The organism is Alcanivorax sp. NBRC 102024 (genome assembly GCF_001602235.1).
GTDB lineage: Bacteria > Pseudomonadota > Gammaproteobacteria > Pseudomonadales > Alcanivoracaceae > Alcanivorax.
Map to the genome: position 1 here is coordinate 230,687 of NZ_BDAS01000004.1, position 95,251 is coordinate 325,937.

Genomic DNA, 95,251 nt, shown 5'->3' on the forward strand with positions numbered 1-95,251 from the left:
GGCGGTGGTGTTTGGCGAAGCCTGGCTGGGGGCGGCCTCTGCGGTGATGACACTGGCGATTCTGGTGTTGTCTGAAATTATCCCCAAGACCATTGGTGCCAAGTACTGGCGCGCCCTGGCGCCCATTCTCCCGCCCATTCTGCAATTCATTATTATCGCCCTGATGCCGTTTGTGTGGTTGTCGAAACTGATCACCAGCCGCATTGGTGGCGGCGAGCATGACGTGGAAGTGCGGGCGGAAATTCGCGCCCTGGCCGATATGGGCAAGGACCAGGATGCGCTTGATGACAACGAATTTCAGGTGATCCAGAACATCCTGCGCCTGCATGACATCAAGGTCGGCACCATCATGACGCCGCGCACCGTATGCCGCACGGTGACCCCGGAAATGACCGTGGCCGACTTTCTGGAAAAGGAGAAGGACCAGCCGTTTTCCCGTTTTCCGGTGATGACGGAGCAGGGCGAGGGCAAGGGCTATATTCACAAATCCGACTTGCTGGGCTGCAACCCGGACCAGACCATGAGCGCGCTGGCTCACGAGGTCCCTCTGGTCCACACCAGTATGGGCATCGACAAGCTGTTCCATGCCATGCTGGCCCAACGTCAGCACATGGCGGTGGTCTATGATGAGCACGGCACCTGGGTGGGACTGATTACCCTGGAGGATATTCTGGAAAGTATTCTCGGCCGTGAGATCATGGACGAAACCGATCACGTGGCGGATTTGCGACTTTACGCCCGTCAGCGCTGGAGCCGACGGTTGAAAAAGCAGGAAAAGCCGCAATAGGAATCAACGAGAGATTCAGGAGAGGCAACCATGACCGAGATCTACAAGGACAACAGCGAAACCATTGGCAAAACACCGCTGGTGCGCATCAACCGCATCAGCCATGGCAAGATTCTCGCCAAGCTGGAATCACGCAATCCGGCGGGCAGTGTAAAGTGCCGTATCGGTTCCTCCATGATCTGGGACGCGGAAAAAAGTGGCCAACTGAAACCCGGCATGACCCTGGTGGAACCCACCAGCGGCAACACCGGCATCGCCCTGGCCTATGTGGCGGCGGCGCGGGGCTATGACCTGACCCTGACCATGCCGGATACCATGAGCCTGGAGCGTCGCAAGATCCTCAAGGCGCTGGGTGCCAAGCTGGTGCTGACTCCCGGTGCCAAAGGCATGCCCGGGGCCATCGCCAAGGCGGAAGAACTGGTCAGCGAAAACCCGGAAAAATTCCTGATGCTGCAGCAGTTCAACAACCCGGCCAATCCGGCAATTCACGAAAAAACCACCGGCCCGGAAATCTGGGAGGCCACCGGTGGTGATATCGACGTGCTGGTCAGTGGCGTGGGGACCGGTGGCACCATCACCGGGGTATCCCGCTACATCAAGAACCAGAAAGGCAAGGCCATCACCTCCATCGCCGTGGAGCCGGATTCCTCCACCATGATTACCGCTGCCTTGAAAGGGGAGGAGCCTACCCATGGCCCCCACAAGATTCAGGGGATCGGTGCCGGCTTTGTGCCGAAGAATCTGGACCTGTCGGTGGTGGATCGTTGTGAGCAAGTGAGCAATGACGACGCCATGGCATGGGCCCACAAACTGATGCAGGAAGAGGGTATTCTTGCCGGTATCTCCTGCGGGGCCGCCATGTGCGTGGCGGATCGCATCAGTCAGTTGCCAGAGTTCGAGGGAAAAACCATCGTTGTGGTGTTGCCGGATTCCGGCGAACGCTACCTCAGCTCTCCGCTGTTCGCCGACATGTTCAGTGAGCAGGAACTGAACCAGTAATTTCATACGCCCCGCTCTGCGGGGCTTGTTCCTCCTGGCCGCCGCAAATCACGGCTACCGCTGGACCTTATGCTATCCTTGCCGCCCAATCAGGAGGTGGTATGGCAGCAGTGGCAGAGGTGGATGTCGTGGTGATCGGTGCGGGTGCGGCCGGACTGATGTGTGCCGCCACGGCTGCCTATCAGGGCCATCGGGTCAGGGTGCTTGACCACGCCAACAAGGCGGGCAAGAAAATCCTCATGTCCGGTGGCGGGCGGTGCAATTTCACCAACCTGAATACCACCCCGGATCATTTCGTCTCCGCCAACCCCCATTTCTGTAAATCCGCGCTCAAGCGTTACAGCCCCTGGCACTTCGTCGAGCTGGTTGAGCGCCACGGCATTGAGCATGTGGAAAAGGCGCCGGGGCAGCTGTTCTGTTCAGAATCCTCCAGAGAGATTCTCGATATCCTGCTCACTGAATGTGAATGGGCCGGTGCAGAGATTTGCTTGAAAACCGCCATCAGACGGGTGGAACGGGCAGGGGATGGGTTTGTGCTTTCCACCACGGCTGGGGCCGTAAAGTGCCGCAAACTGGTGGTGGCCTGCGGGGGGCTGTCCATTCCCACCATGGGGGCGACCGGCTTCGGCTATCAGCTTGCCGAGCAATTCGGACTCAGTGTGCTGCCCACCCGTGCCGGACTGGTGCCGTTTACGTTGCAGCCGGATGACAAGGCCTGGCTATCCGCCTTGTCCGGGATCAGCACCGAGGTGGTGGCCGAGGCGGGTGGCGCCCGGTTTGCCGAGCCCATGCTGATTACCCACCGGGGCCTGTCCGGCCCGGCCATGCTGCAGGTTTCCAGTTTCTGGACGCCAGGCCACCCGGTGACTGTGGACTGGCTGCCGGCTGTTGCCGATCCGTTTGCCGATCTGGTCGCCGAGCGCAACCAACATCCCAATCGGGGCATGGAGCGATGGTTGCGCCAATACTTCTCGCAACGGCTGGCCGGGGCACTGGTGGAACGGTTCGGCTGGCAGGGCAACCTGCAGCAGTTCAGTAACGAGCGGTTGGCCGCTGTGGCGGCCACCCTCAAGGGCTGGCAGTTCAAACCCTCCGGCACCGAAGGCTATCGCACCGCGGAAGTGACCCTGGGCGGTGTGGATACCGATGCCATCTCCTCCAAGACGTTTGAGGTCAATACCGTGCCCGGCCTGCACTTCATTGGTGAAGTCCTGGATGTTACCGGCCAGCTCGGGGGCTTCAATTTCCAGTGGGCCTGGGCCAGCGGCTGGTGCACCGGGTTGGCGTTGTAGCATTATTCTGGGATCAGAGGGGCTGGCAGCCGGGGGCTACGCAAACAGGTTTGCCCGTCAGCTGCGGGGCCGGGTCGAATGAATGCCCCCGGTCACCCGGTAGCCCACCCGTCCATTCCCTGACACAATGAGCTCCAACACCTCAGGCAAAACAAGGATGCACGATGAACCTCGAGAAGGTGGTTTTTGGCTTTTTCATTCTGCTTGCGCTGACTCTCAACTTTGGGTTCTTTTACGGCGAGATCGATAACCCGGAACACCACGACGTTTACGAGTTGTTTGCTGCCCTGGTCGTGAGCCTGATCGCCACTGTGCTGAAATTTGGCGAACGCACACAGATTGGCGCCGTGTTACTGGCCTCCAGCCTGGTGGCGGACTTGCAGCTGATTGTCGCGGCGATTGTCTGGGCGGTGGCAGTGCATGTGACGGAAGTGGGACTGACGCCAGCGGTGATGGCGTCCATTGTCTCCCTGTCCGGTGGCGCTCTGCTGGCGAACCTGTTATCCGCCGTGCTTCTGACGGTGGAAACCATCACCCTGCAGCGGTAACTGACATGCCCTCGGTCGTCCCCATGATCCTGCGGCGCATGCGTGTGCCGCTGGTGGTGCTGATAGTCGCCTACAGTATTGCCACGGTAGGCTTCACTTTGATCCCGGGGGTGGATGATCAGGGAAACCCCTGGCGCATGAGCTTTTTTGAAGCTTTCTATGTGGTCAGTTATACCGGCAGCACCATTGGCTTTGGTGAAGTCCCCTACGACTTCTCCGGCGGCCAGCGCATGTGGACTATGGTCAGTATTTATCTGACCGTGTTTTCCTGGCTGTATTCCGTGGGGATTATCATTTCCCTGCTTCAGGACAAGAGTTTCCGTCAGGAGCTTAGCCGGGTGCAGTTGCAGCGGAGCCTGCGCCGGTTTCGAGAACCTTTTTATGTGATTTGCGGTTATGGCGACACAGGCAAACTGCTGACCCGCTCGTTGCTGAGCCGTGGCATGCGGGTGGTCATTGTGGACAAGGATCCGGAAGCCATTGACTCCCTTCGCGTGAAGGATCAGGGGCTGTATGTGCCAGGTTTTACCGTGGATGCGGAAATTCCCGGAAATCTGGTCAAGGCCGGACTCAAGCATCCGCTATGTCGTGGTGTACTGGCGGTGACCGACAACAATCACACCAATCTGAAAATTGCCACCACGGTAAAGTTGTTGAACAAACACAGCCAGGTGTTCTGCCGTGCCGGCAGCGAAGAGAATGCCAATAACATGTTGTCCTTTGGCACCGATCTGGTGGTCAATCCCTATCAGGATTTTGCCCGCCGATTGTTGTTGGGTATTCGCCAGCCGGATACGCATCGGGTTTACGACTGGCTTACCTCTTTGCCCGGTGCCGCCTTGCCGGAGCGCCCCATGCCGCCCCAGGGGCGCTGGATATTGTGTGGCTTCGGTCCTTTCGGGCGTGCCGTCTACGAAGCGCTCAGCAAGGAGGCAGGTATCGAACTGGTGGTGGTTACCCCGCATCCGAAGCAACCGGATGTGCCCGCGGGGAGTGTGGAAGGCAAGGGCACCGAGGCGGTGACCTTGCGTGAAGCCGGTATCGACAAGGCGGTAGCCCTGGTGGTTGCCACGCCGGACGATGCCGACAACCTGTCGGTGATGATGACCGCCCGGGAGCTCAATAGCAGTATCTACATGGTGGCCTTGCAGAATCGGCTGCACAATCGTCTGCTGTTTCAGGCGGTCAACCCGGAATTGCCGGTCCAGACCAGCTTCCTTGTGGCCAGCCGTTTTCTCTCCGTCCTCAATGCGCCGTTGTTGAAAGAATTTCTTCAGGAAGCGGAGAAGCAGGGCAATGCCTGGAATGAGCAACTGCTGGCAAGAATGGCGAGCATCACGTCTACGATTACCCCGGAAAGCTGGCACGTGCAGATAGGCGATGAAGAAACCCCCGCAGTGACCCTGGCTCTGCGTCTGGGGGAGCCGGTGACCCTGGGCAATCTGTGTCGCAGTCCCCGCCATCGGCTAACGTGCCTGGATACGATTCCCCTGATGCTGCGCCGTAATGGCCGCAATACTCTCCTGCCCGATGAAAAGGAAAATCTTGAGCCCGGTGACCGGGTGCTCTTTTGCGGCACGGACAAGGCCAATAACCAGATGCAATGGAGCCTGCGGCATCTGAACGCGTTGCGTTATGTCCAGACCGGACACCAGCGCCCGGACGGACTGGTCTGGCGCTGGCTGGCCAAGCGTCGGGCGGCGCCGGCAGACGTACGGGAATAGCGGCCGGCTGTCACCTGCCTGCTTGCCGTGTTTCCCGGCTCTTCCTATGATTGGCTGTGCTCTCTGTGGACAGGATCGTGTGGAAGACGATAACAATCATGATGCGTTGATCGGCAAGATCTACGAAACCGCACTGTCCCCCGGTGACTGGGTAGAGTTGCTGGATACTATCGCCGGCTGGACGGATAGCCAGCCACAGGCCAACGGCACAGATTCCTCCCTGGCTCCCCGGCAAAGCGCCCGGGAAGTGGACCGGCTGATTGATCACCTGGAACGGGCGGTACGCAGCAGTGCGTACATGCATGCCCTGGAAGACCGCACCCAGGTGCTCAATGCCATGTACAACCAGATGCCCTGGCCCATGCTGATGCTGGACGACAGCATGCAGGTGCTGGAATGCAATCCGGTGGCCAGACAGGTGCTGGCGGACGGCCCGGTGCAGCTGCGCGAGGATGGCAGCCTGCTTTTTGCCGACCGGGCCTTGAAACTGGCGCTGGATCGCATCAATCGTCTGGCTGAAGGCCGGGAACCCCGGTTGATCAGTTCTCCCGGTGACGGGGTGTCCCTGCTATGTCTGCCGGTACAGAAGTCGGATGCACCCGGCACTCTTTCCCAGCTTCGCACCATCGTCTGGGTACTGGCGGGCCACAGTGTGGTGACGCCTTCTCCGGAAATGCTGCGTTCCCTGTTCAATATCACCCAGGCTGAATCGCGCCTGCTGCATCTGCTATGCAAAATCGGCAATCTGAATCAGAGTGCCAGGCTGTTGAATGTGAGTGTTCATACTGCGCGCACCCAGCTCAAATCCACCATGGCCAAATTGAAAGCCAACAGTCAGGTACAGCTGGTCAGCCACGCCATGGGCCATGCACTGGTGCAAGCGGCAAAACTTCCGCAACTCCACACGCAACGGGAATACACCCTGAGCCTGCCGGATCGCCGTGTGCTGAGCTGGTATGAGTATGGTGATCCCGATGGTCGCCCGGTATTAACCCTGGATAATCTGGGAGCATCGCTGCCGGATCATAGCTACTTTGAGGAATGGTATCGGGAAAAAGGGCTGCGCATGATCATGATCGTGCGACCCGGCTACGGCATCTCCACCTACAAGTCTGATCTGGAATTCCGTTCTTTTGCGCCGGATATCATGGCGCTGTGCAGGCATCTTGAACTGGATAGGCCGCCAATGGCGGCGTATTGCGGGGGAGGGCCTTATGCATTGTGCGCTGCTGCCCAGTATCCGGACATCTTCGACCGGCTCGGTTTGCTTGCCAGCACCGTTCCCATTGAACACTTTGAACTGGACAAGCTTGATCCACTCCACAATATGTTCCTGCGTTTGTTCCGGCGAGATCCGCGCCTGTTCGTGCTGGTCGGGCGTTTGGGCATTCGTGGAGTACAGAAGGCACCAGAGAAGTTTTTTGCCATGATTGCCAAGGGATTGTGCGATCAGGACAAAGCCGTGCTGGCAAACCCGGACCTGCTACAACGAACCATTACATGTATGCGCCGCAGCCATTTCCAGGGGGCGCGCATCATGATCGACGAGTACCTGCGCATGCAGCACCCCTGGCAGGTGGATTTGAGAAAGATCACCATGCCGGTCATGCAGTGGCACGGTGAGGATGACCGGATTATTTCCATCGGCAGTGCCCGTGGCCTGGCGAATGAGCTTCCCGGAGTACGGTTTCGCAGTTTTCCTGGGCTGGGGCGCTTTATGGTTTACCCGATGTGGAAGGAATTTCTGACCGAGTTGCTGGAGCTGGCTTGAGTCTGGTTGTCGTATAGACCTTTGCAACCGTCGTCGATACTCATTGCAGGTTGGGAAAGCGTTCACGGAATGCAGCAGGCATTGGCATCACCCCGTGCTTCAGGTGATCGAAAAACACAAACCCCTGCTTGGCCAGTACCACCCGTTGCCCGGAGGGCTGTTTGGTCACCCGGAAAATCAGATCGGCCCCGTACTTGTTGAAATCCATCAATCCGACTTCGAATTGCAGATCATCCTGGGCGAAACTCTCTGCCATGTAGGTGGCAACAAGGTCGGTTACGACAATACTTTGTTTGTCGCTATCGAATTGATCAAAACCGATATGGCAGAAAAACCGGTAACGGGCCTCGGAGAGCAGGGAAATCATCTGGTCATTACCCACATGCTTACCGGTATTCAGGTCCGTCATGCGGACGTTGATCGTGTGGGTGTAGAGGAATTGTTCGGGCAGATCCAGTTGAACACGAGCCATACAGCGGTCTCAGAAAATCGCAGAGAAGGCCCGGCAGTGTAGCAACAGGGTGGGACAGATGGGAAACCCGGCTCCTCAGGCGGAAGCCCGTCCCCGTCAGGCATGACAGGACAGCACAAGCCAGGCTGAATGGCCGGGCGAAGGTGCGTTACCGCACGGTTGAATAACAACCTGGAGCGGTATTGGCTACCGCTCCAGGGGCCCGCGTTAGACTGTCAGCGAGGTTTCTACTTGCTGGCAGTTGCGGCGCGCCAGGGCCAGGTTGGATTTGGCTTTGTCCAGCACCAGGTACATGAACAGCCCCTCATTCTTCGCGACCGGACGAATGATGTGATACTGGCTGCCAAGCGTAATGAGGATATCCTCAATCGCGTCGTTAAGACCCAGGGATTTCATGGTCTTCATTTTGGCGCGCACCACTTCGGTATTGCCGGCGGCGGCCAGTTCCAGATCGAGCCCTGTGCCTTCATGGCCCAGCATCATGCCACTGTTGGCGTCCACAATAGCAGCGCACATGGCGCCATCGGCCTGCAGCAGGGTTTTCAAACTTTCGTTAACGTTGCCCATTTCATACTCCTAATTTATATTTTTTCCCTTTTTCCAGGGAGTTAACTCACTTTTTTAACTTTTTTGATAACGCTGCACAGCAGTGTTTGGCGCCCCAGAGCAGTTGCCCCAGTCTGGAGGCATCATTGGCCACAACGGCCAATACCAGAGGAGGAGAGCTGTCCGGCACTGTCATGACAGCCACGACACCTTCCTCGGATTCCACGATAAGACGGCGACATTCGGAGATGCCTGCTTCCTTGGCAATGGCAGAGCTGATCGCTGCCAGAGAGCTGCCCATGGCAGCAAGTCGACTGGCCTTGCCCTTGTCCGTTTCCAGCGAGGTCACTTCAAAGCCATCGCTGCTCAACAACACTGCGGAGGTGATTCCGGTGGTGGTTGCCCGCAACTTCTGCAGTTGTTGTTGCGCTATCTCTGTCGCTGCCTGACCCAGGGGGTTCTTGTTAGTCATACTTCCATTAATTCCATCTCGTGAGCTTCGATCTGGCAGAGAAGGGTCTCCACCAGCAGCAATACGTCTTCTTTTTCCCTGACATCGACGGAAATCACGGGAACGAAGAGGCCCATGTTCGCCAGTTTTTCCGTTACCAGATCAACACAGCTGAAATCGTTGGCCGCCAGCCGGCCAATTCCCACCACCAGTGGTGTTTCACCGTTGTTGGCAAAGGCATCGGCGTAGATGGCCAGGTGTTTCTCAAGATCCGGGTGCTCACCGTTCAGAAGCAGAATCACGCCCGCCGCATTGTTGGCAAGAATGGGCCACATGAAGCGGAAACGATCCTGTCCCGGGGTGCCGTATAGCCGAACCCCGAAACCATCCGCCAGGCTGATATAGCCGTAATCCAGTCCGGCCGTGGTCATTTCCTTGTTGCATTGCTCCAGGTCCGTATTCACCACATCGGTGGATACGCATTCATCGTCGCTTAACTGGGCGATGGCAGTGGTTTTTCCCGCGCCCATTGGACCGGTAAAGAGGATCTTGAATTCGTCATGCGTCATGCTGTCAGCTCAATCCCAGGCGAGTTCTGAGGCCGCGTATCAAGCCTCCAAAACGTTGTGATTCCATCGCAACAGCCGTCGGTTGTGCCGCTGAACGACGGCGCTCACTGACCAGAAGCCCGCTAATTTCACAGGCATTGAGGAAGTGATTGAAGGTGGCTTCATCGCATTTCGACAAAATCTGTAATTGCGCTCGGCCCAACGCGCGTCGGGTCATCAATGCACACAGGGAAAGCAGGGGCCGTGACTTGTTCAGGGCAGCAGCACTGGGCCAGCGGCTTAACTGGAACTGGCTGTCCGGGTCCAGCCAGGGGAGCAAGCCATCGCTGTGTTTGGCGCCCGTCATCCAGGCCAGCTCGAACAGGGGGCGAGCAGCCATCCCTTCGGGAACCGACTCCGAGAACGGTCTCAGTGGTGACAAGGTAACCGTCCCGGCGTTGAGTGCATGGAGAAGGGCGGGGCGGGCATAAAAACGATGGCTTGCGGGTTTTACCAGCAACAGGCCCTCATCGCTGTGACTGCAATATAGCTCGCTGCGTTGTCCGTCTTTGGCGTTGATCACATGATGCAACGACGCGCAGAAGTCCGTTGTTGAATCCGGCGTGGTGGACGTCACGGTTGCGCTGGTGTGGCGCGGGGTTGTGTCCGTGGTCAGGGTCCGTACCACATCGTCAAGCACATCAAGCAGCTGCATGACCCGAAATGGATGGGGCAAGCTAAACGTGGAGGCGGGCCTGTCATAGGTGTTCGGATAAACCACGATGCAGGGTTTGTCAGACAGGTCGGAGCGCCGGGTCTGTTCCTGCTTGTCGCACGCGACCATCAACACATCCGCATCATCGGGGATGCTCTGATCCCAGTGAACCGAGGAGCGCCCGTCGATGATTTTCAGCATCGAAAGGCAGGCACTGACCGTGTCTTCTTCTAATCCGACAAATCCTAGTCGTTGTGTTCGCATTTGTGCCTTCCTGGGTCCGGGGGGGCCGGTCATCGCAGTGGTAACTAAGCCATTGGTGCACTCTCAGTTAGTGAACCATGTCTCACTTATTATTAGTTTCGGCACGGCGGACAGGGCAAAGGGATCGCGACAGGCGGAGAGTTTGAAGGGATGAACAGATTTTGCGATCACGCCGCGTTGACTGTCTTTATGGCCTTAAGATCGAATGACGATTAGCCAGCTTTTATAAAGGTTTGATTATTGGAGATATTATGGCCGTCGGGCAACGCGGGCTCAGTTGCCACGCAGGTCATCCCCTGACGTAAGATTTCTCTTACAGGCAGGGGCTGCTTTGTAGGCAATGGCGTACAACAGCACGGGTAAAGACTTATTTTGCTCAGGCTAGGCTCCGCCCAGTCCGCTATAGCGAACCCCCGCCAGGCTGGCCATGTCCCGATCAAAGGTAGCCAGATCATCCAACCGGAACTGATTCAGATGGTCGTGTCCGCAGGCGCGGGCCATCACTTGCATCAGTTCTGTGGAGGCATGGAAAAAGTTGGCCAGGCGTTGGGCGGCGTGGTCCACGTCCAGTCGTTTTCGCAACGCTTCGTTCTGGGTGGCAATCCCTGCAGGACACTGATTGGTGTTGCACATGCGGGCACCGACACAACCAATGGCCTGCATGGCGCTGTTGGAAAGAGCGATGCCGTCGGCGCCAAGAGCCAGGGCCTTGATAAAATCCATAGGCATGCGCAGGCCGCCGGTGATCAGCAGGGTGACGTTGCCACTGGCGCCTTTGTCATCCAGGAATCGGCGGGCCCGGGCTAGGGCAGGGATAGTGGGCACGCTGATGTGATCACGGAAAATGGTCGGGGCGGCGCCGGTGCCGCCACCCCGGCCATCCAGAATGATGTAGTCGGCGCTGGCATCCAGGGCGAACTGTATGTCCCTTTCGATGTGGTTCGCGCTCAGCTTGAACCCCACCGGAATACCGCCGGATACTTCCCGTACCCGATCCGCAAAACGTTTGAAATCATCGCTGCTGTGCAGCTCCCTGAAGGTGGCAGGGGAAATGGCCGGCTGTCCTTCGGGAATCTGGCGTACCTGGGAAATCTTGCCCACATTCTTGTTGGCGGGCAGATGGCCGCCGGTACCGGTCTTGGCACCCTGGCCTCCCTTGAAGTGGAACGCCTGCACCTTCTTAAGATGGTCTTCGCTATAGCCAAACATGGCGCTGGCCAATTCATAAAAGTAACGAGGGTTGGCGGCCTGCTCTTCGGGCAGCATGCCCCCCTCTCCGGAGCAGATGCCGGTGCCGGCCAGCTCTGCGCCACGGGCCAGCGACACCTTGGCTTCTTCAGAGAGGGCACCGAAGCTCATGTCCGAGACCATCAGGGGAATATCCAGGGTTAACGGTTTGTCTGCCCGGGGGCCGATAACCAGCTCGGTACCCACCGGTTGATCGTCCAGCAATGGTTGTGTGGCCATCTGTGCCACCATGATCTGAATATCATCCCACTTGGGCAGGCAGTCCCGGGGCACCCCCATGGCACTCATGGGACCATGATGGCCCATTTTGGCCAGGCCGTTTTCCGCCAGCGCATGGATCAACTCCACATTCGGTTCTTCTGCGGTGGCTTTGGGGCTGGGCATGCCGTCCCGGGAGATGGCATCCGGCCCGGGTCCTTCCTTGCCGACCTGATCCTTGTCAAAGCGCGCGTGGGTTCCATCGCAATACGGGAAAGAGGCGCTGTGCTTGCACATGCACAGGTAGCCTTCGTCCTTGTCCGCTTCAAAGCCGAGAGGGGTGATATCCGTGCCCGCATGGGAGCCATCACAGAAAGGTTGGTTGGCAGAACGGCCGCAGCGGCAGAAGTAGTAGGTTTCCCCCGGCTTGAGTTCGGTTTTATGCGGTTTGATATCGGCAATCACGGGTTTGGACATGGTGACTCCTGGCTGGCACTGCGGGCTGGGATAGGTTGATCATGCCAGTGGTGGTGGGGGAGTCAACGCTTGAAAAGTCAGGGCAGGGGTAGCGCCCGGCCCGCGACACTTCCTGCCGTATAGGAAGTGGCAGGAAATGCCGCGAGGTGGTCTTGCTAGCGATTCGATTCGATATCGCGCACCAGGCGGTGAATTTTATCGCTTCGCGCCAGTAGCGCATCGCTGAGGGGGCTCATCACCCCGCGCAACATGGACAAGGGTTTCCAGCGGGCCGGGGCAATGATAGCGGCGGAACGGGTTGCCAGGCCGGCAACCAGGGCAGTGGCAATTTCCTCGGGTTGCACCTGCTTTCTCAGTACGGCAGGAAAGGCGCTTTCAATCAACTCGGAGGCGGTGGCATGACCCCCGAAGGCGAGATCGGTGATCGGTGTTGCGGTCCAACCCGGATAGAGCACGCTGGCGCTGGCGCCGGTACCCGCCAGCTCAGCCCGCAAGGCCCTGCCGAGCATTTCCACAGCGGCCTTGGAGGCGGCGTAGGGGGCATTGACCATGCCGTTGACGAACGAATAGATGGAGGAGGTAATGACAATCTGGCCATGATTCCGCTGCACTTCCGGCAGGGCTGCACGCAGGGTGCGCCAAACGCCGAACAGATCCACGTCGATAATTTTCTCGAACTCGTCCTCATCGCAGCTGGCGATGGTTGCGGGATTGTTCCGCCAGGCAATGCCGGCGTTGGCAAAGGCGATATCGAGACGGCCAAAGTGCGCGACGGCTTGCTGAACGACAGCTTTTGAGGCGGCAGCATCAGTGACGTCGAGGGGCACGGCGAGTACCCGGGGGGCATCAAATTCTGCGGCGAGCAAATCCAGGGACTGCTGGGATAAATCCGTCAGCACCAGATTCGCGCCTTTTGAATAAAGCGCTCGCGCGCTGGCAGCACCAATGCCGCCGGTTGCGCCGGTGATGAGAACCACCTTGCCATTCAGGTCATACTTCTTGCCCACGTGTTGATCTCCCAGTCAATCGTTGTGCCCGGTGATCATCACAGCCATCACCGGTGGGTCAAAACAAGCACAGAACCATACCACTGATGCTCAGTCAGGGTCTTGTGGATTCACCAGTTGCCGATCTCAGGCTTTCCCTTTGGTGTCACACGATTGGCCCAGCAGGAAGGGGTGGCGATAGCCGCTGCCGTGCACAATCATTTTCATCACAACGACAGGAGAGGTTCTCGTATGGGCAAATCCAGCTGGCGGCCGGAGATGATTCCAGATCTTTCCGGCAAGACGATTCTGGTCACTGGCGCCAACAGCGGTATCGGCCTGGAAGCGGTGAAGTTGTTCGCCGGCCGGGGCGCGGAAGTGATCATGGCCTGTCGAAACGCGGACAAGGCCAACGCGGCGGCACAGGCGGTGAAAGCGGTAGCCCCCGGGGCCCGACTGTCAATCATGGCGCTGGATCTGGCGGATCTGGCCTCGGTGAAGGCCTTTGCCGAGGCGGTAAAGCAGCGCTTTGCCACCCTGGATGTGTTGCTCAACAACGCGGGTTTGATGGCGCCGCCGTTGCAGCGAACCCGGGATGGTTTCGAAATGCAGTTTGGCACCAACCACCTGGGGCATTTTGCGTTGACCGGTCAGTTAATTGAGCGTCTGGAATCCGCCGATGATCCGCGAATTGTGCAGATATCCAGCCTGGCCCATCGGGGCGGGAAATTGATGTGGGGGAATCTCAATGCGGAGAAACGTTATTCCCGCTGGCCCTTCTATTGTCAGAGCAAGCTGGCCAACCTGATTTTCGCCAAGGACCTGCAGCGTCGCTTGCAGGCATCCGGCTCGCGCATCCGGGTCATGGCCGCCCATCCCGGCTATTCCGCAACCCACCTTCAGGATACGGTGCCCGGCGGGGGGCTGTTCAACAAGATCATGGCGCAGTCTGCACAGATGGGGTGTCTGCCCGGTGTCATGGCTGCCACCAGCGATGCGGTAGAGGCGGGTGGCTATTACGGTCCGGATGGCAAGCTGATGGAGTTACGCGGCTATCCCGCCCCGGCCTTTGCCCGCAAGATCACTGACAACCAGGCCGTTGCACAGCGGTTGTGGGAGGAATCGGAGCGGTTGACCGGGGTGCACTATCTGAATGATTAGCTGTCAGGGGGCATGGCGAGGAGAGGATGCGTCGGCCGTAGGTAATTTCCGGGTTTTCCCCTAGAATCTGCGGCTGACTATCACTCTCGGAGCAAGTATCCCATGGGCCGCGCCTACCAGAACCGAAAAGAATCCATGGCGAAAACCTCGGACATGAAAGCCAAGGTTTATAGCCGCTATGGTCGTGAAATCTATGTCTGTGCCAAGGCAGGTGGCCTGGACCCATCCGCCAATCTGGCCCTGCGTAGTTTGATCGACCGGGCCAAGAAGGATCAGGTGCCGGGCCATGTGATCGAGAAAGCCATCGACAAGGCCAAAGGGGGTGGCGGCGAAGATTTTGCGCCGGCCCGTTACGAGGGCTATGGCCCCGGCGGTTGCATGGCGATCATCGAATGCCTGACGGACAACCCCAACCGCACCTTCGGGGATGTACGGGTGGCGTTTACCAAGACCAAATGCAAGATCGGCACCCAGGGCACCGTGGCCCACATGTTCGATCACGCGGCCATTTTCGTGTTCCGCCACGATGATGAAGAGGCGGTGCTGGAAGCGCTGATGGAAGCGGATGTGGATGTCACCGATCTGGAAAACGAAGACGGAATGCTGACCGTGTTCACCCCGAACACCGAATATGCCAAGGCCCGCCAGGCGTTAACCGCGGCTTTCGAAGGGATCGATTTCGAGGTGGACGAGATCCAGTTTATCCCGCAGAGCTATACCACGGTGAGTGGTGATGATCGGGAGTTGTTCGATAAATTCCTGGCCATGCTCAACGATCTGGACGATGTGCAGAACGTCTATCACAACGTGGATCTGGCTGAATAAAACGGCCCGTGCAGGTGCCGTCAGCAAAGATGGCACCTGCAGCAAGGCTGTTAATGACCCAGGTCAGCCAGTAGCGCGGCCAGAAAACGGGCTGCCTGGCCGCCGTTCAGAGCACGATGGTCAAAGGTGAGACTGACCGGCAGTTGCCAATCCTCGAACCACTCCCCGTTGCGAATACCCGGCTGAGCAAAACGTTTACCGGCACCCACAATGGCCACCTGGGGAGGCACTACAACCGGGGTGGCATAACGACCGGCCAAGGTACCGAAGTTGCTCAGGGTCAGGGTGGCGCCTTGCAGTTCCCTGGCGGGAATTTTTCGCTGCTCCACATCCCGGCGCAGGCGATTGAGGCCTTGCCGAAGGTCAGAGGGTTCCCGGTTGGCCACGTCCCGCAATACCGGTACAAAAAGACCGTCCGGGGTATCCACGGCAATCCCCAGGTCCACTTTCTCCACCAATCGCATGCTGAGCTGCTCTCCGTCGAACCAGGCGTTCACCGCTGGCTCCGCCTGGCAGCCGGCGACGATGGCACGGATCAGGCGCAGGGTAATATCAGTGTCCTGCGGCCAGTGGCTGACGCTGACTTGATCGAACAGACTCACCGGCACCACCTGTTGCCCGGCGCGGGTCATGGTCTTTGCCATGGTGCGGGCCACGCCCTTGAGTGGGGTGCTGTCGCCGTGGCTGTGTTTCAGGTTGGCGTGCTGCTGCACATCCTCCAGGGTAATGCTGCCCGCCGGGCCGCTGCCCTTGATCTGGTCCAGATTGACGCCCAGGTGACGGGACAGGGCGCGAATGGCGGGGGTGGTGCTGTTGAGAGCGCCTCCTGATGGGCGGGTGTCCGGTACAGCACCGACCACGAAACTGTCCGGGTTGTCCGCATCTTCCTGGCTCTGCAGGTTGCCTACCACTGTCTGGCTGCCGCTGCCCTCGTCGCCAGCATAAGCCAGCAGCGGTTCGCCGGTATGCACCAGATCGCCGTTGGCCACGAACAAGGTGGCGATGATGCCGTCCCGGGGAGCGGGGATATCGACAATGGCCTTGGCGGTTTCCACGCTGAGCAGCAGGTCATCCACCTTCACGGTGTCACCTTCTTTCACGTGCCACTCGACGACTTCCGCTTCCTGCAAACCTTCGCCCAGATCGGGCAGGGTGAAGTAGGGCATTATTCGCTCCTTGGTCACTCGCTGGCATGCAACACGCTTGACGCCGAGACGCCGGAGACGGTGTCTTTCCGTAGGAGCGTCGCTGACGGAGCGATAACCCAACAGGAACGAGTTGCGAGAAGCGAGTTTCGAAAATCAAAACCCTGTATCTGGGAAAGCCAGGTTTTCGCTTCTCGTTCCTCGTATCTCGAGACTGGGTTATCGCGCCGCGAGCGACGCTCCTACGGAGGCTCTGTTCCGTGCCAGCCTTCCCTCAATACTTCAGCGTCTCCTTTGCCGCCGCCACGATACGTTCCACGCTCGGGATGTAATGCTGCTCCATGGCGAAGTAGGGCATGGGGCAGTCGTAGCCGGTGACCCGCTCTATGGGGGCGAGCAGATGCATGAGCGCGTCGCTGGCCAGGGTGGCGGCAATCTCGGCACCGAAGCCACCGTTGAGGGGCGCTTCGTGGACGATAACCACGCGGCCGGTCTTGCTGGCGGTGGCGATCAGGGTGTCCCTGTCCAGCGGGTTGAGGCTGGCCACGTCGATCACTTCCGCCTTGATGCCTTCGGCGGCCAATTGCTCCGCCGCGGCCAGGGTTTCATGAATCATGGCGCCCCAGCTGATCAGGCTCACGTCCTCGCCGGCACGCAAGGTAAAACAGCGATCCAGTGGTAGCGGATCATCATCCAGTTCCACCGGTAGCCGTTGCAGGCGGTAGAGCCGTTTCGGTTCCAGAAACAGCACCGGGTCCGGGCAGGCGATGGCGGCGCGCAGCAGGCCATAGGCCCTTGCCGGCGAAGAAGGAATCACTACCCGCAGGCCCGGGATATGGGCAAACAGGGCCTCGGTGCTTTCGCTGTGGTGTTCCGGGGCATGGATGCCGCCGCCGAAGGGCGCGCGGATCACCAGCGGGCAGCTCAGCCGGCCCCGGGTGCGGTTGCGCAGGCGGGCGGCGTGGCTGATCAGTTGCTCCAGGGCGGCGTAGATAAAGCCCATGAACTGGATCTCGGCCACTGGTTTCAGGCCCTGGCTGGCCATGCCCACCGCCAGCCCCGCGATCAGGTTTTCCGCCAGCGGGGTATCCATGACCCGACGGAAGCCGAATGTCTCTTTCAGCCCTTCGGTGGCACGGAAAACGCCGCCGTTGGTGGCGATGTCCTCGCCCAGTATCACCACGTTTTCATCGGCCTCCATGGCGTGGCGCAGGGCCTGGTTGACCGCTTCCAGCAGATTGAGCGGAACGCTGGTGTCCGGGTGTGGTTGGGCGCTATGCATGGTGGCCTCCCGGTTGTTGTTGCAGCAGACGTTGCCGTTGTGGCTTGAGGGCCTCGGGCAGCACGGCGTAGAGGTAGTCGAGCATGTCGGTGGGGGCCTGTGGTGGTTGGTTCAGGTAAGTCTCCACCGCGGTATCCACCCGTTGCTGACACTCGGCCAGCCACTGCGTTTCCTGCTCCGCATCCCAGTGACCGGCGTCTGCCAGGGCCTGGCGCAGCCGTGCCACCGGTTCCCGTTGCCAGGCGGCATGGAGGTCGCTGGCCTTGCGGTAACGGCCGGCGTCGTCGGCGGTGGTGTGGTCGCTGAGCCGGTAGCTCACCGCTTCAATCAGGGTGGCGCCCTTGCCGTGGCGGGCCTTGTGCAGGGCGTAATCCAGCGCTTCCAGCAGGGCGGGCAGGTCGTTGCCGTCCACCTGGAAGCCTTCGATGCCAGCGGCCACGGCTTTCTGGGCGATGGTGTCGCTGGCGGTCTGCAGGCTGCGTGGCACGGAGATGGCCCATTGGTTGTTGTTGACCATCACCACCAGCGGCAGCTGCCAGACGCCGGCCACATTGAGGGCTTCATGGAAGTCACCCCGGGAGGTGGCACCATCGCCGCAGGTGGCCAGCACGGCGGCTTTTGCGTGGTCCAGTTTGGCCTTGGTGGCGATGCCGGCGGCCTGGGTGAGCTGGCTGGCGATGGGGACGCAGTTGGGCAGGTCGCGGACGGCGGGGGTATCCGCCGGAAAGGCATTGCCGCGCTCGTCGCCGCCCCAGTACTGCAGGATCAGATGCAACGGTACGCCGCGCAGGTATTGGGTGGCGTGGTCCCGGTAGTAGGGCACGAAGACATCATTATCTTGCAGGGCCATGCCGCCGGCGGTGGCGATGGCTTCGGCGCCCAGGCAGGAGGCATAGGTGCCCAGCTTGCCGGTGCGTTGCAGATTCACCGCCTTCTTGTCGAAGGTGCGAATCAGCGTCATATGGCGGTAGCCGTCCACCAGCCGTGGCCAGTCCGTGTTCTCCGGCAGGTCCGGTAGTCGGTGGTGCATGTCGTAGGGCGTAGACGTGAACATGGCATCCTCCTTGGCGGCGTTCAGGCGGCTTCCCAGGCGTGCTTGCCGGTGTCGCCGTGAAGGCGCTGTTCGGCCTGCCGGTCGGCCATCTGTGCCGGACTGAGATGGTGCTGGTCCGCCTGGTCCAGTAGCTGGCTGAGGGTGCGGCCAATGCCGAGCACTTTCTGCCGGATAGTGCTGCGGTCTTCCTGCCGGTGGCCCAACGCCAGCGATATCAGACCGCCAGCGTTATTGAGGTAGTCCGGTGTGTAGAGGATGTCGCGCTGGCGTAGTCGTTGCGCATCGTCGTCGCTGGCCAGCTGGTTATTGGCGGCGCCCACAATCAACCCGGCGTGCAGGCGGGGGATGGTATCGGCGTTCAGCACGCCGCCCAGGGCGCAGGGCATGAAGATATCGCAGGCCACGTCGTAGAGGCTGTCGGCGGGTACCCACCGGGTATTCAGGCGGTCTGCCAGCCGCTGGGCCCGGCGCGGGTCAAGGTCCGCCAGGGTGAGTCTGGCGCCGGCCCGGGCCAGCATCAGAGCGAGCTGGCTGCCCACATGGCCCAGGCCCTGAATGGCGATGTGCAGGCCCTTGGCCCCGTGGCGCTGGAAGCGGTGGCGGATACCCGCATCCAGGGCGGCGAATACACCCAGAGCGGTATAGGGTGACGGGTCCATGCCGTCGCCGGAAAAGCCCCATACATGGCGGGTTCGGGTGGCTACCTGGTCGAGATCGGTGATTTCCGTGCCGGCGTCCATGGCGGTGATATAGCGCCCGCCCAGGCGGTTAACGGCGTCGCCGAAGGCACGGTAAAGGGCAGCCCGGTCGTAGGGTTTGTCTGGTTCCATGATTACCGCCTTGCCGCCGCCCAGTGGCAGGCCTGCCAGGGCGGCCTTGTAGCTCATTCCGCGGGCAAGACGGCAGACGTCATTCAGGGCGGTGTGTTCATCGGGGTAGGGAAGACAGCGACAGCCACCGAGGGCAGGGCCCAATCGGGTGGAGTGCAGGGCGATCAGGGCGCGCAGACCGGTTGCCGGATCCCGGAATTGGTGGAGTTCGGCGGCGTCGGTCTGTTCGAGGGTAACGAACATGGCAACGGCTCCTTTCCCGGTGGGGCGGGTAGGCCCGTACGGGAGCGTATTGTGAGGGCCGGGTAAGGCCCTTGGGTTTACTTTAGCGCGGGAAACGGCGGTGCGCCTGTACGGATCTGTTATTTCTGACAAGCGGTGTTATGGGGTGGGGGAATAAGGTGGCACGGTGCGGGACAGTGGTGAATGGCCACCGTAGGAGCGTCGCTGGCGGCGCGATAGTTCAATCCAGTTGCGAGTGACGAGAGACGAGGAGCGAAGACCGGGCTTTCCCTGCCCCCTGGGTTTTGATTTTCGAAACTCGCTTCTCGCAACTCGTCACTGTTGCGTTATCGCGCCGCCAGCGACGCTCCTACGGCTGGGCCGGGGTTCTAGCGGGTAATTCGCACCAGCATGCCGAACATGGGATGGTCGAAGTAGTAGACTTCGTGGCCGGTGAGGCGGCGGCTTTCATCAATTTTCACATAAAAGCGCTGGCCATGACTCTGGGTATTGAACCAGATGCGGGGCTCCACATGCACGTAGCGGGACTGGTGGAATTGCAGGGTGCCTTCCAGTTCCGGAACCTGGCCGTCATCGGTGCTGAGGCTCTGGCCGCCGCGCAGGTAGACCGGCACCGTCTCGCTCTTGTTGCCGATGGGCTGACGCCAGGCCTTGTGGTAAAGCTGGCGATACTCGCCGGTGCCGGCCATGCGCTCCATCATGTACTGCAATACAGTCTGATCCTCCGGTAAAGGCTGCCAGGCACCCTGGGACAGAGCATCCGGGTCGGCGTACTCACTGACTTGTGGTTCGCCAATGGTGACCGAGTGAGAGGCATAGCGTGGCTGCAGATCCGCGGGCCAGATTTCGTCGCTGCCGCCGTGATCGCGGGCAAACACCAGCACTTCGATGTTGTACCAGCTCTGGGCAATGGCGGCGTTGGCCACGAGGGCCAGCACGACCAGAAAGAATGCGCGAAGCATCGGAAACTCTCCTTTGATGGCCCGTGCGCAGGCCTTATCGTGATGCTGACGTGGGAGCGGGCATTTCCTGTTGCCTGTGGAACCCGGCTTGGCGGCAGAGAGTTCCGGTGCCTTCCTGGTGCTGGTCGCCTCATCCGGATCAAGGCGTTTCCCCTTACGCACCCACATCGTTTGTTATTGCAATGACTATAACCAGTTCACACTTCCGGTTCACGACCAACAGTCTGACCGGTCGGTTTTCACGGGTTAGCTGCCCGTATCCTGTTTGATACTCTGGGCGGACAGGCGCTTGAGCAGGGCGTCGACCACCTGAATGCGTTCCTCGGCATTGTCACTGCCCTCTACAAAACGCAGCGCATTGGCCCCTTCCAGCTTGAAGCGGTTGGGCCCGGACTGGACCAGTTTGACAATGGTCAGCGGGTCCACCGGTGTACGCTCGCCAAACTCCAGCTTGCCGCCGCCGGCGTGAGCATCCAGTCGAGTGATGCCCAGTCGTTCTGCCTGCTGACGCAGCTCGGTCACCGCAAACAGGTTTTTCACCGGTTCCGGCAGCAGGCCGAAGCGGTCGATCATCTCTACCTGCAGCTCTTTCAGGCCATCGCGGGTCTTGCAGCCGGCAATGCGCTTGTAGAGTGTCAATCGGCCGAACACGTCGGGCAGGTAATCCTCGGGAATCAGTGCGGGAATTCGCAGGTTCAGCTCCGGGCCACCACTGAGGGGCTTTTCCACGTCCGGTTGTTCGCCCCGTTTCAGGGCTTCCACCGCCTGTTCCAGCATCTCCATGTAGAGACTGAAGCCGATGGTTTCGATGTTGCCATGCTGCTCTTCGCCCAACAGTTCCCCAGCGCCACGAATTTCCAGATCCTGGCTGGCGAGCATGAAGCCGGCCCCCAGGTCGGTGGCCTGTTCGATGGCCTCCAGTCGTTTGAGGGCGTCCTTGGTCATTGCCTTGGGGCTTGGCGTGATCAGATACGCGTAGGCCTGGTGATGGCTGCGGCCAACCCGGCCACGCAACTGGTGCAGCTGAGCCAGCCCCAGCTTGTCCGCCCGATCAATGATGATGGTATTGGCGCTGGGCACATCGATACCGGTTTCGATGATGGTGGAGCAAACCAGCACATTGAAGCGACGGTGGTAGAAGTCGCTCATCACCGCTTCCAGTTCCCGCTCGCGCATCTGCCCGTGGGCAATCCCTACCCGGGCGTCGGGGACCAGCTTGCGGATGTCCTCGGCGGTCCGCTCCATGGTGTCGATGTCGTTGTGCAGGTAATACACCTGCCCCCCCCGGAGCAGCTCACGGAGCAGGGCCTCCTTGATGGTGGTGTCGTTGTGCTGCTGCACGAAGGTTTTTACGGACAGGCGTTTCTGCGGCGGGGTGGCGATGATGGAGATGTCGCGCATGCCGCTGAAGGCCATGTTCAGGGTGCGGGGGATCGGCGTGGCGGTGAGGGTGAGAATATCGCACTCGGCGCGCATCTGCTTGAGCCGTTCCTTGTGGCGTACCCCGAAACGGTGTTCCTCGTCCACGATGATCAGCCCCAGGTCGCTGAACGACACGGTTTCCTGCAGCAACTGATGGGTGCCCACCAGGATATCCACTTTGCCTTCTTTCAGGCGTTTGAGGACCTGGGTCTTGTCCTTGGCGCTGCGGAACCGTGACAACACTTCGATATTCACCGGCCAGTCGGCAAAGCGGTCGGTGAAGGATTCGTAATGCTGCTGGGCGAGCAGGGTGGTGGGCACCAGCACCGCTACCTGGGTCTGGTTTTCCACCGCCACAAAGGCGGCGCGCATGGCCACTTCGGTCTTGCCGAAGCCCACATCGCCGCACACCAGCCGGTCCATGGGTTGGCTGGATTGCATGTCGGCAATCACCGAGGCAATGGCGGCCTGCTGGTCCGGGGTTTCCTCAAAGGGGAAGCCGGCGCTGAAGCGCTCGTAATCGCTCATGTCCACGTCGAACTGCTTGCCCTGGCGGGCCTCGCGGCGGGCGTAGGTGTTGAGCAGTTCCGCGGCCACATCGTGGATTTTTTCCGCCGCCTTCTGCCGGGCCTTGCTCCACTGCTCGGTGCCCAGCCGGTTGAGCGGGGCAGTATCGCCGCCGCCGTAGCGGCTGATCAGATGCAGAGAAGAGACCGGCACGTAGAGTTTGTCGCCGCCGGCATATTCCAGCAGCAGGAATTCATGTTGCTGGCGGTCCACTTCCATGTGGATCAGGCCCAGATAGCGGCCCACGCCGTGTTCCAGATGCACCACCGGGGAGCCTTCCGTGAGCTCGCCCAGGGAGCGGAAAGCCTGCTCGGCGGCGCCATCGTCGCTGCTGGATTTACGGCGCCGGCGTTGCAGGACGCGCTCCCCGTAAAGGTCGTTTTCGGTGACCACCAAGAGTTCATGTTCGGGGGCGTAAAAGCCCGCATCCAGCTCGCCACGGGTCAGGCTCCAGCGCTCCGGCCGGGCGATAAAGTCCGGCCAGTTGTCTTTCAGCGATGGCTGGATGCCGATTTTCTGCATTAGCTCCAGCAGGGCCTCCCGGCGGCCGGCGGTTTCCGCACAGAGCAGAATGCGGGTGTCCGGATGGGCGTCGGCGAAGGTATGCAACAGGGCCAGCGGATTGCTGGCGCGCACGTCGGCGGTGAGTGCCGGCATGGCTGCCACGTCGAACTGGATGGCATGTTTCCTGTCGGCATCACTGCCGGTCTGCCTTGCCCGGGGATGTTGCTTGAGGGAGGCGCCCAGCTCCTCCGGACGCAGGTACAGTTTCCAGGGTGCCAGAATGGGCCGGTGGATATCGTGGCGGCGGGATTCATAGCGTTGTTCCACGTCCGCCCAGAAATGCTCCACGGCACCTTGGCTGCCGGCCATTTCCACCAGCCGCACATCGTCGGGCAGGTAGTCAAACAGGGTGGCCATGTGCTCGAAGAACAAGGGCAGGTAGTACTCCAGCCCCGGCGCCGACAGGCCATCGGACACATCCTGATAGAGCGGTACGCCGCGGGTGTCCACGTCAAAGGTATCGCGGAAAGCCGTGCGAAAGCGGCTGATGCCGTCAGCGCTGAGCGGGTATTCCGCCGCCGGCAGCAGGGTGATCTCTTCCACCTTGCCGGTGGAGCGCTGGCTTTCCGCGTCGAACAGGCGCAGGGATTCGATCTCGTCGTCGAACAGCTCAATACGGAAGGGTTGATCCGCGCCCATGGGAAAGATATCCATGATGGCGCCGCGTACGGCGAATTCACCATGTTCGTAGACGTTATCCCGCTGTCGATAGCCACAGGCCACCAGCCGTTGGCGGGTCGCTTCCATGTCAAAGGTGTCGCCCACCTTGAGCAGGAAGCTGTTGCCGGTGATGTGCAGTGGTGGTGCCAGCCTCTGCATCAGGGTATTCACGGGGACGACCAGGATGCCCTTGTGGCTGGTGGGCAGTTGGTGAAGCACGCGGATACGGTCGCTGATAATGTCCTGATGGGGGCTGAACAGGTCGTAGGGCAGGGTCTCCCAGTCCGGAAACAGCATCACCGGCGTCTGGCTGCCCGCCAGGTAAAAATCCAGTGAGTCGGCCAGGTGCTGGGCACGGCTGCTGTTGGGGGCCAACACCACAAAAAGATGGTCCTGGCTTCGGGCCAGCTCGGCCAGCACCGCAGCCAGGCTACCGCTGTCCAGCCCGGCCCAGTCTTTGTAGTGCTCGGGGCCGGTGGGGAAAAGAGGGCTGTCAGGGAGTAACTTCATTAAGACCCGTTTCCTGCGTGTTCGGTGGGGTATCAGGCGGCGTATTGTAGCGGTGAGGGGCTTCCCCGGCCATTGCAGCGTCAACCGGGGCTCCTGCAGGGTGGGGGCTGAACATGCGGGCTGACAGCGGTTAAGATGCGGTTTTGTTTTTTGCGCTGAGGATTGGCTATGAATGCATCGGTTCGGGAACTGATGGCGCTGTTTGACCTGGAGCAGCTGGAAAATAATTTGTTCAGGGGGCAAAGCCAGGCCAACGGCCAGCAAAGTGTGTTTGGGGGGCTGGTGGCAGGGCAGGCGTTGCTGGCGGCGTCGAAAACCGTGCCAGCTGATCGTTCCGTGCACTCCTTGCACGCCTATTTCCTGCGGGCCGGAGATTTCACCAAGCCCATTGTCTACGATGTGGACCGCATTCGGGACGGCAGGAGCTTTACTACCCGCCGGGTCAACGCCATCCAGCATGGCCGGCCGATTTTCTCGCTGGCGGCGTCGTACCAGGTCGAAGAGGAGGGCGTTGCCCATCAGGCGCCCATGCCGGAGGTGGCCGGCCCGGAAGGCCTGGAGAATGACGAGGCGGCCCGGCAGAAGCTGGTGGCACGGTTGCCGGAACAGTACCGCGAAGCCTTTCTCCAGGATCGGCCGGTGGAATTCCGCCCGGTCACGCCCCGTGATCCGATTTCTTCCCAGCCGGAACCGCCGCTGCGGGAAGTGTGGTTCAAGGTGGTCGATTCGGTGGAGGCAGACCCCATGACCCAGCGGGCGCTGCTGGCCTACTGCTCGGATTTCGGGCTGATGGGGACCGCCATGCTGCCCCACGGCATGAACTTCTGGCAGCCCCATGTGCAGTGCGCGAGCATCGACCATGCCATGTGGTTCCACGGGGATTTCCGTATTGATGAATGGCTGCTGTATCGCAGCGAGAGCCCCTTTGCCGGAGGCTCCCGGGGGATGAATTTCGGTTCCATCTATCGCCAGGACGGCACCCTGGTGGCCTCGGTGGCGCAGGAAGGGCTGATGCGTCTGCACCGTTCGGACAGCCCGGTGGCATGAGTTCACTGATTCCTTTATTGGAGGAGGTCCGGGCCTGCCGGTTGTGTGAGGCCCATCTGCCTTTGGGGCCGAACCCCGTGGTGCGGGCAGGGCAGAGCGCCCGGTTGCTGATCGTGGGGCAGGCACCGGGCACCCGGGTCCATGAAACCGGCATTCCCTGGAATGATCCATCCGGGGACCGTCTGCGTGACTGGCTGCAGATGGACCGGGAAGCCTTTTATGACGAAAACCAGATCGCCATTATTCCCATGGGGTTCTGTTACCCGGGCCGTGGCAAGGGGGGCGACCTGCCGCCCAGGCCGGAATGTGCTCCCCAGTGGCATGAACGGTTGCTGGCGGAGCTGCCGGATCTGCAGCTGACCCTGCTGGTGGGGCAGTATGCGCAGAAATACTACCTGCCGTCGCCGGGCAAGACCCTGTCGGACAATGTCCGGGATTTCCAGCGGGCCCTGCAGTCTGGCTACTTCCCGCTGCCTCATCCGAGCCCGCGAAACCGGCTATGGCTGCGCCAGCGGCCCTGGTTCGAGGAAGCGGTTTTACCGGTGTTGCGTGAACGTGTGAAAGCATTGTTCGTGAAACCGTAATATCCCCGCCATTTGGGTGGATAAACGTGGCGTTTGGCGATATTATTCGCGCCCCAAACTCCACCGCCGGTGAACGCAGAAACCGGGCATTTCGGTGCCAGCCACGGTTTTCTTCACCCGAACCCAACCTGAGAGGGGCATCTCCGTGAACAAACTGGAAGACCACTTCGGACGCTGGAAGAACCGCGAAGAAATCGCAGAAGCCATGATCCCGATGATTGGCAAGCTGCATCGCGAAAAGAACGTCACCACCACTGTTTACAGCCGTTCCCTGGTCAACAAGTCTGTTATCCAGATCCTGAAAGCCCACCGTTTCGTCAAGCAGGTCGAAGATTCCGAGCTGTCTGTGGTGGATTCCTTCCCGATTCTGCAGGAAGTGAACAAGCTGGACCTGGGCCCCTGCCGCATTGATATCGGCAAACTGGCGGTAGAGTACAAGAAAGACAACCGCGGCCTGTCCGTTGAGGACTATGTGCGCGAAGAGCTGGCGGAAGCGGTCAATAACAAGGGGCCGGTGCCCAGCTCCACGGACGTGGTGCTGTACGGTTTTGGTCGTATTGGCCGTATTCTGGCCCGTCTGCTGATCGAGAAAGCCGGTTCCGGTGACGGCCTGCGCCTGAAAGCCATCGTAGTGCGTGAGTCCGGCAAGGGTGACCTGCAGAAGCGTGCCAGCCTGCTGCGTCGTGACTCCGTGCACGGCCCGTTCGCCGGCACCATTGCCGTGGATGAAGAAGAAAATGCCATCATCGCCAACGGCAACTTCATCAAGGTGATCTACTCCAGTGACCCGTCTGCCATCGATTACACCGCGTACGGCATCAATAATGCTGTGGTGATCGATAACACCGGTAAGTGGCGCGATGCGGAAGGTCTCTCCCAGCACCTTCAGTGCAAGGGCGTTGCCCGTGTCATGCTGACCGCGCCGGGCAAAGGTGATATGAAAAACATTGTTCATGGCGTGAATAACGACATGATCGAGGACAGCGACAAGATCATCTCCGCTGCCAGCTGCACCACCAATGCCATCGTGCCGCCGCTGAAGGCGCTGGAAGACAAGTTCGGCATCGAATACGGCCACGTGGAAACCGTGCATTCCTACACCAACGACCAGAACCTGCTGGATAACTTCCATAAAGGTCCTCGTCGCGGCCGCTCTGCTCCCCTGAACATGGTGCTGACCGAAACCGGTGCGGCGACGGCTGCTGCCAAGGCGCTGCCGTCCCTGAAAGGGAAGCTCACCGGCAACTCCATCCGGGTACCGACCCCGAACGTGTCCATGGCGATCCTGAACCTGACCCTGGGCAAGGAAACCACCCTGGAAGAACTCAACGAGTACCTGCGTTGGGTGAGCCTGCATTCTCCGCTGCAGCGCCAGGTGGATTTCGTCAGCAGCCCGGATGCGGTCTCCACCGACTTCGTGGGTTCCCGTCACGCTTCCGTGATTGATGCGGAGGCTACCATTGTCAGTGGGCGCCATTGCGTACTGTACGTGTGGTACGACAACGAGTTCGGTTACAGCTGTCAGGTGTTGCGCATCCTGCAGCAGATCTCCGGGGTGGAATACCCGGCGTATCCGAAGGACTGAACGGCGTTTGAATAAAAAGCCCGCGCTGCGGGCTTTTTTTCGGTGCATGACCGGCTTTTCTTTTGCACCAAAGCAGTTCTGTGCGACGAAAGACGGGTCGGACGGTGCTGGCGGATGGGCAGGTGCGTCTTTATAATGGCGCCGCTGGCAGCTGCTAGCTCCCAAGTCAAATTCCGGTTTTAGCGAACATCCTCGGCATTTTCCCCGCTTTTCGGGGCTTGCAGGCGGATGTGCCTCGACTTCAGCAACACGCAACGTGGGCGAGAAACTATGATTAAAGTCAGGAAGGGCCTGGATCTGCCCATCGCTGGTGCGCCGCGCCAGACGATTGAGGAAGGCCACCAGGTTCGTTCTGTTGCCGTGCTCGGCGGTGACTATGTGGGCATGAAACCCACCATGGAGGTCCGCGAAGGCGATGTGGTCAAAAAAGGCCAGTTGATCTTCACGGACAAGAAAACCGAGGGTGTGAAATACACCGCTCCTGCAGCGGGCAAGGTGGTGGCGATCAATCGTGGCCACAAGCGCGTGCTTCAATCGGTGGTGATTGAAGTGGCCGAGCAGGAAGACGAAGTCACTTTTGATTCCTACAGTGCCGACCAGATTGGCGGTTTGGACCGTGAAACGGTCCAGCGTCAGCTGGTTGACTCCGGCGAGTGGACCTTGTTGCGGACTCGCCCCTTCGGCAAGGTACCGGCGCCGGGCAGTATTCCGAACTCCATCTTCGTTTCCGTACTCGATACCAACCCGCTGGCCCAGGAGCCTGCGCTGGTTATCAAGGAAAACGAGCAGGCTTTCCGTCATGGCCTTGCCGTGCTGAGCCGTCTCACCGATGGCCCGGTGTGGGTATGTCGTGGCCCCAACACCGATTTGCCAAGCTTTGCCGGCGGTCAGGTCCGTGAAGAAGCCTTTGCCGGCAAGCACCCGGCAGGCAATGTGGGTACACACATTCATCACCTGGACCCGGTTAGCCTGAAGAAGACGGTATGGTCGATCGGTTATCAGGACGTGATTGCCATCGGCAAGTTGTTTACCGAAGGCAAAATCTATTCCCAGCGGGTGGTGGCTCTGGCCGGCCCGCAGGTGAAAACACCGCGTTCCTTGCGTACCCGCGTGGGCGCCAGCACCGATGACTTCGTTCAGGGTGAGCTGAAAGAGGGCGATAACCGCCTGATCAGCGGCTCTGTGTTCGGCGGTCATAATGCTCAGGGGCCGGTGGCCTTCCTGAACCGCACCGTGAATCAGGTGACAGTGTTGTCTGAAGGCCATGAACGTCAACTGCTGGGGTATATCTCCCCGGGCGTGAACCGCTTCTCGGTCATGAACATCTACTTGTCCAAGCTGATGCCGGGTAAGCGCTTCAACTTTACCACCACCACCAACGGTTCCGAGCGGGCCATGGTGCCGGTGGGCGCCTACGAGGAAGTGATGCCGCTGGATATCCTGCCAACCCAGTTGCTGCGTGCTCTGATTGTTGGCGATACCGACAGTGCCACGGCACTGGGCGCGCTTGAGCTGGTGGAAGAAGACCTGGCCCTCTGCACCTTTGTGTGCCCGGGCAAGTACGAATACGGTCCGATTCTGCGCGACAATCTCACCACCATTGAAGCGGAGAGCTGAGCATGGGCATGAGAAGTTTTCTGGACGACAAGGTTGCCCCGCATTTTCACGAGGGCGGCAAGTTCGAGAAGTATTACACCTTCTACGAAATGTTCGACACCATGCTGTACACCCCGGATTCGGTGACCCGGTCCTCCGCGCATGTACGTGATGGTATCGATCTCAAGCGGATCATGATGACGGTGTGGTTCTGCGCTTTCCCGGCAATTCTGTTCGGGCTGTGGAACACCGGTTATCAGGCCAACCTGCAGATTGCTGAAGGCTTCAGCCCGATTCCCGGCTGGCGTAGCGATCTGGTCATGGCGCTGGCAGGCTTTGATGCCTCCAGTCTGTGGTCGAACCTGCTGCACGGCATGGTTTACTACGTGCCGATTCTGATTGTGGTCTATCTGGGTGGTTTCATCTGGGAAGGCCTGTTTGCCTGGAAACGCGGTCACGAGGTGAACGAGGGTTTCTTCGTTACCGGGATCCTGTTTACCCTGATTCTGCCTCCGGCCATCCCGTTGTGGCAGGTGTTCCTGGGGATTTCCTTTGGCGTGGTTATCGGCAAGGAAGTATTTGGCGGTACCGGCAAGAACTTCCTCAACCCGGCGTTGGTCGGGCGGGCATTCCTGTTCTTCGCTTATCCGGCAGAAATGTCCGGTGACGCGGTATGGACGGCAGTGGATAACTTCTCCGGTGCGACGCCGTTGGCGCTGGCCGCCGCCGGGCAGCTGGATTTCGCCAGCAACCTGACCGCCGATGCCGGTGCCAACATCTCCTGGATGCAAACCTTCCTGGGCGGTATTCAGGGCTCCATCGGTGAAACGTCCACCCTGGCGATTCTGATCGGTGGTGCGGCACTGTTGCTGACCAAGGTGGCCTCCTGGCGCATCGTGCTGGGCGTATTCCTGGGCATGGTGGCACTGAGCACCCTGCTGAATGCGGTGGGTTCCGCCACTAACCCCATGTTTGCCATGCCCTGGTATTGGCACCTGACCGTGGGCAGCTTTGCCTTCGGCATGATCTATATGGCGACCGATCCGGTATCGGCTTCCATGACCAATACCGGCAAGTACATCTTTGGCGCGCTGATCGGTGTCATGGTTGTTCTGATCCGGGTGGTGAATCCGGCGTTCCCGGAGGGTGTGATGATGGCCATCCTGTTCTCCAACCTCTGTGCGCCGTTAATCGACCACTTTGTTGTACAGGCGAACGTTCGTCGTCGTCTGCGCCGGACCGGGGGAGAAGTGTAAATGTCAGCGAATAAAGAAAGTGTAGGCAAGACGCTGCTGGTTGCCTTTCTGGTCTGTGTGGTATGCGGTGTGGTGGTTGCCACCGCAGCGGTAAGCCTGCGGCCGGTACAGAGCAAGAACCAGCTGCTGGACAAGCGCATGAACATCCTGCAGGCCGCTGGCCTGTACCAGCCCGGCGTGGATGTGAACACGGTGTTCAAAAGTATTGAACGTCGTTTTGTCGATATCGATACCGGTGAATACGTCGAGATGCCGGAATCCTATGACCAGCGTAAGGCTGCCAAGGATCCCCAGCGTTCCGAGCGACTCAGCGGTAAAGAGGATATCGCCGGCATCAAGTCCCAGGCGAAGGTAGCGGAAGTGTTCCTGGCCCGTGGTGATGACGGCGAGCTGAGTCGCATCATTCTGCCGGTTCACGGCTATGGCCTGTGGTCCACCCTGTATGGTTTCCTGGCACTTGAGCCGGATGCCAACACCGTGTCCGGTCTGGGTTTCTACGAGCACGGTGAGACTCCGGGCCTCGGTGGTGAAGTGGACAATCCGAAATGGAAAGCCCTGTGGGAAGGCAAAAAGCTTTACGGTGAGCAGGGTGAAGTGGAAATCCAGGTGGTCAAGGGTTCCGTGGACAGCAAAACGCCGAATGCCGAGCACAAGGTGGATGGTCTTGCCGGTGCAACCCTGACCAGTAATGGTGTCAGCAACCTGCTGCGCTTCTGGGTCGGCGAAAACGGTTTCGGTCCCTACCTGAAGCGCATGCAGAACGGTGAAGCGGTCGTACAGCAGGAAGGAGACGCGTAATGGCGGAGAAAACCAAGGACATTCTTTTTGGTCCGATTTTCGACAACAACCCCATCGCGTTGCAGATCCTGGGTATCTGCTCCGCCCTGGCGGTAACCAGTAACTTGAGCACCACTCTGACCATGTGTATCGCACTGACCGTGGTGGTGGCGTTCTCCAACTTTTTTGTGAGCTGCATCCGTAACTCGATTCCCTCGAGCATCCGGATCATCGTGCAGATGACCATTATTGCCTCGCTGGTAATCGTGGTGGACCAGTTCCTCAAGGCCTACGCCTACAGCATTTCCAAGCAGCTGTCCGTGTTCGTGGGGCTGATCATCACCAACTGTATCGTGATGGGGCGTGCGGAAGCCTTCGCCATGAAGAATCCGCCGATCCCGTCCTTCCTGGATGGTGTGGGCAATGGCCTGGGTTACTCCGTGATCCTGCTGGGCCTGGGCTTCATCCGTGAACTGCTGGGTGCCGGCAGCCTGTTTGGTCAGCAGATCCTGACCAAGGCTGCAGATGGTGGCTGGTTCGTGACCAACGGCATGATGCTGTTGCCGCCGAGTGCCTTCTTCCTGATCGGCCTGTTCATCTGGGCGATCCGGGTATGGAAGCCGGAACAGGTGGAAGAAGATACCTTCAAGATGAAGCCACACACCCGTGTCAGCGACGCGTTTTAACGGAGACGAGGAATGTTTGAACATTATCTGAGCCTGTTCGTCCGCGCCGTCTTTGTTGAAAACATGGCGTTGGCCTTCTTCCTGGGCATGTGTACCTTTATTGCCGTGTCCAAGAAGATCCAGACCGCAATTGGTCTGGGGGTTGCGGTGGTAGTGGTACTGACCATTACCGTGCCCGTGAACAACCTGATCCTTACCTACCTGCTGGACGAGAACGCCCTGGCCTGGACCGGGATTGAATCCCTGGCCAGCCTGGACCTGCGTTTCCTGGGCCTGCTGAGCTATATCGGCGTTATCGCCGCACTGGTGCAGATCCTGGAAATGACGCTCGACAAGTATGTACCCAGTCTCTACAACGCTCTGGGCATCTTCCTGCCGCTGATCACCGTGAACTGCGCCATTCTGGGTGCGTCCCTGTTCATGGTGGAACGTGACTACACCTTTGGTGAATCCATGGTCTACGGTGTCGGTGCCGGGGTTGGCTGGGCACTGGCGATCACGCTGTTGGCCGGTATTCGCGAGAAGCTGAAATACAGTGATGTGCCGGACGGCCTGAAGGGTCTGGGTATCACCTTCATCACCGTGGGGCTGATGTCTCTGGGCTTCATGTCTTTTTCCGGCGTGCAGCTGTAAGCGAAGGGGTTGAATCATGAGTTTTGAGATTATTCTCGGTGTGGTCATGTTCACCGCCATTGTGCTGGCACTGGTGGCGGTGATCCTGATGGCCCGTTCCCGGCTGGTGGCCAGCGGGGATGTGCACATCAACATCAACAGCGATGAAGAGAAATCCATCGATGCCCCTGCCGGTGGCAAGTTGCTGGGAACCCTGGCCAATCAGGGTATCTTCCTGTCTTCTGCCTGTGGTGGCGGTGGTACCTGTGCCCAGTGCAAGTGCAAGGTGCTGGACGGCGGTGGCGATATTCTGCCCACCGAAGAAGGCCACTTCACCAAGGGCGAAATTCGCGACGGCTGGCGCCTGAGCTGCCAGGTGAACGTGAAGCAGGACATGAAGATCGAAGTGCCGGAAGAGTTCTTCGGTGTGAAAAAATGGGAGTGCGAGGTTATCGCCAACGATAACGTGGCCACTTTCATTAAAGAGCTGACCCTCAAATTGCCGGAAGGCGAGAACGTGGACTTCCGCGCGGGTGGCTATGTGCAGCTGGAAGCGCCGCCGTTCGACGTGAAATTCTCCGATTTCGATATTGGCGAAGAGTACCGGGGTGACTGGGAGCGTTTTAACTTCTTCGATCTGAGCTGCAAGAACAATGAGGAAGTGATCCGCGCCTACTCCATGGCCAACTACCCGGAAGAGAAGGGCATTCTCAAGTTCAATATCCGGATTGCCACGCCGCCTCCGGGTTCCAAGGACATTTCTCCGGGCATCATGAGTTCCTACGTGTTCAGCCTGAAGCCGGGTGACAAAATTACCGTATTCGGGCCCTTCGGTGAGTTCTTTGCCAAGAAGACCGATGCGGAAATGGTGTTCATCGGTGGTGGTGCCGGCATGGCGCCCATGCGCAGTCATATTTTCGATCAGCTGAAGCGTCTCAATTCCAAGCGCAAGATCAGCTTCTGGTACGGTGCCCGAAGCTGGCGTGAGACCTTCTACAACGATGAATATGACATCCTGGCCGAAGAAAACGACAACTTCGAATGGCATCTGGCGTTGTCCGATCCCCAGCCGGAAGACAACTGGACCGGGCTCACCGGCTTTATCCATAACGTGTTGTACGAGCAGTACCTGAAGGACCATCCGGCGCCGGAAGACTGCGAGTACTACATGTGTGGGCCGCCGATGATGAACGCCTCGGTGATCAAGATGCTGGATGACCTGGGTGTGGAACCGGAAAACATCCTGCTGGATGACTTCGGCGGATAACACCGAAAGCGCCGACCTGCGGGTCGGCGTTTTTTTGAGTTGAAAGTTCAAAGTTTAAAGTTAAAAAGCGCGCGGTAGCTGAGTACAAGGCTGGCAGTCAGTACCCGCGATTATCGGCTTCGGCGCGGCGTCAGCGGCTGAAGCTTGGCTACATAAAGGCGTCGCGTTTCAACTTTAAACTTTGAACTTTCAACTCGCCCCTGAGAATACTGGAAACGAACAATGCCCCGTATCCTTCCCCTGCTGGTACTGTCCCTGTTGCTACTGCTTGCCGGTTGTGACGACAGCAAAAACCGCCTGTCCGTTCTCAGCGGCCCGACCATGGGCACTACCTGGAGTGTGAAGTTCAGCGGCACGCCTAAGGAAGGCGTAGACGATCTGAAAGCGGATATCGAGGCGGCGCTGGAGCAGGTCAACGCGGAAATGAGTACATACCGGCCGCAGTCCGATCTGAGCCGGTTCAATGCAGCGGATGCGGGTACATTGATGGCGTTGCCGGCGGATACGGTCAAGGTACTGTCTGCGGCGTTTGCCATTTCTTCCATGACCGACGGCGCCTATGACGTCACCGTGGGACCGCTGGTAAACCTGTGGGGTTTCGGCCCGGACCCGGATCGTTTCGAGCCTCCCTCGGAAGACGAGATCACCGCGGCGATGGCGCGGGTTGGTTGGCAACAGCTGCTGCTCAACGACAATGAGCTTCTGCAGCCTGGCGATGTGTATGTGGACCTGTCGTCCATTGCCAAGGGGTTTGCCGTGGATAAGGTGGCCGAGTTGCTGGAAAGCCAGGGTTTGAAAAACTATCTGGTGGAAGTCGGGGGCGAGTTGCGCGGTAGCGGCAAAAAGCCCTACGGTCAGCCCTGGCGGGTGGCAGTAGAGCGACCGATTGCCGGTGTCCGTGAGGTGGAAAAAGTGGTGGCCCTCACCGATATGGCGGTGGCTACCAGCGGCGATTACCGCAACTTCTTCGAGTCTGATGGGCAACTGTATTCACATACCCTGGACCCCAGAACCGGGTATCCTGTTAACCATACGCTGGCATCCGTGTCAGTACTGCATGAAAGCGCCATGATGGCGGATGGGCTGTCCACGGCCATGACCGTGCTGGGGCCTGAAGCCGGTATGGCGTTTGCCAAGCAGCATGAACTGGCGGTGTTTTTTATTGTCAGAAAAGATGAGGGCGTAGAAGAGCTTTCCACGCCCGCCTTCGATGCAATCCTGGAGGAGAAATAGCATGTTGATGACCATTATGGCCGCAGTGATTTTTATCGGCCTGCTCTTCACGGCCATGGCCGTCGGCGTGATTCTCTCCAACAAGCCGATCAAGGGGTCCTGTGGTGGGCTGGCGACACTGGGCATGAAGGAAGGCTGCGAAATCTGCGGTGGTGACCGGGGCAAGTGTGAGGAAAATACCCAGAAAGTTGACGCTGAAAAAGCGGCTGCTCTGGGCAAGGACGTGATGAAGATGTAATGCCACGCCCGCCCAATAAAAAGCCCGCCTTGCGCGGGCTTTTTTGTGTCTGGCCTATCCGTAGGAACGTCGCTGGCGGGGCGATAGACAGCAGTTGCGAGGTACGAGTAGCGAGAAGCGAAAACCTGGCTTTCGCAAATTTCAGGTTTTGATTTTCGATACTCGCTTCTCGTGACTCGTCACTATTGAGGTTATCGCGCCGCCAGCTGCGCTCCTACGGATAGGCGTTGTCTGGGGCTCCCAGAACCACCGCCGTGCGTAACTTGGCCTGGCCGTACTTGCGCATCTGGTCGAACTTTTCCCGGGTGATGGGCACATGTTGGCAGTCCAGCGGAACCTGGTCTTCCCCCGGGTCCGGATCGTGGATGTAGAAGCATTCTTCATCGCTGCCACTGATAGCCACCCAGTGAGGAGCCTTGCGCCCGTCCAGGCGCCAGGTGCTGATCAGAACCAGCACGATGCTGCCAGCAGCGATGGCATCGTCCAGATCCGCAGCGCTGAAATCCTCGTAACAGACCGGCAGGGATTGTGCCTTGCAGGTTTCCACGAAATAGTTGTGCAGGGTGGTGATCACGGCTTTCTTTTCCGTGTCCCGCACCGAGTCGACAAACAAGGGGCCGGTCTGGTTGCACCAGACGCGGGCTTCCAGGCCCCGTTGGCGAGCGGCAAGTGCCAGCCCCATGGGGTGACAGCCGCCGTGACCGGCCGTCATGAAAATGGTGGTGGCCTCCCGCCACAGCAGCAACTCCTCGGTGGTGCTGGGCGGTTGCTGTTTGAGCGCGGCCAGGGCCATCATCAGGCAGGCCGGACCACAGGTGAACGGTGTGGTCTGCTGAACCCAGGGCAGATGCAGCCGTTCCGCGTTGTCCGGCAGGAAGAGGAGGCGCTTCTGGTACCGCAGGGCGTCCTGGTGGTCTTCGTAGTAATCCGGTGTCTGCGCAAACAGGCGGTAACCGCGCTTTTCGTAAAGGGCAATAGCGGCCGGGTTGTCCTTGCGCACTTCCAGACGCAGGTAGGGACGGCGTTGCTGAAGCGCATACTCTTCGGCGGCTTCCATAAGCTTTTCCCCCAGATTCCGACCCCGTTGCTGAGGGTCTACGGCAATGGAATAAAGGCGTGCCAGGCGGGTACCCGGTTGCAACAGCACCAGGGCATAGCCGGCCAGGGCATTGTCATCATCAACGGCGACGATCAGGCCACTGTGTTGGCGCTTCAGCCATTTGCGAAAGCTGCGTCGGGAAAGACGGTCCGATGAAAAGCAGCGCTGTTCCAGGGCGGTGAGCGCGTCCAGGTCATCGGAGGTGGCGGGTCGGAGCTGAAAGCGGTACATAAACGCGGGTTCCAGAAGATGCCCCAGCATACGGCAGGCAAGCGGCAGATCGCCAGTGGTATTGCGGCTGTGGTGACAGAATGTCAGTCACGGCATACTGGTGGAAATTTGGAGGGTGGAAATGCAGAAACAGGACCCGGTTCGCGGGTTGATCTTGTCCGGTGGTGGCGCTCGCGGCGCTTATCAGGTCGGTGTACTGGCTGCCATAGCCGAGTTATTACCCCGTGGGGAGCCCAATCCGTTTCCGATTATCTGCGGTACCTCTGCGGGCGCAATCAACGCGGCATCCCTGGCTGCCAATGCCGGTAATTTTCGCTCGGCCATTCGGGGGCTGGAACGGGTCTGGTCCAATATTACCGCCGAGCAGGTTTACCGCACCGATACCTACGCGTTGCTGAAAGCGATTGTTCGCTGGCTGTTTTCCGGTGTCACCACCGGCAAGACGCCGGAACGCAGCGCGCTACTGGATAACATGCCGCTGCAACGCCTGCTTACCCTGGTGATCAATTTTCGTCGTATCCGCGACAACCTGGATCAGGGCCATTTGCGCGCCTTGGCAATCACCGCTTCCGGCTATGCCAGTGGTGAGTCGGTGAGTTTTTTCCAGGGCGACAGCGCGCTGCCGGAGTGGGTGCGGGCACGCCGCAAGGGCAAGCGCTCGGAAATCGGGGTGCAACATCTGCTGGGGTCGGCGGCCATTCCCATCCTGTTTCCTGCCAGCAAGGTGGATGGCGCCTATTATGGCGACGGCGCGCTGCGGCAACTGGCGCCTTTGAGCCCGGCGTTGCATCTTGGCGCTTCCCGGCTACTGGTCATTGGTGTGTCCGGCAACATGAGCGCCGGCCATCAGCGCCAGTTAAGCGGCTACCCGTCCATGGCCCAGGTGCTGGGCCATGTGCTCAACAGTGTGTTTGTGGACACCCTGGAGGGGGATGTGGAGCGGCTGGAGCGGATCAACCGAACCCTTTCTGCCATGAGTGAGCGCGCCCGGCGCAAGCATGGTATCCAGTTGCGGCAGGTGGATGTGCTGAAGATCTACCCGTCCCGTCCCATTGATGAAATTGCCGCCGAACATATCCGCGAATTGCCGCGGGCCCTGCGTTTTTTCCTGCGGGGGTCGGGTGCCACGCGGTCGCCGGGGGCCAGTGCCATGAGCTACCTGTTGTTCGAGCCGGGTTTCACCCGCACGCTGATTGAGATGGGTCGCAAGGATGCCATGGCCCGCAAGGAAGAAATCCTGGCGTTCTTCGCCGATCAGCCGCTCACTGCCGCTGCTTCCGAGGACGAGTAACGGGGGCTGCGTCGGAAGTGGCTGACAAAACTGGTGGGGTAGTCCGTGATGATGCCATCCACCTGCAGTTGGGCCAGCCGATCCGCTTCGGTGAGGTCATTCACCGTCCACACCGACACTTTCAGGCCACGTTTGCGGGCCCGGCGCATTAACGCCGGGGTCACCAGCGAGTAATGAGGCATCAGCCAGCTGCAGCCCAGGCCATGGGCCCGGCGGGTGGGTTGCAGGTAGCGGTACTGGCACACATAACCCCGTTCCACATCCGGCGCCATGGTACCGATCATGCGCAGGAAACCGGTATGACTGGAGGTCACCACCACCCGGGATTGCAGGTGCTGTTCATGGATCATATGCGTGAGGTGATGCGCCAGCTGATGCAGCACCACCCGATCCGCACCCTTCACTTCGAACTGGAAGCGCATGGCCGGGCCGCACAGCTCCACCACTTCCTGCAGGGACGGGATGCCCGTGGGGCTATGCCAGCCGGGGGTATTGCGGCGAGCATCCATGGTGCCCAATTGGGAGCGGGTGTATTGGCGCACATTGCCACGCATGCCGGTGGTGCGTGTGACGTCGCTATCGTGCAGCACGATCAGATGGCCGTCGGCGGATAGCCTGACATCCAGTTCCATTTCCGTGACACCGGCCTCCAGTGCCACCTGAAAACTGGCCAGGGTATTTTCCGGGGCTTCGCCTCGGGCGCCCCGGTGGCCGACCAGTGTCGGGTGACGAGGCGCTGTGCTGGGTGCTGTCATTGCGATAGTCATGCCGCCATTGTTTTCGAGAAAGATGACAGTGCTGTGACCTGGACACAAGAGGCAAAATTGTCATTTTTATGACATGGGCGGGGCGTAGCGTGCACGCTGCATGGGAATAGCCGGGAGAACGGTTTGGCAGTACTGAAACGCTATCTGCAGTTTTTTCTGATGAGCTGGTTGCCGGTCTACGATGGCCGGGCAGGGCGGTTTTCGCTGCAACGATGGCTGGTGATGGCGTTGTTCTGGCCTGTGTTTCTGCTGGTGCAGGCCATCAATGGTTTGGGGCTGCTGCTGGATTATCTGTTGTTCCCTGATTTTCAGCGGGTTCAGGTTCGTGAGCCTCTCTTTGTGGTCGGGGTGCCGCGCAGTGGTACCACCTTTCTGCACCGTCTGCTGGCCAGGGATGAGCGGTTTACCACCACGGCCCTGTGGGAACTGCTGTTCGCCCCGTCGATTAGCCAGCGGTATTTCTGGACCGCTGTTGCGCGCCTTGATGACATGATCGGCCGACCCGCGGGGCGGGTGTTGCTATGGATAGAGCGGCGCCTGCTCGGCGGTCTGGACGGGGTCCACAAGACCGGGCTGCTGGACCCGGAGGAAGATTACCTGGCATTGATTCCTGTGTGGGGCTGCTTTCTGCTGGTATTGGCTGTACCGGTACCCGCCCTGTGGCGTCTCACCTATCTGGACCGGGATGGCACCGACAAGGAAAAGCAGAGGCTGATCGCGGCCTACCGGCGCTTTGTGCAGCGGCATCTCTATTTCCACGGCAGCCACAAGCAACTGCTCTCCAAGAATCCGTCCTTTACGCCCTGGATGGCGACTCTGGCAGAGGCCTTCCCGGATGCCCGCTTTATTGGCTGTATTCGTAATCCCAGCGCGGCGGTGTCATCCCAGATCAATTCCATTTTGATCGGCGCCCGCCTGTTTGATGGCCGTGACACAACCGGTTACTGGCGGCAGGGCTTTATGGCCATGCTCGATTATTACTACCGCCATGTGCTTGAGGTGCTGGAAAGCCTCCCGACGGAACGTCAGGCGCTTTCGGTGATGGAGCAATTGGCATCGGCCCCGGCGGCGACGGTGCAGGCGTTCTACCGGCGGTTTGGTTGGCAGCCTGGAGCGGTTTTCCTGCAGCGGTTGGAAGCACAAGACCGCCAGGCAAAGCAGTACCGCAGCGGCCATCACTACAACCCGGACGAACTGGGTGTTAGCCCCGATGAACTCGCTGATGTCTTCGGCTGGGTCTATGACCGTTTCGGATACCCACTTCCCAACATCGATTAAAAACTGTTGTAGGAGCGCCGCTTGAGGCACGAATCTGCTTGCGACACCTGTTGCGAGTCACGAGAAGCGAGTTCCGAAAATCGAAACCTGAAACCCACGAATGAATTTTTGGTTTTCGGAACTCGCTTCTCGCAACTTGAAACTGTTTTGGTTCGCGCCTCAAGCGGCGCTCCTACAGCGGCGTTGTAGATGTTACGGAATCGCGCCGCCAGCGACGCTCATGCAGCGCGTTCTGGGTTCGTTACATCTTGTCGCAATTTCACCGTCATGGTGCGGCAATGCTGTCACATTATCGACATGAGGGGCGCTGATACTGGCGCCCATGGATACCAAAGAGCTACGCATACTGTTTGTGGTGGATGCGATCAAGGGTCGGAATGGCGTCGGCGCCTACTTCCAGGATCTGGTCTCGCATCTCAAGGACCATGTGGCCCAGGTGGAACTGGTGCAGCCCTGCATGGAGGAACCGCATCCCTGTCAGGGTGCGTCCATGCCGATCCCCGGCGACCCCACCCAGCGGCTTTTCTTCCCCAAGGTCCGTGAACTCAGCGCCCTGGTCTGGGAAATGAAACCCCACGTTATCGTCATTCCCGGCCCCGGTATTTTTTCCATGATCGGGTACTGGATCGCCCGCAAGTGGGGTATCCCGGTCTGCGTGACATTCCAGACGGACTACAACCGCCTGGTGGAGCTGTACTGGGGGCGACGCCTGGCAAGGCTGGCCGGTGGACTGCTTAACTGGGTCAACCGCACCCTGTTCCGGGGCAGTGATACCGCTGCCACTATCTGTGAATCCATGATCGCCCAGGCCCGTGCCGCTGGCGCCCGTAACCCGCAGTTGGTGGGCACGCCGCTGGCCCGGGAGTTTGTTAATACGCCGGTCACCCGGCTGCATGACAGTGTCAGGCGGGTTTGCTATGTGGGGCGGCTGGCGGCGGAAAAGAATATTGAATCCTTCCTGGCCCTGGCGGCTTCGCGACCGGATCTGCAGTTCGAGATAGCCGGCGACGGGCCGCTGCGCAACAAGGTGGAGCAGGCCTGCAAGGCATCCGCCAACCTGACATTCCATGGCTGGTGTCGCCGACAGCAGGTGGTGGAAATTCTCGATCGCTGCCAGGTGCTGGTGCTGCCTTCTTCGGTGGAAGCCTTCGGCACCGTGGCTCTGGAAGCCATGGCTCGTGAGCGGCTGGTAATCACCACACCGGCCTGCGGCATCAATGAATGGCCGGCCCTGGCGTCAGGACTGTGGATCATGGAACCGCGGGAAAGCCTGAAGCAGACCCTGGATCGCTTGCAGTCATTGAGCCCGGTGGTCCGCGACCTGAAGGCGAAGCAGGCCAGGCAGGCGGCGCTGACCATGAATCGGGATGCCATTGAGCATTGGGCCGCCGTGCTGGGGCAGTGTGCCCAGATGGTGCCGGCAGCCAACCGTTCACTGCCTTCCCCGACCCTGGCGCTGTTGCGCCGCCTGAGCAGCAACTATGCCCGCAGCGCCCTCTGAGTCGTTAGTCGCACCTCGGGCACTGGTTTCCATCCACGATGTGATGCCGGAAACCCGCGAGCAGGTCAGTCGGATTCTGGCGCTGCTACCGCAGTCCCCCCAGGCGGTGACCTTGCTGGTGGTACCGGGGCGGAATTGGCAAACGGCGGATCTGGACTGGCTGCACCAGCTCCAGCAGCAGGGCTACCCGCTGGCCGGCCATGGCTGGTTGCATCGCTGTGACCCCCCGATCAGTCTGTATCACCGCGTGCATAGTCTGCTGCTGTCACGGCGTGTGGCGGAGCATCTCTCCCTGTCGGCCAGTGGTATCGACGCCTTGATACGCAATTGCCACCAATGGTTTCTGGACCAGGGGCTGCAACCCTGCGAGCTTTACGTGCCGCCGGCCTGGGCCATGGGAGCAATCAGTCGCACCCAGCTGGCGGATATGCCTTTTCGCCTGTTCGAGACGCTGACAGGCGTTTTTGATGCCAGAGCACAACGGATGCACTCTCTGCCCCTGGCAGGTTTCGAGGCGGATACGCCGCTGAGAGAGTGGTTTTTACGGGGCGTTAATCACGTCAACTGGCGCAGAGCCTGCCACACCGGGCAGCCTCTGCGGTTGGGCATTCACCCGGATGATCTGTCATTGCGGCTGGGGCACCGGGTGATTCCCATGGCAGAGGCGGTCTCGGCCAGCCTGACCTACCCGGATATGGCTCGGGGTTACCCGGCGGTCACAGCAAGCGGATAAATACCGGCCGACCGGCGGATGTGGTCTATTGCTGGGATTGCTGCGCCTTGGCCGTGCACTGGAAGGTCGTGCTCAGGGTCCAGGCGATGCAGTCGCCGTCCTGGGTTTCTGTCTTGCAGGATTTGCTGGGTTTGTCGGAGGGCAGGGCGCCGTTATAACCCCAGCTCAGGCACTGAGCGCTGGCTTTCTGCAGCCCCTCTTGCCAATCCACTTTGGGGCTCTGCATCAGGCTGTAGTCATAGGACAGGACCACGGTACCTTCGGATTGGTTGCCATCGCTGACTACCATGGCGGAAGGGGCCGCGCAGCCGGCGAGCAAGGTGGCGGCAAGAAGCATGGATAGGCGTGTCATTGTGGGCTCCATCTGAGATCGCGGGAAAACGGGCAAGGTACTTTCCGGCAACGTTGCCCTCAAGGGACTTTCTGTAATGTTGTCGAGCAGGTCAATCCCGGTAGCGCTTGGTCAGGTCGCCGTAGGCATCCACTCGCCGGTCACGTAGGTAGGGCCAGATGCGGCGCACGGACTCGCTGCGCTGCATGTCCACGTCGGCCAGTAGCACCTGTTCGTTGTCATTGTCTGCCTGGGCCAGGAATTCTCCCTGGGGGCCGCAGACGAAACTGTTACCCCAGAACTGGATACCGCTGTCATCCACCGGGCTTTGCTCGAAACCGGTACGGTTGGCCACCAGTACCGGCAGGCCGTTGGCGATGCCGTGGGCGCGCTGAATGGTGATCCAGGCGTTGAGCTGGCGCTGTTTTTCCCCGTCGTCGTCACTGGGATCCCAACCAATTGCGGTGGGGTAGAGCAACAGGTCGGCGCCGGCCAGGGCCATCAGGCGTGCTGCTTCCGGGTACCATTGGTCCCAGCAGACCAGCAGGCCCAGTTTACCGACACTGGTTTCAATGGGGCTGAAGCCGCTGCGACCCCCGTTGAAGTCTGCATCCCCCGGAGTGAAGTAGAACTTTTCGTAGAAGCCCGGATCATCGGGAATGTGCATCTTGCGATAGATGCCGGCCAGGCTGCCGTCTTTTTCCATTACCACGGCGGTGTTGTGGTAAAGACCGGCGGCCCGCTTTTCGAACAGACTGCCGACAATGACAATGCCCAGCTCCCTGGCCAGTTTGCCCAGGGTATCGGTGCTGGGGCCGGGGATGGTTTCCGCCAGATCGAAAACGGCGGTGTCTTCGGTCTGGCAAAAATACAGGCTGCGGTGCAGTTCCTGCAGGAGCACCAGCTCGGCGCCCTGGTCCGCCGCTTCACGAATCAGAGAGAGGGAGTGCTCCAGATTCGCTTGCAGATCAGACTGGTTTTTCTGCTGGATCACGGCCACGCGCATGAATGTCTCCTTTAATTCTTTCAACCCTTCAAACCCTTTTCAGACCGCGCCACGGGGCAATTGCATGGTTACACAATGCAGGCTGCCGTGTTGTTCGATCAATACCCGGCAATTTACCGGTGCCACGGTGCGGTTGCCGCACACGGCTCGCAGGGCATCAATGGCGGCCTCATCCATGTTACAACCATAAACCGGCAGCAGGATCTTCTCGTTGGTGATAAGAAAGTTGGCATAGGTGGCCGGCAGCCGCTCGCCTTCCCGGTTGAATTGCGGGGTGGGCAGGGGCAGGGGAACCAGGGTCAGATTGTGCGCCAGCGCCAGTGCCTGTAGCTCCTTTTCCATGGCGGCGAGACCGGAATAGTGACTGTCTTCCCGGTCCCGGCATTGCACGTAGGCGATAGTGCGGGCATCCACGAAACGGGCCAGGGTATCTACGTGGGCGTCGGTATCGTCGCCTTCCAGTTCCCCATGGTCCAGCCACCAGATATCGGTTACCCCCAGCTGTTCCTTGAGCAGTGCGCTCAGCTCCGCTTCACTCAGGTCCGGATTGCGATTGGGGTTACGCAGACAATGGCGGGTGGTCAGCAGGTTGCCCTGACCGTCCGTGTCGATGGCGCCACCCTCCAGCACCAGTGACGGGCTGTGCAGAGGCAGCTGCCAGGGCAGGCGGCGGTTCAGGGTGTTGTCCTTGTCGGCATCAAATTTGCCGCCCCAGCCAGTAAAGGTGTAGTCCAGCAGTTCCACGCTGCCGTTGTCTTCCACGGCGATGGGGCCGAAGTCCCGGGCCCAGGTATCGTTGTAGTCGGCAATGATCAGTTGCAGGCGGGCGGCGTCCAGCCCACGTTCGGCCACCAGGGTCTTGATCCGTTGCTCGCAGTGGCTATCACGGCAGACCAGCCGCACCTGCTGATGGTCCAGCAGGGCGGCAAGTAGATCCAGATAACACTGTTCGGCGTCGGCGAGATGATCCGCCCAATCAGTGTGGGCGTCGGGCCAGGCCAGCAGCACCCCCCATTGGGGGTGCCATTCAGGGAGAAGTCGGCGCATGCTCATGGAGTCCGCTGGAGGGGGCAATGCGCGCGAGTGTGCTATCGGCGGGCATCCCAGTCAATAGAGAAACCGCCCTGGGATTCTTCCTCTGCCTGTTCAGCCTTCTGCTCCGCCTCGTCAGTCTTTTCCTGCACCTCGGCGTCCACGTTTTGTTCGGCTTCGCTGACCTTTTGCTGGGCATCAGCGGTGGCCTGCTCAGCCTGCTGTTCGGCGTCTGTGGTCGCGTCGGAGACGGATGTTTTCACCTGTTTCACATCGGCTTGGACTGACTCGCCGGCGTCTTCGGCCTGCTGCTTCACCGTTTGCTGTTTTTCGGCGGCAGCCTGTTTCGGGGCTGGCTCACCGGAAATGATGATGCGACCGGTCACCGGGTCAAACCGGAACTCGCCGTCGGCAGGGGGCGGTTCAGAGGATTCCGCATCGGCGGCGGGTTCGGAAACGGCTTCAGGCGTTTGCTCGGCAGTACTGGCTGGTGGCTGGGGAGCCGGTTCAGGTTCGGGCGCCGGCTCGGCGGCCTGTTCCGGCGCCTTCGGTTCAGGGCTCTCGGTGGCAGCGGGGGCTTCCGGGGTGGGAGCCTCTTGTTTCGTTTCCGCACCGACAAAACTGCCGGTCACCGGATCGAACATGGGCGGGGCGTTGCTTTCCGGCGCCGCTTGCGGCTCCTGCTCGGCCTCGGCTGTCGTTTCCTCAATGGCGGGTAATTCCTGGGTGCCTGACACCACATCCGGTGCGGCGGTGGCCGGGCGATCGACCACGGTATGCAGGCTGATGCCGTTTTCGAAGTAGACGGTGAAACCGTCATAATTCCAGCGGGTAATGGCCGGTGAGCCCACCGGGCCGCGGACGGAGGAGGGTGAACCGAAGTCTGCCCGTACCCGTGCTTCAGACATACCGCGTTGGGGAACCTCGGCGGCCACGGCCGCAGCAGGCATGGCCAGCGCTGCAGAGGCCAGCAGCGTCATTATTCTTATCTTCATTTCTTCCCCCGGCGAGAATGTATTTTCTTTCGATATTAGAAAGTTAGGGACGCTTATTCAACCACTTTGCCAGATCCTGAACGCGGACGTTGTTCACAAAGCAGCACTCATAATGTAGCAGTTTTCCAGACCCGTGGTATTTGTCCCGGGTTTCGGGTTAAATGCGCTCCATGTTTCGACCACTATCCTTTTATGTGGGGCTGCGCTACACCGGTGCTCGCGCCCGCAATAGTTTTATCTCCGTGATTACGTTGATTTCCGCATTGGGTCTGATGCTGGGGGTTGCCGTACTGATCACGGTCCTTTCCGTTATGAACGGGTTCGACCGGGAATTGCAGACCCGCATCCTGGGCATGGTCACCCATTTGTCCGTCCAGGGGCGCGAGCCGGTCCAGGACTGGCAGGCGCTGGCCAGTCGTCTGGGTCACCACGATGAGATTACCGCGGTGGCGCCCTTCGTGGAGCTGGAAGGCATGCTCAGCCATCGTGGCAATGTGGCCGGCGCCATGATCAACGGCATTGAGCCTCAGGCCGAGCGCAAGGTGTCCATCGTGGGTGACTACATGGAGCAGGGTGAGCTGGAGAAACTGGCCCCGGGCGAGTTTGGTATGGTGCTCGGCTATGGCCTGGCCCGTCGTCTGGGGGCGGAACTGGGAGACAAGGTTACCCTGGTACTGCCGGAAGCCACCATTTCCCCTGCCGGCGTGATGCCCCGTTTCAAGCGTTTCACCGTCACCGGTATTTTCCGCGTGCGAGCGGAAGTGGATTCCCTGTATGCCTATATCAATGTGCAGGATGCCGCCAAGCTGGCCCGTCAGGCGGGGACCGTGCAAGGCGTGCGGCTGAAGCTGGATGATCTGTTCAGTGCCCCGGCCATGGGGTGGACGTTGCAGCAGGAGCTGGGCCCGAATTACTACACCCGGGACTGGACTCGCAGCCACGGCAATCTGTTCCAGGCCATCAAGATGGAAAAGACCATGATGACGCTGTTGCTCAGCTTCATTGTGGCGGTGGCGGCATTCAATATTATTTCCAGCCAGGTGATGCTGGTCACCGAGAAGCGCGCCAATATCGCTGTGTTGCGAACCCTGGGAGCCTCGCCGGGGACCATCATGCGTATCTTCATGGTGCAGGGTACCGTGATTGGTTTTGCCGGCACCCTGCTGGGTACCGGTCTCGGTGTACTGATGGCCACCAATGTGAGCAATCTTGCCGAATGGGTGGAGCGGACCTTCAACACCCGGCTGTTTGATGCCTATTTTGTTAACTATCTTCCCTCGGAGCTGCAGTGGTCCGACGTGATCACCATCGTTTCCATCGCCCTGGTAATCAGTTTTTCGGCCACCCTTTACCCTTCCTGGCGTGCCAGCCGGGTGCAACCGGCGGAGGCCCTGCGCTATGAATGATTCCCGCAATGCTGCCGGTACCGGTATCGTGCTTCAGGCCGAAAAACTGGTGAAGTGCTACGAGGAAGGCAATAACGAGCTGGAAGTGCTGAGTGGTGTGGATCTGACCGTGACCCAGGGCGATATCCTGGCGATCATCGGTACCTCCGGCTCGGGCAAGTCTACCTTGCTGAATTTGCTGGGCGGGCTGGACCGGGCAACCCGGGGTAGCGTTTCCATTGCCGGGAATGCTCTGGCCAGCATGAGTGATCGTGACACCGGCAAGCTGCGCAATCGCTATCTGGGCTTCGTCTATCAGTTCCATCACCTGTTGCCGGAATTCACCGCGCTGGAAAACGTGGCCATGCCACTGCTGATTCGTGGTGAGAGCCCGGCTGTCTGCCAGGAGAAGGCGGCAGCGACGCTGAAGAAGGTGGGGCTGGATCATCGTCTGTCGCACAAACCCTCAACACTGAGTGGTGGTGAGCGTCAGCGGGTAGCCATTGCCCGGGCCCTGGTGACTGAACCTGCGCTGGTGATGGCGGACGAACCCACGGGGAATCTGGATGAGCGCACCGCGGCCCAGGTCCAGTCACTGATGCTGGAGCTGAACGAAACGCTGGGTACCGCGTTTATGATCGTTACCCACGACCGGGAGTTTGCCTCCCGTTGCCCGCAGCAATACGAGCTGCATGACGGGCTATTGCGGCGGCTGGGGAGCCTCTGAATAATTCCTTGCATGCTCAGTCTTTCAGGCTGGCTCGCAATCTAGGCGCAATGTCGAAAGTGTGTGTCCACCCATCGAGACATTGCAACAACGAGTGCGGGCTAGCCTGGAAGACCCGGAGGGCGTGGCCTGAAGGGCCCATCTGCTGCGCTTTGCCGCTAGGAAAGGGAGCCACCCTGCCCGTCGCGACAAAACGCAACAGCTGCACCCTTCAGGCCACGCTGAGCACGCAAGGAATTATTTAGAGGCTCCCTAGACTGAGTCGTCGTCCTCGTTGTTTTCCTGTTTTTCCTGTTTGCGGACTTCCCGTCGTATTGCTCTGGCGCGACGGTGGGCGCGCAGGTTCCAGCTGCGAACAACGGCGAGCCGCCAGGCGACTTTGACGGCCGCGTAGGCCATCCCGCCAAACACCAGTGCGCAGAGCATGGATCCCAGCCACAACGGCACCAGCTGCTCCACAAACCAGGCCACGGTGATGCCTTCGCCGGTCTGGGGTGGCATGCCCAGTATCCAGGCGCCAATCCGGTAGGTGAAATAGAAAATCGGCACATAGGTGACCGGGTTGGAAATCCATACCAGCACCACGGAGAGGGGCAGATTGCAGTGAAAGCGCACGGCGAGCAGGGCAGCCAGGCCCATCTGCAGGGGGATGGGTAGCAGAGCGGAAAATACCCCGATAAAAGCCGCACCGGCCAGAGAGCGCCGGTTGATATGCCAGAGGTTGGGATCGGACAACACCTCACCCAAAAAGCTCAACGCTTTGTGTTCGCGAAGGCGATCAGGTTTGGGCAGGTATTTGCGGAAGATCCGTTTTGGCATGAACTCGTGTCTGCAGACCGTGATCGGGTGGCCGGAGCCCCCGTGAATGTTGCCGGTATCCCGGTGGATATCCGGCAGGCGGGACATCCCGCCGACATCTGTTATGCGTTGTGATAGCGCATGGCGGGCATGAATTAGCGCCAGAATCCTACCTGACCAACCCCCGCGGCTGGCTATTATGCCCGTATCAGAAAAAAAGGCATACACCTTCACGGGCCTTTATGTACCGATCCCATGATACAAACAACGGGCGTGAAGAGGGCGGCGATTATCCACGGGAGCAGGGATGCGATGGTGGGGGTTATCGGCAGCGCTGGCATCCGCATGCTGGTTGGGCGTGCTATGGCCGGCAGTGCTGCTGTTCGTTGTGGCCGTTACCGGCTGGCGGCGAGGCAGGCATTGGTTGGTGTGGTTGCCGCTGTTGTGGTGCTACGGCGTGGTGCAGTTGCACAGTGGGTTAGCCGCGAGATTGCCGGAATCCCTGGAGGGGGAAACGCTGAGCGTGCAGGGGCAGGTGGTGGGATTGCCTGCCACGGTCAAGGAGTTCCGTTTCGGTCGCTGGCGTTATCGCCAGACACTGACGCTGGATGTGTGGGCGGCGCCCGCCTGGCCGGGGAGGCATCGTATCCGGGTGAATGCCTATGAACTGCCGGTTCGGGTGAAGGCTGGCCAGCGGTTGGCGTTGACGGTGAAACTGAAAGCGCCCCGAGGGGTGTACAACGCCACCGGGGTGGATGCAGCGCGCCGTGATCTGGCCAGCGGCATTGATGCCAGAGGCACGGTAAAGGCATGGCGCGTGCTGGATGAAGCGGTCGGGCTGGATAGCTGGCGGCAGAGCGGGGCAGAGCGGGTGGCGGAGCAGGTGGCCGAATCACCGGCAGGCAGGGCCATTCTGCCGGCATTGGTGGTGGGCGACCGGTCGCACCTGTCCCCTGAACTGTGGCAGCAGTTCCAGATAACCGGTGGCGCGCATCTGTTGGCTATCTCCGGGCTACATATTGCCATCGTGGCAGGCTGGTTCTGGTGGTTGGGGCGTTGGTTGTTGGGGCCGCTCCTGCAGCGGCTTTTTCCTGTGTTGGGGGCGTTCACCCTGCAGCAACTGGCATGGGGGCCCGCGTTGCTGGCGGCGCTGGGTTATGCCGCCCTGGCCGGTTTCAGCCTGCCAACCCTCCGGGCTGTGATCATGCTGGCGGTGGTGGCCGGGGCGCAATGTACCCGCGTGGCTGTTCCGCTGTGGAAAAGCCTTGGTATGGCGCTGTTGCTGGTGTTGCTGCTGTTTCCCCTGTCCGCATTGTCCGAGAGCCTGTGGTTATCGTTCGGTGCGGTACTGACCATCGCCGTGCTGTTGACCAGCCATGGCGGGCGCCGCTTGCTGGTGCTGTTGCCGCTGGTCATGGCGTTGGTCGGCGCCATTTTATTCCAGCAATGGTCGGTAAGCGCACCGCTGGCCAATCTGGTACTGATTCCCCTCTATACCTGTCTGGTGGTACCTCTGGCGTTGCTGGGCAGCCTGTTTCAGCAGACCTGGCTTTTGCAGGGGGCGGCCACCGGTACCGAGTTATCGGTGTGGTTGATGGACGCGCTGGCTGCCTGGACCGGACACTGGCGGTTGCCACTGCCCACGGCGATCAATGGCGCCTTTGCGCTGCTGGCCCTGATCGTGCTGCTGTTACCTTCGTTACCCTTTCCGCGCCGGCTGTTGCCGCTATTGTTGTTGCCCTGGCTGTGCCAGCGCCCGCAGCCATTGCCCGACGGTGAGTGGCAGCTGGTGGCGTTTGATGTGGGCCAGGGTCTGGCGCTGGCGGTTCGCACCCGGGAGCATCTGCTGATTTACGATACCGGGCCATCCTGGCCCGGTGACAGTATGGCCAGACGTATTGTGGTGCCGTGGCTGGCCCGCCAGGGGCTGACACCGGATCGCATCATTATCAGCCATGGCGACAATGATCATGCTGGCGGAGCGGATGCGCTGGCGGGGATGGCACCGGTCCTGAGCGGGGAATCCTCACGGGTGCCGGACAGTCGGCCCTGCCATGCCGGGCAGCAGTGGCAATGGGACGGCGTGGCCTTTTCGTTGCTGTGGCCCCGGCGGGGCGTCAGGCCGGGCAATGAGTCCAGTTGTGTGCTCCATGTGGCCGGTGCCGACCGCTCGTTGTTGATTCCTGGTGATATCGGTAAGCAGAGCGAGTATCGGTTGTTGGGTGAGCTGCCGCCCACGGACTTGCTGGTCGTGCCCCATCATGGCAGTAACAGTAGTACCAGTGCGGCGTTGCTGCGACAGCTGCGGCCCGCCTATGCCCTGGTCAGTGCCGGTTATCGGAATCGGTTTCGTCATCCGCATCCACAGGTACTGCAACGGCTGGGCAATGCCGGTGTCACAGTTCTGCGCACCGACCGGGATGGCATGATTGTGTTTCGCTGGGGTGCCGCTGATAATGTGCCGCTTATAACAACATGGCGCCAATATCGTGAAAGACCCTGGCATCGGCCAGCGGCCTGGCGTTTCTGGTAACCATTAACCCGGCGCGCGCTTTATTGGCGCCGCTGTGAGTGAGGGGAGAAATAAAGGTGCAGGATCTTGTGCAGTCCGGGGGCTGGATGATGCTCCCGATCTTGATCTGTTCGGTGGTGGCTTTGGCCATCGTGGTGGAACGTTTCTGGACACTGCGTCCGAGCAAGCTGGCACCGGCGGATACCTTGCCGCAGGTGCAGACACTGCTCAAGCGGGGTCTGCTCAACGAGGGCAACCTGGTCAAGCTGCGTGACAGCTCACCACTGGGCCGGATTCTGGCCACCGGTCTGGCCAATGCCCGTCATGGTCGTGACATCATGAAGGAAAGCATCCAGGAGAGTGCCACCATCGTGGTCCATGAACTGGAAAAATTTCTCAGCACCCTGGGGTCCATCGCCGCCATTACGCCGCTGCTGGGTTTGCTGGGTACCGTGATCGGCATGATTGATGTCTTTGCCGCCATCATGATGCATGGTACGGGCGATGCGGCCCAACTGGCCGGCGGTATTTCCCAGGCGCTGCTGACCACTGCTGCCGGTCTGGTGGTGGCGATTCCCGCCATTTTCTTCCATCGTTTTTTTGTACGTCGGGTGGAAGAAATCACCATGGAGCTGGAACAGAGCGCGGTGCATGTCGTGGATCTGGTCCATGGCGATCGCGAGGCGGAACCGGGAGGCAAGGCGTGAAATTTCCCCGGCCCAGCCAGGAGGAGATCAGCGTTAATCTGACGCCCCTGATTGATGTGGTGTTCCTGCTGCTGATTTTCTTCATGGTCTCCACCACCTTTGATGACAAGACCCAGTTGTCGATCACCTTGCCGGAGGCTGATGCGGCACCGTTGGCTCAGTCTCCCGAACAGGTGGAGGTGACGATTACCTCTACCGGCGATTATCTGGTCAATGGTGAAAAACTGGCCGCCAGTGACAGCAAGACGCTGCGCATGGCTCTACTGAAACTGGGTCAGGAAAAAACCGACCTTCCGTTGCAAATCTATGCGGATGCCAATGTGGCCTATCAGTCGGTGGTTCGCGTTTATGACGTGGCCGGGCAGCTGGGTTTTGTTAAGCTGTCGCTCACTACTCGCGAATCTCCCAACGAGGCACAATGAGTCAATCCTCTGTGGACGTGTGGCCGACCTACAAGCGGCTGCTCAGTTACGTTCGACCCTACTGGTTCATGCTGGTTATCAGCGTAATCGGCTATGCCCTGTACGCGGCCACACAGGCCGGAGCCGCCCAGCTTGCCGGTTTTCTCGGTGAAACCATTGTCGAGCCTACCGATGCCAAGGTCCTGCTGGTTTCCATCGCGCCCTTGGTGTTGGTGATCTTTCAGGGCCTGGGCCAGTTCATGGGCAGCTACTCCATGAACTGGGTAGCACAGCAGTTGGTGTATGTGCTGCGCAATGATGTGTTTGGTCATGTGTTGCGATTGCCCCAGTCGGAGTATCACCGCAATGCGTCCGGGCGGATTATGTCGAAAATCATCTTCGACGCCCAGCAGGTCACCAGTGCCGGTACCGATGCCATTATCGTGATCATTCGCGAAGGGTTGACGGTAATCGGCTTGACCGCCTTCCTGCTCTGGCAAAACTGGAAGCTCACCCTGATTCTGGTGGCTGTTGTGCCCTTGATTGCCCTGGTTGTAAATGTGACCAGCAAGCGCTTTCGCAAGATCAGCCGTCGTATCCAGTCCTCCATGGCAAACATTACCCACTTTCTCGGCGAAGCTATTGAGGGCAGTGGTGAGGTGAAAATTTTCGGTGCCCAGGAACAGGAGGCCGATCGTTTTCATGGCGTCAGCCGCAGCTTTGCCAAACAGAATGTGAAGCTCAATGCCAGCAAGATTGCCAGCACGGTGATTGTGCAGTTGTTTGTGGCTGTGGGGATCGGTGCCATCACGTTTCTGTATATCAACCTGATGGGGGAAGACCTGTCCGTCGGCGGCTTCCTGTCCTATATCGCTGCTGCCGGCATGATCCAGAAGCCGCTCAAGCAGCTTACGGATGTGAATGTGAAAGTGCAGCGCGGGGTCACCGGCGCCGCCAGCCTGTTCGAGTTGCTGGATACCGAGCAGGAAGAAGATGCCGGGACCTACGTGTTGCCAGCCAAGGCACGGGGGGATATTGAATTTGACGGCGTTACCTATGGTTATGACCCGGCCCAGCCGGTACTGAGAAATTTGAGCTTCTCTATCAAGTCCGGTGAAACCGTGGCGCTGGTCGGGCGTTCCGGGGCCGGGAAAAGTACCATCAGTGCCATGTTGCCCCGTTTCTTCGATCCGGATCAGGGCCGTATTCTCCTTGATGGTGTGCCGCTGCCCGAAATCCAGCTTGCGGATCTGCGTCATCAGATTGGCATGGTCAGCCAGCGGGTGGTGCTGTTCAACGATACGGTGCGCAACAATATCGCCTATGGTGAGCTTCGCGGCGTGGATGATGCGACGATCGAGCAGGCCGCCCGTGACGCCCACGCCTGGCGATTTATTGAGCAGCTGGAGCAGGGGCTTGATACCCGGCTGGGCCAGGATGGGGTTCAGCTTTCGGGAGGGCAGCGTCAGCGTATTGCCATTGCACGGGCGCTGTTGAAAGACGCGCCGATCCTGATTCTGGACGAGGCGACCAGTGCTCTGGACACGGAATCCGAGCACCACATCCAGCAAGCGCTGGAGCAAGTCATGCAGGGCCGTACCACCCTGGTTATCGCCCACCGCCTGTCGACCATCGAGAAGGCGGACAGAATTCTGGTACTGGATCAGGGGCAGCTGATCGAGCAGGGTTCCCATCAGGAGCTGCTGGACAGAAACGGCCTCTACACCCAGTTGTACCGCATGGATTTTGCCGAGGAGTAAGTCGGCCATGGGCTCATTGAGCGAATGGATTCAACAGGGCTGGTACAAGGGCAGCCCCTGGCTGGTGCCGCTGAGACCACTCTCCCTGCTGGTGTCACTGGAAGCCAAGCGCCGGCTGCAACGGTTCCGCAAGCAAAGGCCGTTACCGCCGGTGCCGGTGTTGGTCGTCGGTAATATCACCGTGGGCGGTACCGGCAAGACCCCGTTGGTGATCGCCCTGGTCCAGGCCGCCGTTGCCCGTGGATTGAAGGTGGCAGTGGTATCCCGGGGATTCGGAGGCAAGACGGATCAGTATCCCCGCCAGGTCACGGCGGACAGCAATGCCCTGGAAGTGGGAGACGAGCCGGTGCTCATCGCCCGTCGCACCGGGGTGCCGGTTATTCTGGACCCGGACCGCCGTAACGCTCTGGATGTGGCGATTCGTGAGCACAGCCCGGATCTGGTAATTAGCGACGATGGGCTGCAGCACTATGCCTTGCCCCGCAGCGCTGAAATTGTTGTGGTGGACGGCCAGCGTGGTCTTGGTAATGGACGCTGTTTGCCGGAGGGTCCGTTGCGCGAGCCGGCCACTCGCCTCAAGGAGGTGGATTTCGTGGTCAGCACCGGTGGCGGTTGGAGTGGGGCATACCCCATGATAATGCGCCCTGCAGACATCACCTCCCTGGCCACGGAGGAAACGCTCGATCCCCGGGCATTCCTGCGCAAGCATCCCCAGGTCCATGCGGTGGCCGGTATTGGCAACCCCAAGCGCTTTTTCAATCTGCTTAGTATGCTGGGTCTTGGCACGACTCCTCATGTCTTCCCCGATCATCACGCTTTCCAGCCAGCGGATCTGGCTTTTGCTGATGGGCTGCCCGTACTCATGACGGAGAAGGATGCGGTCAAATGCGCTCCTTTCGCAGAGCCTCACTGGTGGTACCTGCCGGTGACAGCCAGTTTGCCTGAGGGGTTGCTGGAGCAGATGCTGGACCGGGCGCTGGGAAAGGAATAGCTGCAAGCTACAAGCTTCAACGCGGAATAGGCTTTGTTTTATTGTGAGCGGCGCTGGTCGCGGCTCATGTGTTTCAACAATCCTTTGCTCGCGTTGTAGCTTGCGGCTTGTAGCTTGAAGCTTTACTGAATGAGGTTTTCTAATGAGTTTTTATGTGGTGGTGCCTGCCCGGTACGCATCAACCCGCCTACCGGGTAAACCGCTGGCGGATATTGCCGGCAAACCCATGGTGGTACGAGTCGCCGAGCGCTGCCAGCAGAGTGAGGCGGGGCAGGTCTATGTGGCCACCGATGACAGCCGCATTGCGGCTGCCCTGGACGGACAGGTGCCGGTGGTGATGACCCGGGAGGACCATCCTTCGGGCACCGATCGTCTTCAGGAAGTGGCCGCCACACTGGGATTGGCCGATGACGATATTATCGTCAATGTGCAGGGCGATGAGCCGTTGATTCCGCCGTCGGTGATTAACCAGGTAGCCGCCAACCTGGCCGCCAATCCTTCCTGCCAGATGGCCACTCTGTGTGAGCCCATCGATGATGCGGACTCTCTGTTCAACCCCAATGTGGTGAAAGTGGTGTTCGATGACCAGGGTCGAGCCCTGTATTTTTCCCGTGCGCCGATCCCCTGGCATCGCGATGGCTTTGCGGAGGGTGGCAGGGATATCCGCGATGGCCAGTGGTGGCGGCACATCGGCATCTATGCCTATCGGGTGTCTTTCCTTCACCAATATGTCCAGTGGCCGCCAGCCCAACTGGAACAACTGGAATCCCTGGAGCAGCTGCGAGCCATGGCCAACGGCGTGGCGATCCATGTGGCGCCGGCCACTGAGGTCGTACCCGGTGGGGTGGATACCCCGGCAGATCTGGAGCGCCTGCGAAAACAACTGGGAGGGCAGGTATGACGGTGTCCGTCCTGTTCGTCTGTCTGGGTAATATCTGTCGTTCGCCGACCGCTGAAGCGGTCTTTCGCGAGCGGGTGATCGCCGCCGGCCTGGAAGCGCATATCCGTATCGACAGCGCCGGTACCGGTGACTGGCATATCGGTCGTGCCCCGGATCCCCGCACCCGGGAAGCGGCGGCCCGCCGCGGTTATCAGATGGATACCCTGCGTGCTCGGCAGGTGAGTCCGCAGGACTTCTATGAATTTGATGTGGTATTGGCCATGGACAATACCAATCTGGCGGATCTGCAAGCCATGCAGCCAGCGGATGTGAATGTGACGCTGGGCCGGTTTCTGGATTACTCCACCGCCGCGTCAGTGAAAGAGGTGCCGGATCCTTACTATGGCGGCGAGGACGGTTTCGACCGGGTACTGGACCTGATTGAGGGCGGTGCCGACGGTCTGCTGGACGCGTTGCGGGAGCGGCTATGAGCCTGCCGCCGGCACTGATAGAAACGGATGCGGATCTGAGTGCACTGAACACCCTGCGCCTGCCTGCCCGGGCCCGACGTCTGGCCCGGCCAGCCACGCTGGATGCCCTGGAGCAGGTGCTGGCAACGCGGGATCCATCACAGCCGTTACATGTAATCGGTGAAGGCAGCAATCTGGTGATCCAGAATGATTTGCCCGGTCTGACACTGTGTCCGGCCATGGACGGTATGGCCAGGGTAAAAGAGGATGAACACTGTGTCTGGGTCGCTGCCGGTGCCGGAGTGCACTGGGATGACCTGGTGGGCTGGACGGTGGAGCAGGGCTGGCAGGGACTGGAAAACCTGTCATTGATTCCCGGCACCGCCGGGGCGGCACCTTTCCAGAATATCGGCGCGTATGGGGTAGAGCTGTCCCAAGTGCTGGAGCAGGTGACCGTCATGGAAGTGGCAACCGGTCGGGTGACTCACTTTGCTGCCGAAGAATGTGCGTTCGCCTACCGTGACAGCCGTTTCAAAAGCCGTGATCGCGGCCGTTATGTGATTACCGGCATCGAGCTGCGCCTCAACAAGATACCCGCCTGTAATGTGAGTTATGGCCCCCTGAAAGAATACTTCGGCCATTTACCCAGTGACGAAATATCGCCGGCGTCCGTGCGCGAGCGAGTGATTGCCGTGCGTCAGAGTAAATTGCCTGACCCGGCGGTACTGGCCAATGCGGGCAGCTTTTTCAAAAATCCGGTGGTTACTGCCAGCAAGGCGGGGCAACTGAAAAAGAGCTTCCCGGGCCTGGTGGGCTATGAGCAGCCCGAGGGCATCAAGCTGGCTGCCGGTTGGCTGATCGAACAGGCCGGTTGGAAGGGCCGCAGGTTGGGGCCCGTGGGTATGCATATTGAGCAAGCTCTGGTGCTGGTCAACCATGGCGGCGCGACCAGCGATGATGTGCTGGCACTGGCCTCTGCCGTGCGTCGTGATGTGTGGGAGCGCTTCGGCGTCAGCCTGGAGCAGGAGCCGGTCCTGCTGCCGTAATAGCGGAGCTGTACGAACGAGAGAGTATGCGTGCTTGAGCGCGAAGAGTTCGCCTTAGGCTCAGTGCACCCTACGTTTTGGAAAGCACCCATAAAAAAAGCCCCGCTCAAAAGAGCGGGGCTTTTTTTATGGTGAAGAGTCAGCTTACCTCAGGATTCCGAGGAAGCATCCTCTTCTGCGGCTTTGGCGGCGGCGGCCGCTTCGGCCTGTTGCTGCCGACGACGCTGGCGCGGGTCATTGCTGGCCCGGCCCATTTCTGCGGCGGCGGGCTTGGCTTCGGCGCGTACCGCTTTCACCTCGGTGGCCCGGCTGGGGAGCGCATTGGCTTCCGGCTCGGGGGCCGCCTTCGGCTTCTCCGCTTCACGGGGAGCCGGCGCAGTGCGCTGGTAGCCCGGTTGGCGCGGATCATTGCTGGCGCGGACCGTCGTATCGCCTTCGGCCGGGCTCTTTTCTGCCACCGGTTCGCTGGCGGCAGGCTTGTCTTCCGCCTGAACCGGGGACTCTGCAGCGGGCGCCTGGGCAGGCGTTTCTGCTTTGGCCGTGTCCTGGGCTTGTGGCGCAGCTTGCTCAGGGGCTTTGGCAGCAGCTGGTTGCGGTGCAGCGGCGGGCTGCTCAGCGTTGGGTGCGGCCGCTTTCGGCGTTTCGGCCTGGGACGCTTCTGTTTCCTGGGCAGGTTTCTCCGCAGCAGGCGCGGGCGCTACCGGTTTTTCGGCCGGTTTCTCGGGCGCTTCAGCGTGCGGTTTCGCTTCAGCCTTCGCTGGCGGCTCGGCGTTTACCGGCTGCTTGGGCTGGGTGTCTGCTTGCGGCTTTTCCGCAACCGGAGCCGGGGTGGCAGCTTGCTCAGCGGGTTGTGCCTCGGCGTCGGTCTCTACCTTTTCGGTTTTGGCCGTTTCCTGAGGCTGTGCCGGCTTGGCCGCGCGTTCACTTTCGGCTTTCTCTGTTTTCTCCGCCTTGCTGGCTGCCTGAGGCTGCGCACTGGCAGTGGGTTCCTGTGCCGGAACCAGCTTCGCCGGCGGATGGCCTTCATCGTCCTGCTCCGCTGCCGGGGCAGGGGAGCGGGTCGGTTGCGGCTTGTCGCCCTGCTTTACGTTGCGGGCCGGTTGAGCCTGCTGGGGCTTCTGATCGCCAGCAGGCTTGTCGCCACTGGCTGCAGTTTTTGCAGGACGCTGGCGTTCGCGCAGGGGACGGTCATCCTTGGCATCGTTGCGACGGGGTGCCTTGGGCCCCTTGCTGTCACTGCTGCCTTCGGTGTTGTCCTGCTGCTGGGGCTTCTTGTTGCGTGGCTTGTTACCGCCGTCGCTCTTGTCGCCCTTGTTGTCATTGCGGCCTTCATTGTTACGACCGTCGTTACGGTTGTCGCCGCCACGGTTGTCGTTGCGGTTACGACGGTTGTCGTTACGGCCGCGACGTTCGTTGCGATTGTCGTCCTTGTTGTCGCCGGAGCGGTCTGCGGAACGGTTGTCCGACTGGCGGTTATCGTTCTTGCGATTGCCACCGTCCTTGTCGTTCTGGCGTTTGTTGCGCGGATTGCGATTATCACTGTCGCCACCCTTGCCGCCGCTCTTGCCAGCATCCTGCTTGTTTCGGTTGTCGTTACGGTTACGGTTGTTGCCGCCGCGACCGCCGCGGGAGTGTTGCTGGCGCGGGTTACCCTTGCCCTGGGGCTGGGGTTTCTTGACCTTGGCCGGCTTGGGCTCGCTGGTAAAGATCTGCGCCAGCCAGGTGAAGAAGCGGGCCAGGATACCCAGATTTTCTTTTGCGGTAGCCGCCGGTGCCGGAGCCGGCTTCGGCGCTGGCGGGGCGGTATCCGGTGCCATCAGTTTGACCGCCGGCTCCTGGGTCTTGATTTCCGTATCCTGGGCGGAAGCGATATCCGCATCCTTGTTTCCTTCCAGCAGCTCCATCTCGTGGCTTGGCTGGGCGGTGGTTTGGTCATCGCGAATCCGTTCCACCTCGAAATGCGGGGTTTCCAGATTCTGGTTGGGGATGATGACCACACGCACGTTATGCGCATCTTCAATGGCGCGCAGGGGTTCGCGTTTTTCGTTCAACAGGTAGGTGGCCACGGCCACTGGTACCTGGGCCTGGATCTCGCCGGTGCGCTCCTTCATGACCTCTTCTTCGATCAGGCGAAGGATGCTCAGCGCCAGGGATTTCACGTCACGGATATGGCCCTGTCCGTTACAGCGCGGGCAGACAATGCTGGAGGTTTCCCCCAGGCTCGGCCGCAGCCGCTGTCGGGACAGCTCAAGCAGGCCAAAGCGCGAGATGCGACCCAGCTGGATACGGGCCCGGTCAGCCTCCAGGGCATCGCGCATGCGGTTTTCCACATCGCGCTGATTGCGTGCCGGCCCCATGTCGATGAAGTCCACCACGATCAGGCCGCCGATATCACGCAGGCGCAACTGGCGGGCGATTTCATCCGCCGCTTCCAGGTTGGTGTTCAGGGCGGTTTCCTCGATGTCCGCGCCCTTGGTGGCCCGGGAGGAGTTGATATCGATGGATACCAGCGCTTCGGTGGGATCGATGACAATGGAACCACCGGACGGCAGTTTGACTTCACGCTCGAAGGCGGTCTCGATCTGGGATTCGATCTGGAAGCGGGAAAAGAGCGGCGTCTCATCGCTGTACAGCTTGATCTTGTGCTGGAAGTCCTGCATGACCTGCTGCACGAAGCCCTGGGCCTCGTCGTAGACTTTTTTGGAGTCGATCAGGACTTCGCCAATGTCCTTGCGCAGATAATCGCGAATGGCGCGGATGATGACGTTGGATTCCTGGTAGATCAGGAAGGGCGCCTTGCGTTCCCGGGAGGCATCATCAATGGAATTCCACAGCTTCAGCAGGTAGTTCAGGTCCCACTGCAGTTCTTCGGCGCTACGGCCCAGCCCTGCGGTGCGAACAATGACCCCCATTTCATCGGGGATGGTCAGCGCGCCCAGGGCTTCCTTGAGCTGCTGGCGTTCCTCACCCTCAATGCGACGGGAAATACCGCCGGCCCGGGGGTTGTTGGGCATCAGTACCAGATAGCGGCCGGCCAGGCTGATGAAGGTGGTGAGGGCGGCGCCTTTATTGCCGCGCTCTTCCTTGGCCACCTGGATAATGACCTCCTGGCCTTCCTTGATGACTTCCTTGATGTTGATGCGACCCTGGATATCTTTCGGGTCTTTCTGGAAGTACTGGCGGGAAATTTCCTTGAGAGGGAGAAAACCGTGGCGTTCAGCGCCGAAGTCCACGAAGGCGGCTTCCAGGGAGGGTTCTACCCGGGTGATCTTGCCTTTGTAGATGTTGGCCTTTTTCTGTTCGCGGGTTCTGTGTTCGATATCCAGGTCATACAGCCGTTGGCCGTCGACCAGTGCCACCCGAACCTCTTCAGGGTGAGTGGCGTTAATAAGCATACGTTTCATGGTGCTACCACAAGGTTGTGGTGGCATGAGGCAGGGCCGGAATGTAACCGGTAGCAGACCAGGGGGAGTGCTGGCAGGCTTGTCACGGGCAGGGCGCACGCTGGGCGTGTTTAATCGCTTTCCTGGGTGATGATTGTGCCTGAGTCAGCGGCTCTCCGAGTTGTGTGCAATGTTTAGTGCGTAATCGTACTGGCAAGTGGCCAGTCTATAATGCTTCACGCGATTGCCGTGGTTAGCGTCACACAGCAATGTGTAAACTCTTGTCTGTCTGTTTTCCAGGTCGTTTGACCGGCGCTGCAGCCACCATCGTTAATGTTCAGGGTCCGTCATCGGACGCTGTTTAAATGGGTTCATCTGCAGCGTTTGCCCACACTGCATTCTGCGAATGGGCGATAACGCTTGTTGTAAACCTGAGGCGGGCTCTGTCTTCACGGCTATGCCGGAGCGGGCCGGACGGCGAATGTTCGCTGCGCGTCGCCGTCGCCTATATTCAGGTCGACGCTTGACTATAGCAGCAAAAGCCAAGGGGGATCAATCAGATAGGAAGGGGGCAGTGAATAGTTAATCGTTAACAGTTAATAGCTTTACAGTATCGATTCTTTGTTGTTGATAGGCATTGGCCCGCGCTTGTGAGTTGGGTGTGGGCTGGTGGCATTTTAGGTGGGAATGCACTTTTGCGCGGAAGTATTCACTGTTAACTGTTCACTATTAACTGCTTTTCTATAGAATCGCCGCCATGTCAGACGAGACCCCCGCAGCGGATCGTGTCAGCTTCGTGACTATCGACGAAGGCCGTCACGGTCAACGCCTGGACAATTTCCTCTTCACCCACCTCAAAGGGGTGCCCAAATCCCGTGTCTACCGGATTATCCGCTCCGGGGAAGTGCGGGTGAATAAAGGGCGCGCCAAACAGACTACCCGGCTGGCCAGTGGCGATGTGGTGCGTATCCCGCCGATCCGTACCAGTGAATCCGAGGCGCCACCGGTGGTCAGCAGCGGACTTACCGAGCGGCTCAGCCGTGCCTGCGTCTATGAGGATGACCAGCTTTTCGTTTTCAACAAGCCCGCGGGGCTGGCCGTGCATGGTGGCAGCGGGGTGAGCCTGGGGCTGATTGAGGCCCTGAGGGTCATTTACCCCCAGGAAAAGGAAATGGAACTGGTACACCGACTGGATCGGGATACCAGCGGCCTGATCATGGTGGCCCGCAAGCGTGCCTTTCTGCGCAAGCTGCAGCGACTGATGCAGGCCGGTCAGGTAGAGAAACGCTACTGGCTGCTCTGTCAGGGGTTCAAGGGCAAGGAGCGGACCCTGGAGGCGCCTCTGCTGAAAATGCAGAACGGCAACGAGCGAATCGTCCGGGTGTCCCGGGAGGGCAAAGCCTCGGTGACCCATTTTCGCATGCTGGAGCGGTTGGCGGACGCACAGTTGGTGGAAGCCACCCTGGAAACCGGGCGCACACACCAGATTCGCGTGCACAGCCAGTTTGGCGGGTTCCCTCTGCTGGGGGATGACAAATACGGCACGGACAAAGGCGCCGCGTTGCTGGCCAGCATCGGTCACAAACGGCTGTGCCTGCATGCCCGGACCCTGGTTTTTCCTCACCCGAATACCGGCAAGACGGTTTCCCTCACCGCGCCGCTGGATGAGGATTTCGAGGCCATCCTGACCGCCCTGCGAGGTGCCCGGTGAATTATGATCTGGTGATCTTTGACTGGGATGGCACGGTGATGGACTCCACCGGGCGTATCGTCAGCTGTATGCAGCTTGCGGCGGGGGATCTGGGGTTGCCTTCACTGCCCGATGAAGTGGTGCGCAGCATTATCGGACTGGGGCTGCCGGAGGCAATCGGGACGCTGTACCCGGTGCTGGACGGCGGTGGCATCGAATCCATGCGCGAGCGCTATGCATTCCACTTTATTGCCGCAGAGGCGACCCCCAGCGCGCTCTATCCCGGTGCCGAATCGTTATTGACCGAACTGCGGGATACCGGGCTGAAGCTGGCGGTCGCCACAGGCAAAAGCCGCAAGGGGTTGCAGCGGGTATGGGGCAATACCGGGCTGGATCGTTACTTCCATGCCTCCCGTTGCGCCGATGAAAGTCATTCCAAGCCACATCCCGCCATGGTGCTGGAGTTGCTCGAAGAGCTGGCGGTGCCGGCACAGAGGGCGATTGTTGTGGGTGACACCACGTTTGATCTGGAGATGGCTCGTGCCGCCGGTGTTGATCGTGTTGCGGTCAGTTACGGTGCCCACCCGGTGGAGAAGTTATTGCCTTGTGAGCCTCTGGCTGTCATTGATAGATTGCACCATCTGCTGCCTGTACTGGGTTTGGCAGCCACTGAACTGGTTACGGAGAGTCTGTAAATGGAAAATCAGTCCCCATCTTCCCGTCCCGGGAATGAGCGAGAGTGGAAACTCATCGAGAAATTGCTGGGCCAGGCCCAGGACGAGCACCGCAAATCCCGTCGCTGGGGTATTTTCTTCAAGATTCTCACTTTCGTTTACCTTTTCGTGCTGCTTTTCGTCATGTTGCCGGGCAAAACCGGGGAAAGCATGACAGTCACCGAGGAGCATGTGGGGTTCGTTAACGTCTCCGGCGTGATTGCCCCGGATCAGGATGCCAGTGCGGATATGATTGTCTCCGGGCTGACTCGGGCTTTCGAAGCGGAAAACGCCAAAGCTATCGTCCTCAAGATCAATAGCCCGGGCGGCTCACCGGTGCAGTCCAACCAGGTTTACAACGCGATCAAGCGGCTGCGTGCCGAGTACCCGGAGAAGAAGGTGTACGCCGCCATTACCGATCTCGGTGCTTCTGGCGCCTATTACATTGCCTCTGCCGCGGATGAAATTTATGCGGATCCCGCCAGTATCGTGGGGTCCATCGGTGTGATTATGGCCGGTTTCGGTTTCCAGGAAGCTGCGGACAAGCTGGGTGTGGAGCGCCGTGTGCTCACCGCAGGAGAAAACAAGGCAGTGATGGATCCGTTTTCTCCGATCAGCGCGGATGATCGAGAGCATATGCAGACGATGCTGGATGAGATCCATCAGCAGTTTATTACCGCCGTGAAGAATGGCCGAGGCGATCGTCTCAAGGCAGATACCCATCCGGAGATTTTCTCTGGCCTGTTCTGGACCGGTGAGAAAGCGCTGGATCTGGGGTTGGTGGATGGCCTGAAAAGCCCCGGTGACGTGGCCCGGGATGTGGTCAATCTGGAAGAGATGGTGAACTACAGCGTCAGCCGCTCGCCCCTGGAAGAGTTCGTCCGTCGTTTCGGTGTTTCCATCGGCGAAGGTGTCGCCAAGACGCTGGGCCTGTCGGCGGCTCCGGAAATTCGCTGAAAGAGCGCCGCCAGCTAGCGGGTTCCGGAGGCCGCATTGCTCCGGAGCCCGCGCCATTCCTTTATAGAGGCAGAGAGAGTCCCTCCGCTGCCAGGAATTCCGTCAACAGAATCAACGGCAGGCCCACCAGGGTATTGGGGTCGCGGCCTTCCATTGCCTTGAACAGGACGATGCCCAGTCCCTCGGATTTGAAGCTGCCGGCGCAATTGAGAGGTTGTTCTGCGTCCACATAGCGCTCGATCTGTTCCGGGCGCAGAGTGCGAAACTGCACGTGAAAAGGGTCGCAGGCCACCTGGCTTCGTCCGGTGGCGGTATTGAGCAGGCACAGGCCGGTAAGAAAAGTGACCCGCTGGCCGCTGGCTGACGTCAGCTGATCGATGGCCTTTTCCCGTGTGCCGGGTTTGCCCAGCACCTGATCGCCGATCACGGCGACCTGGTCAGAACCGATAATCAGTGTATTCGGGTGGTCACCGGCCAGAGCCGAGGCCTTGTTCAGGGCCAGGCGCATCACCATTTCACGGGGAGATTCGCCCGCCAGGGGGGATTCATCGATATCCGGGCTCTGGTGGATAAAATCCACACCTAACTTGTCCAATAACTGGCGACGGAAAGGTGAGGATGAGGCAAGTAACAGGGCAGGGGTGTCGGTCATGATAATCTCCGCTTCAGGCGCGGCAGAGTGTAGTGATTTTCCCGGGATGGAAGAAGGGCTGTAGGCCGTTAAACCGGGTAAAATGACCCGCCTGGGCCGGATTTCTGCCTCCAGACCGGTAATCTTTTTGCCGGTTACAAAAAACTCTTTTCACGTCAGTAGCTTAGCTGACCACATTAACTTTGACAGGCGGGCCTTGCGGCCCTAGAATTGCGCGCTTATGTTTTCAGGGCAACTGCCACAGTTCCTCGATCCCCGCAAATACGCGGATCAGGGTCGCGTCGTTGAGGGCCAGCTCACCGTTGGAGACCTGCCTCGCCTGCAGGAATACCACGAAAGTCTGGACCAGCCGGTAGCAATATCACTGGCGTTCGGTCGTGATGAAGAGGGGCATCGGCGTATCGAGGGCGAGGTTAGCACGAAACTGGTGCTGCCATGCCAGCGCTGCCTGGAGCCAGTGACCTGTGACGTACAGGCGACCATCAATGTGGCGCTGGTATGGAATGAGGATCAGGCCAAGGCGTTGCCGGAGCGACTGGACCCCTGGCTGGTTGGTGAGGAGCCCATGGTGCTCACCGATCTGCTTGAAGAGGAATTGTTGCTGGCCATGCCGTTGGTGGCACTGCATGACTCTTGCCCGACAGCTTTACCGCACGAGAGCGGTAAACCTGAGAAACAGGAAAACGCGGATAACCCTTTTGCCGTGCTGGCCAAATTAAAAGGTCAAGGCAAGTAAATTCAGGCTGAATAAACGCCCGAGGAGTTCGAAATGGCTGTTCAGAAGAACCGTAAAACCCGTTCCAAGCGCGGCATGCGCCGTTCTCACGACGCGCTGACTTCTGCCGCGCTGACCGAAGATACCAACACCGGTGAAGTTCACCGTCGTCACCACATTTCTCCGGACGGCATGTACCGTGGCCGCCAGGTGATTCGTCAGGTTGAGACCGACGACGAATAAGTGACGCGGGAGCCAGGGGCTCCCGTTTTGCTGTGTGCCTGCACCTGTAAAGGCACCATGAAATCCTCCTTCGGGAGGATTTTTTGTAAGTGGTCATTTTTGTAAGCGAATAAGAAGTCACCATGTTTCCATGGGCGGAAATTTGTCAGAATGTCCGCCGCTGAATTGATAACAAGGAAACAGCCCATGTCGGTTGTGACGTTGGCGGTGGATGCCATGGGGGGAGATCACGGTCTGGCCGTGACAGTGCCTGCTGTGGCAACAATGCTTTCCCGCCAGGAACATCTGCACATTATTCTCGTTGGCCAGCCGGAACCGCTGGCTGACGCCATCAAAAAGGCCGGCCTTGATGGCCATCCCCGGGTGACGGTCCAGCCTGCCAGCGAACTGGTGGCCATGGATGATCCGGTGGCCGTGGCCCTGCGCCAGAAAAAAGACTCTTCCATGCGGGTGGCCATCAACATGGTCAAGGAAGGGCGTGCCCAGGCGGCTATCAGTGCCGGTAATACCGGCGCACTCATGGCCGTGAGCCGCTTTGTACTGAAAACCCTCCCCGGGGTGGATCGACCCGCCATCTGCACCGCCATTCCCACTGTCTCCGGTCACTGTCATATGCTGGACCTGGGCGCCAATGTGGATTCCGAGCCAGAGCACCTGTTGCAGTTTGCCCTCATGGGACAAGCCCTGGTCAATGCGGTGGATGGGGTACGCCATCCCCGGGTGGCCCTGCTCAATATCGGTGAGGAAGATATCAAGGGCAACGAGCAGATCAAGGACGCCGCTGCGCTGTTGCGGGATGCGCCAAACATCAATTACGCCGGCTTTATTGAAGGGGATGGCATCTTCGCCGGTGAGGCCGACGTGGTGGTCTGCGACGGTTTTGTGGGCAATGTGTCGCTCAAGACCATGGAAGGCGTGGCCAAGATGCTCAAGAACATGATCCGCGAGGAAGCAGAGCGTTCCTGGTTGCGCAAGCTTTCCGCCTTGCTGGCACTGCCGGTGTTCCGTGGCTTGAAATCGCGCATGGACCCGGACCGTTACAATGGCGCCAGCCTGGTTGGCCTGCGCGGCGTGGTGGTGAAAAGCCATGGCGGTACCACGGTGGAAGGCTTCACCAGCGCCCTGGAAGTGGCCGAAGTGGAAGCGCGCCGCAATGTGCCGGCGCTGATCCGCGATGCCCTGGCACCTGCGAGCAGCGGCACCGACGCCTGAAACAGTACATTAATACTTTGTTGCAGGGTGAGCCGGACAGCTAACGGCAAAGCCGGCATACTGCGACCTGCACTTTCAAGGGGATAGTGAATGTCCAAAACTGCTTTTATTTTTCCCGGTCAGGGCTCCCAGAGCCTTGGCATGCTTGCTGACTTTGCCGACCGCCCGGCGGTAAAGCAGACCTTCCAGGAAGCCTCCGGCGCCCTTGGCCTGGATATCTGGGCTCTCTGCCAGGAGGGCCCCCAGGACGCCCTGAACCAGACCGAAAATACCCAGCCCCTGTTGCTCACTGCCGGGGTGGCCCTGTGGCGGCTTTGGGAACAGAGCGGTGGTCCGCGCCCGAATCTGCTTGCCGGTCACAGCCTGGGTGAGTACACCGCGCTGACCTGTGCGGGTGTGATCAACCTGGGTGATGCCGTACGTCTGGTCCGTACCCGTGGACAGCTGATGCAGCAGGCCGTGGCCGAAGGAGAAGGCAAGATGGCGGCGGTGCTGGGTCTGGATGATGAACAGGTGCGTGCGGCCTGTGCCCAGGCGGCGGAAGGTGACGTGGTGGAAGCGGTAAACTTCAATGCGCCCGGTCAGGTAGTGATCGCCGGCTCCGCAGCAGCCGTGGAGCGCGCCATCTTCGCCTGCAAGGAAGCGGGTGCCAAGCGTGCCATGCCTCTGCCGGTCAGTGTGCCGTCCCACTGTGCGTTGATGAAACCGGCGGCGGACAAGCTGGCCGAAACGCTCAATGCCACCAATTTTCATGCTGCGGAAATGCCCGTGATCAATAATGTGGATGTGGCCATGGAAACCGCGCCGGAGCAGATCCGTGACGCGCTGATCCGTCAGCTCTATTCGCCAGTACGTTGGGTGGAAACCATTCAGGCGTTGAAAGAGCAGGGTGTGAGCCACGTTTATGAATGTGGTCCCGGCAAGGTGCTCAGTGGTCTGATCAAACGGATTGACCGGGAGATAACCGCTCACCCGCTGGAAACCGGGGATGCCTTTGACGCATCGCTGAAAGGGGAATAAGGATGTCAGAAAAGAAAATTGCACTGGTTACCGGTGCCAGTCGTGGCATCGGTCGCGCCATTGCCGATCAGCTGGTAACAGATGGCTTTTTCGTGGTTGGCACTGCCACTTCCGAAAAAGGGGCTGCGGCTATCGGTGAAGCGCTGGGCGCCAACGGTGCCGGCAAGGTGCTGAACGTGACCGACAAGGAATCTGTTGCCAGTACGGTAAAGAGCATCAATGATGAGTTTGGTGCACCCTTGGTGCTGGTGAATAACGCAGGGATTACCCGCGACAACATCATGCTGCGCATGAAAGATGACGAGTGGGAAGATGTCATCAACACCAATCTCAATTCCCTCTATCGGGTCAGCAAGGCCTGCCTCAAAGGCATGACCAAGGCGCGCTGGGGTCGCATTATCAATATCAGCTCCGTGGTCGGGACCATGGGGAACGCGGGCCAGGCGAACTATGCCGCTGCCAAGGGTGGGGTAGAAGGTTTCACCCGCGCATTGGCGCGGGAGCTTGGCTCACGTAACATCACAGTGAATTCCGTGGCGCCGGGCTTTATCCAGACGGACATGACGGAGGCCTTGCCAGAGGCGCAGAAGGACGCACTTCTGGCGGGTATTCCGCTGGCTCGTCTGGGGCAACCCGGTGAGATTGCCAGCGCGGTTGGCTGGCTTGCCAGTGACGGTGGCGGTTACGTCACCGGGACCACTTTGCATGTCAATGGCGGCATGTTTACCGGATAGCCCAATAAGTGGGCACCGGAGGGTTTCTGGAAAAGCGGTCTAATACACTGTTTTTACAGAAGAAAATATTTGGAAAAACTTGAAGTTGCAGCACTGGCTCGGTTGGGTTGCAAGCGCAAACAGCGTTCACCTAGAATAGCCGCTGACAGGTGCTAGCACACCATTAATCAGGAGAGTTATAGGATCATGAGCAGCATCGAAGAACGCGTACAGAAAATCATCGTTGAACAACTGGGTGTTAAGCCGGAAGACGTAAAATCAGAAGCGTCCTTCGTTGAAGATCTGGGTGCCGACTCCCTGGACACCGTTGAGCTGGTGATGGCCCTGGAAGAAGAGTTTGAAACTGAAATTCCTGACGAAGAAGCTGAGAAGATCAGCACCGTTCAGTCTGCTGTGGATTACATCAAGGCTCACAGCTGATTTCAGTCGTTCAGGCAGTATCAAGAAAGCCGCAAGGTTCCTCAGAACTTGCGGCTTTTTTGTTGCCGCTGAACAGGTCGTTCGGTTGTCATGAAAACCGGGCAGAATGAACGGCCCCATGGCTGGTCAAGCAAGGCCAGAATGTTGATTTTGCTTACATAACGGCGACGAGCAGATCGGCACTTTGTAGTAACCTTGTCGCTATTGCCGCAAAAATAATGGATGGAGGTATTCGGGTGACGTCACGGCGAGTAGTGATCACGGGTCTGGGAATGTTGACGCCGCTGGGAGCGGATGTGGCTTCCACCTGGGAAGGTATCAAGGCGGGCAAGAGCGGTATCCGCAATATCGATCACTTTGATACGGAAGCCTTTTCCACACGTTTTGCCGGGCTGGTTCCGGAATTCGACATTGCGGATTACCTGTCTCCGAAAGATGCCCGCAAGATGGATATCTTTATTCAGTACGGGCTTGTGGCGGCGATTCAGGCTATCCGTGACGCGGGCCTGGATATGGACAAGGAGGACGGTGACCGGGTCGGTGCGGCTTTTGGCTCCGGTATCGGTGGTCTGACCAACATTGAAGACAATCACGTCAAGATGCTGGACTCCGGCCCGCGCAAGCTGTCGCCGTTTTTTGTGCCTGGCACCATCATCAACATGATTGCCGGGAATCTGGCCATCATGTACGGCATGAAGGGGCCCAACGTGGCCATCACCACGGCCTGTACCACCGGTACGCACAATATTGGTTTTGCCGCCCAGCAGATCATGCTGGGCCAGGCAGACGTGATGGTCGCGGGCGGTTCCGAAAAAGGCTCCACGCCGCTGGGCCTGGGGGGCTTTGCGGCTGCCCGGGCACTGTCTACCCGTAATGATGATCCCCAGGGCGCCAGCCGTCCCTGGGACAAGGGGCGGGATGGTTTCGTACTGGCCGACGGCGCGGGTGCGGTGGTGCTGGAAGACTACGAACATGCCAAGGCCCGTGGTGCGACCATCTATGCGGAGTTGGCGGGTTTCGGCATGAGTGATGATGCTTATCACATCACTGCGCCGGCGGAAGGCGGTGTCGGGGCCATGAAGGCCATGGAAAATGCCCTGCGCAACGCCGGGGTTTCTGCCGATAAGGTGGATTATATCAATGCCCATGGCACCTCTACCCAGATGGGCGATCTGGCAGAAATTGCTGCCATCAAATCCCTGTTTGGTGCCCATGCCGAGAAGCTGGCGGTGAGCTCCACCAAATCCATGGTCGGTCACCTGCTGGGCGCGGCCGGGGCGGTGGAAGCCATTTTCTCCATCCTTGCCATTCGTGATTCCATCGCACCGCCCACCATCAACTTGCATGAACCGGACGAGGGCTGCGATCTGAATCTGGTGGCCAACAAGGCACAGCAGCGGAACATCGATTACGCCCTGTCCAATTCCTTCGGTTTCGGTGGCACTAACGGAACCCTGCTGTTCAAGAAGGTGTGATGCTCGATCCCCGTGACCGCGGACTGGCCTATGGCGATGGTCTGTTTGAAACCCTGAGAGTGACAGCCGAAGGGCGGGTTCCTCTCTGGGCGGGTCATCACCGGCGCCTGCAACAGGGAGTGCGGGCGCTGGGGTTGCCAGTGCTGCCGGAGTGTCGTTACCAGGCCGCCATTGCGGAAGGCGTCGCTGCCCTGGCAGGGAAGCCCGGTGTGGTCAAACTCACCCTGACCCGGGGGCCGGGAGGGCGGGGCTATCTGCCGCCCCCGGAGCCACAGCCAACCGTGTTGTGGCAGGCGGGTTCGCTACCGGTCTGGTCCGAGCCGCTGCGCAAGCAGGGCATCACAATGGGGCTCTGCGATGCCCCCCTGTATCCAGAGTCCCTGGCCGGGCTCAAGCATCTCAACCGACTTCCCCAAGTACAGGCTCGCCGTGAGGTGGCTCGTCAGGGCTGGCACGAAGGGCTGCTGCTCAGTTGCCGTCGCCAGCCCCTGGAAGCCACGGCGATGAATCTGTTTGCCCGCTTCGATGATCATTGGTGGACACCTGACTTGCAGGCCGCCCGAGCCGGCGTGGCCGGGGTAATGCGCCAGTGGCTCATGGCGCATCTGGCCGCGCGGGGGGAAACGGTGGCCTGTGATTTGAGGCCGCTGTCACAGCTTCACGGCGCTCGCGGTGTGTTTTTGTGCAACAGTGTTGTCGGCGTGCTCCCGGTGCGTAAACTGGCGCAATGGCAGTGGCCGGTGCTGGATTCAGTGTTGCAATTGCAACGCTCTGCCGACGCGCTTTTTCTGCCAGGATAAATCCGCGGGCAATCTGTGAGAGACAATCAGACGCAACCCGTCACTTGCCGACGAAAGCGCCTCTGAATGGTCTGGGCTTTCCGCTCAGCTCCCTGTTATCCGCAGTGCTATCGTTACCACTTTGGCAAAGTATTTATTTCATTCGGCAACACAGGCCCTACAATTTCTCTCATGCGTAAAAAAATTCGAATTTTCGGACTGCTGGTGGTGTTGCTGGTGGTCGCCATTCCGTTGGCGGCGGCCTGGGTCAGCAGTTACCTGCATCAACCTCTGCCGCTGTCTGAACCCGAGGTGGTGGAGGTGCCCCGGGGAGCGGGGTTGAGTCGTGTGCTGCTTGGTCTGAAAAAGCAGGGTTTGCTGGGCGACGGCTATCCGGCGGAATTCCGGCGTCTGGGGGCACGGCTTTACAGCAGCCTGACCGACATGGATGGGCGTATGCATGTGGGGGAATACCGTCTGCAGCCCGGTGACTCCTTGCTCAGCCTGCTGGAAAAAATGGATCGCGGTGAAGTGATTCAGCGCAGTCTGACTCTGGTAGAAGGCTGGAACTTTCGTGAGCTGCGTGTGCGTCTGGCCGCTCAGGATACCCTGACGCATACCCTGGACAGTCTTACCGATGACCAGATCATGGAAAAGCTGGGCCGTCCGGGTCAGCACCCGGAAGGCTGGTTTGCCCCGGAAACCTACTTTTATACCCGTGGCACCTCGGATCTGACTCTTCTGCGCCGGGCCCTGGAACGACAGGAAGCACTCCTGGAAGAGGCCTGGTCACAGAGAGACGACGACCTGCCCATCGACAGCCCCTACGAGGCTCTGATCCTGGCGTCCATCATCGAAAAGGAAACCGGAGTGCCCGATGAGCGCCCGGAAATTGCCGGTGTCTTTACCAACCGCTTGCGCAAGGGCATGCGTCTGCAGACCGACCCCACGGTGATTTACGGGATGGGCGAGGCCTACGACGGCAACATCCGCCGTTCCGACCTGCGCCGGCCCACCCCCTACAACACCTATACGATTTCCGGGTTGCCACCCACGCCCATCGCCATGCCCGGACAGGAAGCCATTCTCGCAGCGGTACAGCCGGCGCAAACCGAATCCCTGTATTTTGTCGCCCGGGGGGATGGCAGCCATTACTTCTCGAAAACCCTGGCCCAGCACCAGAAGGCGGTTCGCGATTATCAACTGCGCCGCCGGGAAGGCTATCGTTCCTCGCCGGGAGGCGCGCAATGAGGGGACGCTTCATTACTCTGGAGGGCGGCGAAGGGGCCGGCAAGAGCAGCAATCTGGACTGGCTTGCGGAACGGTTGCGGGCGGCCGGCAAGACCGTGCTGATCACCCGCGAGCCGGGCGGCACCCCGCTGGCGGAAAACATCCGCCATGTGCTGCTGGCGCCAACGGATGAAAAAATGGCGGATGACACCGAGTTGCTGCTGGTATTTGCCGCCCGGGCCCAGCATCTGGCAGAAAAGATCCGCCCGGCACTGGAGCGGGGCGACTGGGTACTGAGCGACCGTTTTGTGGATGCCACCTGGGCCTACCAGGGTGCTGGGCGCGGCCTCAACCGTGATGCCATCGCCCGCCTGGAGCAGCTGGTGGTTCGCGATACCCGACCGGATATGACCTTGCTGTTTGATGTGCCGGTGGAGGTGGGCATGGCCCGGGCCGGCAAACGGGCGGCGCTGGATCGTATCGAGCAGGAAGACAGCGCGTTTTTCGAACGGATTCGCCAGTGCTATCTGGAGCGGGCTGGCAACGAACCGGACCGCTTTCGGGTGCTGGATGCCTCATGTGATCTGGAGCAGGTCCGTACCCGGTTACAGCCATTGCTGGAGGAAATGCTTACGTGGAAGTAACCCGAGCCCGTATCCAGGTGCCTTGTCCCTGGCATCAGGACACCATGGCCCAGCTGCTGGACCAGCATCAGCAGGGGCGCCTTCCCCATGCGCTGCTGATCAGTGGTGCCAGGGGGATTGGCAAGTTACGCCTGGCCGAGTCTCTGGCGCAGACGCTGCTCTGTGAAAAACCGGCCGGTGGGTTGCCCTGTGGGCAGTGCCAGGGGTGCCAACTGAGCACCGCTGGCACGCACCCGGACCTGCACCGGCTCAGCCCGGAAGACAACAGCCGGGCCATCAAGATCGATCAGGTGCGTAAACTGGTCGGGTTTGCCACCCGCACAGCCCAATACAGCGGCTACCGGGTAGCAATCGTGGCACCCGCGGAAGCGCTCAACCGCAACGCCCAGAATGCCCTGTTAAAAACTCTTGAAGAGCCTGGCGGGCAAACCTTGCTGTTGCTGGTCTGTGATCAGCCGACCCTGCTGCTGCCGACGATTCGCAGCCGCTGTCAGCAGCGTATCCTGCCGCTGCCGCCTTATGAGCAGGCGCTGGAATGGTTACAGAATCAGGTGGGGGAGAGTGCTGGCCCGTTGCTGGATGCGGCCCAGGGGGCGCCCCTGCGGGCCCTGGCCCTGGAGCAGTCGGAGTGGTTTGCCGACCGGGCCCGTTTGCTGGAAGTTCTGGTGTCGGTGGCGGAAGGCCGCCAATCCGTGGCCCAGGCCTCGCCGATCTTGTCCAGGCATGATCCCACGGAAATGGCCGGGGTGATCTACGGCTGGTTGTCCCGGTGCCTGCATCAGGCCTACTCCGGGCAGCAAAGCGCGGATCCGTCCCTGGCGCCGTTGCTGGCCCGATTGTCCCGGGCGGTGCCACCGGCCCGTCTGCTGCGGGCGGCTCAGCGGGTTCTCGAGGGTCGGCGGGCGTTGATGTCCGGGGCCAACCCCAACAAGGATCTGCTCTACGAACAGTGGCTGCTGGTGCTGGTGGGCGTTGACGCTGCGGCAGCAGCCCACTAATCTTCACCCTATTAATAATAAAGTCTTACGGGTTGTGGCATGTTGCTGGCGCGCTTGTCTCCAGCCCGTATGTGATACGAGGCACCCCCTATGAAAATGCCCGGCGGCCGCAGCGGCATCCTGTCGCTTTCCATCAAGGACAAGGCAGTACTGTATTCCGCTTACATGCCTTTTATCACCAATGGCGGCCTGTTCATTCCCACCGACAAGCAGTACAAGCTGGGCGAGGAAATCTTCCTGCTGCTCAACATCATGGATGAGCCGGACAAGATCCCGGTGGCCGGCAAGGTGGTCTGGATCACCCCCAAAGGGGCCCAGGGCAACCGCAGTGCCGGCATCGGCGTGCAGTTTTCCGATCAGGACGACACGGCCCGGGTGACCATTGAAAACCACCTGGCCGGCTCGCTGGAGTCTGATCGCCCGACCCATACCATGTAGGGTGTCGGACCTCTGACGTCGGAAGCGGCAAAAGCCTGAAACCGCATTCAAGCGCTTCGCAGATCAAAAGCGGCAATTTCCCGGTGGGTATTGCCGTTTTTTGCGTCAGGCCCCTGTCCCCGGACGTCGTGCGTAGGGTCTGTCTACGCTACAATGCCCGCGTTTGTCATGCCGGAGCACTGAATGTCTGACGTCGCTTTTGTGGATTCCCACTGCCACCTGGATCGCCTCAATCTGGACGCCCATAACGGGGATTTTGACGCCATGATGGCCGCCACCGCCGAGGCCGGCGTGAGCCACATGTTGTGCATCGGGGTGGATCTGGAAAGCTTTCCGGATGTGCAGGCACTGGCCGAGCAGCATGACCATGTGTTCGCCAGTGTCGGTGTGCATCCGCTGTACAAGGAATCCCGCGAGCCCCAGGTCCAGGAACTGGTGGAGAGGGCGACCCATCCCAAGGTAGTGGCGATCGGTGAGACCGGACTGGATTATTTCTATGCCAAGGAGCAGCGGGACTGGCAACAGCGTTATTTCGTAGCGCATATTCAGGCGGCCCGGGAGACGGGGCTGCCACTGGTCATCCATACCCGTGGTGCCAAGGACGATACGCTGGCGTTGCTGAGAGAGCATGGTCAGGGGCAGGTGCGCGGTGTGCTGCATTGCTTTACCGAAGACCTGGACATGGCGCAGCAGGCCATCGAACAGGGGTTCTATATTTCCATCTCGGGGATCATCACATTTCGCAATGCTGAAAGCCTGCGTGACACCGTCAAAGCCTTACCGCTGGAGCGGCTGCTGATCGAAACCGATTCTCCCTGGCTGGCCCCGGTACCGTTCAGGGGCAAACCCAACGAGCCTCGCTATGTGGCCCAGGTGGCCGAGTGTGTGGCCGAGCTGAAAGGCATTTCCGTGGACGAACTGGCGCGGATTACCCGCGATAACTTCTTCACTCTCTTCAACAAGGCGCAACCATGAACCCGAATCTGATGCTGGGGCTGGCAGCGCTTGGCGGCGCGGTCTTTGCGGCATTGCTGGTGCTGTTGATGGAGCGTCGTCGCAGTGCTGCCCGGGAAGCGGAACTGGTAAGCCAGAAACAGGCCCTGTCCGAGCCCCTGGCCCAGGTGCCACTGCTGCGTGAGCAGCTGGAAACCAGTCAGCGCCGTTTGCAGGACAGTGAGTCCCGTCTGCAGCAGCTGGCCTCGGACAAGGCGCGACTGGAAGAACGGTTGGCCGGGCAGGAAGAGAAACTGACCTTTGCCGAAAAGAGCCGCGAACAGCTCAAGCAGGAATTCGAAAACCTGTCCGCGCGAATTTTCGAGCAGCGTGGCAAACAGCTGCAGGAGCAACAGCAGCAGGGCCTGGACGGCATGCTCAAGCCATTCCGTGAGCAGCTGGCAGACTTCCGCCGCCGGGTGGATCAGATCCACAGCGATGAAACCCGGGCCCAGGCCTCGTTGATTGAACAACTGAGCCAGTTGCGCAGCCTCAACCAGCAAATGCACGAGGACGCCCGTAACCTGACCGATGCCTTGAAAGGGCAGGTGAAGACCCAGGGGAACTGGGGGGAAATGATCCTTGAGCGGGTGCTGGAATCCTCCGGGCTGACCCGTGGGCGCGAGTATGAAACCCAGGTCACCCTGAAAGACGACAGTGGCCAGCGCCGTCTCCCCGATGCCATCGTTCATCTGCCCGAGAACAAGGATGTGGTGATCGATGCCAAGGTCTCTCTGGTGGCCTATGAGCGATTGTCATCAGCCTCCACCAGCGAAGAGCGGGAACAGGCCCTGCGAGATCATCTGATGTCCCTGCGCAGTCATATCAAGGGCCTGGATATCAAGGATTACAGCGGCCTGGAAGGTATTCGCAGCCTGGATTTCGTGCTGCTGTTCATTCCCATCGAGGGGGCCTTCATGGTGGCCATGGAGCAGGACTCCAGCCTCTACACCGATGCCTTTGCCCGCAATATCGTCCTGGTCAGCCCCACCACCTTGCTGGTCACGTTGCGGACTATCCAGAACATCTGGCGTTACGAATACCAGAATCGTAATGCCCTGGATATTGCCGACCGCGCCGGAAAAATCTGTGACCAGGTGTCCCTGGTAACGGAATCCCTGGACGACGTTGGCGACAAGCTTGCCAAGGCAACCTCCTCCTGGGAGCAGACCCGCAAGCGCCTGACCACGGGTAACGGTAATCTGTTGCGTCAGGCCCATCAGTTGAAAGATCTGGGTGCCAAGGCGCGACGCAACCTGCCGTCTCCGGAAGAGGACGATGACGCAGGCGTGCAAGACGACCGTACCGACTGACGGGTCAGTCGGACAATCCGGTGTGAAACTTGTAAAAGCTTGCCTTCATATAAAGCGTTTTGCATTATAAAAATGTGCATTAAAAATAAATGCAAAATGACGCGATCTGTCGCTAAATGCGACAAAAATAGCCACAAAATGACTGGACTGGGTGGTCATTTTTAACGATCTTCTGGCACCTGGGTGCCATCGTTCTAATATCAGAACCAGGTCACAGGTATAAGGCAAATTCCTTAGTTAGTATCGGTTGCGTAACGAAACGCTAACTGAGGGTAATTTTATGTATCGTTTGATGGTCTCCTTGTTGCTGGGGGCAGGTCTGGTTCAGACGGTATCGGCGTTGGATGCCCAGCCCCGGGTGGTCGGGGGACAGGATGTCACACAGGTGCGGCCGTGGATGGCCGAGGTGGAAATCAGCCGGTCCGGCAATCCCGCTTACACGTCGACACTGTGTGGCGGCACCCTGATTGCCCCCCGCTGGGTGCTGACCGCAGCTCATTGTGTGGATAACGTGCAGGCAAACATGCTGTTTGTTTCCCTGGGCAGCGTGAACCGCAACACAGCTGCAACCCCCGAGCGGCTGGCGGTTACCGATCTGCAGCTGCATCCGGCCTACAATGCTGCCCAGTTCCATAATGATCTGGCCTTGCTCCAGTTGGCGTCTCCTAGCCGGTTTGCACCGCTGGATATGGCCAAGCCCCATATCGTTACCGGGCTTGCCGCAGGCAGCCACGATGAGGTTCTGGAGGTGCTGGGCTGGGGCTCCACCACGCCGGATGGCTATGCCCTGACAGACACCCTGCAAAAGGCGGATCTGGACTTCGTGCCACAGGACTATTGCGCCAGCCAGTGGAGTAGCCTGACCAATAATCAGATCTGCGCCGGTGAGATGAACCCAAAGGGCCAGAAACAGGATTCCTGTCGGGGTGACAGCGGCGGCCCGCTGGTTTATCACAACGAAGACCAGCAATGGTTGGTGGGCGTCACCAGCTATGGTCATGAAACCTGTGCCACCAATGGTGTGCCCGCGGTCTATACCCGTGTCGACCGCTACTTGCCCTGGCTGGAGGAAACCACCTCCGGTGGGCTGGTGGATCTGCAGGCCGAGGGCCTCAACGGTGATCAGTACCGCAACACGGGCAGTTCGGTGACCCTGTACCCGCGCATTGCCAACACCAGTACGCGCACGGATGCACGCAATGTGGGCCTGCGTATCGAGCACAAGCCCGGGCTGTCCGTATCGGTGCCGGGCCTGTCCTGCCGCACCTACACGGGGTATACCGATTGCCGCAACAGCCTGTTCCTGGCATTGGGGCAGAGCAGCGGCAGCTATGCCATGACCCTGAAGGCCTCCAGCCGCTGGGCCGATCAGGTACGGGTAAGTCCGATCAGTGATGCCTACGATTACTTCAGCCTGCGCAGTGAAGCGTTCAATCTGGTCTTCAGCAACGAGCCCAATGTGGTGCTTAGCCTGGCCTCCAACCGGGGTAGCGACGGCCATGTGCGCGTCAGTGCCCAGGTTCGCAATGCGGCGACCCATCAGAGTGCTGCCCGGGTAAGAGTGAGTTTTGCATTACCCAGTGGTTGGCAGACCGTGCAGTTGCCGGAAAACTGCAGCGGCAGCCGCACGGTTCAGTGCGGACTGGGGGATTTGTCTGCGGGCCAGTCCGCGGCGCAGCAACTGGTGCTGTCGGGCCAGGGCTATGATGCCATGACTGTGCAGGTGTGGACCGATAACGGGGATTTTCCCACCGGCGATAGCAAGGCCTACACCCGCCCGGCGCAAGCCCGCAGTGCAAGCACGGCGCCCAGCACGGCGCCGGACAGTGGCGGTGGCGGCGGCGGTGGGGGTGGCAGCCTGTCGTTGCTGGCGCTGCTGGGGCTAGCCCTGGTTGCCGGTCGTCGGTTCTACCAATGACAGGTGCCGCTGGCGCTCCGGCGCCAGCGCGCCCTGGTTGCCTTTCCAGGGCACGGCATCCATTCCCCTGGGAATTTCCGTTAACTGGAAGGGGGCCTTGACGATCTCGAAGTAGGGGGAGTGGTCGAAATCGGCGGCGGTGATGGCCCGGGGCTGTAGCCGCAGCAGGCGGCTGCCGGCGCGATCTTCCTTGACCAGCGGCAGCACCGGGAATTGCACAAAGCTGAACGCATCGGCGACCACGGTGCCAGTCAGCGCCCGCACCAGCTCTCCGGCCCAGCGCCGGAAAATATTGAGGCGCCAACGCAGCGGCAGCCATCGCCACGGCATCAGGGTCAACAGTGCCAATGCCGCCCAGGACTGGCTGCCACCGGCGCCGATCCGGCTGATCGCATAGCGCAATACGTCCTGTGCCTCATTGTCACTGAGTCCCTGGGCCCGGCAGACACGGATCTGCCGGCCTTCAAGGGCAGACAGCGGTTCCACGATCAGCCCCCGTTCCAGCCGCGCATCAATTACCAGCTGGGTATCCGGTTCGCAGGGGGTGTAGTCCGCCAGCAGCGCGCGCAGGGCCGGGTCTGCCACATCATGAAGCCGGCCGATGTAAAGCACCGCCCGGGCAAAACGGCTGTCACCAATGACCTTGAAGGTACGGTCAACGTTGCTGTGGCCGGCTACCAGGAGTACGTCACAGGGTTTGATCACCGTACGCAGGCTGTCCAGGTCGGCACTGGGCTGGCCACTGAACGGCTCGTCCCGTTGCAGGCGACGGCAGATCCATTGGTAGAAGGCCAGTTGTCGACTCATGGTGACTCCGGGGATGAAAAGAAGCTCAGCAGCTTACAACAGGGCCAGGGCCCGGTCGATGACCGAATAGTCGGTATAGAAATGGGGTGAGAATCGTACCCCGCCGCCCCGTTCCGCACAGACCACACCGGCCTGGCGCAGACGCTGGAAGGTCTTTGCCGGCGTTTCCTCCGGCAAGCTGAAGGTGACAATGCCGGCCCGCCGCTGCGGTTCCGCAGGGCTGAGCAGAGTCGCTCCGCGCTCGCCCAGTCCGTCGATCAGTCGCTGCACCCGGTCCTGCAGAGCCGCGGCCACCTGGGCCATGCCTTCTTCCTCGAGCAGGGAAAGGGAGGCCTCCAGCGCATGGGCCCCCAGCATATTGGGGCTGCCGCATTCGAAACGGCGGGCATTATTGGCCACTTGCCAGTCGGTGGTGGTGTAATTCCCCGCATTGGCCACCATATGCCAGCCATGCTGGCGCAGGGTCAGCCGGTCTTGCACGTCCTGGCGGCAATAAAACAATGCCAGCCCCTCCGGGCCCAGCATCCACTTGTGACCATCCGCCACCACGAAATCTGCCTTCGCCTGTTCCGCGGAGAAGGGCAGGGCTCCGAGGATCTGGATGGCATCCACACAGAACAGGATGTCCCGTTCCCGGCAGGCTGCGCCGATGGGCGCCATGTCCATCCGCAGACCGGTGCCATACTGCACGGCGGAGAGCGAGACCAGCCGTGTCCGGGGCCCCAGCGCATCGATGACCGCCTGTTCCGGCCGGGCCGTATCCAGGCCCACGGTAACCACCTCGACACCTTGATCCGCCAGCGCTTCCCAGGGAATACGGTTGGAAGGGAACTCCTGATCGCTGATCACGACCTGGTCACCGGCCTGCCAATCAATGCCCTGGGCAATCACTGATAAACCCTCGGAGGTATTTTTCAACAGGGCGATCTCGTCGGTGCTGACGCCGCCAATGAGCCAGGACAGGCGTTCGCGCAGGCGTTGCTCCACTTTCAGCCACTGGGGGTAATCACGGGCACCGATCTCACAGTTCTGACGGGCGAATTCCGCCACCGCATGGCGGCTACGTGCGGGCCAGGGCGCCACCGCCGCATGGTTCAGGTAAAGCAGGTCTTCACGGTGGGGAAATTCCGGGTGAGCCATGATGCCTCCATGCTGGGCGAGTGTGTCATGACGCTATGCTAACCCCTGTGGTATTTCCATCAATACAAGCCTGTGTTTATAAAAAGGGAATACGTTAGAATTGCGGGAGTTAGGAGCCTCTGATCAGAGGTTTCTCAAACCGTCCTTACGTCTGGTATGACGGGTTCGAAGGAGAAATTGATGGGTGACCTGGAAAAAGCCACGCGCAAGGCGCAGGAATTTCGTCAACGGGAGCGACAGATTCTCGATGCAGCCCTTGAACTGTTTCTGGAAGAGGGCGAAGACCGTGTGACCGTGGAAATGATTGCTGACCGGGTCGGTATCGGCAAGGGCACCATCTACAAGCACTTCGAGACCAAGAACGAGATTTACCTGTTGCTGATGCTCCGTTATGAGGAGGATCTGGCTGAGGTGTTCCAGAGCATTTCCGGTGGCGACGACAAGGAGAGACTGGCGCGGGAGTATTTCCGTTTCCGGATCAGTGACCCCAAGCGCTACCAGTTGTTCGACCGCCTTGAGAACAAGGTGATCAAGGATCATGCCCTGCCGGAGCTGGTGGACAAGTTGCACCGCATTCGCGAAGCCAACTTTGCCCGCCTGACGGATATCGTCAAGGCGCGCATTGCCGAAGGCTCCCTGGAAGATGTGGACCCGATCTACCATATCTGCTCCGCCTGGGCGCTGGCCCATGGGGCGGTGGCGTTGATGGAATCCCCGTTCTACCAGAAGCTCATCGATGACAAGGACGACTTCCTGGATTTCCTGATCGAGATCGGCATCCGCATGGGCAACAAGGGCCAACGGGGGCCGCGATGAAACAGGCGGAAGAACTGCTGGCACTCCTGGAGAAAGCGGACAAGGATGAAAGCGGCCTGCCGCCGGTGCACCAGTGGCAGCCGGAGCGCCATGCGGATATCGACATGCGTATTGCCAGGGATGGCACCTGGTACTATCAGAATTCCCCCATCCAGCGTGAACGCATGGTGGCCCTGTTTTCCACCATCTTGCTGCGCGAAGGCGATGACTACTTCCTGATTACCCCGGTGGAAAAACTGCGCATCCAGGTGGACGATGCCCCCTTTGTGGCGGTGGAAGTGCAGCGTGTGGAAGAGGGCGGGGTCAACAAACTGGTCTTCACCACCAATGTGGGCAGCCATGTGGTCGCCGGCGACAACCATCCCCTGCGGGTGGAAACCGACCCGCAAACCGGCGAACCGTCACCGTATCTGCTGGTCCGGGAAAACCTGGAAGCCCTGATCGGACGGTCCGCGTTCTATCAGCTGGTGGACTGGGCGGTTGAGGAAAACGGGAAGCTGTTTGTGGAGAGCAATGGTCGGCGATTTGAGTTGGGCAGCTTAGGGTAATTAATAGTTAATAATGAATAATTAATAGCTGCGCGATAAGTGTGTCGTCGTAACAGAAACGCATGAGGCCGCGCCCAGGATATGGGCGCGGCCTCATGCGTTGCACACAAGATCATCCGGTATCGCGCATTATTAATTATTAACTATTCATTATTAATTATCTCGTCGCCACACTAATCAACAACAACACCCCCAGCACAATACTGATGCCTTTCCAGATGCGCAGTTGCCGGATGTCGTTGTCGATGACCGGTTTGCGGCTGCGTACCGGGCGGCGCAGGGCATCGCGGAATTCGGCGGCATCGGTGAAGCGTTGTTTGGGTTGGTGTTGCAGGGCGATCTGCAGCACGTTGTTGATCCACAGGGGCACGAAGGCGTTGTGGCCCTGCAGGGGCGGAAGGGGTCGATGGGCGGACTTTTCGTAGCGGCCCTGCCAGGGCAGCGATCCGGTGAGCATTTCATGAATGATCACCGCCACGGAAAACAGATCGCTCTGTTCGCTGGGGGCGACGCCATCCAGCAGTTCCGGGGCGCTGTAATCCCGGGTGCCAAGGGGAATGCCGGCATTGTGTTGCTCCATGCCACGACAATGGCAACTCCCGAAATCCACGATGCGAACCAGCCCGCGGGTATCCACCATGATGTTGTCCGGCTTCAGGTCGCCATGGATCACATCGGCCCGGTGCAGGGCGCGGACCCCGTTGAGCAACTGGTCCGCCAGATACAGTTTTTCTTCCACGGCCACATCCGGATGTTCCTTCAGCCACTGTTGCAGGGTGACGCCGTCAATGAACTCCAGATGCTGATACAGGCAGCTGGGGTTGTCCGGCAGCGGCAGGGTGTGCAGCAGGTGGGCATTGCGCAGTCGCTGGCCCACCCAGCCTTCCATGACAAAGCGCTCCAGCGCATCCCGGTCATCTTCCAGGTTTACCGACGGCGTCTTCAATACCGAGGGTTTGCCACTGTCATCCTCCACCAGATACAGATGGCTGCGCACACTGGCGTAAAGCTCCCGCTTCACGGTGAAACCGTCCAGGCGGATACCCGGGCTTAACGGGGGCGGCAACGGCAGGCTGCCGCGCTGGCGCAGGGCTTCGTCGGCGCTGGCGTCCGGCAGGCCATCCACCTGCAGTACCTGACAGCTCAGGTTGTCATCACTGCCACTGGCCAGGGCCGCTTCTACCAGGCTGCGGGCGGCCACCTCCGGCTGGCCACTGGCGCGGACGATGCCCTGCATGCGGGAACGTGACAGGAAACCGTGGACCCCATCACTGGTGAGCAGGAACACATCGCCCACCTGCAAGTCGCTGCTGCTGTAGTCCACATCCAGGCGGGTATCGCCGCCCATCACCCGCGTAAGCACCTGACGGTTGTCACCGATGATACGGCTGTGGTCCCGGGTCAGGCATTCCAGTCGCTCATTACGCAGCCGCCAGATGCGGGAATCCCCCACCTGAAACAGATGCGCCGTGCGTGAGCGAAGAATCAGCAATGACAGGGTGCAAAGGTGGCTCTCGCCGGCCAGTGTCTGACGGCAGAGCCAGCGATTCAGCGCTTCCAGCACCCGCTGTGCAGAGCGTGGCACACTCCACAGCGATGGCGTTGCGTAGTAATCATTGATGAATCCCAGTACGCAGGACTCCGCCGCCTCCCGGGCGGCACCGGCACTGGACAGGCCATCGGCCAGGGCGGCCACAATACCCTTGGTACGTAACAGTGGGCCCTCGGGAATCTGCATGGCCAGAGCATCCTGGTTATGCAGCTTGGGCCCCGGATCGCTGTATTGGCCGATGCGAACCTGCGGGTGCAGGTCCGGTTCGGCGGCGGCTTCCGGAGCGGTAGCGGTGGCGCTGGCTACATCCATGATCAAAACTCCTGTGTATGACGTGGCGGAGAGACTCAGCCCACCTCAATAAGCTGAACGTCGCCTTTTTCGTCGATTTCCGCAATATGCCCCTTGGGTTCATCCAGAAACTGCACGGCGGCCAGGGCCACGGCCGCGCTGGCGGCAATCACCAAGAAGAAGGTGGACGGATCCACAAAGGTCAGCACGGTCAGGAAGATCACGGCGCCGGCATTGCCGTAGGCACCCACCATACCGGCGATCTGACCGGTAAGGCGGCGCTTGATCAGCGGCACGGTGGCAAATACGGCCCCTTCGCCAGCCTGCACAAAGAAGGAACAGCACATGGTCGCAATCACCGCCAGGGCAATGGGCCAGCTGCTGCCGATCTGGCTCATCAGGCCGTAACCCACCATCAGCCCGCAGAGCAGGATCGCCAGGGATTTCTTGCGACCGAACTTGTCGGAGACCCAGCCGCCACCGGGACGAGCGACCAGGTTCATAAAGGCATAGCCGGAGGCCAGTAGACCGGCGGTGACCGCGCTCAGGCTGAAGGTATCGGTAAAGAACAGCGGCAGCATGGACACCACTGCCAACTCGGAGCCAAAGGTCACCATGTAGGCCAGGTCCAGAATCGCCACCTGCTTGAAACTGTAGCGGTCGTGTTCAGGAACCCCTTCCTTGAGGTGATCACGGTTGACCCGCCAGGCCTGACCGAGCTGTATCACGGCCAGGCTGATAATCAGTGCTGCCAACAGTAACTGGGTGGTCTGGCCAAACAGATTCAGGTTGGTGGGGCCCAGGCGCCAGACGATGACAAGCAGGGCAATGTACAGCGGCAGGCTCATGGCCAGATAAAAGAACAGGTCCTTCTTGCTGCTCACTTCCAGGGCGCTGGCTTTCTTCGGCTTGAAGTAGGACGCCCCCTGGGGCGTGTTGCGTGCCCGCCACAGGAAAAAGGTGCCATAGAGGAAGGACACGGCACCGGTGGTGGCAATGGCCCAGCGCCAGCCGTTTTCGCCGCCATAGAGGAGAGCCAGGGAGGGCAGGGTAATCGCCGCGGCAGCGGAGCCGAAGTTGCCCCAGCCCCCGTAAACGCCTTCCGCGAGGCCCACTTCCCGGGCCGGAAACCACTCGCTGATCAGGCGGATGCCCACCACGAAGCCGGCCCCCACAAACCCCATCAGCAGACGGGTGACCGCCAGCTGTTCATAGCTGGTGGAAAGTGCGAAGGCCCAGCAGGGGAGCGCGGCCAGCATCAACAGTGAGCCAAACACCAGTCGGGGACCGAAGCGGTCCACCAGTGAGCCGATGATCACCCGTGCAGGAATGGTCAGGGCCACGTTAAGTATCAGCAACGCCTTTATCTGGTCCGGGCTCAAATCGAAGGCTTCCCGAAGGTGCCCCATTAATGGCGCATGGGAAAACCAGACAACAAAGGTAATAAAGAACGCCAGCCAGCTCAGGTGCAACAGGCGGATACGCGGCGCGGACAGGTTCAACAGATTCAGCTTTTGATCGCTCATGACTTCTCCATGCATGGGCGGTTAACGACGGGCTGATCTGAGCAACTCCTGTGCCACCTTGGTAAGTGACTGTTTTCAATAAAATAAAATGAAATGCAGCCGCAATCAGACAATCCCTGTGCGCAATTGCGGAGCGTTTTTGTGCCATGGCAGTGCACGAAAAAATGCATTTTTCTCGTGCATGAACGCATTAAAAGAAAGCAGTTTTTTTGGATTTATTGCCAGAAAAACCCAATAAATCTATTGGAAACATGGGGTTATCAAGTTGGCACAGGGCTTGCTCAGTGGTGAGTGTCAGTCATGCACCGCGAGGGTGAGCCTTATGGCAAAGCAACAACTTCTACTTATTGGCCACGGCATGGTGGGTCAACGTTATCTGGAGTCCCTGGTAGCCCAGGGTGGCCGCGAGCACTTCGACATTACCGTATTGTGCGCGGAGCCACTGCCGGCCTATGACCGCGTGGGACTAACCGGCTATTTCTCAGGCAAGACTGCCGATGACCTGTCGCTGGTGCCGGAAGGTTTCTTTGATCAGCACAACATCACGCTGAAGCTCAATACCAAGGCGGACGGTATTGATCGTGTCGCTCGTACGGTGACCACCCATACCGGCGAGACACTGGGTTACGACAAGTTGGTGCTGGCCACCGGTTCCTATCCGTTTGTGCCGCCGATTCCCGGTAACGACCGGGACAACTGTTTCGTCTACCGCACCATTGAGGATCTGGATGCCATTATCGCCGCCAGTAAGGATGGCAAGGTCGGCACGGTGGTGGGGGGGGGCCTGCTGGGTCTGGAAGCGGCAAAAGCCCTTCATGATCTGGGTCTGCAAACCCATGTGGTGGAGTTCGCGCCGCGCCTGATGGCCGTGCAGGTGGACGACTTTGGGGGTGGCCTGCTCAGGGACAAGATCCAGGAGCTGGGTGTCACTGTGCACACCAACACCGGAACCCGGGATATTGTCGACGGGGAAAGCTGCAATCATCGAATGAATTTTGGTGAAGACAGACATCTGGAAACCGATGTCATTGTGTTCTCTGCCGGGATTCGTCCCCAGGACGAACTGGGTCGCGCCTGTGAACTGGAAATCGGCGAGCGAGGCGGGATTGTGGTGAACAATCACTGTGTCACCTCCGATGACAACATCTATGCCATCGGTGAGGTGGCGCTGTGGGAAGGGCGCATCTTCGGCCTGGTGGCACCGGGTTACCAGATGGCGGAGATCGCGGCCGAACATCTGATGGGCAAGCAGGAAAAACAGTTCCTCGGTGCGGACATGAGCACCAAGTTGAAACTGATGGGCGTGGATGTGGCGTCCATTGGTGATGCCCATGGCAATACCCCTGGTTCGCGCAGCACCGTGTTCATGGATCAGACCGCCGGCATCTACAAGAAGGCGGTGATCAGTGAATGCGGCAAGAAACTGCTCGGTGCGGTACTGGTGGGGGATGCCAACGACTACGGTAACCTGTTGCAGCTTTGTCTGAATGAGATGGACCTGCCCGGTGACCCTGCCGCCCTGGTGGCGCCGGTCTCTGATGGTGCGCCGTTGTTGGGGGCCGATGCCCTGCCTGACAGCGCCCAGATCTGTTCCTGTAACAACGTCTCCAAAGGTGATCTGTGCGCGGCCATTGATGGCGGTGCCATGACCGTTGGCGACCTGAAATCCTGCACCAAGGCCTCCGCCACCTGTGGCGGTTGTTCGGCACTGGTGAAACAGGTACTGGACAGCGAACTGGAAAAACGCGGTGTGGAAGTGAACAACCACCTGTGCGAACACTTCCCGTATTCCCGTCAGGAAATCTATCACCTGGTGCGAGTCGGTCAGATCACCACCTTTGACGAACTGCTGGAAAAACACGGTAGCGGTGACGGCTGTGACATCTGTAAACCCACGGTAGCCTCGGTGTTGGCGTCCTGCTGGAACGACTACGTCTTGAAGAAGCCCCACGCGGGCCTGCAGGACACCAACGACTACTTCCTGGGCAACCTGCAGCGCGACGGTACCTATTCCGTGGTGCCCCGTGTGGCCGGCGGCGAAATTACTCCGGACAAGCTGATCGTGCTCGGTGAAGTGGCCAAGAAATACGACCTCTACACCAAGATCACCGGTGGCCAGCGGGTGGATCTGTTTGGTGCCCGCGTGGAGCAGTTGCCGGATATCTGGCGCACCCTGGTGGATGCCGGCTTTGAAACCGGCCACGCCTACGGCAAGTCCCTGCGTACCGTGAAATCCTGTGTCGGTTCCACCTGGTGCCGCTATGGGGTGAAGGATTCGGTCGGTACCGCTATTCAGGTGGAAGAGCGTTACAAAGGTCTGCGCAGTCCCCACAAGATCAAGATGGCGGTCAGTGGCTGTACCCGCGAATGTGCCGAAGCGCAAAGCAAGGATGTGGGGGTGATCGCCACCGAGAAAGGCTGGAACCTGTATGTGTGCGGCAACGGCGGCATGCGCCCGCGCCATGCGGACCTGTTCGCGTCCGATCTCTCCGACGAAGCACTGATCAAGACCATCGACCGTTTCCTGATGTTCTACATCAAGACCGCCGATCGCCTGCAGCGCACCAGCGTCTGGCTGGAAAACCTGGAAGGGGGCCTGGATTACCTGAAGCAGGTGATTCTGGAGGACTCCCTGGGTATCGGTGCCGAGCTGGAAGCGGAAATGGCACACGTGATCGACACCTACCAGTGTGAGTGGAAGACCACCATCGAAGACGATGAAGCGCTGAAACGTTTCAAACATTTCGTTAACGATGACAGTGCCGATGACAATCTGAAATACGTGCGTGAGCGGGGTCAGCGTCGTCCGGCCTATGAGCATGAACGTATCGAACTGGTCGAGGAGGCATGAGCATGAACAGTTCTGTAGCCGTGCAGTGGCAAACCGTCTGCAAGCTTGATGATGTACTGCCGGGCACCGGGGTGGGCGTCCGTCTGCCCGGGCGCCAGGCCGCCCTGTTCCGCACCCGCGATGGCAATCTCTACGCTCTGGATAATCGCGACCCGTTCAGCCAGGCCAATGTTCTGAGCCGGGGGATCCTAGGCTCCCTGGGCGACAAGCGCGTGGTGGCATCGCCAATCTACAAGCAGCATTTCGACCTGGAAACCGGTCAGTGTCTGGAAGACGAGGAAGTCTCCCTCACGGTCTATCCGGTTCAGGTGGAAGGGGACGTGATCAAGCTGGCCATCCCGGCCTGAACAGCACGAGGGCGATGCGGTAATGAAGCGACTGGTAGTCATCGGTAACGGCATGGCGGCATGCCGCCTGCTGGAAGAGCTCACCCGCCTGGCACCGGATCTGTATCAGATCACGGTGGTGGGGGAAGAGCCCTTTGCCGGTTACAACCGGGTCATGCTGTCCCCCTTGCTGGGGGGCGGTACGGACGAGCAGACCATTACCACCTATCCCCACCAGTGGTATCGCGACCGGGATATTCGCCTTATCACCGGCTCGCCGGTGGTACAGATTCATCGCCATCGGCGACAGGTGATCACCGCTGCGGGACACAGACTCGATTATGATCGCCTGGTGCTGGCCACCGGGGCGGCACCGCGCCGGTTGCCGGTGGACGGTGTGGACCTGAAAGGCGTCATGAGCTTTCGTGATCTGCATGACGTCAGAACACTATTGTCCCTGCCCCCTGGCCGGGTGGTGGTGGTGGGCGGCGGGTTTTTGGGCCTGGAGGCGGCGGATGCCCTGGTGAAACAGGGGCACGATGTGACGCTGGTTCACAGCCGTGGCCATCTGCTTAACCAGCAACTGGATGAGGCGGCAGGCCATCGCCTGCAACAGGATCTGGAAGCCCGGGGGCTGAAGTTTGTCATGAAGGCCCGTACGCAAACCATCGAAGACAACGGGCGGGGCGCTGTCGCCGCCGTTCAGCTGGGCGATGGCCAACGCCTGCCTGCGGATTATGTGGTCCAGGCGGTGGGGATCGTGCCCCGTATGGCACTGGCCGAACAGGCCGGTCTGACCGTGAACCAGGGGATTCGCGTCGACGATACCTTGCAAACGTTCGACCCGGCCATTTATGCCATCGGCGAATGCGTGGAGCATCGCCAGCGTACCTTCGGTCTGGTAGCGCCCCTGTATGAACAGGCGGCGGTCTGTGCCAGCCATCTGGCCGAGCTGGGTCACCGTCGTTATCTGTATGCAGATAGCGCCACCCGGCTGAAGATTTCCGGCATCGATCTGGTCTCCTTCGGGGATTTCTCCGGAGAGGGTGACACCCTGCAGCTGAGTTTGCCTGGCAGTTATTGCCGCCTGCAGCTTTGCGACAATCGCATCACCGGCATGGTGTTGTATGGCAGCGTGGCCGAAGCCCCTTTCTATGAAAGCCTGTGGCGGAACCGCACGGATATCAGTGCGGTGCGTTCCAGCCTGCTGTTGGGGGAAGCCTTCTGCAATCTTCCAGCCCCTGGCGACGATAACCAGGAGAACCTTGCCGCATGAGTATTTGCACCACCTGTCCTTACTGCGGCGTGGGCTGCGGCATCAAAACCGATGGCATTACTCTGCAGGGTGACACGCAGCACCCGGCCAATGCCGGTCGCCTGTGTGTAAAAGGCTCTTCGGTACTGGAAACCCTGGGCGATCAGGATCGTCTGTTGCAGCCGCAGGTCAACGGGGAGGGCGTCTCCTGGGATCGGGCCCTGGATGAAGTGGCCGACCGTTTTCGCCGTATCGTCGAAGAACACGGTCCGGATGCGGTGGCCTTCTATGTGTCCGGCCAGTTGCTCACCGAAGACTATTACGTGGCCAACAAACTCATGAAAGGGTTTATTGGCAGCGCCAACATCGATACCAACTCCCGCCTCTGCATGAGCAGTGCGGTGGTTGCCCACAAGCGGGCTTTTGGCGAAGACGTGGTGCCCGGTTGTTACGAGGATCTGGAGCTGGCGGACCTGGTGATTCTCACCGGCTCCAATACCGCCTGGGCGCATCCCATCGTGTACCAGCGCATCGCTGCCGCCAAACAGGCGCGGCCGCACATGAAAGTGGTGGTGATCGACCCCCGCCGGACGGCCACCTGTGATCTGGCCGATCTGCACCTGGCCATTCGTCCCGGCCAGGATGTGCCGCTTTTCAACGGTCTGCTCACCTGGCTGGATGATCACAATGGCCTGGACCGCGACTATATCCATGCCCACACCGAGGGGTTCGCGGCTACGCTGGCCACAGCACGGGAGCAGGGCAATGATTGGGCTACCCTGGCCGGTCAGCTGGGGGTCAGCCAGGAAGATCTGACCACTTTTTATGACTGGTTTGCCGCCTGCGACCGGACGGTTACCGTGTTTTCCCAGGGCGTTAATCAGGCCCGCAACGGTTCAGATCAGGGGAACGCCATCATTAACGCCCACCTGGCCACCGGCCGGGTGGGCAAGCCCGGCGCCAGCCCGTTTTCCATCACCGGCCAGCCCAATGCCATGGGCGGTCGCGAAGTGGGGGGGTTGGCAAACCAGCTTGCCGTGCACCTGGATATTGATAACCCGGAACACCACGCAGCTGTGGCGGATTTCTGGCAGACCGACACCCTGGCCACCGAAAACGGCCTCACTGCGGTGGACCTGTTCAATGCGGTGGAAAGCGGTCAGGTAAAAGCGGTGTGGATCATGGCCACCAACCCGGTGGATTCCCTGCCGGAAGCGGATCGGGTGCGCCATGCACTGATGGCCTGTGACACCGTGGTGGTCTCCGACTGCGTGGCCAGCGGCGACACCCTGGCTTGCGCCGATATTCGCCTGCCCGCCCTGGGCTGGGGGGAGAAATCCGGCATGGTGACCAACTCCGAGCGGTGCGTGTCACGGCAGCGTCCGTTTGTGAAAGCCCCGGGTGATGCCAGGGCGGACTGGTGGATTATCAGCGAAGTGGCCCGGCGCATGGGCTACAGCTCCGCGTTTCCCTACCAGCACGAACATCAGATTTTTGCCGAGTACTCGGCGCTCACCGCCTTGGCGGGCAGATTTGGCAAGCGGCTGGATATGACTGCTGCCGCGGAGCTGAGCGCCGACCAGTATGAGCAATGGCAGCCACAACAGTGGCCCTTGCAAGGGGAGCCTCGCTGCTTCGGCGACGGACACTTCGCCACGCCGGATGGTCGTGCCCGTTTCGTGGCCTGCGAGAATCCCAACGTCCACCGGATCGGTGATGCCTTCCCGATCATTCTCAACAGCGGCCGTATCCGCGACCAGTGGCACACCATGACACGTACCGGCCGCGCCGGACGTCTGTTTGCCCACCTGAGCGAACCGTTTGCGGCGTTGCATCCCAACGATATTGAACGTTACCGACTCAAGGAAGGCGGCTTTGTACGCCTTGCCAGCAAGGTCGGTGACGCCCTGGTGCGGGTCACCAGCGATGCCGGGCAGCGCCCCGGCACCGCCTTCATGCCCATGCACTGGACCGATCAGTTTTCTCGCCGTGCCCGGGTGGATGCCCTGGTACCGGCACGTCTGGATCCGCATTCCGGCCAGCCGGCGTTCAAGCATACGCCGGTCAACGTCAGCGACTGGCAACCCCGCTGGCATGGCTGGTTGTTCACGGCGGCGCCCCCTCCCGCCGTGGAGTACTGGGCCCGAGTTCCCGTCGATGCATTTTTGCAGGCGGGCCAGGTACAGCGCTATCGGCTGGCCGGCGATGCGGACCTAACCGAACAACAGCTGCACGACTGGCTTCCCGACGCCGCTCAGTGGCTGGCACTTAACGACCCTGCCACCGGACACTTCCGTCGCGCCGCCCTGGACAGCGAAGGTCGATTGTTGGCATGGCTGGCCATCGGCGACGCGCTGCCATTATGCGATGTGGAGTGGCTGGCCAACTGTTTCGCTGACGAGGCAGACACCCCGCACCTGGCGCTGCTTGCCGGCCAACCGGTGGATGCCGGTCCTGACCTGGGACCCGTGATCTGCAGCTGTTTCCAGGTGCGCGAGAAAACCATCCAGGCCGCAGTGGAAGAGGGTGCAGACAGCGTGGAAGCCATCGGCAAAGGCTGCCAGGCCGGCACCAACTGCGGCTCCTGCATCCCGGAACTGCGCGGCCTGCTGGAAAGCTGCAGCGTTTGATGGAGGGGCGAGTTGCGAGATACGAGATACGAGTTTCGAAAATCAAAACCGTGAAATAATAGAGCGGGTAGCTTTTCGTTTTTCGTAACTCGCGCCTCGTAACTCGCCACTGTCTTTCCCCGGTTAACCCACCCTACACATTGGCCACCGATCTTTTGTAAGAGCTATGCTTGCATGGCGAAAACACGGCGCTTTCCAGCAGCCTTTCAGCGCGACGAGTCTCTCTTCGCCATGCAAGCATAGCTCCTACAACAAAAATAAAAATTGAAGGCGGTGCAGATCTGTTTCGCACGTTTCTACATTTCCCGCTTTCCTGTCACCTTGCCCGTATCACGATCAGCGCTTAGTCTCGAAGCAACGGTTTCGATGCGGCGCAAGCCATGAAGAACAACAAGAAACATTATCCAGCACTGAGCTGGCAGGGCAGGGCCATCAATGTGGTGGCCAGGAATATGGTCAAGCCGGTAATCAGCCGACTGAAATTCTCCCGCCGTTTCATGAAATTTTCCCAACTGGGATTCGATGCGGTCACGCTGGCGTTGCCGGTACCGTCCGACGTGCATATTGCCCGGGCACAAGTGGGGGGTGTGCCGGGGGAATGGTTGATCACCGGGCGGCGGGTGCGCAGTAACCGGGTGGTGTTGTACTTCCACGGCGGCGCCTATTTTTTCGGGTCGCCCCGTTCCCATCGCGCCGTCACCTGGCGGCTCAGTCATTACTGTCGGGCCAAGGTCCTGGCATTGGATTACCGGCAACCACCGGACTGGGCGTATCCGGCTCCCCTGGAAGATGCGGTGCGCGCATACAAGGCGTTACTGGACAGTGGTTACAGCAGTGAACATATCGTTTTTGCCGGGGATTCCGCCGGCGGTAACCTGGCACTGGTCACCCTGCTGCGGTTACGGGAACTGAAGCTGCCGTTGCCCTCCTCAGCGGTATTGATCAGCCCATGGGGCGATCTGACCTGTTCCGGTGACAGCATCCGGGACAATGCAGACAAGGAGCCACTGATTCCCCTTGGTGCTCTGAACTTCGTCTCCGCCTCCTACAGCCGTGGCTACGACGCGGCATCGCCCATGCTGTCGCCGGTGTTTGCCGACTTCACCGGTCTGCCGCCGTTGCTGGTACAGGTGGGCAGTACCGAGCTGCTCTACAGTGATGCGGTGCGCATTGCCGATCAGGCAAAGGAGGCGGGTGTGGATTGCCAGCTACAGGTCTGGGAGCGGATGCCCCATGTCTTCCACGCCCTGGCAGCCTGGCTGCCGGAGGCGGGTCAGGCGTTGCAGGAAATCGGTGCCTTTGTGCACGGCCACCTGGATGACAAGGATCGCCACAGCCATGTGCGTGCCCGGGCCAGGGTGGTGGGGGGGCAGGATATGCCACGCAACCGGTAAATTGTTATCAAAAGTAGCCCTGACCAGGGTTCAGACACGCTTCCGTAACGCTGGCTACGCTTGCTTACAGTCCACCAACTTCCTTGCTCTACAGCAGATTGCACATCCCTTCCATAGTCGCTGATGCCAGCTTCCGTTCGGAATCCATAACGACGACAAAGTACGATGGAGGGGTTCATCTTGGCTAATCAACTAAAACTTCTGGTAGGCAGTAGCGCCCTTGCGGCTCTGCTGACGGCCTGTGGCGGTGGGGGTAGCAGTTCTACGCCTGCCGACTCTGGTCCGGCGGCCCGTGCCCTGCCTCCAGAAATCGCAGAGATCATCGACGATCAGAACGAGCTTACCGATGCTCTGTGTCCCGGCGCGTCCGGTGATGCAGGAGAGGGGGGAGCCGTAGACCCGGAAGCCTGTCTGGATGAAAGCGAGGAGGCTGCCGAGGAAGATACCGGCTATGAGCTGTCTCTGAATCCAGTGGTACAGCAATTTTGCCCGGAAGCGGCGGAGGTGTTCGATGCCACGCTGACCTTCAATGGCGAAATGCTGGATCAGGATTTCCTTTACGATACCGACACCTCCTTTGATGGTTCTGCCACCTTCCCGGCAGCCTGTCTGCAGGAAGCGGCCGGTAATTTCCAGAACATCGGTGACATGATCGGCGGCTCCAACCCGCTTACCGATCAGCTGTGCCCGGAAGAAGCCGCAAGCGATGACTTCGATCCTGCCAGCTGTTTCGCAGAAGCGGCCGGCCAGGGCGGGCTGCCCGGTGGCGGCGGTGGCGAAATGCCTGGTGCTGACCAGTTGTTCGCCCAGCTGTGCCCGGAAACCGGCGAACAGGAACTGGGACCGCAAACGCCCATCGACTGTCTGAACGAAGCCAGCCGTGCCTACATCGAAATCTATGACATGCTCACCGCCAGCAATGCGCTGACCGAGCAGATCTGTCCCATGGATAATGCGGATGGCCGTATCGACCCTCCCCAGTGTTTCACCGAAGCACTGCTCGGCCTGGGCAATATCCCCGGCGGCGGTGATGGTGGCGATGGCGGAGACGGCGGCGACGGTGGCAGCAATCCGTTCGCTCCGGCCCTTGAACAGTTCTGCCCGGAAACCGCGATGGCAGACCTGGGTCCGTCCACACCGATTGACTGTCTGGCAGAAGCGGGCAGCAACTTCCAGGACGTTCAGGACCTGCTGCTGGGTTCCAACCCGCTGACCGAACAACTGTGCCCGGAAGCGGCGGCGAACAGCCCGATCGATCCCGCTGCCTGCTTCACGGAAGCGGCCGGTGGTCTTGCCCCGGGTGGTGGTGGCCTGCCGGGTGCCGATGGCAACCCGCTGCAGCCGGTACTGGCGCAATTCTGCCCGGAAACCTCCGAAGCCGACCTGGGCCCGACCACGCCGCTGGACTGTCTGACCGAAGCTGGCGGTAATTTCAGCGACGTTCAGGACCTGCTGCTGGGCTCCAACCCGCTGACCGAGCAGCTGTGCCCGGAAGCCGCGGCGAACAGCCCGATT

General features: G+C 60.0%; 84 protein-coding genes and 1 pseudogene (1 of these 85 only partly in view). 59 read left to right on the forward strand and 26 right to left on the reverse strand.

Annotation, left to right across the window (positions count from 1 at the left end; genetic code table 11):
• The 6 genes from A0251_RS08985 to A0251_RS09010 all read left to right on the forward strand — a co-directional run.
• On the forward strand, positions 1 to 787 hold the 3' portion of the coding sequence (locus tag A0251_RS08985; RefSeq protein ID WP_062816518.1) for a CNNM domain-containing protein. The gene continues 239 nt to the left of window position 1, outside the view; 787 of the gene's 1,026 nt are visible here — the last part of the coding sequence; its start codon lies beyond the left edge, outside the window; it ends in the stop codon at positions 785 to 787.
• A 30-nt stretch (positions 788 to 817) separates the two neighbouring features.
• Positions 818 to 1,786 carry a cysteine synthase A gene (cysK, locus tag A0251_RS08990; RefSeq protein ID WP_062816519.1) on the forward strand — a complete coding sequence of 323 codons (969 nt, stop codon included), beginning with the start codon at positions 818 to 820 and terminating at the stop codon, positions 1,784 to 1,786.
• A 101-nt stretch (positions 1,787 to 1,887) separates the two neighbouring features.
• Positions 1,888 to 3,078, forward strand: coding sequence for an NAD(P)/FAD-dependent oxidoreductase (locus A0251_RS08995; protein WP_062816520.1), 1,191 nt, complete (start codon positions 1,888 to 1,890; stop codon positions 3,076 to 3,078).
• Positions 3,079 to 3,242: 164 nt separating this feature from the next.
• On the forward strand, positions 3,243 to 3,626 hold the full coding sequence (locus tag A0251_RS09000; RefSeq protein WP_062816521.1) for a DUF6394 family protein: 384 nt from the start codon (positions 3,243 to 3,245) through the stop codon (positions 3,624 to 3,626).
• Between the two features lie 5 nt (positions 3,627 to 3,631).
• Positions 3,632 to 5,350, forward strand: a complete 1,719-nt coding sequence (locus A0251_RS09005; RefSeq protein ID WP_062816522.1) for a TrkA family potassium uptake protein — start codon at positions 3,632 to 3,634, stop codon at positions 5,348 to 5,350.
• A 79-nt stretch (positions 5,351 to 5,429) separates the two neighbouring features.
• On the forward strand, positions 5,430 to 7,121 hold the full coding sequence (locus A0251_RS09010; RefSeq protein ID WP_231874206.1) for an alpha/beta hydrolase: 1,692 nt from the start codon (positions 5,430 to 5,432) through the stop codon (positions 7,119 to 7,121).
• Positions 7,122 to 7,161: 40 nt separating this feature from the next.
• Here A0251_RS09010 and A0251_RS09015 read toward each other — a convergent pair whose 3' ends face one another.
• The 7 genes from A0251_RS09015 to A0251_RS09045 all read right to left on the reverse strand — a co-directional run bounded on the left by A0251_RS09015 (position 7,162) and on the right by A0251_RS09045 (position 13,047).
• Positions 7,162 to 7,593 (reverse strand): thioesterase family protein, encoded by a 432-nt coding sequence (locus A0251_RS09015; RefSeq protein ID WP_062816524.1) that lies wholly within the window; start codon positions 7,591 to 7,593, stop codon positions 7,162 to 7,164.
• A 207-nt stretch (positions 7,594 to 7,800) separates the two neighbouring features.
• Positions 7,801 to 8,160: a hypothetical protein gene (locus tag A0251_RS09020; protein ID WP_062816525.1), complete on the reverse strand. Its 360-nt coding sequence runs from the start codon at positions 8,158 to 8,160 to the stop codon at positions 7,801 to 7,803.
• Positions 8,161 to 8,206: 46 nt separating this feature from the next.
• Positions 8,207 to 8,611, reverse strand: a complete 405-nt coding sequence (locus A0251_RS09025; protein WP_062816526.1) for a roadblock/LC7 domain-containing protein — start codon at positions 8,609 to 8,611, stop codon at positions 8,207 to 8,209.
• Entirely contained in the window at positions 8,608 to 9,159 is a 552-nt protein-coding gene (locus tag A0251_RS09030) for an ATP/GTP-binding protein (protein WP_062816527.1), read from the reverse strand. Before A0251_RS09030 ends, A0251_RS09025 begins: the two co-directional genes overlap by 4 nt.
• A gap of 4 nt (positions 9,160 to 9,163) precedes the next feature.
• On the reverse strand, positions 9,164 to 10,117 hold the full coding sequence (locus A0251_RS09035) for a hypothetical protein (protein WP_062816528.1): 954 nt from the start codon (positions 10,115 to 10,117) through the stop codon (positions 9,164 to 9,166).
• A 381-nt stretch (positions 10,118 to 10,498) separates the two neighbouring features.
• Entirely contained in the window at positions 10,499 to 12,040 is a 1,542-nt protein-coding gene (locus A0251_RS09040) for a glutamate synthase-related protein (RefSeq protein ID WP_062816529.1), read from the reverse strand.
• A gap of 155 nt (positions 12,041 to 12,195) precedes the next feature.
• Entirely contained in the window at positions 12,196 to 13,047 is an 852-nt protein-coding gene (locus tag A0251_RS09045; RefSeq protein ID WP_062816530.1) for an SDR family NAD(P)-dependent oxidoreductase, read from the reverse strand.
• A gap of 231 nt (positions 13,048 to 13,278) precedes the next feature.
• Between A0251_RS09045 and A0251_RS09050 the strand changes: the two genes are divergently transcribed.
• Both A0251_RS09050 and A0251_RS09055 read left to right on the forward strand, forming a co-directional pair.
• Positions 13,279 to 14,187 (forward strand): oxidoreductase, encoded by a 909-nt coding sequence (locus A0251_RS09050; RefSeq protein ID WP_062816531.1) that lies wholly within the window; start codon positions 13,279 to 13,281, stop codon positions 14,185 to 14,187.
• 102 nt (positions 14,188 to 14,289) lie between these two features.
• On the forward strand, positions 14,290 to 15,012 hold the full coding sequence (locus A0251_RS09055; RefSeq protein ID WP_062816532.1) for a YebC/PmpR family DNA-binding transcriptional regulator: 723 nt from the start codon (positions 14,290 to 14,292) through the stop codon (positions 15,010 to 15,012).
• Positions 15,013 to 15,062: 50 nt separating this feature from the next.
• Here A0251_RS09055 and A0251_RS09060 read toward each other — a convergent pair whose 3' ends face one another.
• The 6 genes from A0251_RS09060 to mfd all read right to left on the reverse strand — a co-directional run bounded on the left by A0251_RS09060 (position 15,063) and on the right by mfd (position 24,251).
• The gene (locus A0251_RS09060) at positions 15,063 to 16,178 is read right to left on the reverse strand and encodes a dihydrolipoamide acetyltransferase family protein (RefSeq protein ID WP_062816533.1); all 1,116 of its coding nucleotides are present in this window, start codon (positions 16,176 to 16,178) and stop codon (positions 15,063 to 15,065) included.
• 253 nt (positions 16,179 to 16,431) lie between these two features.
• On the reverse strand, positions 16,432 to 17,439 hold the full coding sequence (locus A0251_RS09065) for an alpha-ketoacid dehydrogenase subunit beta (protein WP_062816534.1): 1,008 nt from the start codon (positions 17,437 to 17,439) through the stop codon (positions 16,432 to 16,434).
• A complete protein-coding gene (pdhA, locus tag A0251_RS09070) occupies positions 17,432 to 18,493 on the reverse strand; it encodes a pyruvate dehydrogenase (acetyl-transferring) E1 component subunit alpha (protein WP_082810812.1) in 1,062 nt (353 codons plus the stop codon). Before pdhA ends, A0251_RS09065 begins: the two co-directional genes overlap by 8 nt.
• A 20-nt stretch (positions 18,494 to 18,513) precedes the next feature.
• On the reverse strand, positions 18,514 to 19,566 hold the full coding sequence (locus A0251_RS09075; RefSeq protein WP_062816535.1) for a Glu/Leu/Phe/Val dehydrogenase dimerization domain-containing protein: 1,053 nt from the start codon (positions 19,564 to 19,566) through the stop codon (positions 18,514 to 18,516).
• A gap of 368 nt (positions 19,567 to 19,934) precedes the next feature.
• The gene (locus A0251_RS09080; RefSeq protein ID WP_062816536.1) at positions 19,935 to 20,528 is read right to left on the reverse strand and encodes a peptidoglycan binding protein CsiV; all 594 of its coding nucleotides are present in this window, start codon (positions 20,526 to 20,528) and stop codon (positions 19,935 to 19,937) included.
• A 246-nt stretch (positions 20,529 to 20,774) separates the two neighbouring features.
• Positions 20,775 to 24,251, reverse strand: a complete 3,477-nt coding sequence (gene mfd, locus A0251_RS09085; RefSeq protein WP_062816537.1) for a transcription-repair coupling factor — start codon at positions 24,249 to 24,251, stop codon at positions 20,775 to 20,777.
• Between the two features lie 168 nt (positions 24,252 to 24,419).
• Between mfd and tesB the strand changes: the two genes are divergently transcribed.
• From tesB to nqrM, 11 genes are all read left to right on the forward strand, one after another.
• Positions 24,420 to 25,298 (forward strand): acyl-CoA thioesterase II, encoded by an 879-nt coding sequence (gene tesB / locus A0251_RS09090; protein WP_062816538.1) that lies wholly within the window; start codon positions 24,420 to 24,422, stop codon positions 25,296 to 25,298.
• Complete coding sequence (locus A0251_RS09095; protein WP_062816539.1) at positions 25,295 to 25,882, forward strand: uracil-DNA glycosylase family protein; 588 nt, start codon at positions 25,295 to 25,297, stop codon at positions 25,880 to 25,882. The genes tesB and A0251_RS09095 overlap by 4 nt, the downstream gene beginning before the upstream one ends.
• Positions 25,883 to 26,027: 145 nt before the next feature.
• Positions 26,028 to 27,467, forward strand: coding sequence for a glyceraldehyde-3-phosphate dehydrogenase (locus tag A0251_RS09100; protein ID WP_082810813.1), 1,440 nt, complete (start codon positions 26,028 to 26,030; stop codon positions 27,465 to 27,467).
• Between the two features lie 270 nt (positions 27,468 to 27,737).
• On the forward strand, positions 27,738 to 29,084 hold the full coding sequence (locus A0251_RS09105; protein WP_062816540.1) for a Na(+)-translocating NADH-quinone reductase subunit A: 1,347 nt from the start codon (positions 27,738 to 27,740) through the stop codon (positions 29,082 to 29,084).
• A 2-nt stretch (positions 29,085 to 29,086) separates the two neighbouring features.
• Complete coding sequence (locus A0251_RS09110) at positions 29,087 to 30,319, forward strand: NADH:ubiquinone reductase (Na(+)-transporting) subunit B (RefSeq protein ID WP_062816541.1); 1,233 nt, start codon at positions 29,087 to 29,089, stop codon at positions 30,317 to 30,319.
• Positions 30,320 to 31,117, forward strand: coding sequence for a Na(+)-translocating NADH-quinone reductase subunit C (locus A0251_RS09115; RefSeq protein WP_062816542.1), 798 nt, complete (start codon positions 30,320 to 30,322; stop codon positions 31,115 to 31,117).
• Positions 31,117 to 31,782, forward strand: coding sequence for an NADH:ubiquinone reductase (Na(+)-transporting) subunit D (locus A0251_RS09120; protein WP_062816543.1), 666 nt, complete (start codon positions 31,117 to 31,119; stop codon positions 31,780 to 31,782). The genes A0251_RS09115 and A0251_RS09120 overlap by 1 nt, the downstream gene beginning before the upstream one ends.
• A 12-nt stretch (positions 31,783 to 31,794) precedes the next feature.
• Positions 31,795 to 32,415, forward strand: a complete 621-nt coding sequence (nqrE, locus tag A0251_RS09125; protein WP_062816544.1) for an NADH:ubiquinone reductase (Na(+)-transporting) subunit E — start codon at positions 31,795 to 31,797, stop codon at positions 32,413 to 32,415.
• 16 nt (positions 32,416 to 32,431) lie between these two features.
• Positions 32,432 to 33,661: an NADH:ubiquinone reductase (Na(+)-transporting) subunit F gene (nqrF, locus tag A0251_RS09130; protein ID WP_062816545.1), complete on the forward strand. Its 1,230-nt coding sequence runs from the start codon at positions 32,432 to 32,434 to the stop codon at positions 33,659 to 33,661.
• A gap of 222 nt (positions 33,662 to 33,883) precedes the next feature.
• A complete protein-coding gene (locus A0251_RS09135) occupies positions 33,884 to 34,894 on the forward strand; it encodes an FAD:protein FMN transferase (RefSeq protein ID WP_062816546.1) in 1,011 nt (336 codons plus the stop codon).
• 1 nt (position 34,895) lies between these two features.
• Positions 34,896 to 35,132: a (Na+)-NQR maturation NqrM gene (nqrM, locus tag A0251_RS09140; protein WP_197461890.1), complete on the forward strand. Its 237-nt coding sequence runs from the start codon at positions 34,896 to 34,898 to the stop codon at positions 35,130 to 35,132.
• Between the two features lie 214 nt (positions 35,133 to 35,346).
• Here the strand turns inward: nqrM and A0251_RS09145 are convergent, their stop codons facing one another.
• The gene (locus tag A0251_RS09145) at positions 35,347 to 36,462 is read right to left on the reverse strand and encodes a GNAT family N-acetyltransferase/peptidase C39 family protein (RefSeq protein WP_062816610.1); all 1,116 of its coding nucleotides are present in this window, start codon (positions 36,460 to 36,462) and stop codon (positions 35,347 to 35,349) included.
• A gap of 121 nt (positions 36,463 to 36,583) precedes the next feature.
• Between A0251_RS09145 and A0251_RS09150 the strand changes: the two genes are divergently transcribed.
• Positions 36,584 to 37,753, forward strand: coding sequence for a patatin-like phospholipase family protein (locus A0251_RS09150; RefSeq protein ID WP_062816547.1), 1,170 nt, complete (start codon positions 36,584 to 36,586; stop codon positions 37,751 to 37,753).
• Here A0251_RS09150 and A0251_RS09155 read toward each other — a convergent pair.
• On the reverse strand, positions 37,717 to 38,508 hold the full coding sequence (locus A0251_RS09155; protein ID WP_082810814.1) for a glycerophosphodiester phosphodiesterase: 792 nt from the start codon (positions 38,506 to 38,508) through the stop codon (positions 37,717 to 37,719). The genes A0251_RS09150 and A0251_RS09155 overlap by 37 nt on opposite strands.
• 135 nt (positions 38,509 to 38,643) lie before the next feature.
• On the opposite strand from A0251_RS09155, the gene A0251_RS09160 reads away from it, so the two are divergent.
• The 3 genes from A0251_RS09160 (at position 38,644) to A0251_RS09170 (ending at position 42,032) form a co-directional block, all read left to right on the forward strand.
• Positions 38,644 to 39,798, forward strand: a complete 1,155-nt coding sequence (locus A0251_RS09160) for a sulfotransferase (protein WP_231874207.1) — start codon at positions 38,644 to 38,646, stop codon at positions 39,796 to 39,798.
• Positions 39,799 to 40,120: 322 nt separating this feature from the next.
• Positions 40,121 to 41,299, forward strand: coding sequence for a glycosyltransferase (locus A0251_RS09165; RefSeq protein ID WP_062816549.1), 1,179 nt, complete (start codon positions 40,121 to 40,123; stop codon positions 41,297 to 41,299).
• Positions 41,280 to 42,032 carry a polysaccharide deacetylase family protein gene (locus tag A0251_RS09170; RefSeq protein ID WP_082810815.1) on the forward strand — a complete coding sequence of 251 codons (753 nt, stop codon included), beginning with the start codon at positions 41,280 to 41,282 and terminating at the stop codon, positions 42,030 to 42,032. The genes A0251_RS09165 and A0251_RS09170 overlap by 20 nt, the downstream gene beginning before the upstream one ends.
• A 25-nt stretch (positions 42,033 to 42,057) precedes the next feature.
• On the opposite strand, the gene yecR is transcribed toward A0251_RS09170, so the two are convergent.
• From yecR to A0251_RS09190, 4 genes are all read right to left on the reverse strand, one after another.
• Positions 42,058 to 42,384 carry a YecR family lipoprotein gene (yecR, locus tag A0251_RS09175; protein WP_062816550.1) on the reverse strand — a complete coding sequence of 109 codons (327 nt, stop codon included), beginning with the start codon at positions 42,382 to 42,384 and terminating at the stop codon, positions 42,058 to 42,060.
• A 91-nt stretch (positions 42,385 to 42,475) separates the two neighbouring features.
• On the reverse strand, positions 42,476 to 43,369 hold the full coding sequence (locus A0251_RS09180) for a carbon-nitrogen hydrolase (RefSeq protein WP_062816551.1): 894 nt from the start codon (positions 43,367 to 43,369) through the stop codon (positions 42,476 to 42,478).
• 39 nt (positions 43,370 to 43,408) lie between these two features.
• Complete coding sequence (locus A0251_RS09185) at positions 43,409 to 44,416, reverse strand: agmatine/peptidylarginine deiminase (RefSeq protein WP_062816613.1); 1,008 nt, start codon at positions 44,414 to 44,416, stop codon at positions 43,409 to 43,411.
• A gap of 41 nt (positions 44,417 to 44,457) precedes the next feature.
• Positions 44,458 to 45,381 carry a hypothetical protein gene (locus A0251_RS09190; protein ID WP_062816552.1) on the reverse strand — a complete coding sequence of 308 codons (924 nt, stop codon included), beginning with the start codon at positions 45,379 to 45,381 and terminating at the stop codon, positions 44,458 to 44,460.
• Between the two features lie 185 nt (positions 45,382 to 45,566).
• On the opposite strand from A0251_RS09190, the gene A0251_RS09195 reads away from it, so the two are divergent.
• Both A0251_RS09195 and lolD read left to right on the forward strand, forming a co-directional pair.
• Positions 45,567 to 46,802, forward strand: coding sequence for a lipoprotein-releasing ABC transporter permease subunit (locus tag A0251_RS09195; RefSeq protein WP_062816614.1), 1,236 nt, complete (start codon positions 45,567 to 45,569; stop codon positions 46,800 to 46,802).
• Complete coding sequence (gene lolD / locus A0251_RS09200; RefSeq protein ID WP_062816553.1) at positions 46,795 to 47,508, forward strand: lipoprotein-releasing ABC transporter ATP-binding protein LolD; 714 nt, start codon at positions 46,795 to 46,797, stop codon at positions 47,506 to 47,508. The genes A0251_RS09195 and lolD overlap by 8 nt, the downstream gene beginning before the upstream one ends.
• A 252-nt stretch (positions 47,509 to 47,760) precedes the next feature.
• Here the strand turns inward: lolD and A0251_RS09205 are convergent, their stop codons facing one another.
• Positions 47,761 to 48,414: a DUF2062 domain-containing protein gene (locus A0251_RS09205; RefSeq protein WP_307188433.1), complete on the reverse strand. Its 654-nt coding sequence runs from the start codon at positions 48,412 to 48,414 to the stop codon at positions 47,761 to 47,763.
• 199 nt (positions 48,415 to 48,613) lie between these two features.
• Between A0251_RS09205 and A0251_RS09210 the strand changes: the two genes are divergently transcribed.
• From A0251_RS09210 to murB, 8 genes are all read left to right on the forward strand, one after another.
• Positions 48,614 to 50,839: a DNA internalization-related competence protein ComEC/Rec2 gene (locus A0251_RS09210; protein WP_062816554.1), complete on the forward strand. Its 2,226-nt coding sequence runs from the start codon at positions 48,614 to 48,616 to the stop codon at positions 50,837 to 50,839.
• 56 nt (positions 50,840 to 50,895) lie between these two features.
• Positions 50,896 to 51,525, forward strand: coding sequence for a MotA/TolQ/ExbB proton channel family protein (locus tag A0251_RS09215; RefSeq protein ID WP_062816555.1), 630 nt, complete (start codon positions 50,896 to 50,898; stop codon positions 51,523 to 51,525).
• Positions 51,522 to 51,947: a biopolymer transporter ExbD gene (locus A0251_RS09220; RefSeq protein ID WP_062816556.1), complete on the forward strand. Its 426-nt coding sequence runs from the start codon at positions 51,522 to 51,524 to the stop codon at positions 51,945 to 51,947. The genes A0251_RS09215 and A0251_RS09220 overlap by 4 nt, the downstream gene beginning before the upstream one ends.
• Positions 51,944 to 53,686, forward strand: coding sequence for a lipid A export permease/ATP-binding protein MsbA (gene msbA / locus A0251_RS09225; protein ID WP_062816557.1), 1,743 nt, complete (start codon positions 51,944 to 51,946; stop codon positions 53,684 to 53,686). The genes A0251_RS09220 and msbA overlap by 4 nt, the downstream gene beginning before the upstream one ends.
• Before the next feature lie 7 nt (positions 53,687 to 53,693).
• Positions 53,694 to 54,677 (forward strand): tetraacyldisaccharide 4'-kinase, encoded by a 984-nt coding sequence (gene lpxK / locus A0251_RS09230; protein WP_062816558.1) that lies wholly within the window; start codon positions 53,694 to 53,696, stop codon positions 54,675 to 54,677.
• Between the two features lie 142 nt (positions 54,678 to 54,819).
• Positions 54,820 to 55,578, forward strand: a complete 759-nt coding sequence (gene kdsB, locus A0251_RS09235; RefSeq protein ID WP_062816559.1) for a 3-deoxy-manno-octulosonate cytidylyltransferase — start codon at positions 54,820 to 54,822, stop codon at positions 55,576 to 55,578.
• Positions 55,575 to 56,048 (forward strand): low molecular weight protein-tyrosine-phosphatase, encoded by a 474-nt coding sequence (locus A0251_RS09240; protein ID WP_197461892.1) that lies wholly within the window; start codon positions 55,575 to 55,577, stop codon positions 56,046 to 56,048. The genes kdsB and A0251_RS09240 overlap by 4 nt, the downstream gene beginning before the upstream one ends.
• Entirely contained in the window at positions 56,045 to 57,073 is a 1,029-nt protein-coding gene (gene murB, locus A0251_RS09245) for a UDP-N-acetylmuramate dehydrogenase (protein ID WP_062816560.1), read from the forward strand. The genes A0251_RS09240 and murB overlap by 4 nt, the downstream gene beginning before the upstream one ends.
• 149 nt (positions 57,074 to 57,222) lie before the next feature.
• Here the strand turns inward: murB and rne are convergent, their stop codons facing one another.
• Positions 57,223 to 60,477 carry a ribonuclease E gene (gene rne, locus A0251_RS09250; protein ID WP_082810817.1) on the reverse strand — a complete coding sequence of 1,085 codons (3,255 nt, stop codon included), beginning with the start codon at positions 60,475 to 60,477 and terminating at the stop codon, positions 57,223 to 57,225.
• A gap of 736 nt (positions 60,478 to 61,213) precedes the next feature.
• Between rne and A0251_RS09255 the strand changes: the two genes are divergently transcribed.
• Genes A0251_RS09255 through sppA form a run of 3 tightly spaced genes read left to right on the forward strand, consistent with a single transcriptional unit; the run spans position 61,214 to position 63,816 of the window.
• A complete protein-coding gene (locus A0251_RS09255; RefSeq protein ID WP_062816562.1) occupies positions 61,214 to 62,167 on the forward strand; it encodes an RluA family pseudouridine synthase in 954 nt (317 codons plus the stop codon).
• Positions 62,164 to 62,841 carry an HAD-IA family hydrolase gene (locus A0251_RS09260; RefSeq protein WP_062816563.1) on the forward strand — a complete coding sequence of 226 codons (678 nt, stop codon included), beginning with the start codon at positions 62,164 to 62,166 and terminating at the stop codon, positions 62,839 to 62,841. Before A0251_RS09255 ends, A0251_RS09260 begins: the two co-directional genes overlap by 4 nt.
• Positions 62,842 to 63,816 (forward strand): signal peptide peptidase SppA, encoded by a 975-nt coding sequence (gene sppA, locus A0251_RS09265; protein ID WP_062816564.1) that lies wholly within the window; start codon positions 62,842 to 62,844, stop codon positions 63,814 to 63,816.
• Between the two features lie 61 nt (positions 63,817 to 63,877).
• Here the strand turns inward: sppA and A0251_RS09270 are convergent, their stop codons facing one another.
• Complete coding sequence (locus A0251_RS09270) at positions 63,878 to 64,468, reverse strand: nucleoside triphosphate pyrophosphatase (RefSeq protein ID WP_062816565.1); 591 nt, start codon at positions 64,466 to 64,468, stop codon at positions 63,878 to 63,880.
• Positions 64,469 to 64,688: 220 nt separating this feature from the next.
• Between A0251_RS09270 and A0251_RS09275 the strand changes: the two genes are divergently transcribed.
• From A0251_RS09275 to A0251_RS09345, 15 genes are all read left to right on the forward strand, one after another.
• Positions 64,689 to 65,204: a YceD family protein gene (locus A0251_RS09275; protein WP_062816566.1), complete on the forward strand. Its 516-nt coding sequence runs from the start codon at positions 64,689 to 64,691 to the stop codon at positions 65,202 to 65,204.
• A gap of 33 nt (positions 65,205 to 65,237) precedes the next feature.
• Positions 65,238 to 65,426, forward strand: a complete 189-nt coding sequence (rpmF, locus tag A0251_RS09280) for a 50S ribosomal protein L32 (RefSeq protein WP_035247326.1) — start codon at positions 65,238 to 65,240, stop codon at positions 65,424 to 65,426.
• A 186-nt stretch (positions 65,427 to 65,612) separates the two neighbouring features.
• On the forward strand, positions 65,613 to 66,638 hold the full coding sequence (gene plsX, locus A0251_RS09285; protein WP_062816567.1) for a phosphate acyltransferase PlsX: 1,026 nt from the start codon (positions 65,613 to 65,615) through the stop codon (positions 66,636 to 66,638).
• 90 nt (positions 66,639 to 66,728) lie between these two features.
• Positions 66,729 to 67,658, forward strand: a complete 930-nt coding sequence (gene fabD / locus A0251_RS09290) for an ACP S-malonyltransferase (protein WP_062816568.1) — start codon at positions 66,729 to 66,731, stop codon at positions 67,656 to 67,658.
• Between the two features lie 2 nt (positions 67,659 to 67,660).
• Entirely contained in the window at positions 67,661 to 68,392 is a 732-nt protein-coding gene (gene fabG, locus A0251_RS09295; protein ID WP_062816569.1) for a 3-oxoacyl-ACP reductase FabG, read from the forward strand.
• Between the two features lie 186 nt (positions 68,393 to 68,578).
• On the forward strand, positions 68,579 to 68,812 hold the full coding sequence (gene acpP, locus A0251_RS09300; protein WP_035233967.1) for an acyl carrier protein: 234 nt from the start codon (positions 68,579 to 68,581) through the stop codon (positions 68,810 to 68,812).
• Between the two features lie 236 nt (positions 68,813 to 69,048).
• Positions 69,049 to 70,287: a beta-ketoacyl-ACP synthase II gene (fabF, locus tag A0251_RS09305; protein WP_197461898.1), complete on the forward strand. Its 1,239-nt coding sequence runs from the start codon at positions 69,049 to 69,051 to the stop codon at positions 70,285 to 70,287.
• Entirely contained in the window at positions 70,287 to 71,087 is an 801-nt protein-coding gene (gene pabC, locus A0251_RS09310) for an aminodeoxychorismate lyase (protein WP_062816571.1), read from the forward strand. The genes fabF and pabC overlap by 1 nt, the downstream gene beginning before the upstream one ends.
• A gap of 171 nt (positions 71,088 to 71,258) precedes the next feature.
• Positions 71,259 to 72,317 carry an endolytic transglycosylase MltG gene (mltG, locus tag A0251_RS09315; RefSeq protein ID WP_062816572.1) on the forward strand — a complete coding sequence of 353 codons (1,059 nt, stop codon included), beginning with the start codon at positions 71,259 to 71,261 and terminating at the stop codon, positions 72,315 to 72,317.
• Entirely contained in the window at positions 72,314 to 72,940 is a 627-nt protein-coding gene (gene tmk, locus A0251_RS09320; protein WP_062816573.1) for a dTMP kinase, read from the forward strand. Before mltG ends, tmk begins: the two co-directional genes overlap by 4 nt.
• A complete protein-coding gene (locus A0251_RS09325; RefSeq protein WP_062816574.1) occupies positions 72,931 to 73,938 on the forward strand; it encodes a DNA polymerase III subunit delta' in 1,008 nt (335 codons plus the stop codon). Before tmk ends, A0251_RS09325 begins: the two co-directional genes overlap by 10 nt.
• 90 nt (positions 73,939 to 74,028) lie before the next feature.
• Positions 74,029 to 74,376, forward strand: a complete 348-nt coding sequence (locus A0251_RS09330; RefSeq protein ID WP_062816575.1) for a PilZ domain-containing protein — start codon at positions 74,029 to 74,031, stop codon at positions 74,374 to 74,376.
• 183 nt (positions 74,377 to 74,559) lie between these two features.
• Positions 74,560 to 75,351: a TatD family hydrolase gene (locus tag A0251_RS09335; protein ID WP_062816576.1), complete on the forward strand. Its 792-nt coding sequence runs from the start codon at positions 74,560 to 74,562 to the stop codon at positions 75,349 to 75,351.
• Positions 75,348 to 76,682, forward strand: a complete 1,335-nt coding sequence (gene rmuC, locus A0251_RS09340) for a DNA recombination protein RmuC (protein WP_062816577.1) — start codon at positions 75,348 to 75,350, stop codon at positions 76,680 to 76,682. Before A0251_RS09335 ends, rmuC begins: the two co-directional genes overlap by 4 nt.
• Positions 76,683 to 76,962: 280 nt before the next feature.
• The gene (locus A0251_RS09345) at positions 76,963 to 78,600 is read left to right on the forward strand and encodes a trypsin-like serine protease (RefSeq protein WP_062816578.1); all 1,638 of its coding nucleotides are present in this window, start codon (positions 76,963 to 76,965) and stop codon (positions 78,598 to 78,600) included.
• Here the strand turns inward: A0251_RS09345 and A0251_RS09350 are convergent.
• Entirely contained in the window at positions 78,565 to 79,407 is an 843-nt protein-coding gene (locus A0251_RS09350) for a hypothetical protein (protein WP_062816579.1), read from the reverse strand. The two genes, A0251_RS09345 and A0251_RS09350, sit on opposite strands and share 36 nt — an antisense overlap.
• 33 nt (positions 79,408 to 79,440) lie before the next feature.
• A complete protein-coding gene (locus A0251_RS09355; protein ID WP_062816580.1) occupies positions 79,441 to 80,547 on the reverse strand; it encodes an aminotransferase class V-fold PLP-dependent enzyme in 1,107 nt (368 codons plus the stop codon).
• Positions 80,548 to 80,727: 180 nt separating this feature from the next.
• Here A0251_RS09355 and A0251_RS09360 point away from each other — a divergent pair, with 180 nt between their 5' ends.
• Positions 80,728 to 81,363 carry a TetR/AcrR family transcriptional regulator gene (locus A0251_RS09360; protein ID WP_082810820.1) on the forward strand — a complete coding sequence of 212 codons (636 nt, stop codon included), beginning with the start codon at positions 80,728 to 80,730 and terminating at the stop codon, positions 81,361 to 81,363.
• On the forward strand, positions 81,360 to 81,911 hold the full coding sequence (locus tag A0251_RS09365) for a DUF1285 domain-containing protein (protein ID WP_062816581.1): 552 nt from the start codon (positions 81,360 to 81,362) through the stop codon (positions 81,909 to 81,911). Before A0251_RS09360 ends, A0251_RS09365 begins: the two co-directional genes overlap by 4 nt.
• Positions 81,912 to 82,068: 157 nt before the next feature.
• Here A0251_RS09365 and A0251_RS09370 read toward each other — a convergent pair whose 3' ends face one another.
• Positions 82,069 to 83,775, reverse strand: a complete 1,707-nt coding sequence (locus tag A0251_RS09370; RefSeq protein ID WP_062816582.1) for a bifunctional protein-serine/threonine kinase/phosphatase — start codon at positions 83,773 to 83,775, stop codon at positions 82,069 to 82,071.
• A 35-nt stretch (positions 83,776 to 83,810) separates the two neighbouring features.
• Entirely contained in the window at positions 83,811 to 85,280 is a 1,470-nt protein-coding gene (locus A0251_RS09375) for a NarK family nitrate/nitrite MFS transporter (RefSeq protein ID WP_062816583.1), read from the reverse strand.
• Positions 85,281 to 85,602: 322 nt separating this feature from the next.
• Here A0251_RS09375 and nirB point away from each other — a divergent pair, with 322 nt between their 5' ends.
• The 6 genes and pseudogenes from nirB to A0251_RS09405 all read left to right on the forward strand — a co-directional run.
• Positions 85,603 to 88,131 carry a nitrite reductase large subunit NirB gene (nirB, locus tag A0251_RS09380; RefSeq protein ID WP_062816584.1) on the forward strand — a complete coding sequence of 843 codons (2,529 nt, stop codon included), beginning with the start codon at positions 85,603 to 85,605 and terminating at the stop codon, positions 88,129 to 88,131.
• 2 nt (positions 88,132 to 88,133) lie between these two features.
• The gene (gene nirD, locus A0251_RS09385) at positions 88,134 to 88,478 is read left to right on the forward strand and encodes a nitrite reductase small subunit NirD (RefSeq protein ID WP_062816585.1); all 345 of its coding nucleotides are present in this window, start codon (positions 88,134 to 88,136) and stop codon (positions 88,476 to 88,478) included.
• A 22-nt stretch (positions 88,479 to 88,500) separates the two neighbouring features.
• Entirely contained in the window at positions 88,501 to 89,733 is a 1,233-nt protein-coding gene (locus A0251_RS09390; RefSeq protein WP_062816586.1) for an NAD(P)/FAD-dependent oxidoreductase, read from the forward strand.
• Entirely contained in the window at positions 89,730 to 92,342 is a 2,613-nt protein-coding gene (locus A0251_RS09395) for a nitrate reductase (RefSeq protein WP_062816587.1), read from the forward strand. The genes A0251_RS09390 and A0251_RS09395 overlap by 4 nt, the downstream gene beginning before the upstream one ends.
• Positions 92,343 to 92,722: 380 nt before the next feature.
• Positions 92,723 to 93,736: an alpha/beta hydrolase gene (locus tag A0251_RS09400; protein WP_062816588.1), complete on the forward strand. Its 1,014-nt coding sequence runs from the start codon at positions 92,723 to 92,725 to the stop codon at positions 93,734 to 93,736.
• Positions 93,737 to 93,916: 180 nt separating this feature from the next.
• Positions 93,917 to 95,251: pseudogene (locus A0251_RS09405) on the forward strand (hypothetical protein); the annotation flags it as partial.

Excerpts from the sequence above, each read along its gene's own strand:
- cysK (WP_062816519.1), top strand. The coding sequence starts at position 818 with ATGACCGAGATCTACAAGGACAACAGCGAAACCATTGGCAAAACACCG.
- A0251_RS08995 (WP_062816520.1), top strand. The coding sequence starts at position 1,888 with ATGGCAGCAGTGGCAGAGGTGGATGTCGTGGTGATCGGTGCGGGTGCG.
- A0251_RS09000 (WP_062816521.1), top strand. The coding sequence starts at position 3,243 with ATGAACCTCGAGAAGGTGGTTTTTGGCTTTTTCATTCTGCTTGCGCTG.
- A0251_RS09005 (WP_062816522.1), top strand. The coding sequence starts at position 3,632 with ATGCCCTCGGTCGTCCCCATGATCCTGCGGCGCATGCGTGTGCCGCTG.
- A0251_RS09015 (WP_062816524.1), bottom strand. The coding sequence starts at position 7,593 with ATGGCTCGTGTTCAACTGGATCTGCCCGAACAATTCCTCTACACCCAC.
- A0251_RS09020 (WP_062816525.1), bottom strand. The coding sequence starts at position 8,160 with ATGGGCAACGTTAACGAAAGTTTGAAAACCCTGCTGCAGGCCGATGGC.
- A0251_RS09025 (WP_062816526.1), bottom strand. The coding sequence starts at position 8,611 with ATGACTAACAAGAACCCCCTGGGTCAGGCAGCGACAGAGATAGCGCAA.
- A0251_RS09030 (WP_062816527.1), bottom strand. The coding sequence starts at position 9,159 with ATGACGCATGACGAATTCAAGATCCTCTTTACCGGTCCAATGGGCGCG.
- A0251_RS09035 (WP_062816528.1), bottom strand. The coding sequence starts at position 10,117 with ATGCGAACACAACGACTAGGATTTGTCGGATTAGAAGAAGACACGGTC.
- A0251_RS09040 (WP_062816529.1), bottom strand. The coding sequence starts at position 12,040 with ATGTCCAAACCCGTGATTGCCGATATCAAACCGCATAAAACCGAACTC.
- A0251_RS09050 (WP_062816531.1), top strand. The coding sequence starts at position 13,279 with ATGGGCAAATCCAGCTGGCGGCCGGAGATGATTCCAGATCTTTCCGGC.
- A0251_RS09055 (WP_062816532.1), top strand. The coding sequence starts at position 14,290 with ATGGGCCGCGCCTACCAGAACCGAAAAGAATCCATGGCGAAAACCTCG.
- A0251_RS09060 (WP_062816533.1), bottom strand. The coding sequence starts at position 16,178 with ATGCCCTACTTCACCCTGCCCGATCTGGGCGAAGGTTTGCAGGAAGCG.
- A0251_RS09065 (WP_062816534.1), bottom strand. The coding sequence starts at position 17,439 with ATGCATAGCGCCCAACCACACCCGGACACCAGCGTTCCGCTCAATCTG.
- pdhA (WP_082810812.1), bottom strand. The coding sequence starts at position 18,493 with ATGTTCACGTCTACGCCCTACGACATGCACCACCGACTACCGGACCTG.
- A0251_RS09075 (WP_062816535.1), bottom strand. The coding sequence starts at position 19,566 with ATGTTCGTTACCCTCGAACAGACCGACGCCGCCGAACTCCACCAATTC.
- A0251_RS09080 (WP_062816536.1), bottom strand. The coding sequence starts at position 20,528 with ATGCTTCGCGCATTCTTTCTGGTCGTGCTGGCCCTCGTGGCCAACGCC.
- mfd (WP_062816537.1), bottom strand. The coding sequence starts at position 24,251 with ATGAAGTTACTCCCTGACAGCCCTCTTTTCCCCACCGGCCCCGAGCAC.
- tesB (WP_062816538.1), top strand. The coding sequence starts at position 24,420 with ATGAATGCATCGGTTCGGGAACTGATGGCGCTGTTTGACCTGGAGCAG.
- A0251_RS09095 (WP_062816539.1), top strand. The coding sequence starts at position 25,295 with ATGAGTTCACTGATTCCTTTATTGGAGGAGGTCCGGGCCTGCCGGTTG.
- A0251_RS09105 (WP_062816540.1), top strand. The coding sequence starts at position 27,738 with ATGATTAAAGTCAGGAAGGGCCTGGATCTGCCCATCGCTGGTGCGCCG.
- A0251_RS09110 (WP_062816541.1), top strand. The coding sequence starts at position 29,087 with ATGGGCATGAGAAGTTTTCTGGACGACAAGGTTGCCCCGCATTTTCAC.
- A0251_RS09115 (WP_062816542.1), top strand. The coding sequence starts at position 30,320 with ATGTCAGCGAATAAAGAAAGTGTAGGCAAGACGCTGCTGGTTGCCTTT.
- A0251_RS09120 (WP_062816543.1), top strand. The coding sequence starts at position 31,117 with ATGGCGGAGAAAACCAAGGACATTCTTTTTGGTCCGATTTTCGACAAC.
- nqrE (WP_062816544.1), top strand. The coding sequence starts at position 31,795 with ATGTTTGAACATTATCTGAGCCTGTTCGTCCGCGCCGTCTTTGTTGAA.
- nqrF (WP_062816545.1), top strand. The coding sequence starts at position 32,432 with ATGAGTTTTGAGATTATTCTCGGTGTGGTCATGTTCACCGCCATTGTG.
- A0251_RS09135 (WP_062816546.1), top strand. The coding sequence starts at position 33,884 with ATGCCCCGTATCCTTCCCCTGCTGGTACTGTCCCTGTTGCTACTGCTT.
- nqrM (WP_197461890.1), top strand. The coding sequence starts at position 34,896 with ATGTTGATGACCATTATGGCCGCAGTGATTTTTATCGGCCTGCTCTTC.
- A0251_RS09145 (WP_062816610.1), bottom strand. The coding sequence starts at position 36,462 with ATGTACCGCTTTCAGCTCCGACCCGCCACCTCCGATGACCTGGACGCG.
- A0251_RS09150 (WP_062816547.1), top strand. The coding sequence starts at position 36,584 with ATGCAGAAACAGGACCCGGTTCGCGGGTTGATCTTGTCCGGTGGTGGC.
- A0251_RS09155 (WP_082810814.1), bottom strand. The coding sequence starts at position 38,508 with ATGACAGCACCCAGCACAGCGCCTCGTCACCCGACACTGGTCGGCCAC.
- A0251_RS09165 (WP_062816549.1), top strand. The coding sequence starts at position 40,121 with ATGGATACCAAAGAGCTACGCATACTGTTTGTGGTGGATGCGATCAAG.
- A0251_RS09170 (WP_082810815.1), top strand. The coding sequence starts at position 41,280 with ATGCCCGCAGCGCCCTCTGAGTCGTTAGTCGCACCTCGGGCACTGGTT.
- yecR (WP_062816550.1), bottom strand. The coding sequence starts at position 42,384 with ATGACACGCCTATCCATGCTTCTTGCCGCCACCTTGCTCGCCGGCTGC.
- A0251_RS09180 (WP_062816551.1), bottom strand. The coding sequence starts at position 43,369 with ATGCGCGTGGCCGTGATCCAGCAGAAAAACCAGTCTGATCTGCAAGCG.
- A0251_RS09185 (WP_062816613.1), bottom strand. The coding sequence starts at position 44,416 with ATGCGCCGACTTCTCCCTGAATGGCACCCCCAATGGGGGGTGCTGCTG.
- A0251_RS09190 (WP_062816552.1), bottom strand. The coding sequence starts at position 45,381 with ATGACGCTGCTGGCCTCTGCAGCGCTGGCCATGCCTGCTGCGGCCGTG.
- A0251_RS09195 (WP_062816614.1), top strand. The coding sequence starts at position 45,567 with ATGTTTCGACCACTATCCTTTTATGTGGGGCTGCGCTACACCGGTGCT.
- lolD (WP_062816553.1), top strand. The coding sequence starts at position 46,795 with ATGAATGATTCCCGCAATGCTGCCGGTACCGGTATCGTGCTTCAGGCC.
- A0251_RS09205 (WP_307188433.1), bottom strand. The coding sequence starts at position 48,414 with ATGTCCCGCCTGCCGGATATCCACCGGGATACCGGCAACATTCACGGG.
- A0251_RS09210 (WP_062816554.1), top strand. The coding sequence starts at position 48,614 with ATGCGATGGTGGGGGTTATCGGCAGCGCTGGCATCCGCATGCTGGTTG.
- msbA (WP_062816557.1), top strand. The coding sequence starts at position 51,944 with ATGAGTCAATCCTCTGTGGACGTGTGGCCGACCTACAAGCGGCTGCTC.
- lpxK (WP_062816558.1), top strand. The coding sequence starts at position 53,694 with ATGGGCTCATTGAGCGAATGGATTCAACAGGGCTGGTACAAGGGCAGC.
- kdsB (WP_062816559.1), top strand. The coding sequence starts at position 54,820 with ATGAGTTTTTATGTGGTGGTGCCTGCCCGGTACGCATCAACCCGCCTA.
- A0251_RS09240 (WP_197461892.1), top strand. The coding sequence starts at position 55,575 with ATGACGGTGTCCGTCCTGTTCGTCTGTCTGGGTAATATCTGTCGTTCG.
- murB (WP_062816560.1), top strand. The coding sequence starts at position 56,045 with ATGAGCCTGCCGCCGGCACTGATAGAAACGGATGCGGATCTGAGTGCA.
- rne (WP_082810817.1), bottom strand. The coding sequence starts at position 60,477 with ATGAAACGTATGCTTATTAACGCCACTCACCCTGAAGAGGTTCGGGTG.
- A0251_RS09255 (WP_062816562.1), top strand. The coding sequence starts at position 61,214 with ATGTCAGACGAGACCCCCGCAGCGGATCGTGTCAGCTTCGTGACTATC.
- sppA (WP_062816564.1), top strand. The coding sequence starts at position 62,842 with ATGGAAAATCAGTCCCCATCTTCCCGTCCCGGGAATGAGCGAGAGTGG.
- A0251_RS09270 (WP_062816565.1), bottom strand. The coding sequence starts at position 64,468 with ATGACCGACACCCCTGCCCTGTTACTTGCCTCATCCTCACCTTTCCGT.
- A0251_RS09275 (WP_062816566.1), top strand. The coding sequence starts at position 64,689 with ATGTTTTCAGGGCAACTGCCACAGTTCCTCGATCCCCGCAAATACGCG.
- rpmF (WP_035247326.1), top strand. The coding sequence starts at position 65,238 with ATGGCTGTTCAGAAGAACCGTAAAACCCGTTCCAAGCGCGGCATGCGC.
- plsX (WP_062816567.1), top strand. The coding sequence starts at position 65,613 with ATGTCGGTTGTGACGTTGGCGGTGGATGCCATGGGGGGAGATCACGGT.
- fabD (WP_062816568.1), top strand. The coding sequence starts at position 66,729 with ATGTCCAAAACTGCTTTTATTTTTCCCGGTCAGGGCTCCCAGAGCCTT.
- fabG (WP_062816569.1), top strand. The coding sequence starts at position 67,661 with ATGTCAGAAAAGAAAATTGCACTGGTTACCGGTGCCAGTCGTGGCATC.
- acpP (WP_035233967.1), top strand. The coding sequence starts at position 68,579 with ATGAGCAGCATCGAAGAACGCGTACAGAAAATCATCGTTGAACAACTG.
- pabC (WP_062816571.1), top strand. The coding sequence starts at position 70,287 with ATGCTCGATCCCCGTGACCGCGGACTGGCCTATGGCGATGGTCTGTTT.
- mltG (WP_062816572.1), top strand. The coding sequence starts at position 71,259 with ATGCGTAAAAAAATTCGAATTTTCGGACTGCTGGTGGTGTTGCTGGTG.
- tmk (WP_062816573.1), top strand. The coding sequence starts at position 72,314 with ATGAGGGGACGCTTCATTACTCTGGAGGGCGGCGAAGGGGCCGGCAAG.
- A0251_RS09330 (WP_062816575.1), top strand. The coding sequence starts at position 74,029 with ATGAAAATGCCCGGCGGCCGCAGCGGCATCCTGTCGCTTTCCATCAAG.
- A0251_RS09335 (WP_062816576.1), top strand. The coding sequence starts at position 74,560 with ATGTCTGACGTCGCTTTTGTGGATTCCCACTGCCACCTGGATCGCCTC.
- rmuC (WP_062816577.1), top strand. The coding sequence starts at position 75,348 with ATGAACCCGAATCTGATGCTGGGGCTGGCAGCGCTTGGCGGCGCGGTC.
- A0251_RS09345 (WP_062816578.1), top strand. The coding sequence starts at position 76,963 with ATGTATCGTTTGATGGTCTCCTTGTTGCTGGGGGCAGGTCTGGTTCAG.
- A0251_RS09350 (WP_062816579.1), bottom strand. The coding sequence starts at position 79,407 with ATGAGTCGACAACTGGCCTTCTACCAATGGATCTGCCGTCGCCTGCAA.
- A0251_RS09355 (WP_062816580.1), bottom strand. The coding sequence starts at position 80,547 with ATGGCTCACCCGGAATTTCCCCACCGTGAAGACCTGCTTTACCTGAAC.
- A0251_RS09360 (WP_082810820.1), top strand. The coding sequence starts at position 80,728 with ATGGGTGACCTGGAAAAAGCCACGCGCAAGGCGCAGGAATTTCGTCAA.
- A0251_RS09365 (WP_062816581.1), top strand. The coding sequence starts at position 81,360 with ATGAAACAGGCGGAAGAACTGCTGGCACTCCTGGAGAAAGCGGACAAG.
- A0251_RS09370 (WP_062816582.1), bottom strand. The coding sequence starts at position 83,775 with ATGGATGTAGCCAGCGCCACCGCTACCGCTCCGGAAGCCGCCGCCGAA.
- A0251_RS09375 (WP_062816583.1), bottom strand. The coding sequence starts at position 85,280 with ATGAGCGATCAAAAGCTGAATCTGTTGAACCTGTCCGCGCCGCGTATC.
- nirB (WP_062816584.1), top strand. The coding sequence starts at position 85,603 with ATGGCAAAGCAACAACTTCTACTTATTGGCCACGGCATGGTGGGTCAA.
- nirD (WP_062816585.1), top strand. The coding sequence starts at position 88,134 with ATGAACAGTTCTGTAGCCGTGCAGTGGCAAACCGTCTGCAAGCTTGAT.
- A0251_RS09390 (WP_062816586.1), top strand. The coding sequence starts at position 88,501 with ATGAAGCGACTGGTAGTCATCGGTAACGGCATGGCGGCATGCCGCCTG.
- A0251_RS09395 (WP_062816587.1), top strand. The coding sequence starts at position 89,730 with ATGAGTATTTGCACCACCTGTCCTTACTGCGGCGTGGGCTGCGGCATC.
- A0251_RS09400 (WP_062816588.1), top strand. The coding sequence starts at position 92,723 with ATGAAGAACAACAAGAAACATTATCCAGCACTGAGCTGGCAGGGCAGG.